Here is a 115343-nt window from a genome sequence, read left to right on the forward strand (position 1 = left end):
TCATCTCTGTTTTTCCAGAGTTGGCAGATCGGCAACTGAGCTTCAGTCGCTTTCTTTACCCCCAGGAAATGTCAGTAACATCCTTCAACTTTCTGTGTTTGGCAGCTCCTCAGATGCCTATGATTCCGTCAAATACCCTCTAAGGGTATATCCGAAGAATCCTTCACTATGAGGATCTTTTCTGTATACCCTTCATACGGATGAGAAAAGTAATAAGTTTCAAGATCTCTCTAAAAGGTTTTTTGTTTAATACCCCTTTTTGAGTACTTTTTCCTATTATCACGGGAGCTTTGGGTCACTAGAAGATTTCTTGAGATTCTCTTTTTTTGATTCTTGGATATCTGAGAAATGCCTGGTGACCTCTTTTCATAAAAATAGTGTGCTTGCAGGCTCTCAATTTAAGAAAGCACCCTAAGCACCGCATACTCCTGTCCTAACAGTCATATAGATTCTAAGAATAAGAGGTGATGCAGATGAAAGTCAGCCAAAGAATAGGGTGCAGTTTGTTTTTCATCTATTTTATTATCGTAATCATTGTCAGTTTTATCGGCATTGACGTCCATAATCTAAGAATCGTTTCTTTAGAGAGTGGAAAGAGTAACTTTATTCCTTTTGATAGTCTTAGAATGTATATTTCAGAAAAAGAACGCTTCAACCTTGATACCTGGTTTTATAGTACGTTCGGCCCTTTGCTCTTATTTCTGCCAATGGGGTTGCTTCTTCCTATTGTTTTTAAGAATATGCAGACGTTAAAATCTGTTGTGTTATTTTCTTTTGCGCTAAGTATCCTTATTGAAGTGCTGCAATATGTGACCCGGCTGGGAGTTATGGATATAGATGATACTATATTGAATATTAGCGGAGCAATGACGGGATACCTTTTTTACAATATTCTTTTCAAAAGGCTGTTTTCGTAAATATTGTTGCTTTCGGGAAAACCTAAGAACCGGATCCCCCCCCCACGGATACTAAGGTTTTTCCTTTCAGACGGAGGGAGTAGCTCTTTTCTTTCTTGCTTACCAGGATATTCCCTATTAAATGGAGGGGGTTTCACAAAATTCATTTTAAATAGAAACAAAGGTTACGAAAAGAGCCTTTCAAAAAAGCTGCCAACTAAAAAACCCGTCACTCTGACGGGTTTTTTCGATACATTTAATGAATATCCCTCTTCTTAAACCTGCCGCCCCGGACTTCATTGATATCCGCAACCGCCAGGAATGCGGTCGGGTCCATCTCTTCTACAATCGATTTGAGCTTGGCTTCTTCCAGGCGGGTCACGATACAGAAAATCACCTTTTTATCGTCTCCGGAATAACCGCCTTCGCCTTTCAGATAGGTAACTCCGCGGCCCAGCCGTGCCAGTATGGCATCTCCAATTTCTCTGTCCTTGTCACTGATGATCCAGGCTGATTTTGACTCATCAAATCCATCAATGACAATGTCGATGGTCTTGAAGGCAATCACATAAGCAAGCACAGAATACATGGCTCGGTCCCAGCCGAGGACGAATCCTCCCCAGGCAAAGATGAATACGTTAAACAGCATGATGAATTCCCCAACGGAAAAGGGAAACCTTTTATTCAAAAGAATCGCTAGGATTTCGCTCCCATCCAGGGCTCCTCCATACCGGATGACAAGCCCTACTCCCGCTCCAAGAACAATTCCGCCGAACACAGTAGCAAGCAGCATATCCGAAGTAAATGCCGCGACAGTATGCAGGTAATTCGTTGCCAGAGATAAAATTGAAATCCCAAACACCGTGGAAACTGCAAATGTCTTTCCAATTTGTTTATAGCCTAAAAAGAAAAATGGGATGTTCAACAGGAAAATGAATACACCCAGCCTTATGCCTGTCAGGTTGTATAAGATGATGGAAATACCGACAATTCCTCCATCCATGATCATGTTGGGCACGAGGAATACCTCGATTCCCAATGCCATCATAATGGCACCCAGCAAGACGAAAAACGCCCGCTTAAAAATCTTCTTTGTACTCATTTTTTGATGTTGCTGCAGTTCGGATTTTATCTGCTCCTTTATCGCCTCATCATTCAATCCGTTCTCCCCCCATCTTTTAATCTTCTACATTCAGCATTTTCTTTAAATCCCTCTTGCTGCTTCTCGATACAAGGATATATAGGATGTCTCCTTTTTCAATGATTGTTTCCCCGTAAGGTGTAACTAATTCACTTCCGCGTATGATGGCGTTAATCAGGACGTCCTTTGGAAAAACAATCTCAATTAGACTTTTACCAAGAATAGGGGTTTCTTCATTGACTTCGACTTCCATGATTTCAGCATTGGCCCTGCCGATCGAAACCAATTCAAGAGAATGGACTGGATCTACTTTTTTCGGACCGGTTAAGCCAAGTTTTTCAGCAAAAATGGATATGGTCGAGCCTTGAATCAACGCCGAGGTTAGAACAACGAAGAATACGACATTGAAAATCATTGGAGAGTTGTCAATTCCGGCAATCAATGGAAAAGTGGCCAGTACAATCGGGACTGCTCCCCTTAACCCTGCCCAGGACAGGAAAACCTTATCTTTTATATCGAAATTCGATTTGACTAAAGACAGAAATACGGCTGCCGGCCTGGCTAACAAGATTAAGATTGCAGACAGCAGCACTCCTTTCAAGGCAACATCCCACGTAAAGAGCTGAGATGGAAACACCAATAATCCAAGGATAACGAACATAAGTATTTGCATCATCCAGGCAAAGCCTTCGTTGAACTTGAATATAGAGTGCTTATACGTTAGTTCCGAGTTGCCAATCAGCATGGCTGCTACATATACGGCTAAAAGGCCGCTGGCGTTGAACAAATCGGTGATACTGTAAGCCAGCAGTGCAAAGGCCATGGCATATACAGGATACAGCCCGCTCGAATCAAGGTTGATTCTATTAATTGAGCGGGTCGCCAATTTTCCGAAGAGGATTCCTAAAGCCAACCCCAGCCCCATCTGCCAGAAAAACGAACCGATAATTAAAGGATACGAGGGGTTTTTCACCGTCAATAATTCAATGAATGATATCGTTAAAAAAACGGCCATCGGGTCATTGGTTCCGGATTCAACCTCCAGTGTGGACCCCAGCTCCCCTTTAACATTTTGCCCTTTGAGCACGGCAAAAACGGCAGCCGCATCTGTCGAACCGACAATGGCACCAAAGAGGAATCCTTCAAGCCAGGAAACTCCTAATATAAGCTTCGCTGCCACTGCGACGACTGAAGTCGTGATGAGTACACCAAGAGTAGCAAGTGATAAGGCAGGCTTGGCGACAGATTTAACGGTGGATATCTTTGTCTGCAGGCCCCCTTCAAACAAGATCATTACCAAAGCGAGAATACCAATGAGCTGTGTCAATTTAGCGTTGTCAAAGTATATAAGGCCCAACCCGTCACTTCCTGCCAGCATGCCTACCAGGATAAAGAGGACAAGTGCCGGAACACCGAGTCTTGTAGAAAATTTTGTTGTGATGACACCTGTTACCAATAACAGAGCTGTCATCAAAATAAAGTAGTCTGAACTGATTATAGAATTTTCCATGAATACTTACTGCACCTCGCTGGCTTAAAGATTAACGTCAACCTTGATTGGTTCTTCGGTATGAATGTCAATCCCGATATATTTCAAGGTTTCTGAAGGAGTAGAATGATTGAATATCTTTTGGAGGATGGACAGAGCTATGCCTTTTCTATAAGCGTGATAACCGAATGTTTTTCTGAGGGTGTGGGTGCCGATCTTCCCTTCCACCCCTGCCTCCTGAGCAGCCTTGTTAATGATCCGGTAAGCCTGCTGGCGGGTAATCGGGAATTCATTTTTTTTAGATTTAAACAAAAAATCTTCCCTTCTCAAGGAGGTTTGGGTCAGGTAATCAAACAAGGCCGATCTAACGACATAGTTTAAATAATATGAATTCCCATTTTCACAAGGGGTGAAAAACTCTCTCGCATTTTCTTGATCCCAGACCTCCTTTACCCTTAACTGGAGTAGATCGCTGATTCTCATGCCAGTATTCACACCCAAAACGAAAAATAGATAGTCCCTTTTAGATTGCTCATACAGAATCTTTTTCATCTTATATATATCATCAATCTTCCTGATCGGCTCTACAAATTCCATTGAAGACCTCCGTAATGTTACTTAATATAGATTATACGGGATTTATGTAACATCATAAAACAAATATGCTTGGAATTGTCAGAATAGAACATCGATACAGCGAGTAGCTTGACCGCTTCTAAAAGCACGAATGCTTACTTCAGAAAACTCCCTGGTTTCTTTCACCTAAGAAAAGAGCAGAATCAGCTCTGTTACCATAAAAAGTAATTCAACTTACCTGGTTCTATCCTATCATTTTTAGAATTTTATAAAAACATAGTTTATTCAACGTATAAACAAACTGTATAATACCGTTAACAGGAATGCGCTTACATTAACAGCTTATGGTTTCACTCATTCTCCTGTTTTACTAATTGATGAGGAGGTTATGTTGTTTAATAAATTTTCACCACTGACTAATAAAATATATTTTTAAAAGGAGATTTTGTATGTTCAAAAAAATTCGCCCACCCTTATCACTGGAGTAGCTTTGACTTTACTGATGCCCGCCGCGTTGCCTGCATCTGCCGGCACATTAAAAGAATCCTCTATAAGTGCTATCTCGGCTCCTTCCATTGCTGAAAGGTATGAGAACTCTTTTAATGTTGGCGCAGCAGTAGAACCCACTCAGCTGAATCAAATCGATGCAGAAGTATTGAAACAGCATTTCAACAGCATTGTGGCTGAAAATGTAATGAAGCCGATCAATATCCAGCCCGAAGAAGGAAAATTTAATTTTACTGAAGCTGACAAAATCGTAGCGTTCGCAAAAGAAAATGACATGGAGCTGCGATTCCATACCCTTGTATGGCAAAGTCAGGTTCCTGATTGGTTCTTCCTGGATAAGCAAGGAAAGAAAATGGTAGAAGAGACTGATCTCAAACAGCGCAAGAAAAACAAAAAGCTGCTCTTAAAACGTTTGGAGACACATATAAAAACCATCGTCAAACGATATAAGCATGATATTAAGTCCTGGGATGTCGTGAATGAAGCAATCGATGATTCTCCACAAAATGAGAGAGGATTGAGAGAATCAGCTTGGTATCAGATCACTGGAGATGAGTTTATAAAGGTTGCATTTGAGACAGCCGATCGATTCGCAGCTAAGGACGCAAAACTATATATCAATGACTACAATACAGAAGTCACTCCAAAAAGGGATCATTTATATAACCTAGTAAAAGACCTTTTAGAACAGGGTGTACCGATAGATGGAGTTGGCCATCAATCTCACATCCAATTAGGCTGGCCTTCCCTTCAAGAAACCGAGGAGTCTATTAATATGTTTGCCGATCTGGGCCTTGACAACCAGATAACTGAACTGGATGTCAGTCTTTATGGCTGGCCGCCAAGACCTGCCTATCCTACTTATAATGACATTCCAGAAGAAGTTTTTATGACGCAAGCTGAACGTTACGACGCCCTTTTTGAACTATATGAAAGACTCGGAGACAAAATCAGTAACGTGACGTTCTGGGGAGTGGCCGACAACCATACTTGGCTGGATGACCGGGCAAAAGAGTATAATGATGGTATAGGAAAAGATGCTCCATTTGTATTTGATCCGGATTATAATGTGAAGCCGGCGTATTGGTCGATTATGGATTAATTAAAAAGCGCAAGGGCCTAGATCAGCCCCGACAGGCCAATGAGAAAAAAGGCGGTCTTCCCTTTTATTCTGTTAGGGTAAGGCTCGCTATTCTATACTAATTTCGAAAAATAACCCTATTACGGAGATGAATTCTGGTAACACCGAAAAGAAAAGAGCTGCTACTCCCGTTTAGAGTCAAAACTCTTAGTATCCGGGGAAAAATCCGGCTCTTGGGATTTTTCCGAAAGCAACAATATCTACGAAAACAGCCTAGGGTAAAAAGACCTCAACTCACTTTCTACGGAGAGCTGAGTAGAGGTCTTTTATAGATAAGGCTTTTATCGTTTGGTTGAGCTTGTCCTCAGCAAAAAACTCGGATGAGTATATTTTTTATATCCGCTAATAATTCTCTGCTCAATTCTGCTTCTTATCCATGAGCTGACGTTTAATAGTCCTGATTTGCCCCCGATGATTGATTTCATCTTCCATGACATGAAACCAAAGGTAGTAGTTATTATAAGGAACCCCATTTCCCCATTTGTTTTCTTCCGCCAGCCAATCATCATTGAGCTTCTGCAGCTGAGAAAGTGTACTCTTCCTTACTTCAGATAATTGATTTATGTAGTATTCTATTGGCTGCTTTTGAATTGTTTTTCTGGCTTGCTCCCCAAGTTCCAGTGCTGTCCGCCATTTGTTTAGTTCAACATCATTAAGGTCCCGCCCATGGAATGAAATGATTCCATGAACAAATTCTATAGAAGCAATATGATGCAGCAGCGCACCTATTGAGTTGGAGCTTTCATCCACTCGGAAGTCCAGGTCCCACTGTTTTAATTCTTTTATTTCCTCCAGCGTGACAGCCCTTGTATGCTCAAGCATACATACAAGCTCGCCCATTTTTTCTGTAAAGCCGCCATTGCTCCGAATTCGGTAATCAATCATTTCCTCAACCTCCTTATTAGTCCATTTCTAAGAATAGCAGGATATTTCTGAATTAATAGACTAATATTTTTCTAATCTGAATGGTATACTAATAATAGATACAGTTATTGCTCCTTTTTTGAAAAAGGCAGCAGTACTCTCCACCCGCTTCCCTCAAATAATGTCTTCAGCATCCATAAATGATCGCTGCCAATCAGCAGAAGAATTCGTTCATCGCCTTCCGATGCTGGCACCTCGGAAATATTCTTATAAATCTTGTATTCCCTTTCCATCCATTTAGTAAGAAAATTCCATGCCGATGTTTCTGCCCTTTGGATCCTCCACTAAGGCAAAAGAGAGATACAGCCTTTCTATCTCTTTAATGGCGTTGCAGCTGTTAAGTGCTTTATAAGAATCCATCATTCTTATTTTCTTATTAATGGAGGGTGTACGTTCTCTTACAGCTTGTATCTTTTCCCTTATTACAGGATATCCTTGTTCAATACTTCTAAATAAATCTGTCATATCTTCTTGAGTAAGGGTGCCTTCCCCATCCACTACATGCACTTCTTTATGGCCTAAAGCCTTGGCAGCCCTGAAGCCGATCTGTTCCATTTCATGCTGTGAGTATTGTCCTTTGCATTGGCTGTACCTCTCTTGAAGCTTGGTCTCTAAGTCCCTATCCCACTCTAAAGCTACCTTTGTAGGTTGTAACCTAACTAATTCCCCGACCATCTCCATAATTTCTTTTTCTTTCTCTATAATTAAATTAGCTTCATACTGCTCCATATGAAAGGTGCCCATCAGGATGATTTCCTTTTTGATCATTCTCTCCCCTTCTTTCTATAAAATAAAAATTAGCGAGTGTGCCCCCGCTCGAGCCTATGCAGATTCCTGTCCTGCCATTAAAGAATCTTACTAGATAGATAATTGATAACCCGTCTGTATTTGGTAAGGGGCTAACTGACTTTTGATTAATCATGAGGTAACGCTGGGTGTTACAATGCATGTGTATGAAGTATGTCCTCTTGAACCTCCCGCCTCCTTCATTTCTGCAACCATAGTCTTTGTTTTCCCCTTGTATGGTCAGTTCAAAAACGGGATGCCGTTAAAAGTCCTGCGGCTTCACCCGTCCTGAATAGTTCATCATTTGGGATAGTGACTACAAACACTGAGTTCTTCTATGGGAGAAACACCATGCTAAAACGCCTAACTCAGCTTATAGCATGATGATTAGAGGATAAACACCCTACTAAAAAGTCAAACTCAGATTATAGTATGGTGATTAAAGGATAAACACCCTACCAAAAAGCCTAAATTAGATTATAGTATGGTGATTAAAGGATAAACACCCTACCAAAAAGCCAAAATTAGATTATAGTATGGTGATTAAAGGATAAACACCCTACCAAAAAGCCAAAATTAGATTATAGTATGGTGATTAGAGGATAAACACCCTACTAAAAAGCCAAATTCAGATTATAGTATGGTGATTAAAGGATAAACACCCTACTAAAAAGTCAAACTCAGATTATAGTATGGTGATTAAAGGATAAACACCCTACTAAAAAGTCAAACTCAGATTATAGTATGGTGATTAGGACATAGAGGTTATTATTCATAGTCTGTCTTCTATTATAACTCTAGGAGGAAGTCCAGGATGATAACTGGAGACATTTTCCACAGATTTATATTAATTTATTTCTTAACTCGCTCATCATAATAGTCTGTCGGTGGTTCCAACGGCAATCGATATAGAGCCTACCTATGCAAACTTATTACTTATTTTACCATTAGGCAGGATGAAGTGTAACCTATGTATATATCACTCCCTTTTAATCTTTCGTTGAGCAGTCAAGTTTGGGCTTGCTCCTTTTATTCTGTAAATTGGGAACGCTGTAATAGTCTTCTCTACAATACAATATAAAAAAGGAGCCGCCACTATAATGGCCCGCTCCTTCGTAATAGATCAAACATTCACATTTCCCTGCAAGTCGAACCTCGCCAAAGTCATCCCAAGAAGATCCGCTGCCTGGTTGAATCCGACTGGAAAAACCGGATCGACTACATCACCCGGACGCTGGCCATAGCCATTTGGGAAATTAAAGGTATTATCATATACCTGAATTTGACCGACTGCTGGCAGGTTACTTCCTCCTCCACCTGCTGCGAAATATACAGCCAGCCTTTCTGAATCATTGTTGATAAAGAAATTATCTTCTATCAGCAACTCCTCAAGAAGTGTATAATCCACCCTTGTCGTTAAGATGATGGAGCTTCCTGAGTTAGTCTGGTGATCGATAACATTTTCCCTAATGATCAGACTCGTTGCCGCTTCAAGAAAAGTGTAAAAATTGACAAACTGATTGAAACTTGTCATTGTATTGCCGATGATATTGATGGTTCCAGAAACATTATAGGAAACAAGGTTTGGTTCAATAATAATTGCCCCGACACTGGTGCTGTTTCCTTGAAAGGTATTATTTGTTACATTCGTTGTTCCCCGTAACACTTGAAAACGCAGGCTCTGAGTATTGATAGCATTATGAATGAACAGATTATTATCAAAAGTGATGTTCTCTGCAAAAATATAGGCGCTTCTCACAGTACCTTCGATAGTGGAATTTGATATCGTTATATTTCTGTACAAATTATCTAAAGACCTTAGAGGCACACTGACCACAGCATTTGAACCTGTCAGCGTTCTATTACTGATCAAGTACAGATTGTCCACTGTCACATCGTCTGCTTCTATCACCAATCCGTCGACAGTACTTGCTGGATTGAAAATGACTTGAGGCTGTGTATCTCCTTCTCCTTGGAGGGTTAACGATTGATCCACAACAATCAGCGCAGCTATTTCATACATTCCACTCAAGATATGAACGGTTCCGCCTGGATTCACAGCGGTGATCCCTTCCTCAATCGTGCCAAACGGATTGGCCCTGCTTCCATCCCCTCCTGAAGCCCCGGCTTCCACGTAAATATTGTCTGGATCCACAACTACCTGTCCAATGGCAGTATCCAATGCTGCCTGAACTTCCTCTACACTTTCATAACCAAATACCGGACGGTTTTCCAGCAGGATATCGGCTATCTGATTTTTTTGATCTTCCGTTAAGGGGTCGTACTCTGTAAGATCTAAACCAAGCAGAGGGTCTTCAATTGCTGCACGTATTCCCGCAGGCGTCTGGGCAGCATTCACCGCCTCCAAAGCAGGATTGACAGGAGTGCCGAAGTCTCCAGGGAGAACGCGCTGAATCAGCACTAATTCTCCTAAATCATTTTCCGTAAAAATGGTAGCCGTTATTTGGCTTCCTCCCCCCGGGTCTGGTGAAGTCATTATCCTAACCCCAAACGCCGGAATTAAAGGGCTGTTGAGTGAAACCGGCAGGACAAAGACCGGACCCGTGCCCATCACCGGAGTTCCGAATTCCTGCAATTCTGCCAGGTTCTGCGCATAAATTATCTGCTGAGCATACCCTTGTGCATTTGGCTCAGTAATTCTGTAAACTTCTATTAAAACATTGGCAGGAAGATTACCAGTCCCTGTATTCTGTACCCGGACAACAAGCTCCCGTGCGATCCTGTTTCCTGCTCCGTCAATATTTGGTATCGGCCCTGAATCATAAATGGCCATAGTTAAAAACCCCTTTCCTTCTATTAATTAAACCCGCTGTAAGAAGGGTTCTACTCTACCAGTATATGAAACACAACATGGATGGCTTGGTCATATGTATAGTAATAACTAATAAGGGCGCTGTTTTAGAAGAGAAGAAGGGATACCGCCTCTCTCTCGAAACTCTTTAATTCATCAAAAAACCGAGCCAATCCTCAATGGATTAGACTCGGTTTTTAGAAACATATTACCCTTTTACTGAACCTGCTGCAATTCCTTCTACGATCTTGTCGCTCAGGATGAAGTAGGCGATCAATACAGGAATGATGCTGATCATCAGTGTTGCCCCTATCGCACCCCAATCAGTCAGATACTGTCCGACGAAGTTATTCACCCCGACCGTGATGGTTTTCCACCTGTCAGAACTCATGAAGGTTTGGACAAAAACAAATTCGTTCCAGTTATAAATCATGTTGATGATCACTGTAGTGGACAGCACGGGTACTGTCATAGGCAGCGTGATCTGGAAAAAGATGCGGTGAATGGAGCAGCCGTCCATGACAGCAGCTTCCTCAATTTCACGCGGCAGGGCTTTGTAGAACCCTGTTAGAATCATAATCGTAATCGGCAGGTTGAATGCTACATACGAGATAATGATGGATACCGGGTTGTCAATCAGGTTCACGGACTTAAATATATTGAATAATGGAATGAGTGTCGAATGAAGCGGAATCATATAACCTGCCATGAATAAACCAAGTACGACTCCGCTCAATTTCCAGTGCATCCTTGTCACTGCAAAAGTCACAAAGCTTGCGAGGATAACCGTCAAAACAACTGCCGCTACTGTATAGAAAACACTGTTGAAAAAGTAGGTATCGATGTTTCCGGTTGTCCAGGCTTTAACATAGTTGCCCCATTGCGGATCCTGAGGCAGCGCGAACGGGGACATCCCGAACACCTCTTGATTCGTTTTCAATGAAAACATGAACAGCCAGACCAGCGGGTAGATTTGGATGATCCCGATGATCCCCAAAACGATGTAAAGTATACCGAACCCGATTCTTTTGCCTAATGATTTGTTGGTGTTATAAGAAGCCGGAAGTGCCGGCTGCTGTTGTGTCTCTACTGCTGCTTTACTCATCTTGTTCTCGCCCCTCTCTTAATATTCGACTTCATTTTTAGATGTCAGCAATTTTTGGATGATAAATGTTAAGCCGAGACTGATAATCAGAAGTCCGAAGCCAATCGCACTTCCGTAACCGAAGTTATATTTGCTGAAGGCTTCCTTGTACATATAAGAGGCCATTACTTCGGAGGCACCATTCGGACCGCCGCCTGTCAGAATGAAAATTAAATCAAAATACTTCAATGAGCCGACGATGGCAAGGATGACCATGACTTTGATAACACCTGAAATCAATGGCACCTTGATTTTATAAGCAATCTGGATGGGAGTCGCCCCATCTATTTTCGCCGCTTCCACCAATTCTTCCGGTACATTCTTTAAAGCTGCATAAAAGATGATGATATAGAATCCGGCATATTGCCAGACGATTGGAAGGAATAAGGCAAATAGCACAATGTTTGGATCTGCCAGCCACAGCGGCGGATTTTCGAAACCGATTAATGTAAGGAATCGATTTAACATTCCGTTGGACGGATCGAATATTTTTGCCCAAAGCTGGCCGATAGCTACAGAAGAAAGCAGCATTGGAATCAGATAGATTTTTCTGAAGAAATTGGCTCCTTTAATTTTACTGGCAAGAATCAAGGATAAAATCAGGTAGCCGACCAGGCTTAAAGTGGAGAACAACCCAAGCAGGATCGAATGCCAGGTGCTTTTCCAAAACATCTTATCCTGTACTAACTCTATATAGTTATCCAATCCTGTAAACTTCATTTGGCCGATTCCGTTCCAATCCATCAACCCGTAATATCCTGTCAGGACAATCGGTATATAAATCAGGAAAAGGATGAGGACCAGTGCAGGAAGAACATAAAGGCTGATGACCCATTTGTTTGACATGACACTTCTCATTTTCTATACTCCCTTCTCTTTAAAAAGCTGCTTTCGTATGCATTGCTGCTATACGAAATCGATTTAATGCTTGTTACGGAAAGTTTTTTCCGTAAACATTGGTGCTGGTTCATATGGTTTCGAAAATAAATCGGTAAGGAAGAGGCAAAAGAGCTACTCTCACAGACGTTGAAAAATCCGGCTCTTGTGATATTTCCGAATGCAACAATCAATACGAAAACAGCTGTACAAATGAGCTTGAAAAAAATAGAGGGCATATTGGATATGCCCTCTACACTGAGTGTATTACTCCTGCTCTTTGGCAATTTCGTCCGCATGCTGTTTCACGAACTCTTCAGGTGTTATCTGTTTTCCGAACAGGGCTGTTACCAGGTCATGGTGCAGCTCAGATACCGCAGGGCTGGATTGGGTATCAAAGTAAGTCGTAACATTTGAAGCAGAACCCAGGTCATCCAGGATTTCAATGTACATTGGATCAAGATCAAGACTTGCTGTATCCACCTTCGTCGCAGGGATAACGCCTGCATCTGTCACTGACTTTTCTCCCCATCTCTTTACAAGATAACCGACAAAGTCTTTCGCTTCATCTTGAACTTTTGAATCTTCTGCTACGAATAAGCCAACTCCAGGGCCGCCGACATAACTGTCGATGGATGATCCTTTTCCGCCTTCATAAGTTGGGAACTTAAAGTAGCCGATTTTATCTTTGAACTCCTGAGTTACATCAGGGCTCGTTGTGTAGTTAGGCAGTTCCCATGTTGCTGTCAGGAACATTGCTGCCTGTTCGTTCATGAAGTATCCTTTTGCATCATCATTGGATAACGCGCTTGCCCCTTTAACAAAGCCGCCCATATCCACAAGGTTCTGGATTTCTTCTGCAGCTTGCTTGATCGCCGGGTCATCGAACTTCGCTTTTCCATCGATGACATCTGTCAGGATCGTCGGGCCGCCGATTCGATCAGCCATATACATGAACCAGAAAGATGCAGGCCATCCGTCTTTTGCACCGACTGTTGTAGGAACGACGCCATTATCCGCCAGTGTTTTGACAACGTTTTTATACTCTTCGAACGTTTCAGGTACTTCCAGGTTATGCTTCTCAAAGATTTCTTTATTGTAAAATACGTAAGAGATATTGAGTTCTAGCGGCAGGCCATAGGTTTTGCCGTCCACTGCATAAGATTCTTTTACACCAGGAATAAATTCAACGCCATCTGTCGTTACATCATCCAGCGGTGCAAGCATCTCGCCTTCCACGTATGGCTGGATGAATCCATCAGACCAGGTCATTCCGATATCCGGCAGTTCATTGGAAGAAGCCAGTACTTTCAGCTTTTCTCTATATTGATCTGGGTTGAGGATTTCTGTTTCGATTTTCACATCATGTTCTGCTTCATATTCTCCGATGATATCTTTCACGATGGAGAACTGGGCATTGGAACTTCCCTCAGGCCATAAATGCATGAATTTTATAACTTTTTCGCCATCTGCACTGGCTTCATCCGTTGAACTTGAAGATGAACACCCTGCAAGTGCAAGCGAGGCAACCATAAGTGATGAGGCGATTACTGCAAACGCTTTCTTTTTGAACAATGTAAGATCCCCCTTTGACCTTGTTTGTATTTTGTTTACATTTCTAGTGTACATTGTGAATGTTCTGAAAAATAGGTCACTATGATTAGGAAAAATACTACTATTTTTAGAAAGCGGTTTCATTATAGGTTTTCCGGTAGGTACTCGGTGTCATTCCTTCTTGTTCCTTAAAGATCTTGATAAAATATTTAGCTGTTTTGTAGCCCGACTCTTCTGCGATTTCATTGATGGGAAGTTTCGTTGAAATCAGCAGGTCCTTTCCCCTTTGAATTCTCCTTCTGGTGACATACTCGCTGAAGGTCATCTTGACATGCTCCTTGAAAAGGACACTAAGGTAGCTGGGATTTAAATGGACGTGATCCGCTACTTCCTTTTGTGTCAGTTCGCTTTTCAAGTGCTTATTGATGTACTCAACAGCTTCCCTGATGGGAGTACGGGTGGACAGGTTCTGGGAGTCAGCCTGAACAAGCTTTTTATCCACCACTTTCTCGATTGTCTCAGCACGCTCCTGCTTTTCAACAGCTTGTACAGCTGCTTCGACCGCCTCTATTAACGCCTTCTTGCTGATTGGTTTCAAAAGGTAGTTGATGACACCGGACCTTAGGGCTTCCTGAGCGTACTCAAATTCTGAATAAGCTGATATTACAATAATGACAGGATGTACAACTTGCTGCTCTTTTATCGTTTTTACTAACTGCAGCCCCGTTATTTCAGGCATCCGGATATCGGTGAGCAATATATGGACCCTGCTGCTTTTCATCAGCTCTATCGCCTCTTGGCCATTGGAAGCTGTCAAGATGTTGTACTGTCCATCCGCCCACTTTTCAAGCGATTTCATTAAACCTTGGCGGCTTCTCGGTTCATCATCTACGATCAATATGGTTTTCAGCATGTTCGTCTTCTCCTTTCAAGGGGATCACAAACCACACCTTCGTCCCCTCTCCAAATTCACTAGAGATTTCCAATCCGGTTTTAAGCTGAGTTGGGTAATATAATTCCAGCCTTTTTTGAACATTCGTCATGGCCATCCCATTTCCTGATTGATTGGAAAGAACGCCCCCAGACCGCATTGCCTGTTGGATCGCCATCATTTTTTCCGTTCCGATTCCMGGTCCATCATCTTCCACCATGACTATTAAATATCCATTTATTTCAGCACGCTCAACGGATATGGAAATGGTGCAAGGATCCATTGTATTTCCTGCCCCATGAAGCACCGCATTTTCCACCAGAGGCTGAATCAGCAGTTTCGGAATTTTTACATTCCGGTATTGAGGCTCGATGGATAGGTTCCATTTCAAATGATCACCGAAGCGCATCTTCATAATTTCCATATAATTTTCTATATGCTGTATTTCTTCGTGTATAGTCACCCAGTCTCCATTTGTCTGTTTTGTGATGGTATAGCGGAAAAGCTCAGACATTGCTACGACAAATTCCGCAAGCTCGTCCTCATCCTTTTCCTCCAGAGTCCATTTAAGGGCATCAAGCGTATTAAACAGAAAGTGAGGGTTGATTTGAGCTTGCAAAGCTTTTAATTCACTTCTGCTCCTCGTTATTTCTTTTTCATATACCATTTTGATTAAATGGTTTGTCTCTTTAGCGAGCTGGTTATATGTACTATTCAACTCATTGATTTCATTGGCTGTCGTCACACTCGGATTCATTGTCATGGAACCGGCGCTGGCCTGCTGCATTGTTTCTGTCAACTTTATAATAGGTCTTGTGATAAAGGAGGATAGGAACAAAGAACTTACCAGGAATATGATAAATCCAGCGACTCCCGAAATAATGACGACCATTCTCAGAACATTGATACCAGCCGTCAGTTCCTTGACAGGTGTCAGAATGATCAGGGTCCAGCCGGTAACATGGGAAGTCTGCCTAGTCATAATATAGTCCTGGTTATCCAGTGAAAGGGTGCCAGTTGGATTTTCAATCATTGGAGTAAGGGATCCTTCATAGTTTGAGAGAATCGGATTCATGTCTTTGTCAAGGAGGATTGAAAATTGATTGGTATGGTCCGTTTCATTTTCAAATTGAAGGTAATTGCTGTAGATACTGATTAAGAGATAACCTCCATTGTCATAACCCTTTCCTATCAAATTAACACGCCTTAAAGCCATAAAGTTATCTGTATTGCGGGGATCATCGCCCAGCCAGATAAGGCCTCCATTTGCTTTATCTGCTTCAATGATCCATTTTTTATCTATTCTGGAAAGCAGACTTGAATCATCCAGCGGAAGGATCCGATTCATATTACGAGTGTATAGTTCAAATTCAAAGATCCCATCAGTATTCGCTTGAATGGTATTGACGATTCCGCCCAATTCCTGCCGCTCATAGAAATCGATGGTTTTTCCTTCGTAAGCACTGGAGAGTACTCTTTGAATATTATTGTTGGTCATGACCAGTTTGGTCGCCGTATTGATTTGCTTGTACAGTGATTCCAGCCTTCCGTTTGCTTCCACTGCTGTTTGATCGATCTGCTTTTCGGCGTTTGATTTCAGTAGTGAAGACACTTGGTTGTAGGTCAGCACACTGACGAGCGCCAGTACGGTTGCCATGACAACCAGAAATACGAATGACAGCTGATTACGCAGGGTATTCCATTTTTTTAATTTGGAAAACATCGTTCAATCGCCTACTATCTCGAATTAATAGTTTTTTAATTTACTATAACTCATCCCGTCAGAAAGGTTAATACTATTCCTAAAAATCAAAATATGGTTTATACTTAAATTAGTAAAGTGAAAGCGCAGACATAAAGGGGAATTTGTTAATGAATAATCGAATGATGAGCGGACTGTACTCCTTAACAGAATGGATTACGAAGTTTGCCTTTTTAAATTTTTTATGGATTGCTTTCTCCTTACTGGGAGTGATTCTTTTTGGGCTCCTGCCCTCGACCGTTGCACTGTTTACCGTATTGCGTAAGTGGATGATGGGCGAAACAGAATTCCCTCTCCTTCCTCTCTTCTGGAATACCTACAAAGCTGAGTTTTTTAAAAGTAATTTGCTGGGAGGTATCTTTTTTCTCCTGGTAGGGCTGATGTACCTGAACCTGGAATTTATGAATGCGAACGAAAGTCAGGGTCTTCAAGTCGTGCATATCCCCCTTTATTTGATCATCCTGGCCATTTCGATGACCGTCTTGTATACCATTCCAGTTTATGTTCACTATAATATCGGCCTTTTGCAAGTCTTTAAGAATGCATTTCTCATTATGCTGCTGAATCCGCTGCCAAATATCATGATTCTTGTCGGGACTGCTTCGACACTGTTTGTCATGAATGCACTGCCCGCACTTCTGCTCTTCTTTGGCGCAAGTTTTACAGGGGCCATCGTTATGGCAGCCAGTTACCTTGCTTTTCAAAAAATCGAGAAGAAACAAAAGGAAGCACAGTCAATCTGATTGTGCTTCCTTTTTATTTTGCCAGTTTCAGTAACTCACTGATGGTGACCAGGTTCCAGCCTTCTGCAATTAATTGGGGAATGAGCCGGCTTATGGCCTCTAAAGTTTGAGAGCGATCACCATAGCCATCATGGAAAAGGAGTATAGCTCCGTTAGAAAGAACTGAACGTGTTTCTTCTAAAATATGATTAGCTCCCGGCTGTTCCCAATCTCTTGCTTCCAGATTTACAGCTCCAATGAAATGGGAATACCCTTTTTCTTGAAGAGCGGCTGCTGTTACATGGTCATAGTCCAGAAATGGCGGCCGAAAGGAAGCTGGTTTTTCACCTGTCAGCCTTTCTATCAAACTCTTTGTCCGCTCTATCTCTGTTAAGCATTCCTCCTGTGATAACTCAGTCATTCTTGGGTGGGTATATGTGTGATTGCCGATCTCATGACCTAGTTCTGCAGCCCGCTTAACCAGCTCGGGGCACCTTTCCATCTGTTCCCCGATCATATAAAAGGTAGCTTTAGCATTGGCTTTCTGTAAAATCTCTAAAACCTGTGGAGTATATTCGGCGTTCGGGCCGTCGTCAAAAGTGACTGCCAATACTTTTTCGTCGGTGCGGACTTTATTTATCATAAGTGCAGGCATTGAGCGGAACTCCTTTCTTATGGGGTTATCTTGGATCTCAACTCAGCGGGCTTATGGCTTCTTTTTGCTTTGTTATACTGGATGGAGACCTCTTAGTCGGTAACTTGTATTTTGTGTTGTTATTTAAACAGCATAATACCGTTATTATAAGAATCTAATGCAGTTAAGGCTGTGTTAAACAGCATTAAACCGACAGAAAAAGAATCTTATGCTGTAATGAGTGCGTTTATACAGCACTAAACCGCTAGAAAAAGAATCTGATGCCGTAAAGAGAGCGTTTATACAGCATCAAACCGTCAGAAAAGGAAACTCATGCAGTAAAGAGAGTGTAATAAGCTTTCTTGATAACGCTTTATTATTTTCGAATGAGTGTGGCCATCTGGCGTCCCGCTTGATGACCTTCCAAGATTACTCACCTGCACCATGGTAACTAGAAGCCCGCTTGGTTACCTTCTCAAGGAGATTGAACTTCATCAGGGCACCTAGGAATCTGCTTGGTGACCTTTTTATCAATATCTAACTGCATCCTGGCACCTATGGGTCCGTTTGGTTACCTTTTCAAAGAAATTCAACTACATCAGGGCACCTAGGAACCCGCTTAATGACCTAGATATTAATAAGGTCCCCGGATAGCCCCCTCCACACTCTCTTTATAAAAGCTTTCAATCTTCTTCAATTCATCTGCTGAGAAAGATTTGGTCTCCAAAGCAGACAAATTATCCTGAACTTGTTGTTGATTTTTGAACCCAGGGATGACAGCAGTAATCTCTTTTTGATCTAGTATCCAGCGCAAGGCGGCACTTGCCATTGAGTTTCTATCTTCAGCAATCCACTTTAGCTGCTCAGCCAGCTCCACTCCTTTGCGGAAGCCCAGGCCGGCAAAAGTTTCACCGACATTGAAAGCCTCTCCATTTTCGTTGAAGCGTCGGTGGTCGTCCTMTTCAAAAACATGGGATGAATCGAATTTACCTGTCAGCAGGCCGCTTGCAAGCGGAAGTCTGACGAGAAGTCCGACACCATTTTGATGAGCTTGTGGAATCAAGGTTTCCAGCGGCTTTTGGCGGAACATATTAAATATGATCTGGAGGCTCTTTACGCCAGGATACTGCAAGCTGATCAGCCCCTCTTCAACCGTTTCGACACTGACTCCATAATTTCGGATTTTTCCTTCTTCTTTTAAACGGTCCAGCACCTGAAAAACGCTGCCATCCTTGAGTATTTCGGTTGCAGGGCAATGAATTTGATAGAGGTCAATTGTGTCTCTGTTAAGGCGGCGAAGGCTGGCTTCACAATAAGACTTCACTTGTTCATAGCTATAGTTGGCAGGATCAAATATATCTCCTTGGCGGCAGAATTTTGTTGCTAAATAGATCTCATTTTCTCTGCCCTTGGTCGCTTTAGCCAACAACTCTTCACTGTGGCCGTCTCCGTATACATCTGCGGTATCAAAGAAGTTTACTCCTTGATCCATGGCGTAATGTAATGACTTCAGCGCTTCTTCGTCACTGGTTTTTCCCCATGAACCCCCGATAGCCCATGTTCCAAAGCTGACCTCACTGATCTTAATACCTGTATTTCCTAATTCACGATAATTCATTTGACATTCTCCTCTCTTATTGAATTCCAAAAGTATAAGTAGTGGCTGATGTGTATTTTTCATTCGGTTTCAATACAATTGACGGAAATCCAGGCTGATGAACAGCATCTGGAAACCCTTGTGTTTCCAAACAGATTCCAAGGTGTTTCGCTCCCGGTGTCCCCCGGAAAGGTCCAGCCCCATCCAGGGAATTACCTGAATACACCACTACTGCAGGTTCATCCGTTTCGACAGTCAATACACGCCCGCTTTCCGGATCCTCCAGCCTGATTTCTCTATCTTGATTGGTATTCAGTACAAAGGGATGGTCGTATCCTCTGCCCGCTAAAATAGTTTGCGGATGAGAAGAATTGGCACCTATTTCAATAGAAGCACCATCCCTTAAATCAAAGGGGGTGTGATCTACATTGAGCAATCGCCCCGTAGGAATGAATTCTTCGTCCAGTTCTAAATATTCATTACTTTTTAATGTAAGTGTGTGGTGCAGGACATCCCTTTTCAGACTGCCGCTCAAGTTAAAATAAGAATGATTGGTAAGGGTGACCACTGTTTTTTTATCAGTCTGGGCTTCATAACGGATTTTCAATTGATTATGGTCATCCAGTGTATAGGTAACCGCAGCATGCAAGTTGCCTGGATATCCTTCTTCACCATCTTTACTCAAGTAAGTAAAACGGACTCCATCTTCAAGTACATCTGCCTGCCATACTACTTTATTGAACCCCTGCAGACCTCCATGTAGATGATTAGGGCCATTGTTTTGTGGAAGCGTATAAGCTTTACCATCCATTTCAAACGCTCCGCCGCGGATCCTTCCGGCAACCCTTCCGACAACAGCTCCCAGGAAAACTGGATCTTCCATATAGTCTTCTAGTGAATCATGGCCGATAACAATGTTTTCATAGTTTCCATTTGTATCTGGAACTAGTATTTTAGTAATGATGCAGCCGTAATTTATCGCTGTTACTACGACTCCATTTTCATTTTTCAAAGTGAAAGATGTGACTGTCTGCTCCCCGATCCGGCCGAATTCTTGTTGAATGATCTCCATTATACAACCTCCTTTTTATCAGGTTCGGTTCCAGTCGAAGCCGATTTCATTTAAAAATGATCTGGCAAGTATCATATGCCCGGCGGTTGATGGGTGGACACGGTCCCAGGCAAGTGCCGCCGGATACAGGTTCTCCATCACCCTGTTAAAAGCTGCCTGTGTATCTATGAAAAGACAGCCTTCTTCATCCGCTATTTTTCTCACAATATGTCCGTATTCATCCATTGTATTACGCATTGGATCTTTTTCATTCGGCTCCAAGTAAAACGGGGTAAGAAGCACGATTTGCTTTACCGATGACTGTGCATCTGTTACGAGTTTCCTCAGTGTCTTATCATATTCTTCAATTGAGACGTGTCCATCTGTGATGAATGGTGTGTCGTACTGCCTCCAAACATCGTTGATTCCAATCATAACCGCCAGCCAATCAGGCTTCTGATCCAGTACATCCTCTTGCCAGCGGCTTTGCAGGTCGCGGACCGTATGGCCGTTGATTCCTTTATTCACCACCCTGGCCTCCAATTCAGGATATACTGCTTGCAGAAGTCCATCGAGAAAGGAAACATATCCATTGCCCAAAGATCCCGGCAATCCTTCTCCTTCAGGCTTAGCCCTCTCACAGTCGGTTACAGAATCGCCGATGAACAGAAGCTTTTCACCTTTTTGAAGTTTCAAATTCTTCTCCTCCTCTCTGGTATCGCAAATAGAACCCGCCAAGCTGATCAGCAAAAAAGCTTCTCCAAAATTTGTATAGACCCGGCGATCACTTTCTAAACTCTCTTAATCTCTCGTTCATTTCCTTGGTTTGCCGGTAGACCTCCTGATAGATTGAGAAAACCTTTTTATAGGCTTCTACATTTTCAGGTATAGGCTCATACGTTTTGGAAGAGGATAAGAATTCCTCTGCACACTCTTTTAGTGAAGAGTACCATCCGCACCCATAGGCTGCCAGCATTGCCGCACCCATTCCAGGTCCCTGTTCACTAGCCAATTTTTCAATAGAGCTGTTGAAAATATCCGCTTGCATCTGCAGCCAGGTTTCATTCTTGGCACCGCCGCCGATTGAAATGATCGTATCGATGGTTTTGCCGCTATTTCTGAACACCTCAATGGACTCATTCAAGGAGAATGTTATTCCTTCCAGCACGGACCTGGAGAAGTGTTTTCGTTCATGAGATGCATCTATGCCGATAAAACTGCCGCGGATGGTTGAATCTGCATGAGGTGTCCGTTCGCCCACTATGTAAGGAGTGAACACTAATCCATTGCTGCCAGCCGGTACTTCTTCAATTCCAGTTAAAAGCTGCTCAAAGGATTCCTCTTTGGCAAATGTATCCTTGTACCAGCTCAGGCTGTAGCCTGCGGCGAGTGTAACTCCCATTGTGTAAAAAGCATCTTCCTCAGCGTGGTTAAAATAATGAACCGTTCCTGCAAAGTCAAGATCGTTTCTTTCTTCATATGAAAGAACCACACCTGAGGTCCCAATGCTGCACAGGGTTTTTCCTTCAGAGAGGATTCCGGAACCAATCGCGCCACAGGCATTATCTGCTCCACCCGCAAAAACTTTGACCTCCTGTGATAATCCTGTTTTCTGAGCAAATTTACTTGTGACGTTTCCGACAAACTCATGAGATTCTACGAGTTCCGGGCAGATTTCAGGAGATAGTTGGAACTGTTCGAGAATTTCCTTGCTCCACTGCCGTTCGGCCACATTCAGCATCAAAGTTCCTGCAGCATCTGAATACTCCATCTGAAGCCTTCCTGTCATGCGGTAACGAAGATAATCTTTAGGAAGCAGGAATGAGGCTGCCTTTGCAAAGACTTCCGGTTCATATTTTTGCACCCAAAGAATTTTCGGCAGAGTGAAGCCTTCTAAAGCAGGATTTTTTGTTATTTGAAGTAACCGGTCTCTTCCCACTTTATCATAGATTTCCTGACATTGCGGAGTTGTTCTTGTGTCATTCCAGAGAATGGCATTTCTTAATACCTTTTGATTATTATCCAATAATACCAAGCCGTGCATCTGTCCAGAAAAACTGATCCCTTCGATATCTTTTACATTTCCAGAGAAATTGCCTATAAGTTCAGCCAATCCCTCCTCTGTTTTCGCCACCCATTCTTCAGGATCCTGCTCGCTGTATCCGGATTTTTCAATAATTAGGGGATATTCTTTTGAAATTTCATCACTTACTTCGCCTTTTTGATTGACGAGTAAGATTTTAACTGCGCTTGTTCCAAGGTCAATTCCGATTACATATTTCATTTTTTTCATCCTTTCCTACGAAAATATGCTGGAGTAAGTATACTGCCAGCATATTTTCTAAGTTTTATTGAATTGGATTTATGCCTTTACACTTGTTAAAGTTTCCAAGAGGTATTGGTTGATAACCGCCTTCAGACGCTCTGTTCTTCCTGAAGTGTTCTTAATTTCTTTTAGCTGCAGGGCATGAGCTTCCAGCTTACGGAAATCCGCTCTTCCCTCTACGATATCAAGGCCGATGCCTTCATTGTAACTGCTGTAGCGCTCTTCTACAAAACCATCAAGCACTCTGTCTTCGATCATTCTGCTGGCCACTTTCAAGCCAATAGCGAATGCGTCCATTCCTGCAATATGTGCGTGGAATAAGTCATCAGCCTCGAAGGAACCTCTCCTCACTTTTGCATCGAAATTCAATCCGCCCTTGCCAAGTCCGCCATTTTTAAGGATTTCATACATTGCTAAAGTGTTAGAGTACAAGTCTGTCGGAAATTCATCCGTATCCCATCCTAGAAGAGTATCTCCCTGATTGGCATCTACAGAACCAAGCATGCCGTTGATGCGTGCCGTTCTCAGTTCATGCTCGAATGTATGTCCTGCCAAAGTGGCATGATTCGCTTCAATATTGAACTTGAAGTAGTCAGTCAGATCGTATTTTTGCAAGAAAGCAAGACCGGTAGCGACATCGAAATCATATTGATGCTTCGTTGGCTCTTTCGGCTTAGGCTCGATCAGGAACGGAACATTCAAACCGATTTCTTTTGCGTAATCCACTGCCATATGGAAGAAACGGGCCAGATTGTCTTGTTCAAGCTTCATATCCGTGTTTAGAAGAGTTTCGTACCCTTCTCGTCCGCCCCAGAAAACATAGTTCTCGGCACCAAGTTCCTTCGCAACCTCAAGTGCCTTTTTGACTTTCGCAGCAGAGTAAGCAAATACATCTGCATTCGGCGATGTAGCAGCACCATGGACATAGCGCGGATTTGTGAACATGTTGGCTGTGTTCCAAAGAAGTTTCGCTTTGCTGGTCTTCATGTATTCTTTAATCATCCCGACGATTTCATCTTGGTTTTCATTTGTTTCTTTCAGTGTTCTGCCTTCAGGAGCAATGTCCACGTCATGGAAGGCGAAAAATGGTACATTCAGCTTCTCAAAAAGTTCAAACGCTGCTTCAACGCGGGCTTTTGCTAAATCCATCCCCTGGAAGTGATCCCATGAGCGGATGGCCGTTCCTGCTCCGAATGGATCCGTTCCATCTGCCGTAAAAGTATGCCAGTAGGCTACAGAGAAGCGCAGAAGCTCTTCCATTGTCTGCCCATTAACCACTTCTTCCGGATTATAATATTTAAAAGAGAAAGGGTTGGTCGATGAAGCACCTTCAAATTGAATCTTGTTCACTGTTTCAAAATAAGCCATGCTGGTTCCCCCTAAGTTTTTAATTAGTTTTTATGTAAAGGCTTACAAAACCTTTATTTGACCTCATTATAGCACCGCTTACTTAGTTTGTCTATTGTATAAACTAAGTTAATATAATTATATTTTTGGAATATCTGGTCTTTTTACTTTGATTCTTTTCTAAAAGAATGTTGCTATTGAATGCTATCTTATCCATTTCCCCCTTTACGTAGAAGGATTGTAACGAAAGGCGTGCGACCTTGCCGGGGCCATTCCACTTTATATAGATAAGTCATCTAGATCATTTCCTTACAAGTTGAGAGGCTGTTATGAGAAAAAGTCGGGTTCTGGACTTTTTCGGTGCTTAATTGACTTCTTATTTGAATCGCTATTTTAATTACAGGGAAATGATCATCGAACCGCTAACGCTCTTCGTGATTCCTTTATCTCATACGAGAGCCCTAAAATCTGTACGTCACTGAACGGCCGCATCCGCTTTTGCTTCACCGTCCGCCCCTTGGAGTCATGCGGCTGAAGTGGAAATCCACTATTTTCCACAGTGACCATCTTTGCGAAAACAGCCTTTACTTTGAAGCACTGATAGGACTGCTCCTGCGGATGTATGATTGCATTAATTGTATCCTTCTTAGGTTTGTATCCTCAGTAAACTAAGTATGTGATATGATAAACGTATTATTATTTAAGGAGTTTTTTTAGTGGGAACGATGACATGGAATCAGCAAAGAGTCAAAAAAAATAACAAAGCACTTGTACTGCAACTGATTATCGAGAAAGAACCAATCTCCAGGGCGGACATTTCTCAGGTTTCTGGACTGCATAAAGCAACCGTCTCCTCCCTTGTCAATGAGCTGCTTGATGAAGAGCTGATCTATGAATCAGGTCCAGGCGAATCCAGCGGCGGCCGCCGTCCTGTTATCCTTCATTTTAATAAAGTCACCGGTTATGCAATCGGGATTGATATTGGAGTGAATTATGTCCTCTGCGTCCTGACAGACTTGAAAGGCAATATCATTACAGAAAGAAATCAGTTTGTGACGGAGACACCCTACCCCGCTATCCTTGGAGTGATTCAGGAGATGATTCAGTCTATTATGGATGACATGCCGAACAGCCGGTATGGAATCGTCGGTATAGGCGTAGGAGTTCCTGGCATCATCAACAAAGAAGGAACTGTCCTTCTTGCTCCAAATCTCGGATGGAAAACGATTCAGTTGAAAAGGGATCTGGAAAACCTGTACCGCCTTCCTGTCCTTATTGAAAATGAAGCCAATGCCGGGGCCTTCGGTGAACAGCAGTTCGGCGCCGGGCAGGATCATCCTAATATGATCTATGTGAGTGCAGGCATTGGAATCGGTGTCGGCATCATTATGAACAAAGAACTTTATCAGGGGAAAAATGGATTTTCCGGGGAAATGGGCCATATGATCATCGACATGGATGGAAAGTCATGCAACTGCGGCAGTAAAGGCTGCTGGGAAGCCTATGCATCTGAGCACGCTTTGCTGGAATTGGCAGGTGATACGGGAGAATCACTGGAGGAACTGATCAATCATGCCAAAGAGGGAGATGAAAATGCCCAAGAACTTTTTAGCAAAATCGGCCGGTATCTGGGATTCGGCATCAACAATATCATCAATACCTTCAACCCTGAACAGGTGATTATCGGCAATCGGCTGGCACTCGCGAAAGAATGGATTCAACAGCCTTTAACAGAGACAATCAAAAACCATACTCTTCCCTACCACCAAAATGAAGTTCAACTGGATTTCGCTAAATTGAATAATTACTCTACCGCCCTGGGCGTTTCTGCTTTTGTCGTAGAGAACTTTATCAAGGAAGAATCAAGAGCGAGGTAAAAAGCATGCTTATCTATATCTCGGATATACTTCTGAGGAGTAAAACAGTGTACAACCTAAACAACATTTTATTCTCACCAACTTCACAATACCAAAAGCTTAGAGGATTATATATTCCTAAGCTTTTTTTAGTATTTTATTGTGTTAAAACATCCGTTAATTAAATAATCTCTGGTTAAGGACCTCTTAATTTTAAAAACCAAACTAATTCAAAACATGTCTATTTTCGATGCTCTGAAATGATATATTTCTTTAGTTTCCTATGGTTTACGAATCGCATAGATACTACCTCCCTGCACTCTTAACAACAGTTAGTTCTTCTTTAAACTCTGGTACTTTTACAAAAGAATTTCCACCAGCGTTTTTGCATTTTGGCATCTCTTATCCCCGCCTTCCTTAGAGTTGATTGTCTTACATGATTTAATAAATTCTCCATGAATGAACCCTCTCGAAGCATATTGCTCATTGCTACTTTAATGACCGCAGTGTAAAAATACTGCCGGAAGCATTTTGCTCGTTTAAGAATACCCCACTTTATTTTTCAAACACTACTTAAGGAATAGTAAAGACCATCAATTATTTTTAAACTGCTTTAACATGATTGGATTATTACTGTTTACGTATATTTGCATCCGTGAATCACCTTTTTCTTCTTTTTTTGGATATTACTTCCAATTTATCGCTGCGTAATATATAATAATAGAAAATTTTGAAAAATAGGAGGATTGCACAGATGGTGATTAACCTTTCATTGAGGATGGCCTCAATATTGTTCACTTTGCTCTTATTAATGGGATTGCCTTATTGGGCTTTTCTAAGAACAGGACGTCCATTTATGGAATGGACTTTGGTAATTGGAGTTTTAATAACTGCAGCAATCTTTTATTGTCATGGGCCGGGATACAGAGCGTTTGTGGAAGACACAAAAACCAGAGTTTTTCGATCCCCTCCATTTTGCGTTTCCCTTATCTATACTCTGGTCGTTTCTTATCTTACATATGTCTATTACGGAGAATATTTCTAAGGTTTTCATGAAATTAAACTATGTCCGCCATTTGGATTAATACTCCTCCATTAAAGAGCCATCCCTTCAGGTTATCGAAAAGTATTGGTCCTTAGAATAGTACCTGGCAAAACGGCCCCCTGCTTAATCCTTATGCAGGGGGCTATTTCTTATCCATTCTGGTGGTCTTCATCTTTATACTCCAGGATATCTCCTGGCTGACACTCCAATGCTTTGCAAATCGCTTCAAGGGTTGAAAACCGGACCGCCTTGGCCTTGCCGTTTTTCAAAATAGATAGATTGGCCATCGTGATTCCCACTTTCTCCGATAATTCTGTCACACTCATCTTCCTTTTAGCCAGCATCACATCAATATTAATTATAATTGCCATGTCATCACCTCAGACCGTTAAATCATTTTCTGATTTTATATCGATGGCGTTCTTTAACAGCTTTTGGAGCACAGCCGCGAAAACTCCGATCACCATAGAAGCAGCAACGATAACCATTCCTATCAAAATCACACCTGGAGCGTCATCTATTTCTGCAAAAATGTAAAATAGCGGCAGGCCGATTACATACAAACCGCTGATAACCGCTGCACAGAATTTAATGGTCTTCAATGCGTTTACTGACAGTTGGGAGAAAGCTTTGTTTCCGTCGATAAACTGTAAAAGTTTAAACGCTTGATACAGAGCAAAGTAGAATGGAATCGCTGATATATACATCAAGATTACGATGCCGAATAATACCCACGCCCACTCCGAATTGCTTTCCACTCCCCACGTCACCATCACCGGCAGCCCGAATATACAAAGAGCGAGGACCGGGGTCCCAATGAAAAACAATGCAGCCTTTAAAAAGAGTGTTTCCCGTTTCATAATAAGCACCTCACACAAAAAATAATGATCTTAAAATGATTTTACATTATCATTTATCGATAATCAATAAATATTTGTTGAGATGCATTTTTTAGAACGTTCTCAATAAAAATTGTATATGAACCTGGACTTTCTGTGACACCTTTAAACACCATGTAGTGCAGCTTGCTTCGTTTCCTCCTGGCCATTAAATGACAGGGGCCCTGGCAACAGCAAAATCAATAATGTTATCTAGATTTTGGTCTCTGAAGCTCTAAATACGCCCTTATTCCCACCGTTCCCATACCGTTCCTATTAATCCAGTATTTCTCAATTTTAAAATAAGAAAATATTCATTACGAACCTCGAAGTTTGCCCCAACATACTATATTTTATCCTGAAAGAAGGAGGTGTGTTGAATGGGTCAAGAAGGCGGTTACGGATATAATGCAGGTTTTGCTTTGCTTGTTGTATTGTTCATCCTACTGATTATCATTGGTGCTTCATGGGCTGGCGGCGGCGGCTATGGCGGCGGTTACGGTTACTAATCATTTAAAAAATCTATAGCAGCAGGTCTCTTTAGGCCTGTATTTTTGATGACATGACGATTCATTACATTGAAAAGACCATCTTCAGGGGCAGGATGCACACTTGAAGATGGCTCTTTTCAAGCTTTTAAATTCATACATACACAAAGGCATACAATCATTGTAAAAAAGGCTTGTCCCTCAGGTGATAAGCCTGCTCTCTTTTGTGTTCGTTCCATATTATGTATTATCCTACCCATATCTCCTTTTCATTGATAGCAGAATCCCCTTTAAGAGGGGATTTTTCTTAAAGCTAAAGAATAAATTTGAAAAAAATGGCTTTTACAAAGAACAGAATTTTATGTATGAAAGTCCGTTTTGCTCCACTTTGCAATGAGTATATATCAAAAACACCCGATAAAAAAAGTACCCGAATTCGTCCGGGCACTTCAGTTTGCAGGCTGCTGTCTTTATTAGCAGCTACCGCCTGTATATGCTGCTCCTACGATGATCAATAGGATGAACAGAACAACAATCAGCACAAACGTAGATCCTGCGCCGCCATAACCTCCGCCGCCGTATCCATATCCGTTGTAACAACTCATTATTATTCCTCCTTTCCTAGAGCAATATCTCTATACTTATACAATATGTATCACAGTTATATAGTGATTGTACTTATGCCTAACAGCTTATTTTCTGATTGGGCTGGCTTTTAAACCTGCATGACTGTGGATGTCAGTAATTTATTTGAAGAGTGAAGGTCCCTTGTTCCCCTTCAGTAAGCAATAGTGCTTGTGTCCTCCTCCAAGCGTTCATCTTGTGAAGTAATCACATTTTATCGTTCAGGTCAATAGGCAAAGAAAGTATGGCATGCTTTCCAATCAGCAGCCTAAAAAGATTTGCCCCTGGGAATAGAAGTTGTTTTATATTTCCTATCCAGCTTCAACTTCCCTATATAAAGAATTTGGCCAAGATGTTCTGAAAAGTGAGTAGAGCACTGCAGGAGTACATCCAATATAGTTACAGTATTCTGACGGATCTTTTGAGGTTTAAGATAATCATTTTCGTCCAGGTTTTTCAAGGTGTTTTCTAAAACAGCAAAATTTCTTATTACAATTTCAACGGCTTCTCTTTTCTTAAGCTTTCTATTAAGATCAAATTCTCCCTCTCTATCCCGTTGATCCTGTTTGCCTAAGATTCCTGCTTCAATCCGCTGATGGATATTCCCTTCAATGTGAACAATTAAGTTGGCAATACTGTTGCTTTCTTCATTTGGTCTCCAATTTATATCGTCATCTGTAAGTTGTTCTATTACCAACAGTATTCTGCTTTTGATCGAAGCAAACTTAGATATTAAGTTATCAATTACAATCCTTTGAAAATTCATTCAATCCTCCTATAAGATACCTGACTTTTCTAATAGTTCCTGTAAATCCTCCTTAGTCCGATCGAGATATAAACCTTTGATCCCTTCCCTATCGGCTCCTTGGATATTTTCCAATAAATCATCAACAAAGATGCCTTCTTCCGGCCGTGCCTCTAATTCAGCAAGAGCAATTTTAAAAATACCACCCCCGGGTTTCTCTGTTTTTACAAATGCAGAAAGAACAAGCGCTTCAAAGTATTTTCTGATGTCTAATCGGTCGAAAACCCAGTCCATGCTCGGCATTGAATTAGATATAACTCCTAAACGATACCTCTTGCTTAGTTTTTCAAGGACACCTCGAACTTCAGGGAACAGTTCGCAGTGCCCTGCAAAGTGGGTAAAGAAAAGCAGTTCCTCTGTCAGTGAATTGTCTTTCAATTCTTCAGCAATTGCCCCGTAATATGTTTTATAGTACGCCTCTTCCTCACTCCAAGTTGTAATAAATTCAGGCTTTATCAGCTTAGCTTTTTGTATGGCTTTATCAATATCTGAAATTTTATAGCCTCTTCCTTTCAGCAGCCTTCGTATTCGTTCTTCCCCTTTTACAGGGGTATCAAAAAGAACCCCTCCAGCATCTAAGAAAACTACTTTCACTTCTGAATTTATTAGTGACATTTCCTTCTCCTCTTAGTTAAAGTAATTACAGGCGGAATTCCATCAGCCAGCAATCCTGGTAAACACCTTCGTGCAGCTCTCTTTCAGAAAGTAACTTAACCTTTTGGAACCCGCATTTTTCATAGCATCTTATTGCCCGGGTGTTACGAGTCTGCGGATCCATAACAACGACATCAACGCTCTTTTCTTTTTTTAGAAATTCTGTCATTGAGGATACAAGGAGTGCCCCCACCCCTTTATTCCAATACTCTGGTTCTCCAATGAATTGGTCCATTCCGAATACCTCTTCAGAAATGTACCCATGCTCAGCAGCCATTTCAGCGTCCAAAGTGTAGTATTGAATGTAACCAATAGCCACTCCCTCAAAGTACACTAAACATTTTACTTCATCATCATGCGTCTCAAAGAATACCTGCTCAACCTTTTGTAAATCAAAAGGGTTGTCCCTTCCTTCATAAAATTCCAAAACACGCGGGTCAGAAAGCCATTTCACCAACAGCGGCTTATCTTTTTCCTCTAATTCTCGTACTGTCAGCGATTCATTGCAAACTATCATCCGGCCGCCCATCCTTTGTTTAACTATTTTAGCAACCTAATTTTACCATAATTTTCAGTCAATAAGCTCTACTTGCTCAGAAGAAGGCAAAAAAAGACGCCGGTGTCCTCTGAACTGTTCTGAGGCAACCCAGCATTAAAAGTACTGATAAAATGACCATCTGTCCATTGTTCAGGATGAAATCCCCTTTCTTCTTCTTTCTCTTTTCAAATAAATCCCCATCGGTAAATAGGTAAGAAAAAACAAAAACAGTGCGGCGATTTCAAGATTCATGTAATACCAAATCCCTGTGCCAAAGAAGGATAAAATCGTCTTTGATTCAGTAGGGTTTGCTAAATAAAAGAAGTTCGTACCGAGAAGAAGATTCAGGAAGTAAATCGGCAGAGCAAGAAGGTTCAACATCAAAAAGCCGGTCCATACAGCTTTCTTCGGAACCCTGTATCCCTCATAAACAATGAAGTATATAACCGTCCAGGCGATAGCGGAATGGTGCAGAAAGTACTTTATGAAGCGATAATGAGGAAATTGGTAAAAGACTTCAGGAGTAACCATGCTTAAAATCGGAGGTAAAAATCCAATGAAAAACAACAAGTAAAACGCTTTTTTACTGGGCTTCAGAAACAAAAAGATGGCTATAAAAGTACTGATCGAGCACAAGTGGAAAGGCAGGCTGCCGAGCTCCCATTGATTAGTGGATATCACCCATACCTGGGCAGAAATCTCACTAAGGACCAAGATGCTCAGTAAAATCCACTTGATGAAAGACTGATAAGGCCTTAAGAGCACACGAAAGACAACCAACCAGATGCTTACCGCAGCAAAAAGCAAAAGAACAGTGATATGCGGGACTGAAAACAATTCAAAAGTGCGCATTTCCGTTACCGAAAACATCATGCCACCCCTATCCCTATGGATTCATGCGGTTATCATTAATAGTTTATTCTGGTAAGCCTGCTCTTTAGAAATTGTCCGGAAGCAATAGGTAGCTTTTTACCGGTGATGTCCCGTTTTGTTAGGAAGTATATGAAAGTTTCAATTAATCTGTTTGTCTGGGTCAATGAGTTTATGGGGTAAAGATCCGGAAGCGCTCCTAAAGGCTGATCATGTATCTGACTGGTGACTTTGAGCCTATGATACGATCACAAGCCGAGGGTGGATACATGAGTTTTCGATTTGAGCCCGAGATGTGTAACCAGGGACTGATCCTGGATACATGAGTTATGGATTTACGGACGAGATGTGTATCCAGAGGCTGAGGGTGGATACACGAGTTTTGGTTTTGAGGCCTAGATATGTATCTAGAGACCGGACGTGGATACATGAGTTTTCGATTTGAGCCCGAGATGTGTACCCAGGGACCGATTCTGGATACATGAGTTATGGTTTTTAGACCGAGATGTGTATCCAGAGGCTGAGGGTGGATACATAAGTTATAGCTTTTAGACCGAGATGTGTACCCAGGGACCAATCCTGGATACATGAGTTATGGTTTTTAGACTGAGATGTGTATCCAGAGGCTGAGGGTGGATACACGAGTTTTGGATTTGAGGCCTAGATATGTATCTAGAGACCGGACGTGGATACATGAGTTTTCGATTTGAGCCCGAGATGTGTACCCAGGGACCAATCCTGGATACATGAGTTTTGGTTTTTAGACCGAGATGTGTATCCAGAGGCTGAGGGTGGATACATAAGTTATAGCTTTTAGACCTAGATGTGTACCCAGAGGCCGACGCTGGGTACATAAGTTATAGCTTTTAGACCGAAATGTGTATCCAGAGGCCGACGCTGGATACATAAGTTATAGCTTTTAGACCGAGATGTGTACCCAGGGACCAATCCTGGATACATGAGTTATGGCTTTTAGACCGAGATGTGTACCCAGGGACCAATCCTGGATACATGAGTTTTGGTTTTTAGACCGAGATGTGTATCCAGAGGCTGAGGGTGGATACATAAGTTATAGCTTTTAGACCTAGATGTGTACCCAGAGGCCGACGCTGGGTACATAAGTTATAGCTTTTAGACCGAAATGTGTATCCAGAGGCCGACGCTGGATACATAAGTTATAGCTTTTAGACCGAGATGTGTACCCAGGGACCAATCCTGGATACATGAGTTTTGGTTTTTAGACCGAGATGTGTATCCAGAGGCTGAGGGTGGATACATAAGTTATAGCTTTTAGACCTAGATGTGTACCCAGAGGCCGACGCTGGGTACATAAGTTATAGCTTTTAGACCGAAATGTGTATCCAGAGGCCGACGCTGGATACATAAGTTATAGCTTTTAGACCGAGATGTGTACCCAGGGACCAATCCTGGATACATGAGTTATAATTTTCAGCCCTAGATGTGTACCCAGGGACTGATCCGGATACATGAGTTATGGTTTTTAGCCAGAGATGTGTACCCAGAAACCGGTAGTGGCTACATGAGGGATGAGTTCGAAAGCAGGATGTGTATCCAAAGGCTGGGCCAAGATCCATTTATGAGGGATTGTGATGTCCGTTTTTATCTAGTGAAAGGCACTAATTACAACTATGCTAACGGAAGAACCTCCCAGCCTGCCCCCTGACTAAGAAGTTCTTCGATTCCTCATCTCCTTCACAGGCTTATTCACCAGATAAATGCCAAGTAGAATTATGCTTCCGCCTATCAAAGTGGTGAAATGAAGCTGCTCTTTCAACAGCAGCCAGCCGGTCAAGACTCCAAATACTGGGGCCAGGAACAAAAATGAACTCACTTTTGCCGGATCTTCCTTTTGCAAAAGATAAAACCAGATAGCGAATTGAACAATCGATGCCATGATGGCAAGCCAAAGAATGATTCCGATGGAACCTTGAGTAAAAATGATTTTGGCCTGTTCAAAAAGAACGCTGCCAAGGAGCAGCATGATTCCTCCAAATAACATCTGATAGGCTGTCATAACCCACGTATCGAATATTCTTCCCCATTTTTTCATCACAAGCGTTGCACTTGCCCAGAAAACGGAGCTCATGAAACCAAGGAGAAAACCGATTTGCCCAACATCAAGACTTGCTCCCAAGGTGATAAAAACACCTGCGATGCCCATCATGACGCCGAGCCATTGAAGCCTTCGGTATTTCATCCCCATAAACAGCGTACCGAATACTACAACCAGCAGCGGGTTTGTGAAAGTCAGGATGGATGACTCCCCTGCTGTGATGGTCCTCAGACTGAGAAATATGCAGCCCATGACCCCAGCAGTCTGGAGGCTTCCGACCAAAGCAATTTTACCCCAGTCTTTTACCTGGCTGGGATGCGGCCGCTTGGTTAGTTTGACGGCAATCGCCATCAGCACGCCTGCAATTGTKAATCTTAATCCTACAAGTAAAAGAGGGGAAACGTATTCCATACCGATTTTTCCGACAGCAAAGGAAGAACCCATCAGTCCTGTTGTGGTGAGTAATAATAACACGAACACCCATCTTTTCATGTATCCCCCTCCTCCTTCTCTTTCGCTGCTTTTAGATCCCCGCGGTATTATAACTTTATCAACAACAATAAAATCAGCTCTTATTCTACTTTTACAGGTTTGCGTTGTTTTTTCGATATTAGAGCAAAGTTTTAAAAATGACTGATTTTTCACTGTGGATTATAGACCTATTCCCTCACTATGTCTAAGGAGATGCATCGAGTTGGTCTTCTTTTCAACCTTTCTGCATACATTAGGATTTCAAACTGCAATTGTTGTTGCATTTCTCCGCTTATCACCATAGAGTAACTTACCTGGGTTGAATATTATTCAATTTGATCCAGCAGAACGCATTGGAGGATGATGGAATGACAAAAACATTTAAAATCCCGGCTGGGTATCGGTCTAAGCTTGATTTGCTGTACACAGAACTTGCGATTAATGAAGTAAAGAACCATTTTGAATCTAAGCTGGCAAAGTCCCTTAATCTTATTAAAGTGACTGCACCTCTTCTTTTAAAAAAGAATACAGGCCTTAACGATAACCTCAATGGTGTTGAACGAACCGTTTCCTTTGATGCTTTTGACTTACAAAATGAAAATGTGGAAATCGTCCAATCTCTGGCAAAATGGAAACGGGCGGCTCTTTCACGCTATGGGCTGCTTATCGGCCAAGGGATTTATACGCAAATGAATGCTATCCGGCGTGATGAAGAACTCGATAATCTCCATTCCATCTATGTGGATCAATGGGACTGGGAAAAGGTGATATCTAAGGAAGAGCGTAATCTCCTTACGCTAAAAAAAGAAGTGAAAAACATATATGAAGCAATCAAAGCAACCGAGAAGTATATGGGAGAACTGCACAGCTCACTGATTCCCATTCTTCCTGAAGACATCCACTTTATCTCCACTCAAGACCTTGAGAACCGTTATCCTCACCATTCACCTAAAGAGCGGGAGGATTTGATTGCCAAACAATTCGGCGCAGTGTTCATCATGCAGATCGGAGGCCTCCTGCAATCCGGAGAAAAGCATGACGGACGCTCTCCCGATTATGATGATTGGACACTGAACGGAGATATTGTTTTATGGAATCCGGTTCTCGACACGGCGTTTGAAGTTTCCTCCATGGGTATCAGGGTTGATGAGCAAGCACTGCTTTACCAGCTTTGGCAGGCTGGCAATAATGAGCGTAAGTCCCTTCCCTACCACCAATCCGTATTGAATGGAAAATATCCGTACACTATGGGAGGGGGCATCGGACAGTCCAGGTTATGTATGTTTCTTCTGAAAAAAGTCCACATCGGTGAGGTTCAGGCTTCTGTCTGGGATGAATCAATCCTTATGGAGTGCAGGGAAAAAAATATTGAATTATTGTAATCCTTCTTTCTCGATAAAATTACTTACACTAATTTCTTCTTTTCTCACATTATGATGAAAAATTTCACTTTAAATCAAAACCACCAGTGTTAATAGGTCCCTTCGTTTAAATAACATGGACCAGATCTTCAGTCTAAGATGGGCTGAAAAGCGGAGCAATGGCTGAAATAGTAGAAAATGGTTTAGTGCGAAAATCTCATTCCCTTTAAACAGAAAACAGCAGGAAAATGACTCGCTTTAAACGGGTCGTTTTCTTGCTGTCTTATTGGTAACAGGAGATGAGTTATTCCCAGGTTTTTTGCAATCGCGCCTAAATCTTTCGAGGCTGCATTCCATGTAATCATACGGTTATCAATCTACACTCCCAATTCAGCAGGGTGTTTGTCAGGTAATCATACTATTACCTTTTATAATTTATACGACTGTAAATCAATCACTTTCTTTCAGTATTCCTGTTTCTACGTAACTGACGGCTCCTGTGTGTGCATTGATTTTCTCGATATGCCCGCCTGTTTCAGGGAAATCCACCATATAGCATAGAGTATATAATTTTTCGTCGTCAAAATTTTTAACACATCGGGCTAAATTCATACTAATATCTCTAAAGACCCTTTCTTCTGCTTCTTGTAAAGTTATGGCAGGTTCCAAATTTAACTTTTCCAAGCCTGCTGTTTGTTCAGGGCTTAAACGTGTCACCGAACACTCTCTGATTAAGCCTGTGTACAGGCCGACATGAACATGGGCTTCGAGTCCTTCTAATCGGTATCCGTGATGTTCTCTGTAAAAAGTGAACATTTGCGTAGGTTCAGGTTCAGGATAAAGACCTTCCTCTTCCTCTTCTATGACATCAACTTCCTCGTCTATATCCTCTGGCTCTTCAGTTAATTCCGTTATCGTAGGTACTTCCAAAACAAATTTTTCATGTATCTTTCCTTCGACCAGCTCCAACACTTCCAGCGCTTTTTCTTTTAAGATCTCAATTGCCATTGGCGAAGAATCTTCAGGCATATTAAACGGCAAATTAGAGTAACTAAAATAACCTGTCTCATTAGATACTATTGATATCAACGGTTCTGCTTCTTCATCTTCTTCTGCCTCTGCCGCTGGGTCAATCCAGATTACAGAGTCTACCTCCCATGTTCTTTGTTCCAAGTCTTCATTTACCCCAAGCATCTCTTCAATAGTAGAGGCCGGACGCACGCAGGAAATCTTTTCTGCCGAGAGTTCCTCCGCACCTATAAATTCTGTTACTCTCTCTATTCTTCCATCCACTCCGACACTCATAATGTCGTGGCTGGAACGATATATCAGCTCTGGTTCAGTCCCAGGTTCATCAGGAATATGAAGGTCAAGCTGCACATAGTTGGATTCTTTTAACACCTGCTTAGCCTCTTCATTTGAGAGCGTGATCTCTGGATACTCTAGTTGAAAATCAGTTTTTCCTGTGTTTGCCGAAGTCAGAATCCCATCCCTTGTAAAGAAAAGAGTGAAACCAGTGTGCGGAATCTCAAGGCCCAACTCTGGGTCACGTTCTTCATAGGTAATCATGAAGCTGTTGTCACTCCACTCATTCAGCATACTGAAGTGAACATCACGATCTATAAATGAATCTGCAAATAACTTGGCTGCCGCCAGCATTTTGTTTACATTTGGAGAAGTGTCAAATGGTGTTTGTTCCTCTTCCTCACTCTCCATTTTCTGAAAACCACAAAATTCACCTTCTTCTATATAGACAAATCCATAAACTTCTTCCGATTCGACCTCGATTACGTTATACGAAAATTCATCCTCGACGATTTCTATTAGTGAATTTCCATCTATAAATGGCTGGAGCTTTTTTACTAAATTATTCATTAAGAATACTCCTTCTCCAAGCAGCTTTTGGCTGATTGAGTTTTTAATTTCAATCCTTTTACTTGCCCCTGCTATAATCCTTAACCGACGAAATCCAAGCATATAATAGAACCTGCTTGAAAAAATAGAAAAAAACAAAAATGGTGACGTGCATTGGCTGAACAATATGAAATGATCGATAGACTCAACGCTAAACAAAAAGTTTTAACAGAAGACTGGACGCAGTATTGGCAGCAGTTTTCTTCTTAATTTATTGGGATAAAACGGATGCCTCTTTTCACTTTGCCGTCCTTTCTTTTCGGTCTAGAGAAATATACTCCCCATCCTCTTCCAAGAAAAAAGCTAACTCCCTACCTTCAATGCTGGCGGTTTTCTTTAACTCTTGGTTTATGGTGGTAATAGCTTTCTCAACATCAACCACATAGTTGACGATTGAAACCCTGCCTGCTTCCAGACTTCCTTCAAAGCAAGCTCCATTTCCTGTTGTTCCCAACCCTTCATTCAGTATGTATTCAACTTCGTCTTTTACCTCGAGTGTTTCTTTCCACTCTTGGTTTTCATCATATTCGTATCGAACAATCAGTTCAAACAAATCTTGTTCCTTATGATATTCATATCCTTGCCGGGCTTTTTCATCTGCTAAATCCTTCATCACTTTTTCTGCACTCTGAAAAAGCTTCACTCTCATTTCTTCCTTCTCTCCCGTACTGCCGACTGTTCCCTTTTGAACGAAAACCTGCTTGTTGAACTCCTGCCAGACTTCCCAGAATAATAGTTGGCCGTTCACTGCCTTAGTCATCCTGATCATAAGCTTTACCTCCATCTACTTTCAAAGAAATGAGAGTTTTTATCTTTTTGAAAGTGAATGTTTTGCATTTATATAAAATAAAGTGCCTAAGAAAAAAAGTGCCGCCACAAGCCAGCTGGCAATCGCAGAATATTTGCCGTTTAAAATGTATTCACTTGCCAGGTTCACAAAAACCATTGCCGCCATGACAACTTATTTCATAGAGGGTCACCTTTTCTGTTTCAAATTTTAAAGAAAAACCTTCAATAATCGGTGGTAAAAGAAAGGCATGATTGACGCAGCCAGCACTGCTATACCAATAACGGTCAAAGACAGCATCCTGAACTTCCGGATGGTAATCACCTTTCTTTTATAGGCTATATTAAATAATTTCACCAAAGAATAAGCTGTCATCATTATTATGAGTGTTGCAAACACACTGAATATAAAAAGTTCCATTGTTTTCTCCTGTCTACCTTTTCTATGATTAGGTCGTCTTCTCATCCATTTATTTACGAATAGCAGCGGAAAAGGTTTCATGATACTTGTTTTGTAATTTCCTTCTTTATTTCTATGTGAGTGATCGAAAAAGACTCGAATTCAGGACACGATTTCCAATATATTTCCGTCCGGGTCTGCCACATGAAAAGACGATGAGTAATTATTTCTTCTAACGTGATAGTTTCTCGAGGATAGTATTCCGCTGTAGAGAAATAGTTTCATAGGATGGTTTTCTTTTATCGCTAGTGAGATTTCTAGAAACAGTTGCTGATTACCCAGCTTGGTGTGTGCGTGTGTAACGGAGTCAATAGATGTTGTTTTCAACCGTTTTCTGGATCTGTGCAAAGACGTTTTGATGGCCTCCTCATTTGTCCTGAGCATACAGGCGATTTCTTTTACTGTATAAGAGAAGACATCTTTTTGGGTAATGAGCATGGCTTGTTGTAAAGGCAGTACCGAGAATAAGATTTCTATTAAGCTGTCGTATTCCAAAGAATTACCCATCACCCCCAAAAAATCTTCCTTAAACAGAATAGTATCTCTTCTTCTAACTGGTTCTGTTTTCGAGTACAAAATTAACAATTGCATATCAAAAGGAATGTCAAACCGCATTGATTTTGGCACACCTTTTTTTGTTGATTTAAGGGTAATCTTGCTAGTAACTCTGTTCAATTGGTAATACAAAATGTACCCTAAATAGCAAATGACAGAACTTTTTGTTCTACAAAATTTGAGGCACAATTTCCTATAACCAATACTACTAAATAGGAGAGTAGTTAATTATAAAAAATCTAACAATAATTTGATTGGAACGGAAGGTGCGTGATCTCCTGCGGGACTAGCGATCGTCTAGTTCCAGCGCCTAGCCCCTCGGGGTCAAATAACCCCAAGAGAATAAAAGGAAAACCGCCTTTTTTTCTCTTGAGAACATTTGCCTGTCGGGGCTGACCTAGGCGCTTCCACTTTTGATGACAGGTGAGACCCCACAGGCGAATCCAGCTCCAGCGGCCAGCGACTAGCAGATTTCGGTCTCTCTCCTTGCGATAAGTCAACATCAACTCACTTCGTTCGTTGTGTTTCCTTTATCTCATACGAGAGCCCTAAAATCCGTACGTCGCTGAACGGCCGCTTCCGCTTTTTATGAAGCCGAGGAGGCTCACCGCACGCCCCGCAGAGTCACGCACCTGGAGTGGAAATCAACAGACATTGTTTCCGGGTACGAATCACTTAACCTTTTCTTTGGCTAATTAGAAGTTTGCACTTCAAAACAGAACCCGTTACTCTTCTTCTTTTTTCATCTATAAAAAGGTTTTTTGCTGTTGTATAGAGAAAAGAAATCGTAAGGATTCGACCAGGCTCGCAGCTTTTAACGTTGTATGCTTTTAGCATAGTCTCTTGTACCAAATCCTCTGCCTGACACGCAGACTTAGTTAAACTCAAACAGTATTTATAAATTTTTCTCATTATTGATTCCATGTCTGCAAAAATCATATGACCACCCTAAACTTTTTTAAAGTTTTATGTAACCTTTTTATCATTGTATTCGTTGTACATAAGAATTCATATATAAAGGAGAGAGTATAGTATGTTTAAAGTTGGAAGTGTCTTTGTTCCTGTCACTGACCTTAAGAAGTCTGCCAGTTGGTATGAAGAAAATCTGGGTGTCAAAAAGATTGATGAATGGGAAGGCGGCGCTGGATTTTACTTTCCATCAGGTTCCACTCAATTAGGACTGGTTGAGACGACAGCTCCTCAACCTACAGAATTTGCGATCCATGGCAAGAAGAAAAATGTCTACTTTAACTTTGTTGTTGAAGATATTAATGATGTTCATCAGCAGCTTCAAAGCAGAGGAGTTGTCACCACTCATATTGAAGACTTTGGCGGGATGAAGTGCTTCGATTTTTATGATCCCGACGGCAATATTTTCAGCGTGGTGGATGAAGCAGAGGGATCTCCTTTTCACTCTGCTAATATTAGAAGATTGCAGGCAAATGACATAGAATAATAATTTATTAAGAAGGCGCCCGGTTCAATACCAGGAGCGCCTTTTGATTTTTTAATGAAGCTGCAGGGTAAAACACCCATCTAAACGACCGCGTGTGGCTGAGTTTAGTGTACGAAAGGATGATAAAGCCTCAGCAACAATTATTGTATTAATTAAACACCCCCAAAAAATCTGTGGCAAAAAACGATAGTAAAGTTACGGCAATAAAACCTGTTTGAATCAGCGTGAATTTGTAGTCATTTTTATTTTCAGCATATCGCTTTTCCATAATGGCCCTCGCCACCTCTGAAACCAAGATAAATCCCAACAGCAGGGTATGAGTCTCCATAAACCAAACCGGATCATATATCTCCTGTGACATATTATAGAGATAGCTAATGATTAATACTAAAATGAAACTGAATCTAATCATCCAGTCAATTTTTTTATGTTTTTCATTTAAATGATTGTAGGAAAAGATCTTCTTCCTCTTCACCTTAAGTTTTTTTCTCATCACTGTATTGAACAAAATGATGACGAGTGCATACAGCACTAAAAATATAATGACTTTCAGCAGTAAACTTTCCATTTGAACGCTTCCCTCCGTCTAATTACTGTGTATTAGACGATTGTCATTGAATGAAAGTTTCATATTTATTTATTGCTGGACGCCAGGAGATGGATAAAAAATGAAGCGCCTTGAGGCAAAATTTTTTCAAGATAACCTTTAGATCCATTAAGAAGGCGTGGTCATGGGTGATTGGGGGTGGAACTGAATTCTGTATAGCTGTCCGATTTTCATCTTTAAGATAGAGGAAAAAGATTCCCTTAATTAATAAATAGCAGGAAAAACAGGTAAAATAAAGGAAGAAAACTCCCTTAATAGACTTAAAACCTATAAATTATGTACGATCTCTTCATATAAAGGAAATCACTTCCATTATTTAAGCCAAAATAATCCTAAACTTATAATTAATGAAAAAATTCTCCCTTATTTTTATTGCTTGTTACTCATTTAGGACATGGCTTTTTATTTGGTTCTTTTCGTTTACTTTGGAGCTATAAAAAAAAGCACCCTGAGAATTCATCTACAAGGTGCTTACATTCAGTACACTATTTTTCTTCCTGAAAGGATTCCTGTATTTCTCTTATAATCTTTTCGGCCCCTTCACGGCTCAGAATCAACTTCCCGCCTGCAATCTCAACGTTTTTTTCTGACACTTCACCTGTGATATGGCAGGTCTTACTAGGCTTGTATTTCGTCAGGATGATCTTTTCTTCATCCACATAAATCTCCAAAGAATCTTTTTCAGCAATTCCTAATGTGCGGCGCAGCTCGACAGGAATCACAACACGCCCCAGTTCGTCCACTTTACGGACAATGCCAGTCGACTTCATTATAATCTCTCCTCTAGAAATGTGTATTTTAAAAAGAAACCCCCAGCCTATTCACTATCATGACCGGCTATGTTTCTAAGTTTGGTTGATTTACAGGGTACTTCCCTTTTAATAGTTATGTAACAAAACTTCATTCCTATAAATCATATAATATTTCGACTAGTTTCTGAAGTGGCAAATAAGCAACATTTCATCTATTGGCAACTGCTTTTCTAGTGAGAACGCTGATTCTGTAGTATTATGCCAAACAGCAGAAGCCTGTCACCGCTGCTAATCTTGTGAAACATCTATTGAATCACTGAATCCTCATCATTTTCCAGCAACCTCATAAATAGGATTCAACTTTTGGATATCAGACGAAATAGGTTAGCGGTATCTTTTGAATCGGAAACGTAACGTTCTTCTCTGTCCGTTTCCAAAAAGATTCCTTTTTTTCTCTTCTCCGAAGTAGACAAGCCTTCCAACCCTTTAGTTATCCCATTCAGCGAAAGAATAGTTAGTGAAAAGAAAAGCATCGGCACCATGAATATCCACGATGCGTTGAAAAGATCTTTATAGTTCATCGCCATCATGCCTGCCCATTCCTGTACAAAAGGCTTTGGCGGATCACAAAACGGCTCATAACATACATCGGTTCCCCCAAAGAACAGAGTGAAAAACCCTAAGTGTGCAATGATCAATAAAGCTTGGATGATGATTTTTGGAAAGATGATGAACAATCTCATTTTCAAATGAGGCAGCAGATGCTTCCTAAATAGAAAAAACTTGCTGCCTCCAAGTACCCTGGCACTCAAGATGAATTCTTTCTGAAGGATTTCCCGAGTTTCGTTGGAAATTAAAATGGCAGTCGTTGGGACCGTGATCAAGGCAAGGGTGACGATTTGCCATATAACCCTCTCGGTAAAAGTGGTCTGAAATCCGGCAGACGTCTCCCAAAGTAAAGGGTATAAGACGTTATAAGCAATGATTGACTGCGGAATAAAATAAAAAGAGGTCAGGATTGTCTGTGTCACGTACTTGCTTCGTGAATTTCGAAAACCTCCTGCTATTCCAAAAACAAAAGATATCAAAAAACTTATAATAGAAATGAGAATGGCTGCTCCCAACGTATATTGAGCTCCCTGCAGTACCTTAAAAAACATATCATACCCATTACGGTCCGTTCCAAAAGGAAAATCAAGAGAAGGCTTGAAAGGTGCTCCACCAATCAGGTTTCCTGATTCATCATATTTCAAGGTGGTCTGAGGAATCTCTCCATCAAAGATATTATTGAATACCAGGCTTCCCCCCACCATCAAGACTACAAAAGCAGTACATATGAACACGCTCCATTTATAAGCGGTCCGATTCCTCATAAGCTCATCTCCTTCCCGATTTTCTGCTTTATTACAAATTGCAGTCCTTTTAATAGAGAATAAATCGGAATAAAGAGGAGGATTGCCGTAATTGCAAAGATAGATGGTGTGTTATAGGTGAATAGAAAAGATGTTACACCGAAAACATTAAATAGATACTCTAAGATTAATAGATTGGAAAGCATCATCCAGACAATTTGCTTTGCATGATAAGTTAAACTGATCAAGATATTTCGGATCATATGTACGAAGAGCAGATTGTACTTTGTCAGGCCTTTTCCCCTGGCCAGCTCGACGTAAGGTAAGTTCTCTTCCTCCCCGACAAAAGACACCATCAATCCAAGGAAGAAAAATGCCGGGAGGATACTCAGCGTTACAGCAGGAAATAGAATCACCTGATTCTCTCCGACCGACGCCACGTCGATTAATAATATTCCTGACTGTTTGAAGAACCAGACGACAAAAATCTGCAAAGCTGAAATCACAAAGATATCAGGAAGCGAGCTTACTAGAAAAGAGCTTGATTTCATCACTCCCCTGATCCACTTCCCTGCTGAATAGTAGAGTATCAGCAGCAGAACTGATACCACTATGGCAATGAATAAAGCAAGAAACACAATTTTTGCACTGCTGGCGAAAGCTGTAAGGATAATCGGGAACAATTCCCTCTCCACATCCGATATGGGGTTAATATAAACAAGCTGGAACGGATGTGATAAATCAACCAGCACACTCCGCAAGCTCTCCCAATAAGTCCTTAATGACGGTCTTTGAGTAAGAAATAATCCTGACCCTGCGCTTACCAACAGAATTCCAAGTATTATAAGAATTGGCTCCAACAGCTTTCTTACAAACGATTTTGCCACCACTTTCTTTCCCCCTCTCGACTAAATTCTACAATAAAACATTTCCATTTTACCATAAATTGGTGTTCAAGAGTCTCTCATAACAAAAAAAAGAGCAGAGGAACTAATCCGCTGCTCATCCCATGAATCTGGCCATCAAAATGGTGTTATAAAACCAGTTACCACTTAGTAAATTAGGAATGTTATGAATTGGTCCTCTTCTCTTTTACATGTATTTCTATTTTTTTCAACGCTTCATTACTTAAGTGATGTGCTATATTCATGACCTCCTGCTCAATGAGGGTTTCTTCCAATTCCACCAAACGGAAGAATTCTTCGAGTACTTTATGGTTCCTCTCCAATTCACGGCCTTTTTTCATCCCTTTTTGTGTTAGTGATATAATTCCATATGGTTTGTAATCAATAAACCCTTCCTGAGCTAATCTGCCAGCCATCTTTGAAACAGAGGAGATCCCTACCTTCAATGATTTTGCTACTAAAGAAATTCTGGCATATCCATTTTCCAATACAGCATAATATATCTCTTCCAAATACTTTTCTTCCGAGGGTGATGGCATCTTAGATCACCTCTTTCTAAACTGCTTCGCCAGAAACAAGCTTTCTTCTGATTACTTTCTTCACAACAATTCCGTGCGACGGAGAAAACAGAAACACAAGTAAGAATAATCCGCCTGCAACAGAAATCATCGAACCGGCAATCGACGCATCCAAAAAGTAAGCAAGATAGTATCCTGCAATGGAACTGATAATACCAACACCCATACTGATGAAAATCATGCTGCTCAGCTTTTCGGTCAGCAGATAAGCGGTAGCTGCGGGTACAATAATCATTCCGACGACCAGTATGGCACCAACACTTTCAAATGAAGCGACAGTTGTTAATGATACTAATCCCATCAAAAGATAATGAAACAAAACTACGGGAATTCCTAATGCAGCTGCCATCGCAGGGTCGAAAGAACAAATTTTGAATTGTTTATAGAACAAACTTATAATCAAAATGCTCAGCAAGAACACGGATCCAATTCCCCAAACAGCGGCAGGGCCTAAGCTCATGCCGCCAATTTGAAAGGTATCCCATGGAGCGTAGGCTATCTCGCCATAAAGGACACAATCCAAATCCAAGTCGATCTGCCTTGTAAATAAACTTACGAGCACCACTCCAATTGCAAATAGTGCAGTAAAAACAACGCCGATCGAAGCATCAGACTGCACGCCGTTATTCTGGAACATTTGTATCAAAAACACGGTTACCAATCCTAGTGCTGCTGCCCCAATCATCATGAACAGCGAATCCCTTGAACCGCTAAACAGAAATGCCAGCACAATTCCCGGAAGGACTGCATGACTGATAGCGTCCCCTATCATTGACATCTTTCTTAAAACTAGAAAGCATCCTAGAATACTGCAGGAGCAAGCCACGAGAGCGCCAATCAATATTATCCAGAAATCATTCATGAGGACCTCTCCTTCACTTTAGTGTTCATGTATACCTCTTCGTAATTCCGCTTTGCCGCCATCCTCATTTTAACTTTCGCCAGAACCCCTCTTGTAGGTGAGAAAATGATACTGACCACAAAGAGTGCAGTGGCTGACAGTACGACAAGCGGACCTGTCGGCAGATTGGAAGCCATTGTACTGACGATGGTACCTGCAAATCCGCTTAATGCACCAAAAACGCCGGCGAGAACGACCATCACATGCAGCTTTTCTGTCCAATAGCGGGCAGATACTGCAGGTGTTATCAGCAATGCTGCCATCAGAACTACGCCCACTGCCTGAATGCCAATGACAACGGCAATTACGAGAAGGAGCATGATGAACTGATCAAGCAGGAAAATCGGAAGACCGATTCCTTTTGCAAAGCCTGGATCAAAAGACAGCAGTTTAAATTCCTTAAAAAACAAGGCGCAAACACCAACCAGGAACAGGCTGATGGCTGCCATGGTGTAAACATCCGATTGCACCATGGAGGCTGCCTGCCCGAATAAAAATTTATCCAAACCGCTTTGGTTTCCGCTGCTGCTGTGCTGTATCTGTGTCAGTAAAACAATCCCAACTCCGAAGAAAACTGTCAGGATAATTCCCAGCGCAGAATCCTGCTTGATTCTTGAGTATTTCGTTATTACGCTGATCATTAGAGTGGCTAATAAACCTGCAATAACTGCCCCGATCAGGAAGAAGCCAATAGATTTGGTTCCTGTCAGCATAAAGGCTGTGCAGACTCCTGGTAAAGCTGCATGAGAAAGGGCATCCCCCATGAGTGACTGCTTTCGGAGGTATGCGAAACATCCGATGACCCCGCTGCTTATCCCCAGCAGCATGGAACCAAGCAAAATCCATTGAGTATTCGGGTCTTGAAAGAAAGTAAGCCAGTTCAATCCGATCACCTCAATTCCCTATCAAAGCTGTTGAACCGGAGTCCAGCATAGTTAGTTTTCCACCATATGTCTTTTGCAAGTATTCCTTTGTAAAGAGATCTTCCGTTGGCCCTACTCCGATTAACTCTACATTGAGCAGCATGATCCAATCAAAATATTCCTTAACAGTATTAAGGTCGTGATGGACCACGAGAACCGTTTTTCCTTGCTGCTTCAATTCATTTAATAAAGAGATTATCGCTTTCTCAGTAGCCGCATCTACCCCAACAAATGGTTCATCCATAAAATACAGATCTGCATCCTGAGCCAAAGCCCGAGCAAGGAATACGCGCTGCTGCTGCCCTCCCGAAAGCTGGCTGATCTGGCGGTTGGCATATTCCGCCATCCCGACCTTTTCCAAGCATTCCATGGCAAACATTTTATCTTTCTTCCTTGGTCGGCTGATCCAGCCAAGATGGCCGTAACGGCCCATTGTTACAACATCCAGAGCATCCGTCGGAAAATCCCAGTCGACTGATTCCCTTTGAGGGACATATCCTACACGCTTTCGGGAGTTTTTATATGAGCTTCCGAATATCTCGACATCACCTCCCAAGGAAGGTATCAGTTCAAGTATCGATTTTATCAGCGTTGATTTTCCGGCTCCATTGGGTCCAATGATCCCGATCAAGCTGCCTTCAGGAACGCTGAACGAAATATTCCTTAATACCGGCTTCTTTTGATAAGCTACTGCCAGGTTTTGTACCTTTAATGGTGAATTCATTCTAACTCCTCCTTTATTTCAGAGCATTGACAATCGTATCCACGTTATGGCGGACCATTCCCAAATACGTTCCTTCTTCGGTCCCTTCTTCTCCCATGGCATCTGAGAAGAGTTCTCCACCAATTTCCACTTCATGCCCTTTTTCCTTTGCTCCTTCAATGACGGCTTCGATGGCTTTTTTCGGCACGCTTGATTCTACAAAGACCGCTTTCACTTTATTATCAACCAAGAAATCCCGCAGCTCGCTGACATCCTTTGACCCTGATTCAGAAGCCGTGCTGATCCCCTGAAGTCCCATTACCTTAATGCCATAAGCTTCACCAAAATATCCAAATGCATCATGAGCTGTAACCAGGACTCTGGATTGTTCAGGTATGGTCGATATCTGTTCTTCGGCATATTGGTCAAGTTCCTCTAATTTTTGAATGAAAGCTTCTCCATTCGCTATATATTCGCCGGCATTCTCTTTGTCATAGTTGGAAAGCTCTTCCGTCACTGTTTCAGTGACCTTGATCCACAGCTCTATATCAAACCACACGTGAGGGTCATGCTCCGCGTATCCATCTGCAGACTTTAACAACTCAGCCTCCGGTATATCTTTTGTTACCGCAATCGTTGGCTTTTCATCTTCCATTTTCTCGAAAATCTCAATCATTTTCCCTTCAAGATGCAATCCGTTATAGAAAATCAGATCTGCTTCCTCCAGTTTTTTTATGTCACCTTGAGATGCCTTATAAAGATGGGGATCAACGCCTGACTTCATCAAACCTGCAGAGTCGACATGTTCACCTCCCACGTTTTTTACGATATCATTAATCTGGCCGATCGTTGATGTGACCTTGATCTTACCTCCATCTGCTTCCGCCTCTGTTTCGCCATTGTTCGAACATCCACTTAAAATCAATAGAAGTGCAGCACCAGCCAAAAAAGCATTTTTCATCATTCTCATCTTTACATACCTCTCTTCATTTGTTTTTAACTTAGGACAATTTAGTTAACCGACCACACAATAGTTTCCCTAGGGCAACTCTTAAACAAAAAAATATAGAAGCCTTACAACTTATAACTTTACTGCTTTAATCCTACTAAGAGGGACAGTCCTTTCATCGATGTACAGTGTTAAATTTATACACCACCTTTTGCCAGCCGCTTTCAACTATATTCTACAACACACTATTTGTTTCCTTCAACCAAAAAAATTCCTTTTTTTAAAAAATAGTTGAACATCTCCATAAATTTGTTCTTTAAAAGTTTTTCTTTTGTTTCCTTTCGGTTATTTTTTTCAATTCTTCCTCGTTAAGGATTCCCATTGCTTTAAAGACAACAGCGTACCTGTTGATCTTCTTCTGAATTCTGCCAGAATTATACATTTTCACCACCCCTTTATTTGCGTTCACCAAATTATATTCACTCCCCCTAAAAATGTTTCCTTTGTGCAAAAATATAGGCAAAAAAACGCAGAGTCACACCGTCTGCCTCAGACAGTATTAAGAAGCTTGGAGCTTGCAAACCGTCCAACCTGCACTTCAGATGCTCATTTGATCAGTATCTACTCTCTATTTCAAAACCTATATTTTACTAAAAAATACAAAATGATTGAAAGGGCTACGGGTAACAGAGTAATAGCAAACCGAAGAAATCTTTTTTTCAAAATTTTGTTGTCCTTTTCTCGTTTCACCTCTTTCTGCATAACTCCCCAACCTCCTTAAAATAGCCACGCGCTATTTTTTTGCCTGAAGCCAACTTTCACAAGCAGTATATGCTGCAAACGAATGAGAGTTGCACATAACTCCTCTTTATTATCTGAGAGGCTGAGTCCTTTCTTTCATAAGAAGTAAGAACGAAAAATATGGATTCTTTACACTGGTTATAGCCGCATAATAATTTAACAGACTGTTTTTCTTTGAATTTATTTTAATATCAACAGGTTTTCCTATTTAAATCGAGGGCACTAATCCAACTTAGTGCCCTCATAAAATATATTAAGTTTAAGAAGATAATTCTTCCTCGACCGCCAGAAGCCGCTTCATTTCCAGATGTTTGTTCTCCCGTATCTCTTCTCTGCAAATACCGCAGTGCATAAGCACGTTTCCTTTATAGTAGAACGCTTTAATGGAATAAGGGATCCCACATCTTATACAAGGCTGTTCTTCTCTATATCTCATAGTAACCCTCCCACATATTGGTTATAAGGAGTATTATGGTTATTTTTTTCGAAGTTATCCTAAATAAGCAGGTGATTGGATTCCTTGAGTTAATAAGGTAAATAGAACCAAAACATCTAGGGAATGATAAGCGCAAAACACCAACAGGAGGAAAAACTATGAGTGAAAATACCAGCTTATTATCGATTTTTGCCCTCGGCGGCTGTAATGAAATCGGAAAGAATATGTATGTCCTTCAATACGGAGATGACTTGGTCATCATTGACAGCGGTGGAAAGTTCCCTGATGAATCTCTGATGGGAATTGACTTAATCATTCCGGATATAAGTTATCTTGAAGAAAATGCAGACAAAGTCAAAGCACTTCTGGTCACCCATGGACATGAGGATCATATTGGCGGAGTACCTTACCTTTTGAAAAAATTGAATGTACCCGTCTACGCGACCAATTTTACCCTTGGCCTTATTGAATTGAAGCTGGAGGAACATAAATTGAGGAGGGAAACGACCCTTATACCGATTGATTCCAATTCGGTGATAGAGTTCGGATCAATAAAAACCTCCTTTTTCAACGTGAGCCATAGTATTCCAGATTGCCTGGGCATCGTTTTTGATACTCCTCAAGGGACCGTAGTCCATACGGGTGATTTCAAATTTGATTGGACACCTCTCAATAACCAGAAGTCGGACATACATAAAATGGCCGAAATCGGTAAAAGAGGCGTCTTAGCTTTGCTATCCGAAAGCACCAATGCGGAACGCGGAGGGTTTTCTCCTTCTGAAAGCATCGTCAGCAGCCATATGGATGAGGCGTTTATAAAGGCTGAAGGAAAAATATTCGTTTCGACTTTCGCTTCCAACGTGAACCGGGTGCAGCAGGTCGTTCACGCAGCTATGAAAACAAACAGAAAGCTCGCTCTTCTCGGCCGCAGCATGGTCAATGTAGTGTCAGTCGCGTTGGAAAGAGGCTACTTGAATGTCCCGGAAGGAATGATCATCGACCATAGAGATATCGATTCCTTTCATTCCGAAAAAGTTGCCATTCTTTGTACGGGCAGCCAGGGAGAACAAATGGCTGCGCTTGGCCGCCTTTCTTCCGGACAGTTCCGCGATGTGACAATAGATCCTGGAGATACTGTGATTCTGGCTGCTTCCCCTATCCCTGGCAATGAAAAAGGTGTGTCAAAAATCATTGATAACCTGTACAATCTTGGAGCTCACGTTATTTATGGAACAGGCAGCACTACCGGCATGCATGTTTCCGGGCACGGATATCAGGAAGATTTGAAGTTGATGCTGACTCTCATGAATCCGAAGTATTTCATCCCTATTCACGGAGAAACAAGGATGCTCCACCATCACAGGTTGCTGGCTGAATCTGTCGGGGTGGAAACAGGCCATACATTTATTATAAAAAATGGCGAGGTCGTTGATATAGAAGATGGAGAAGCAAGACAGACCCGCTCAGTAGCGGCAGGTGACACCTATGTCGACGGAGTCAGTGTCGGCGATGTCGGGAATATTGTCCTGCGCGACCGCCGGCAGCTGTCCGAAGACGGAATTCTAGTTATCGTCCTGACGTTGAGCAAGGCAGAACAGCGTCTGCTTTCAGGGCCCGATATCATTTCCCGCGGCTTTGTTTATGTGAAAGATTCCGAGGCACTTCTCAGGAAGGTCAATAATATTGTCCGCGATACACTGGATGATCTGCCACAAGGAAACCTCCAATGGAAAGTCATTAAGCAGAGCATCATGAAATCAGTTGGCCAGTATTTGTTTAAGCAGACAAAACGGAAACCGATGATTATACCGATTATCATTGAGATTTAATTAAAAAGCGCAAGCGCCCTGTTTAGCCCCGACAGGCAAATGTTCCAAAGAGAAAAAAAGGCGGTCTTCCCTTTTATTCTCTTTGGGTTATTTGACCCCGAGGGGCTAGGCGCTGGAGCTGGATTGCACAAAAAAGCGTTAGCGCCTCGATCAGCCCCGACAGGCAAATGTTCCAAAGAGAAAAAAAGGCGGTCTTCCCTTTTATTCTCTTTGGGTTATTTGACCCCGAGGGGCTAGGCGCTGGAGCTGGATTGCACAAAAAAGCGTTAGCGCCTCGATCAGCCCCGACAGGCAAATGTTCCAAAGAGAAAAAAAGGCGGTCTTCCCTTTTATTCTCTTTGGGTTATTTGACCCCGAGGGGCTAGGCGCTGGAGCTGGATTAAGAAACGCTCCCTAATTTTCGAACTAAACCTTTTATTTTCTTATCTTTTAAAAAAAGGAACCCTTCCTTCCAACAATTCACTTGGACAGGATGGATTCCTTTTTTACTAATACCAGAAAGCAAAACGAACAAAAATTTATTGTCACCCTTTAAGATTCCAACTCGGTCTTTACCTTGAGCCGAAATTCGGCATCACGCAAAAACTTCAATTGAAAACCATTCAGGTTCCTTGAGAGCTTTCGCTGCTCCAGGGGGCTGAGGTTGTCCGCAAGCAATACAAATTCTGTCTCGGCGCTTTTCTTGTCTTTTGCATACATAGCATTAGTCAGAACAAAAGCAGTCGAGCCTCCCTTTTGACCTGCATGTGCCAGCCACTCTTGGTTCTGCGGATTCGCCATAACACCCTCCATCACTGGATCAAGGAATTGATGAACAGAAGCACTGAAATATGTTTTACTGTTTAACTTTTCCATGATGGAAAGATAATCTTCTGCGGAGGCACCCGGCAAGCGATCTGACCAGATTCTCTGGACATCCATGTCCATTAACTTCAAAAGATCTTTCTTCTCTTGTGCTGACATTGGATGAGTCAGCCAGCTTTCTCCTATATCAGTTGCCAGCCGGCTGTATTCCCGCATCTCCATTTCCTTAAGCGCTTCAAGCAGTTCATCGTCAGAAAAAGAATGCTTCTCTTTCAAGTAGATAGGAACCGCCATCGCGCTTGTTATAGGATAAATCGGGTCGTGGCTCTCCAGGTTTAACGCTGCAAGAACCTGATTGATATTGGATTCTCCCAGTAAGTTCATTAAATAGTGCGTATTTGCGTTGGAGCTGAAGGCGACCATTCCTTTTGCCACTTCACTTAGAGGAACTTTGCCATCCACGTCTTCTATTTGAGAGAGCCAAGCCTCATGGGCTCCTCCATCTGTATGGGGAATATAAAAGTCATTCAGCGTCTTAAGACTGACCGGCTGCTCGGGATCAATCTTCCCTTCTGCTGCCTGCTGAGCATATTCTATTGCCAAGATGATTTTGACTGTGCTGGCGAGTGGAAGGACATGCCCTGCATTGATGTTCACCCATTCTTCGTTTTTATAACGGATTGCAAGCGCTGCCTCACCCCCCAATTGCTTTGCTCTAACAAGCTCAATAATATATTCAGGATTCTCTTTAACTATCTCTTTTTTGTACATTCGCACCCCGAGAATGAACACGAAAAGGATAATAAGAAGAATAATTGACACAATCACCATGGCGATTTTCATAATCAGCACATCAATCCTTTTTTATTAGTTTGGAAGATTTTCTGGAGAAACAAACTCAATCGTCACTCCATCTCCACCTTCCTCGTTCTGTTTTAATACATTTGCATATTTGATATAGCCAGGGACCACTGGTTCCTTAAAGGAATTTCTGGTTAAGGTCTCTATAGGGACCATTCCGGATAGATTGTCCAGGCTGCCCAACTCTTCTATTATTCGCTCCCTTGTTCCTTCTTGGGCGATCTCTGGAAGGAATATCAATTCAAGCCGGTACCTTAAAGAAAGATTTCTTCGCTCAAATCTCCCTCTTGATGAAAACGTGCCATCTGATAACACCTCCATGTAAACATCACCATCAGTATTGCTGAATGGTTCGACACGATAGTTTTTAATATCTTCCAATTCTGCATCACTCTTATACCTTCTAAGCCTGGCAAATACAATAGCTCCTGGAGGTATATTTGTTTTCCCTTGGATGCTGATTTCACTTCCGTTTAAAGTGGCTTGTCCTTCTAGTTTATATGTGGGTTCCCCTATAGGAGCTTTCTTCGTAGGTTCAGCGTTTGCTTCCACTGAGGTTTCTTTTTCATTAGAGTCCCCTAGGCTATCTTCTTCTTTTGCAGATTGGCTTCTCATCTTTTCAGCAGCAGAGCGGGCAAACTCTTCTTGTCCGGCCAAGTCAATCCGGCAGGCAGTAAGGACAGGAATGAGTAAAAGAAGAATGGCGAAAAGGAAAGTTTTCTTATTCATTAAATCACCTGTTTATTCAGAATTTTATTTACAATTCAGTTTCATTATTGTAACATTTTATGTGAAAAAAATGTTAGGATTTTCAAATAAGGAGGAGTTCCATGAGGCAAATTGCGAACACCTCATTTCATTTTTTCACTGTCGTACTTGGATTATTTCTCTTAAGTGGAATCAATTCATTATTGAATTATGATACAGAGCTTGTTCTTACTCTAGGAATCTATGCAGAACAAATGAAGCAGACTATTATAGACCTTGCTAATCTGTCCTCTCTCTATATTTACTGGGGAGAAGGAGACAAGCAGTATCCTATCACCACTGTGTTTTTCAATACATACGGCTATTCCTTTTCAATAATCTTAGCAGCATTCATCGCTGCGATTTCCGCTTCTGTCCTGCTAAGCTATTCCATCATGCTGATGCCACGGCGCCTATATCGCTTCACATTAAAAATCATCAATACTCTAGATGCTTTTCCAGATGTCTTTATTGTAGTCGCGTTTCAGTTATTCATCGTCTGGCTGTTCAAAAAAACCGGGGTACTGCTGTTCAATATTTATGCGTTCGGCGATGAAAGGACCTATTTCCTGCCTATCCTGTGTTTATCTATTCTGCCTATCGTATTTTTGTTAAAGCAATTTCTTTTTCAACTGAAAGAAGAAGAGTCCAAGCCCTATGTTGAATTCTCTTATGCCAAAGGTTTTAAAAAGACTTATACCTTGTGGGTGCACTTGTTCAGGAATGTATGGGTTCACTTCTTCTTTCACCTGAAGCCAATATTCCTGTTCATGCTTTCCAATCTATTGGTTATCGAGGTTCTGTTTAATATCAACGGCTTTATGACTGCATTGCTGAGGACGGCCACAACATCCTCCGCTGCATTCTTCATTGGCATGCTTCTTGTATTTGTCCCATTTTTCATCATATTCACTTTAGGTTCGTACCTTCTTGGAAAATGGTTGAATGGAGGAGAACAACATCTCTAAAACATTCATCTTTAAATTAGGCTTGCCCATCCTCTTGCTGGCTGGCCTGCTCATCACCAGTTTTTTGGTTCCGGTAGTGAATCCCGGCTATGACGAGGTAGTGGATTATTTGAAAGATGAAAATGGAAAAATCATTGCTGCTCCCCCTTTCACACCGAGCGAAATGCCTCCTGCAGGCAGTGACAGACTCGGCAGGAATCTCCTGCTCTTGCTTCTCACAGGGGCGAAATACACGATTTTCGCCGCTTTAACTGTGGCATTATTGCGGATTGCAGCCGGTTTCTTATTTGCTGTGATATACTCCTTCCTGCCGAATCGTTTAGGAAGATTTTTCAAAAACCTGGGTGAGTCTTTTCAATATATCCCGCTCGCCATCATTGTCTTTGCACTATTAGTGCCGTTAGAGGACATTTTCCAAGAAGATTATCTGACTTCGACCAACTATTTTGTCATTCAACTCTTTGCCATTGCGTTCATCACAATCCCCTCTCTTGCCGTTTATCTTGGCGAAGAGATGAAACTATTTATGAAACAAGAATTTATTGATGTTTCACGGACCATGGGGGCAAGCCGGTTTCATATTTTCAGGCGCCACCTGCTCCCTCAGTTCCGCAGAAACTCCATTGTCTTGTTTTCCGAGCAGGTATCACAGGCTCTCGCGCTGTTTATTCAACTTGGCATATTAATAATGGCACTCGGTGGACTTAAGATAGCAGACTTTGCCTTTAGCGGGTTGGACCCTTCCAATCCTGTATATTTCTCACATACCAATGAATGGGCTGCTACAATCAGCATAAACATTAACCAAATCTTTATTACACCGACCCTTGTAGTCGTACCATTGATCTTGTTTGCACTTACGATATTATGTTTTAATTCTATCAGTTCCACCTTAAGAAAACTGTTGATCGAGGAAGATTTTCCTGAAGCAGAGAAAGTAAAAGGACCTGTAGACAAACCGGCATCAGCTGTTGTCAGGGAGGATTTATTCACCATGAAGCACTAAATGAAAAAAGGATCAGAGGTATTCTCTGATCCTTTTTTCCGTTCACCCATTTATGTTTTTAAGGAGTCCCCCTTACTTGTTTTTTTCTTAAAGTTGAACCTCGCTCAATCCACTCAATCTGAACCTGGCTCTATCTACCCTTCTTTTAAACTCGTCTCCTATAGAGGCATTTTCCTCATTTCACTACTAATGCTGCCTTACTTTGCATAAATTGTACAAGCGATCAATTTGAAGGATCGTATTTCTACATACCAAGACTGTATAGTGAGGGGACGTTGGATGTTTGTCTTTATAGAAAAGGCTCTTTTGGCAATTGTTGCTTTAAGAATTTTATCAGGAAGCATAGAAATTGGCGCTGCCTTGCTTATGTTGAAATTCAACGATCTTGAGAAGGCGTTTGCCATCAATACCTTGCTGGCCCTTGTAGGACCGACAATATTTTTTTCTACCACGGCAATCGGGCTGATGGGTTTATCGGGGAAGATTTCACTGATGAAGGCCGTCTTTCTCATCTCGGGAGTGCTTTTAATTGGGTTAAGCTTAAAAATGAAATAAAGTATAGTGCCGGCCGGTCAATGTATGGCCGGCTTTTTTTATATGATTGCTTTGAATAAGATCTCTCCTGCTCCATGATAAAAACACATTCTAATACATGACACCCGCCCATTCATTCATAGGACATTCACCTATATCCTCCTCAGTAATATTCTGTTTACTGAGAGGAGGGTGTTTTTGTATGGTTTTATATAAAGAAGATGGTCCTGAAACAGAAAGTTTATCTCCATGGCAGAAAGATGCTATAAGCCGGTTCTCAGATAAAATGACGAGCAAGAAGAAATTCCCTTGCATTCCGGCCACTCAGGCATATGGGTTAAAGCATCTGCGTTATGGTTTTGCAGGCTTTCCAGGATCTGAATCCACGGGAATAGAGCTTGCTGAGATCCTTAAGCAATATTCCATAAAGAGCCGTGATTTCGGCAAGTATACCACACTGGTCGTTTTTTTTGATACACCAGCAGCCCTTGTAGAGACCAATACAGTGGAAGATTTTGAATTCTTATTCTGGAAGCTGCTGAACCAGTTGAATGAACAGGATGAACTAGACTGGCCGGCGCATATTCCAACTGAGCCCGAGGATTCACATTGGGAATTTTGCTTTCATGGAGAGCAGTACTTCATGTACTGTGCCACCCCGCTCCACAAGAACAGGGACAGCCGCTCTTTTCCCTACATGATGATGGCCATCACCCCGAGGTGGGTCCTGCAGGAATTTAATTCTAACCCAGCATACGCTGAGAAGGTGCAAAAGCAAATCCGGAAGAGACTGGATGATTATGATGACATAGAGGCACATCCCGAGTTGAAAAAGTACGGCAGTGAAGATAATTACGAATGGAAGCAATATTTCCTGAGAGACGATGATTCTGCTCTTTCCAAATGTCCTTTTCATAAAATGGTGAAGGCTTCCCGAGAAAAATGAACACCACCGGACTACCTTGTTCGGTTTACATAGCTTAGATTGCTGCTTACGGAAATCCCAAGGAGCAGATTCCCCCCCTGACTACTAGGGGTTTTTCTTTCTTGTTTTGGGAGTCTCTCTGGTGAACTACCAAAAATTCGTAATAAATAGCAACAAAGTTCACGAAAAGAGCCTAAATAAGACCCTTTCTGCAAAGGGCCTTGGTGAATCCTTACCTTCCTAAAGAAACTCCTTTGGCCAGCATACGGTCCAGCTCCTTTATTCCAAGAGTGCTGATTCTGTAGCAGATGGCTGAATACAGCACCGAGAACACAAGGGTTCCAAGAATGACTGCTAAATGGGATGCCCCCGAAACCGCTGGGCCAAGTATAGAGAACTTAATAATGTATAACAAAAGGAAAATACCTCCCGACAATGCAAGTCCACCAAAGAAAATCGCGGCCAGCCAATGTTTTAACAGCCTCATTCCCATTCCAAGACTCAACCCAAGCAGCCCTGTTCTCCGGATACAAAGGGATTTCTCTCTAATCGGGAACGCAGCTCTTTTCTTTTCATGATTACCAGGTTAGTAAGGTAAAATATAGTTAGTTATTTTCGGAATTAGTATAGAATAGCAACAAAGTTTACGAAAAGAGCCATATAAAATGACGCAGGTCTAGTATTATATGATAGAAGTAAACTCCTGTGCTTTCTTATCCAGTCCCTCAGCTGAGCTGCTGATTGCATCAAATTCCTGCATGGCGATATCTATTTGTTTCTGGCTCTCATCCACACTCTGCGAAATCCGCTCAATGCTGTCTGACACCTTTCCGACTTCCTTGACAATCCCGTCGATGTTATCCTTTACCTCTGTAATTGACATTGCGACCTTTTCAGACAGCTTGCGTACTTCCTTTGCGACCACATCAAACCCTCTTCCATGTTCGCCTGCACGGGCTGCTTCGATGGCAGCATTAAGCGCCAGCAAGTTGGTTTGTGCAGCGATTTCACGGATGGTTTTAACAATACCTGTAATAAAATTCGCCTGGTTCTGCAGGTTCTCAAGGTTTTGTTTATTTTCTTTTGATTCATAGGAAATTCTTTCGATGGTTGTCAGAAGTTCTTTGCTTCTCTTTATACCGATCTCGGAACGATTATGCAGCTGTTCGGACATTTCACTCAGGTGATCTGCCATATTAAGGATTTCAGTTTGTCTTTTGGTTATATTGGTTGCCACTTTTGAAACACCCACGACGCTTTGCCCATCTTCTGAATAAACCGGCATGTAGGTGGCCTCCAGCCATAACTTGTTTCCATGTGCATCCACCCGTTCTATTTTCCCTTGATAACTATTCCCTGCAAGAAGCTTTCTCCAAAACGCTTCATACTCCGGACTATTAGCAAAGGAGGGGAAACAGAACTTTTTATGCAGCATTCCCTGCATATCGGCTGCTATGTAACCCATAGAGTTCGCAAACAGCTCATTTACATAAGCCACTCGGCGGTTGACATCAAACCGGATGATTGCCAGATGTTGTTCGATTGCCTTTACTACCAGTTCGTCAGTCACTATATCCGAACTCTTTTTAGTCATTAACGTGTTCATATAAACCCCCATATGTAAGTAATTGTAATTTTTTATAATTTTTCGTCTATTTATTTTAACATTACCTTATACATAGGCCTTTAGCAACAGATTAATTCTTTTTTCATTGCAAGACCCAGAGCTGACTCTGGACCGGAAAGGCGTCTATTGGTTTCTTTGAAGCGTAAAGCCCAAGTAGCTTAAAGCGTTAGCAAGATTAGCCTCAATTTGAATATCTTTCAGATCGATATGGACCCTTACTGCCTGCATTGCGATTTCAGGACGGATTCCCGTCAGCATAGGTTCTACGCCCACTAGTTTCATCAAACTGACGATCCGCAGCAGGGAAGACACTACTTCATCATTGATATGTGTAATGCCTGATAAATCTATGACAAGATGTTCCAGGTGCACTTCCTGGCTTTTCATCAATGTTAATTCTACTATTCTTTCTGCTCTTTCTTCATTAATAATCCCAACAATCGGAAGAACCGCCACTCCTCGAGTAATGGGTACCAACGGAGCCGACAGTGTTTCAATCTGTTTATTAGCATGGTCAAGTTCAAGAACGAAGGAGAGCAGTGAACTCATCGTTTCAAATATTTTCTTCTGCTCCTCGGACAGTGTGAAGGGATCTGTATCAAGTCCGCATATGGTTCCATAGTTACTGCCGTCCTCATAATAAATAGGGATTCCCACAAAACCGCCGCTCCCCAAATCATGAGTGACATTTAAAGATTTGGTGGAATCATTTTTCGTTATATCGGGAATAATCAAGAGCTCCCTGCCTTTATCCACACTGACTTTACAGAAGGTATCCTTAAATGGAAGGGTGTCTCCTTCCCTGAGCAAGGACTTGTCCCTGTTCAGCACCTTAACAATTTCATTGTTTCTTCTGTCATTTTTCGCGATGAAAAGAGTATTGATGTTCATCAATTTCCCCATCATGCGGAGAATGCTGTCTGCCGCTTCCTCAAAGTTTCTGAAGTTCTGATTTTTTATGCTATTAAATTCACTAGAATAAGACATAAATTGAATTCCTTCCTGAAAAAACTGTAAACAATGTTATATACCCTTTGCGGCGTATAAGTAAACCATTAGAAAAGAGTTTATTAAGGAAAGAGTAATTCTGTTTCCTGCTTACCAGGTTATTTACGCTTAGTTATCGTTTTCAAAAAATTTATATAAAATAGCAGCAAAACTTTCCACAATACAGTTCACTCCTCAGCAGGAAAACATACCAAAATTAAAAGCTCATCTCCTTGCAAGGAAATGAGCCTTCTTTCATCCCTGGATGTCCCTCCGGCGGTATCCTGCAAATCCTGCAGCAGCTATAATAACAGCCAGAATTGTTAGAAGGATGACCTTCAGAAAATTCATTTCTTCAATCGGAAGTTCAGGTATGTGGGCAAACGGTGAAATATTTCCGACCCATTCATCAAATTGGAACAATCCGCCAAGGTAAACGACAAAGAATGAATAGCCTAAATAAAGCCAGGAAAGACCTGTTAATTTTGGCGCGAAGCCGACCAGCAGGACTGCAATGGTGATGAAGATCCACATCGCTGGAAGATACACCATCCCAGCCTGCAGGAAAGTACTGAATTCAATACTGTTTTCCAACGTTGCATTTGCTGCTGCTCCAAGGGCGAGGGAGGCGGCACCCTGCATGACGATAGTAACAATAAGGGAAAGAAAGAGGTAGCTGCCCATCATGCGGGTCCTTGAAACAGCTCGTGCCAGCAGATGTTCGGTACGTTGAGCTTTTTCTTCCCCTTTTAATTTCAAAACCGTCATCAGAGCTGGTACTGTGCTGATCATTGCGACTATAGACATGATTTTGGCCAGGAATTGTTCTGTTAGTGAAAACCCATCTGCCGAGGGCAGGAGCTTCTGCATCATTTCAATTTCACTGAAGAAAGATTCCAAATCTCCAAATATCGAACCGTAGGATGCCCCGATTAACAGCATCCCGACTGTCCACGAAATCAGTCCAGTGCGCTGAAGACGTGCTGCCAGCCCAAATGGACTCAGCAATAAAGAAGATGCAAATCGCTTTCCGGGACGAGCAGGAAGAAATCCTGATCCTAAATCCCTTATGGAATTCAAGTATATAGATACTAAAATCAATGCTCCAGATACAACCGCTGTCATGATGACCGGCCACCAATAATTATTGACATATACTTCTGAGCCCAGCACCCATCCCAGAGGGGAAAACCATGACAGGGTTTCGCCGCTGACATCTCCAATTGCACGAATTAAATAGGCGGCACCTAAAACCGTGAAGGAATATCCGATTGTTCCCCTTGAAGTCTCAGATAACTGTGCAAACACAGCTGTTATTCCTGTGAAGAAAAGTCCGGTCACCTCAAGAGCTGACCATATAGAAGAGACCCGTTCAAATCCATACTCTCTATTTGAAGGGCATATAATCCCAAACCAATAACAATAGCTAATATAAAACTGGTAAGAATCAAAGAAAAGTGAGCCGCCCCTAAGTTTGCCATCCGCCCGGCAGGCAGGGCCCTGATCATTTCAATTCGTCCGTCTTCTTCTTCAGCCCTCGTGTGCCGGGCAGTTAAAAGAATGCTCATCACAGCTACGACCATCGCTGTAAAAAGAAGCATCTCATGAGCAAACATCGCTCCATACGTATAATTGTCAATGCCATATGCTTTCCCAAGCATAGCGGTCATGGCGGGATTCATCATTGTTTCCGCAATCGCCTCTCTGCTCTCCTTAGTTGGATACAACTCTTTGAAGGATTGAGCCGTCATAAAGGACAACAAGGATAGTGATAGAATCCAAACTGGAATTCTTATCCGGTCTTGTCTCAGGATGAATCGAAGCAGCATTCCGGTATTTTTCAAAGGAAGACCTTTCATTACACCCCACCTCCATCTCCTGTGTCAGATGATTTTGCAGAAGAATCGTAATGACGCATGAACAAGTCTTCAAGCGCAGGCGGAGCACTTTCCAGCCGTGTTACCCCAAAGCCGCTGACATACTGGATGACTTCTGACAGTCTTTCTGAGTCGACTTGAAGAGAAAGTTCAGCTCCATTTTGTTTAAGATTGTGTACCCCTTTTAACTCATTTAATGAAATAACCGGTTCCCTGGTTTCAACAATCAAGTTGGTGTGAGTCAAATGTCTGAGTTCCTTCAAAGACCCCGTTTCAATGATTTCTCCCTGTCTGATAATCCCTACTCTGTCACACAGTTTTTCAACTTCTGACAGGATATGACTGGATAGGAGCACACTTTTACCCTCTGCCTTCACTCCAGCCACACAATCCTGAAACACTCTCTCCATTAAGGGATCGAGGCCTGATGTAGGTTCATCAAGGATATAAAGATCTGCCCCTGAAGCGAAGGCAGCAGCAAGCGCAACTTTCTGCCGGTTCCCTTTAGAATATGTTCTGCATTTTTTGGTTGGATCGAGACTGAACCTCTCGATCATTTCTTCCCTCGTATCCTTATTTGCGGCTCCTCTTAATTTCATGAATAGATCAATCACTTCACCGCCGGTAAGATTTGGCCATAGATTTACATCACCGGGCACATACGCGATTCGTTTGTGGATCTCCACTGCATTCTTCCAGGCATCCAATCCGAAAATAGAGGCTTCTCCCTTTGTCGCTTTTAACGCTCCCAGCAGAATACGGATGGTGGTTGACTTACCTGCTCCATTTGGACCGATGAACCCATAAACCTCTCCTTCATTCACTTCTATGTCCACACCATTCAGCGCCGTGAATTCACCAAATGTTTTGGTTAAATTGGTTGTTTCTAAAACGGCCATCCCCCATACCTCCCTTTTTTCAATGCCTATTTATAGAATGATTTCTTTAGTACTTTCAAGTACTCTTCCATTTCCAAAATGGTTTCTTCTATACCTATCTCCTTTAAGCCCATCCCTTTCACTTTTGCCTGCATCCTGTTTGAAAAGCCTTCCAATGACCAGGTGATGATATCTTTCGCTTTTTCAACATCTATCCCTTCCCTGAATTTACTTGTATCGATATCCCCCATCATTTCTTTGTAATTATTGCTGAGAAATTCATTCTTCCTCTTTTCCAATTCCAAATGAATGACAGGATCTTCTTCAAAAAAGATGCCATTAAAGTAATCGAAGACATGAGGGTACTGATGGAACATTTTGATTTTGACTGATGACATTTCCATATGACGGTCAAAAATGTCTTTGATTTCCCAATCCACTTCTCTTTTCATTTTTTCAATTAACAGTTGAACAAAATGATCGAATAGAAATAAATAAAGTTCTTTTTTATTATTGAAATAATGAAAAATCAACCCTTTTGAGATCTTTGCTTCTTTCACAATTTCATTGGTAGAGGCATTTTTAAAGCCTTTTTGAGCAAATTCTTTTAATGCTGCATTTAAGATTCTGTCTTGTTTTTCTTGTTCAAGACTGAAAAATTTCTCATCCATATGTTCACCTCCACTGGATCAAAATTTACGTTGACCAACCCGGTCAATATGATCATACACCCGTTGACCAAACTGGTCAATAAGGTTTTTTATTTAGGTAACTTTAAAAGCTAAATAAAAAAACAACTCACATTGAGTTGTTCTTTAAGCACTTTCTGCTGATTATCTAAGAAATATTAGACCTTAACCATCCTCCTGCTTAACCTCAACCATACCGGTACGCTGGAGGAAAAGGGCAGTTCTCCTTGTGCATCTATAAAATTAGGTTTTTCTTCCCTGCAGATCTCTCGGAAAGTTTTTTCCGATCAGCTGCGGTCGGCGGTTCTTCAAGCCAGCCATTGCTTATCATCATGGTTAGACCGTCATCCGCATACTTTCCAACTCCTGCTTTTAGAGAAATGAATTGGGCATGTATATTATGCCGAAGAATTTTTGATAAGGCCGCTCCATAATTCATAATTCCAGTCGCACTGGCCATTGAAGCGTGTGTAAGCATCAATCTATCAGAGAAAGGGGAGCTAGTTGAATCGGTTACCTGGTCATCCAGGACACGGGGACTCGTAAGGTCTTCTCTCAAAAGAAAGGTACTTAGTTCTCTGATTTGCTTGTCTGCCAGCTGAGAGCCTTCCCTGAAGAAATTACGCAGTTTTTCAGAAGAGGCAACCTGGCTGAATCTAAGCATAAGGGCTTTGCTCCAAGCACATTCGTGTGAATGTTTTTCTGCAGATGCTTGATCTCCAATGCCCGCAGAGGCCTGCTGTTACACATAACGATTGAAATGAACGACTCCTTTTCGCCACAGTACGCCTTTTGAGGATATGAGATTTCAGGAGAAGTAATATCAAATTCCTTTTGCCATCAGCAAAGCAATGCCTTATATATATCCAGCTAGTTGTCCTTATGCGGCATCCCGGGAGGATAGTAATATGGCGGTACTTTTAGCCATCCCCGTTTTCTCATCAGTGTTTTTAAAGTGGTTCCAAAATTCGTCCATTCTGTATAAAAACCAAACCACATAAGTCCTATATCATTCCTGACAGCGTCTGCCTGCCCCTTCGCGCATGCAAGCATACATGTGACCAATTTGAAGGCTATTCCATTGGTGATTTCATCATCCGTTAATTTCACTCCCAAAGGAATGGAATTAGACTGCGATTCTGGTTTTGATGAGGTGACGTCCGGCAAAGGAATCCCTTCTGTTTTCATAAAAATGGTCATCTTCTCTACCTGTGACTCACATACTCTGATTACATCGGTAAGCATCTCTCTTACTTCATCATCCACTGTGGTGTTCATCCCGATTTCTTCATAACGGATAAATTCCTCCATCAGAGTTATATACTTCCAGCAATCTCCTGCTTCAATAATATGTAATGGGACCTTAGGTTCATCTTGGTTATCAACCATGGTTTTAATTGTATTCCATACTGCCTCAAATGGGTTTCCCAATGAATACACCTCCTACTCCTTATTGTTTCTAATTAATTGGAAAAAATGTAAATGGTTTTGAATTCTCCAATAGAAAATGTATGTAAACTTCTCCCTCAGGAAAAAATAATTATAACAGGAGGGATACGATGACATCGATTTTCGATTCAATGAAAGAGTTTATACAAATGAGCCTGGATGGTGAACCTAGTAATCCCCTGCATGTCGGTGAAGTAATGAGCTGCTGGATGTATATGGCGCTTATGGATGAAGCTACAATTTATATCCAGATGGGACTCAACTCTACCTTTGATGATGAAGTGAGAAGTATGTTGATTAAAAGCTTAAAACAATGCGAGGCTCAAGGTCAGCGTTTTAAAGAGTTCATGAAACAGGAAGGGGTCCATTTGCCCAGAACAAGCGAACCCCGGCCGGATTCAGATCCTAATAGCGTTCCTCTAGGAGTTAAGATGACAGATGATGAAATCATGAATGGAGTAAGTATGAAGACAGTAGCGGCAGTCATGCATTGTGCAGCCGCGGCGAGCCAGTCCATCCGTAATGATGTCAGCTTGTTGTTCACTCAATGCATGCTGGAAAAGATGAAGTATGGGACAGAATTAAAAGGGGTAATGAGAAATAAAGGGTGGATCAAAGTACCGCCTTATTACTATCCTCCGGGAATGCCTAAAGAGAGATAATGAAGAGAAATCCACTCTGGATTTTTCTTTTTTCTTTTAGCTTCTTTCTAAAGGCTATATTCGTGTAATTAGTTTTATCATTTCCTAATCATGAAAAAAGAAGCCTTTCCTAAATGGAAAGACTCCTTCGGGGCAGTGTAATCAGCCGCCCATTTTTCTGCGCGTGACGCTCGCTTTTTTAGACTGCTGGCTCTTCATACGCTGATTACCGGCAAACCCGCCGCTTTGTTGTTTGCCATTTCCTTGTGCTTGTTTCTTTCTCTTAAGCTGCTGCTTCATAGCTTCTTGTAAGCTGACTTTCTTTTGATCCTGCTGTGTATTTTCGTTTTGGTTCATTTCATTTGTCATTATGCTTTTCTCCTTCACACGTAATGCATGTGTATAGTTATTACGTACACATCCATTATAATACAACCATCTGAATAAAACATCTTTAATTTCACTTCACAGCTTCCAACGAAAGATTGGGGACTGTCCCCTGTTACTTCAGCGCAGCAGAGTGCTTTCTTATTGCTATACTTCTGATAGATGCCCGATCTGGTTGAATTTTTTGAGGCTCCATTTATTATCCTGGAAGTGGATCGTATTGATGCAAGCGTTAACGAGGCGGGTTTCGCCATAGATAAATTTCTCTGGGGAAAGCTTAGCAAGCAGGAGCCCGATCAAAGCTCCATGTGCGACCAGCAGGACATTTTTATCTGGAAACCTTCGCTGAATTTCTTTCACTCCCCTTATTGCTCGATCTACCACTTCTTCTCTGGATTCCTGCCCCGGGCTTCCTCCATTCGGATACTTTCTAAGGCTTTCTTCTATTAATAAGCCTTCAGCTTCACCAAAATATCTTTCAGCGAACTCTTCCATCTCCAGTAATGGAAGCTGTAATCTTTCATTAATGATCTCGGCTGTTCTTTTAGCCCTTTTTAAAGGAGAAGTGAAGATTACATCCCATTCTTCCTTATAAAGATAATCTCTTGCTTCTGCAGCCTGCCGTTCACCTGTCTCATTTAAGTCAATGTCAGTTCTACCCTGCAATCTTCTCTCTTTGTTCCAATCTGTCTGGCCATGACGGACGATACATATCTTGGTCATTCCTTCTCCCCCCATTGGTATTTCTGCTTTATAAAATACATAACATTCACTTAGTACACTATCAAAATATAGAAATAATTTGAAGACCTGACCCTGCTCTATCAAAGATCTTCCAAGCGTTTTCTAAACAGACATCATGTTAAGCTGCCCTTCATTTACTAATCTCTCCTGCCTTTCACTATTATCTCATAGTTCCTCAATAGCGGAATTTGAATGACACAAGATACTCGTCCACTATTTTTGAAAATATTTACATATAAATATAGTAATATATGAAAATTTGCAAGATTTTCTTTTCATATATTACTAATTCATAAGGAGTGAAAGATTTATGTCTAATAAGTATTCCTTTCCGGGACACAGTAAGAAAAAGCACTGCGACAAATCTAAAGTGAATAGTGTTTCCTGCCAGGCCGATTCTTATCATGTACCCGGCGGAACGTATGTCCCTGTCATTTTGGCCTATATTAATCTGGAAACGGACATTGCTTCACATGTGACATTGCCTTCTCCGGCTAAAGAAATTAAATCCATCAAGAAAAATGTATCACTTAAACAATGTGAAGTCTTGAAACATCCCGGCTCAAGAGGAAAAGCGAAAATCTTTGTTAAAGGAACCATACACAAAAATATTCAATATGTAGAATCCTGCAATGGATATTTAAGGGATTACAGTGTTGATGTTCCATTCACTTGCATAGATGAAATATTTATTCCTGGAGCTGACAGGGAACTGAAAAGTCAAAAGAGTTCTCTTACCCATGAATATAAATACTCTTCAAAAAATAAGCTTGGAGCTGATCCGCATAAATCCGGTTCTTATACACACGAATATTTCAATGAGCCGATTGAGTGTGTGTTGAAGTCCGCTGATATTATGGAAATCGACCTCTTCAAGGACTTTAAAAATGGCCGATTTACCAACTTAACAGAAAGAATGGAAGTCAATCTATGGTTGATGCTTGTTCAAAATCAAGAGCGATTTGCTTTCCGTTATGAAGATGCCCCCGATTGCCCCCGATTAGAAGATGAAGTGGAGGAGCAGGAAGAACTTCCTTCAGAACAAAAACCATCCAAACCGATTCTGGATCTTATCCAAGAAAGAATCGATAGAATGAACAGTTGATTTAATGGGTGTCTATTTTATAGACACCCTGTTTTATAGTACCAACGAAACCAGTTGTTTCTGGACTCCTTCTATTGAAACTTTTGCTGTTCCTTGGACACCCAGCCGTGTCTTCCCTTCTTTCCCCTTTTGAAGTTCATCATGCCAGATTAAATTAAATGACCGAAGATCAATAGTTATGGGCTGAGCCAATTTTTCTTCCCATACTCTGTGAGTGGAGGGCAAATGGTCATTTTTTTCTCTGAAATCATACTCGCCTCTGTGTGAACAAGAAAAATCAGGAGGATATTTCCAATCGACCGTAACCGTTTTATGCAAAGGTAGGAACATTTTCAGGGATTGAAGGCTTCCATCCTTCTCTGAAACAAAATCAACATCTGCGGAAAGAATCAGTTCAAGAAAAACTTTATTGGAAGGAAGAAGAACACACCCTTTATAGCTTTTAACACTCCATTCAACTTTTGAAACGGAGGATAGCGGGCGCATAAGGGTAAAACTGTTAAAAAGCTCGATCTCCACTTCTTCTTGAATCAGAAGGACTGGAAGTAAGGCTTGAAGTCGTTTGCTTGGCAGCACGTCTTCTGCTAGTGGGCATTCTTTCTCTTCAGGCTGTTTTTCTGCTTGTTTATGGCTGTCACTATTGACTGTTTTTTCCGCTACTTCTTCCTTATCAAGGCTGCTATTATCAATTGTTTCCTCAACTTCTTCTGGGAGCTCATCCTCATTCAGGTTTTCTAGAACTGGTGAATCAACCACACTTCTTTCTTTTTCATAAAGAAATTCATCTTCATCTTCCGGCACTGGAATGACTTCATCTTTCCTGTATCGTTCCACTGCCTTATATTCTTCGTCCTTGTCAGCCTTCTTCAGCAGTTGTGTTGACACAATGGGAGGAGGCGGCAGGATAAGGGGGCTGCTGGTTTTTTTCTGGATTTTCTGTTGAGGTTTTTCTTCGTTTTCTTCTCTATTAACTTCTTTACTGTAAAATGTACTCGGGTATACCTGGTCTTGCCCAAGTCCTTTTCTATTTCTTCTTAGAATATGGGGCATTACTATATTTTCTCTGGGTTCCAACATTTTCACCTCCTTCAACTAACTCGGAGCATTCACTTTTTTCTGCAGTACTGACAGCAGAATCTATATATTTTAAAAATGGAATAGGGATTACACTATGATCTAGTATAACCCCTGGCATATTGAATCTTAGTAGTGGTCATCCTCATCACAATCTTGACGATGGTGGTGGTCATCATTCGTCGTGGAAGCCACACGTATTTGCTGGTCTTGGATGACTCTAAGGGTGAAATCCAGCACCATCTTCTCTTCAATTGTTCTAAAAACTCCTTCTGCCAGCGGAGCATCTTTTCCTATCATTTTCCTATCGATTGCTTCATCCCATTCGATGATCTTGCTTGAAACTAGTTCACAGTAAGGCAGTTCGTTGTAGTATTGTGTGCTGGATTGATGGAACTGAGATAAATCGCTCGACAATAATTCATCTTTTACAGGAAATCCTGATGGAAGGGATTGAGATACGAAGAAATCAAATTCTTCCCTTGAATTCATTTGAGGCTGCACTGGTGCCGAAAGATAATGTTCGATCTCAGTGACCAATTGGAACGGAATGTCTACAGTATAGGAATGCAGGTCTGATGCAATTGATTTACTTGTTGCATGCTCGATGTCACCTGAAGGGCTGGCATATTGGATGTTCTTGCGGACAAATCCGCTGACAAACAGTTTATTAGAAGGAAGAAGAAGACGGCATTGAGTGATTTTCACCCTTTTCTTGACGTCTTTGATCTCCAGCACCGGCTCAGGAAATGTAATCTTGGCTGTCATATCCGCAGTTAAAGCAAGTTCGGCCAGAACGACAGGCACCTTTGTAACCAATTTACCAATATTCACATTTGGATGATGATGTTTAGGTTTGCAGAAGCTTTCATTATTTTCTTTGTATGAATCAGACATTTATAGTCCTCCTTAAAAATCAAGATAATTCACATTATGTTATGCATTCGTCTATGTATAGGCATGCGCCCATGGGCAAGTTGGAAATTTTTAGACGATTGTCCCGGTCGTAAGATAATGAAGTGGTGGATTGGCTTAGAAATTAATGAAGTGCACCTGCTTCAAAAACCTAACCTTCCTCCCTGTACATTGCTGCTTTTGAAAAAATCCCAAGAGCCGGATTTTTTCCCTTGGATACCAGGCATTTCTCTATTCTTTTAACAGTATTTTCCGGGTCTATAATGACACTATCTTTCTCAATTAATTTCAAATAGCCACAAAGTATACGAAAAATGCTCACACATAAAGAAGCACTATTCCTGTTGAATAGTGCTTCTTTATCAATTTGATGCTTATGCGTCGTCGTCACCCGTTTCAATCACCATCTGTTGGTTTTGAAGCACTTTCACAGTAAATGTAACAATCATTTTCTCAACAATTTTTGTGAAGCAGCCTTCCCCTACCGGCCCCTCATTGTATTGGTGGCGGTTTGTCGCCTCATCCCACTCCAGAATTGTACTTGATAACAGCTCACAGAATGGAAGCTGATTGTAATATTGAGTGCTGAATTGATGGAATTGGGAGATATCACTGGATAGGAACTGATCTTTCTCAGGGTAGCCTCTTCCAAGATCCTGTTCTCTATAAAAATCGAATTCACTGCGGGTGTTCGCCACTGGCAGTTGTACAGGTGCATCTAAAGGAATATTGGAAACGCACTCAAATGGTACTCTTACTGTAAGTGACTTGATATCAGAAGCCACACAATTTCCTTCTTTATTGTAAATTGGTGTAGCGTACTGGATATTTTTACGAACATAGCCTTTAATGACAAGCGGGAATGTTCCGTTATCAGAGAATGCTGGGGCTCCTGCTGGTGGTGTCAAAAGACGGCATTGTATAATTTCAACTCTCTTTTTGACATCCTTGATTTCCATAACTGGTTCAGGAAAGTGGATATCCGCTACAAGGTTGGTCGTAACTTCTCTGACAGCCAATTGAACAGGAACTCTGATTGTTCTTAAGACGTCATCTGGTACGATTAAAGTTTCGCCTTCAGTATTGGCACACTCCCCAACGTTAGCTGACTTGCTTACTTCGACACAATCACGTTTAGGATGATGATGTTTTTCACTCATTGTATTTCCTCCTTATGTTTTTTCCTTCACTTTATCCTATGCGTACGAGTCTATTAAGCTTGGTTATATGCATCAGGACATGCGTGGATTTTCATAGAAACTTCCCGGAGTCAATCCATTGTGCAAAAAAAAAAGCCGCTGGGTACTTGCACAGGGCTTCTCACTCACCCATAGGATTCAAGAGAGGAGGAGATAATGATGAAATCGTCCAATTTTTTCGCGGTTGATATCGGTAACAGCTGGTACAAAGTACTTTCTTCCGATTGTGGTATCACCTCGGAGTACCAAATGCCTAATGCCATTGCCTTATTCGATGACGAATTCTATGAAATGCCCTATGACGAAGAAGATGTAGAATTAGAAGAAAATCTGATCGTTGAGGTAAAGAGTCCTGCAGTTGATAATAAAAGAGAATTATATTACGTTGGAAAATCAGCAGCGAGGCAAAGAAATGTCAGCCTCACCTCTGTCAACAATCAAAAGGTTGATGAAATTCGTACTTACGTTTTGCTTTTCTCTACTGCTGCCTATCACGCCCTGCTCATTCACGAAGATGCAACTGATATAGTTTATGAAATTGATCAACTGGCGGTCTCCCTGCCAACTACCCAATATAAAGAAAAGAAAGAGCAGTTGAAGCAGCGGCTGATCGGAACACACTCCATCATCCTTCATAAAGTGCCGGGAGTTCCCGAGCCTAAGGAAGTATGTGTAAAGTTGATGATCAAAGATGTAATCGTCGGGGCTGAAGGAGCATGCGCTTACCTTGGAATGACCAGGGACCAGGAAACCCTGGGAATCAAAGACGATGAGCTTGTAAAGGATTCTGTTAAAGGAGTGCTGATTGGTGATCTTGGAGGAGATTCAGTCGATTTTGTAGGAATCAAGAATAATAAACCAGTGGCTTCTGTTGAAGGGGAACATTTCGGAATCAATCAATTCCTTGATATCATCATTCAAAAGGTCAGTAAAAATGAGCTGTATAAATTCGACTCCAGGTCCGAACTTGAAGAAAAACTCGCTGCAGGACAATCGGAATGGTATGTTGAGCCTTTTGCAGGAGTTCGTAAAGACATCAGTAAATATATAATTCCTCAATTAAAATCCATGGCCATCAAATATTTAGAACTATTTGATAAAGTCAGGAGCAGCTCAAATGAAATTAAAGGGGCTTCCCGCTATATCGCAGTAGGTGGTGCCGCCAAACTGGCACAAAAGCAAATTCAGGAAGCGGCGGTAAGGTGGACAGATAAAGGGCGCCCCATAAACCTTTACTTCCCTGAAGACCTTGAAAAATTAAATGTAATGGGGCTCATGATCCTGGCAAAAATGAATCATCTCAAAAAACAACATCTGGAAGAAACTAATGACCTAGCAGCCGCAAGGGGTTGATCGGTATGGGAGAAACGTACACGGATTATGTCAATCGGGTGGCCATCACAATTCCGGAGAAATATATCGATATCAAGACCGGCGATAGTCATACTGTTTCTAAGATCATTCAGGAACAGATTGAATACCATGCTCATAATCACACCCTGGCCCACCTTGTTTTTTCAGCCCTCGATCAATACTTTAAACCCTATGCAAGGAACGGGACAAATGCCGAAATCCTTCAAGAACTTGAATCTATAAAAACCTTGCTGCAGCAAGGCTATGTTCCTGGACCCCCTATTGTCCCAGCTAAAGAGCAGCTTACCTCTAAACCTTTGAACATGCGTGACCTGAACGATATACTCGAAGCCTTCGGGGGCTGACACCCTGGAGGTTTTTTTGGGGGGATTAAAAAAGAATTTTGATTATCTAACTGCGTTTGGAAATACATCGCCAATATTTACTGACAATAACAAGGCACGTGAAAAAACCTAAGTATCGAGTGCTGGCATAACCCAGGGAATTGCACTTCTCTTAAGTAGTACTCACAATATTTTTTTAACGTAATTATATTTGCTCTAATATAAAAATTATAATTCATTAATACAAGGCAACATAAGGTCGTTTTTCTTTCCTCAGCATCCATTATCTCAGAAGGGATTCCATTACTCTTCATGGCTTTTTATAGAATAGAGCTGCTCTTACCCGATGAGAAATAAAACTATTAGGGAAAAATCCGGCTCTCGGGATTTTTCGAAATCAACATACATGCGAAAACAGCCTAGTAAAAAACCAGTATACACCATCTCTTATAGTAAGACACAAAAAACCGGCTCCCCATCAGGAACCGGTTTTGTAATTGGTGGTAGTATGTAGGCCGCATTTGCCGTAAATCGTTTAAGAAAGTTTTAAACCACCACTCCTCAAAGTGGGTGTTTGCAGAAACGTTCTTGTCTTCCGCTATCCGAGGCGGCCTGACATTCCGGCTTCGATGTAAAACTCCCTATTACAGCTTAAAGGTTAAAACTTTATTATCATTACGAACAACGCAGCTTATAGTAGTATATTAACTCATCAAGTTTAGAATTTCAAGCACAGTTTTTTCCATTATTCCGTAACGGAATTTCGCCGGCAGGTTCTTCATTACTTTTATGTCTCACCCAGAAGGCATCGCATAGTTTAAGCTCTTTTTTTCTCAAAACTCGGAGCACAGCTTCTGAAATCAGCAAAAAACCGGCTCCCCATCAGGAACCGGTTTTGTGATTGGCAGTATGTACAGCCACAGTTGCCGTAAATCGTCTAAGAAAGTTTTAAACCACCACTTCTCAAAGTGGGTGTTTGCAGAAACGTTCCTGTCTTCCGCAATCGCGGCGGCCTGACATTCCGGCTTCGATGTAAAACTCCCTATTACAGCTTAAAGGTTAAAACTTTATTATCATTACGAACAACGCAGCTTGTATTTAGTATCTTACCTCATCCTTCAAGGAATATCAAGCACATTTTCTTCCAGGTTTCGAAATGAATCCCCTCACTATCTCCTGTACTACGATGTAATAATTTACATGCTTTGCGATTCGATCATTCGAGACACTAAGGTAAGAGAGTTTCCTTAAAGCTTTATATCATAGTCCGGTCATTTATCTTTGGTGCACTTCCCTGTGAACATGAATTACATGAAAATTGACTACCCATGTATCCACCTCGCTCCTCTGGATACATGAGTTACATGAAAATTGACTACCCATGTATCCACCTCGCTCTTCTGGGTACATGAGTTACCTAAAAATTGACTACCCATGTATCCACCTCGCTCTTCTGGGTACATGAGTTACATGAAAATTGACTACCCATGTATCCACCTCGCTCTTCTGGGTACATGAGTTACCCGAAAATTGACTACCCATGTATCCACCTCGCTCCTCTGGGTACATGAGTTACATGAAAATTGACTACCCATGTATCCACCTCGCTCTTCTGGGTACATGAGTTACCTAAATTGAGCCCTCTCTTGTATCCACCTCGCCCCTCTGGATACATGAGTTACCTAAAAAATGCCGACTCTTGTATCCACCTCGCCACACTGGGTACATGAGTTACCTGAAAATTGACTACCCATGTATCCACCTTGCTCCTCTGGGTACATGAGTTACCTAAATTGAGCCCTCTCTTGTATCCACCTCGCCCCTCTGGATACATGAGTTACCTAAATTGAGCTCTCTCTTGTATCCACCTCGCCACACTGGGTACATGAGTTACATGAAAATTGACTACCCATGTATCCACCTCGCTCTTCTGGGTACCTGAGTTACCTAAAAATTGACTCCCCATGTATCCACCTCGCTCTTCTGGGTACCTGAGTTACATGAAAATTGACTCCMCATGTATCCACCTCGCCACACTGGGTACATGAGTTACATGAAAATTGACTACCCATGTATCCACCTCGCTCCTCTGGGTACATGAGTTACCTGAAAATTGACTACCCATGTATCCACCTCGCTCCTCTGGGTACATGAGTTACCTAAATTGAGCTCTCTTATGTATCCACCTCGCTCCTCTGGGTACATGAGTTACATGAAAATTGACTACCCATGTATCCACCTCGCTCCTCTGGGTACATGAGTTACCTAAAAATTGACTCTCCATGTATCCACCTCGCTCTTCTGGGTACATGAGTTACCTGAAAATTGACTACCCATGTATCCACCTCGCTCTTCTGGATACATGAGTTACCCGAAAATTGACTACCCATGTATCCACCTCGCCACACTGGGTACATGAGTTACATGAAAATTGACTACCCATGTATCCACCTCGCTCTTCTGGGTACATGAGTTACCTAAATTGAGCTCTCTTATGTATCCACCTTGCTCTTTTAGTGTCTGAGTTACCAAAAAAGAACCTAGTCCTGTAATCAAAGCTCTTTCTATATATAAAAGATAAAATTTTGAATCGATATGTATAATCGGTTATCTCCGATATTTGATGCTTCTAAGAAATAATTCAAAAGCGCGTAGCTGCAAGACAATATATGTGACAAACTCATATAAGGAGGATATTCTATATTATATCCCATTGGAATAGTCTACTTTATTCCCTTTACACACATGATAAGGAGGTGTAGTAAATGAAGGTTGTATTGGCCTCCCCTGACTTTCATCAGCAGCGGGGAAATACTGTGACAGTTCAAAGGATTGCAGACGGATTGGGAAACGAGGGTGTAGAAACCGAAATTGTTTCCATAACGAAAGAACCTGAGATTTCTTCTTTTCCAGAAGCGGAGCTGATTCATGGTTTTCACGCTTATAAATTCTTTACATTCAAAAAGAAATTGAGTGAAAACCATATCCCCTTTGTCATCACCATGACCGGAACAGACATTAATCATGATTTATATGATCCAGAGAAACGAGAAACTGTCCTAACATGTTTAATGGAAGCAGCCGCCATAACGGTTTTTGACAAAACCGCAAAAGAGACGCTCCTTAATGAAATCGAGGGCCTTGACCCCAAAATTCACGTGATACACCAGGGAACCAGTTCACTTAATGCATCAACTCTTTTTATCCCGAAAGAAGAAAACACCTTTTTATTTGTGCTTCCAGCCGGGATTCGTATGGTGAAGAACATTCCATTCGCCATTCATGCATTAAAAAAATTGCACTCAACCTATCCTCAAATCAGGCTGCTGCTTGTTGGACCCATCATTGAAAATGACGAAGGAGAACGAGTAGAAGCATTAGTAAAAGAAAATGAAGAATGGATTTCCTATATTGGACAACTTCCTCATCAAGAAATGGGAGCCGTCTATGAACATGCAGATGTTGTTTTGAACACTTCTCATTCGGAAGGACAGCCCGCAGCCATCCTGGAAGCAATGGAAAGAGGTCTTCCTGTCATTGCTTCTGACAATGCAGGAAACCGGAATATCGTGACACATGGAAAGACTGGCTTGGTGTACACTAATGAGATCGAATTCCTTGATTATGCGGAGGATTTGCTCAATAATAACGAAATGAGGATGGAATTTGGAAGTTCAGCCAAATCTTTCATTCTCCAGTATCATTCCAGAGAGTATGAAACGAAAACCCTGCTATGGATTTACGAGCAGGTTCTCTCTAAGGCAGCATCTTACTAAATAAAATTGAATAAGGAGTGATTCCGTTATGACAAATAAAGAAAAAGTCAAGTTAACATCTTTGTCTTCAAAAGGCGGTTGAGGATGCAAAATTGGTCCTGAAGACCTGGCGCAGGTTCTGCGTCATTTGCCTCGATCTGTAGAAGATCCTAATTTACTTGTCGGCCTCGATACTTCCGATGATGCCGGCGTTTACAAAATCAATGAAGAAACAGCACTCGTTCAAACATTGGACTACTTTACTCCAATTGTGGACGACCCGTATATGTTCGGGCAGATTGCTGCTGCGAATGCCTTAAGTGATGTTTATGCAATGGGAGGCAAGCCCATCACGGTCATGAATATCGTCGGCTTCCCTATCTCCACTTTGGATAAAAGCGTCCTAGCCGATATTCTGTCAGGTGCTTCCGATAAGGTCCGTGAATCCGGGGCTGTTCTAGTCGGCGGCCACTCCATTGATGACCAGGAGCCGAAGTTTGGGTTATCGGTCACTGGGGTTGTTCACCCTGACCGGATAAGATCTAATGCTGCCGCTCAGCCCGGCGACAAACTAATCCTGACGAAACCGATCGGCGTGGGAATCTTGACGACAGCTATTAAGAACGACAAGCTCCCTCAGAAAAACATTGAGGAAGTCATGGAGACTATGGCAGCCCTTAACAAGGATGCAGCAGAAGTCATGGACTCCTTCCCTGTTAATGCATGTACAGATGTAACAGGATTTGGACTACTTGGTCATGCATTGGAAATCGCTGAAGGAAGCAAGAATGGCATAACAATTGAAAAGGATTCTGTTCCGCTTCTCCATATGACAAAAGAATTAGCTCATCAGAATATCATCCCGGGTGGTTCTCGTAAAAATCATAAATGGCTGTCAGACAGAGTTGATTATGATGAATCTATATCAGAAATCGACCAGTTAATCCTTTGTGACGCCATAACATCCGGCGGCCTTCTGATCTCTGTTCCTGAGGAACACGCAGAAGCGCTGAATAATGAGTTGAAAAACAGAAACTTAAACTCTGCGATTGTCGGGACCGTAACAGCAGAAAGACCCGGCAAGTTGTTTGTAAAATAAAAAGGGCTCCTATTGAGCCCTTTTTTATGGATATCTGACATGAAAAGACCTTTTTCTCATTGTAAATAAGAAGTATATAACTTATAAAAGAGGTGCAACCCATGAAAAAAAGCTTTTTCCTTACATTATTGATTTTCCTTTCCCTGATTATTGCGGCGTGCGGCAATACAAACGAAAATAGCAGCGGGAATAATGGAAACACCGATAATGCAAACAATGCTAATGAAGCATCAGAAAGTGAAGCCTTTACCATTGGCGTCATCCCAGCCCAAACGCAAGGATCGATGGAAGGTGCTATGGAAAAATTGCAAACGATCCTTACTGATGAAATGGACAGAGAGGTCAAGGTGGAAGTCTACCCTGATTACAATGGTGTCGTTGAAGCCATGAATTATGACAAAATCGATATGGCTTATTTCGGACCTCTGTCATACGTTATTGCTCATGAAAAAAGCGGTGCGAAAGCTATCATCACACAGTTGATTGACGGCGAGCCCTTTTACCACTCTTATATCATTACCCATAAAGATAATCCTTGGAATTCTCTAGAAGAATTAGTGAAAGACAGCTCAGAAGTGAACTTTGCTTTTGGAGATCCAAACTCTACTTCAGGTTCACTCATCCCTTCGATCGAATTGAAGGACCGTGAAGTTTACCGTTCTGAAGATGATTATGATTTTGAATCTGTCCGCTTTACAGGTTCTCACGATGCTACGGCGTTAGGTGTCTTGAATAAACAAGTTGATGCAGGTGCCATTGACAGCGCGATTTACAACCAGCTTGTCGATTCCGGAAAGGTGGACGGTGAACAAATTAAGACAATTTGGGAATCTGAGCCGCTGTTTCAGTATCCATGGGCGGTTCACCAGGATACCGATGAAGAAACCATTGAAGCTTTGCGTTCAGCCTTTTTGGGTATAGAGGATCAGGAAGTACTTGATGCTTTTGGTGCTACAGCATTCACTGAAGCAAGCAATGAAGACTACGAAAGTATCAGGCAGGCAGCCCTTAAAGAGGGACTTATCGAAGAATAGAGTGATTAGGCGTGTGGTTTAAAAAGAGAAGCATCTTTACTTTCCTTATATTGATGTTCTTTGTTTACGTCAGTATGAGGCTGACAGAATTCGATCTATCCAAATTTAGAGATTTTCGAAATATGATTGATTTTTTATCACAGTGGTTTCCAATGGATTTTTCCCTTTTGCCTAATATGGTTGAAGATGGATTGGAGACATTGGCAATGGCGTTTTTAGGAAGCTTCTTCGGCCTCCTGATCGCATTGCCTTTGAGTTTTATTTCAGCCAAAAACACATCTCCTTCCTCCCTTCTCTATCATATAGCAAGAGTGGGACTGAGTTTTGTTAGGTCGGTGCCTGAGATTGTTTTTGGTTTGATTCTTCTGACCGCGTTAGGTCTTGGTCCCTTCCCTGCGGTCATTGCCATCATGATTCATAATATTGGTGTCTTAGGAAAGCTCATTTCAGAACTCATAGAGGCATCAGATTCCGGTCCTCAGGATGCGATGAAAGCTGTGGGAGCAAAGAAATGGTTCGCCTACTTCTTCAGCATTCTGCCCCAAATCTGGCCAAATGTCCTTTCTCATTATTTTTACCGGTTCGAAGTGGCGATTAGGACTTCCCTTGTCCTGGGGTTTATCGGAGGCGGCGGGATCGGTCAAAGACTATTCAACGATTTTAAAACTTTTCAGTATTCATCCGTTTCACTCGATGTACTGATCATCATGATCATGGTCATTGCGGTCGATTTCTTGGGCAGTTATGTACGAAATAAAGTTATATAGGAGGCAGAGAATATGTTAACTATTAAGGATGTCAGTGTACAGTACCGAGGATCTGAACAAGCTGCTCTGTCTTCAGTCAACCTCTCCTTCTCAAAAGGAGAATTCGTATGTATATTAGGAAAAAGCGGTGCCGGCAAGTCTACTTTTATTCGTACGATCAACGGCCTGCAGCCTGTCTCAGAAGGAGACGTATTTTGGAATGGAAAGCCGCTTTCTGCTAACAATGAGGAGGAAGCCCGGAAAGCCAGAAGAGAAATGGGCATGATCTTTCAGCATTTTAATCTTGTCCCCCGCCTTTCTGTCATGCAAAATGTGCTGACTGGCATGTTCGGCTACCGCCCGACTTTTAAGAATTTGGTCGGCTGGTTTACAACCGAAGAAATCCAACGAGCCAAAGATGTCATCTCACAAGTCGGCCTCTCCGATTTTTCAGACAGACGGGTGGAACACTTAAGCGGCGGCCAAAAGCAGAGGGTTGGAATTGCCCGCGCTCTCGTTCAGAATCCCAAGGTCCTCCTGGGAGATGAGCCGGTTGCCAGTCTCGATCCCGGTACGTCCAATCATATTTTTTCTTTGATTAAACAGATGCATGGTCAGCATAACCTGCTGACCATCATCAATGTGCATGATGTGTCACTGGCGAAGAAATTTGCCGATCGCATCATTGCATTAAAGAACGGTTCTGTAATCTTTGATGGAATTGCATCAGGCTTTACTGAAAAAGAATACATGGAAACCTACGGATCAGAGAATTACCAGCATGTTTAATAGAAGGCGCTTTTCGTAAACTTTGTTGCTAGTTGATACTAATTCCGAAAAACTAACCCTGTTAATACAGGTAAAAAACTGGTAACACTGAAAAGAAAAAAGCTGCTCTCCCTCTATAAGAGATAAAACTCTTAATATTCAGGGACATCCGAAAGCAACAATATATGCAAAAACAACCTAATGAAAAGGAGCGGGCCTTATGCATAGAAGTCCATGAGTGGTTGATTCAACCAGGGTCGTGTACGACTCTAATGATAAAAGCATTATAACTATGCTTCCACCTGGCGAGAAAAAGACCGTAATGCTGACTTTTGATGATGGACCAGGAAGAGCTCTTCCTGAAATCCTTGCGATTCTTCAAGAAGAAGAAATCCAGGCGGCTTTTTTCTGGCAGTCACGCCTTCTTCATCCAAATCGTCCTTGGAAAAAGGTTTTAGATCAAGGTCACATCATTGGCAATCACTCCTGCTCTCACAAAAATCTCGCTCGGCTTCCTTTCCAGGAGCAACTTGCAGACCTATCCAAGTGCAAGCAAAAAATTGAGAGCTTAACGGGACAAAAGGTAGATTATTTCCGACCGCCTTTTGGTCAGTACAACAGCGATACTCTTGCAGCAGCAAGCCAGCTGGGGATGAAAACCGTGCTGTGGAGGATTGCCTCGCTCGATTGGGAGCTGAAAGATGATCCAGTACAGATTCTGAACTACGTAATCGATCATTTGGAAGACAGGGCCATCATTCTTTTACACGAATTACCGCAGACTGTAAAAATCCTGCCCGTTTTGATTCAGGAAATCAAGAAAGCCGGCTATAACTTCGGACTTCCTGAAAGATGAAATTTGAAAAATCTATGAATATTCATTCCTTCCTTTTCTTAAATGAACAGTCCCTGCTGACTGCTTCATTTAAGAATCCAAAGTATTCAAAAAAGCAGTGAAGACCCAGCAAAAGAGACTACACTGCTTTTTTTTAAAGGATCTTTCCGAAATACTGCAGTTCGCATGTATTGCTGCTTTCATCTATTACGGAATACAAAAAGGTTTTCCATGATTACAACTGCTTAATACTTATACGTTTCACTTCCAAGGGCATACCTTCCTATGCCCCAGAATGAGAGGAAAATAGTATATTAAACAATCAAATATAGGCACATCATTTTTCTAAGAGAGAAAAGTTTTTGAAAATAGGTTATTCATCTTTAATGACCCTCCTAGTAAAAGTTTCCTTGTATCGTATTATTATTGCACATTAGAAATTTACATAGTCAGCTAATACAGATTATAATAATATTTTGCAATACTTCTTCCTTTAAATGATAGAGTTAAATCACTAAAAGATTTTGATGGGAGGCTAAGGAATGACTGCCTATTCTAAAAATGTAAATGGCTCTGATTTTCACTGGGACATGGAAAAAGGAGAATTTCATTTCGAAAATGATGAAGTTGTTTTATTCTGGGTCAATACAGCTTTTAAAACCCTGCTTGATTCTATAGAACAAATAGCTGGAGAAAATGAAGCAAAGCTGGTTTTGGAAACAGCAGGATACCGTACTGGTAAGACTGTAAGCCGGTTCTACAGTAACACTCTTGGTGAACCGGAAGAAATCCTCAAAAAACTCCCTAACACCTACTTAACTGCCGGTTGGGGCAAAACAGATATTATTTCCGTTTCCTTTGAAGAAAAGCAAGCTGTAATACGTGTGCAGAACGGCTGGGAGTATAAAGTAAATACTGCTCAGAACAAAGACCATGAAGGCACCTTCCTCCCTGGTCATTGGGCCGGTGTATTTTCAGGTTTGTTTGGGGAGACCGTCTGGTATGAGGTCACCAAGAGCCAGATTGAAGGTGACCAATTCAGTGAATACAGGTTTTTCCCTTCTTCAGTAACGCCTTCCCTGAATATATCCACCCTTATTCAGGAACAGAAAAAGGCTGCCCAAGAAGAAATTGAGAATGTTACCCGTGAACGGACGGAATTCTTGTCTAAAATGATCAAAGAAATCTCTTCTCCAATCATTCCGGTTATGGAGTCTATCTTAGTCGTACCATTAGTGGGACGCTATAATGAACTTAGAGCCGAAGAACTTCTGGACAGAACGTTACTGAACCTGCCTCTCTATAAGGCCACACATTTGATTGTGGATTTGACAAGCCTTAAAGGGGTGGATCATTATACCCTTTCTTTCATTGATAAATTTATCCATGCCACAGCCATCCTGGGTACAAAATGCATCCTGGTTGGAATTTCAGCAGAGCTGAGCATGCAGATTACTAATCGAAGACACAAAATTAACAAGGTCCCTTGCTACTCAATGCTGCAAAATGGCGTCATGCATGCATTGGATGAACTCGGACTGGAACTCACGAAGAAATAAGTTTTTAATCAGCATTAAATCTTCCTGATTTAATGCTCGTTTCTGTTTCAGAAGGATTGCATCTTCCTTATCCAAATTCTCTTAACACAATCTATTTAATGCACTTCTACCCCTTTCTTTTTGCCAGACCATCTCGATCGTGTGCCAGCGGCGGCTGCTCGAGCCAGCCATTCTCAATTAAAAGCTGCGCTCCTTCATTAGCATAAAGCCCGATTTCAGCCAACATTCGAGTGTAATCCACCGCAATATCCCTTCTCTGAGAGACAGCCAAGCCTGCACCATAAAAACCGATTGCAGCTGAAACAAGTAAGACGATGTGATTTAGCATCAATTTTTCCGAGTAAGGAGAGGTAATGCTATCCGTTACTTCCGAAGCGAATGTAGGTGGTGAAGATAGGTCTGATTTCTGCAAAATATCCCTAAAAATCGAAAAATGCTTCTCGCAAATATCCTTTCCAAGCAAGAAGAATTTTTGAACCGCTTTGGACTTACATACTTGTCCAAAAGCAATTTCCAATGTGATCTTTACAACAGTTTTTTGCATATTGTAACTGATTCCGCTGATTTCGGATGCAGTTAGCGGGCGTTTTTTGCCAAACCAGCCTGCCATATAACGCTGCTGATCAATCATATCCACGCTGTCAGCAATGTCTATATTTGGCGGTCTAGTATACAGTCCTTTTTGCAGCATCAGATTGACAATTCTTTTGTATAGCTTCATCGTCGCCAGATTGCATTCCGTAAAATAATCTATCTGGTCTTCTCTTGCTGAATTCCCTACAGCACCGGCATATCCTGTCATTCCATGAAGGGTCATGACATGTATATAAACCAGTACGAAAGTATCCGTAAACAAAGCTGGAGCTTTCATATTCATTTTCTATCGTGAATCCCTTTGGAATCGGTTGACCCTCACGGTTAAAGAACTCGGTAATTTTACTTAGATGAGTCTGAGCCATTGAGATAGACTGGTTCAGCACTTCTTTAATCTCTTCATCTTTCACCTTACTGACTGCATGCGTCAACATACAAATGGAAAGAGAGTCATTTATATACTGTGTCCACAGATTGGCTGTCTCTGCTGAGGAAAGCGAAACGATATGAGTACTTTTTTCCACAAAAATCCTCCACCTCTTCATTATTCTATTCTATATAATTCTCTCCAGCCATCCTTCTCATTCACTATTCACCTGGATTTTTTTCTTTAAGTTATAATGAATCCATATGGGGAAAAGTATTGTTGAAGCTTTTCCAAATCAAACAAACAGTTTTGAGCTGGCCGGAAAATACAATAGCGGATTTTCAACGTTAAGAAATGGAGGTCTTTTCATGAAAAAATGGGCATTTGTCTCAGATTTTGATGGCACTATTTCAGAACAGGATTTTTATGATCTTGTTATTGAAAAATATTACGACGAAGGAAAACAGTTATACACACAATGGAAAAACGGGGAAATGAAGGATATCGAATTTCTCGGCGAAGTTTTTAAAAATATCAATGCAAAAGAAGAAAACCTTATTGATGAAATACGGAAAATGCCGATTGATGAATTTGCTATGGAATTTATCAAAAAAGTACAGCAAAATGGCGGTGACTTCTTTATCCTCAGTGCAGGAACCGACTATTACATCAAGCATCTCCTTGAGAACTATGGAATCCAGAATGTGAAAATCTATTCTAATAAGGGCTATTTCGAGAATGAAGGTGTCCACTTAAACCTTGATGAATCCCACCCTCATTACCATGAACGATATGGAATCGATAAGTCCATAGTCATTCAAGACCTGCAAAAAGAGTATGAAACCATACATTTCATAGGAGACAGCGAGCCGGATACACATCCTGCCGAGCATGCAGATCTCGTGTTTGCTAAAAAAGCATTACAGGATATGCTTCAAGAAAAGGACATTCCCTTCGTCCCAGTGACAACTTTTGAAGAAGTGGATGCTTATTTACGCAAAGAAGGCTGTTTTCACAATTGAAAATGATAAAAGGTCCGGGATATTCTTTTAAGTTAAGAATTTCCGCAGCGTAGCCATTACCTTTAAACAAAAGACTCGTTAAGGTGACGAGTCTTTTGTTTAAGTATGGAAAATCGAGACTTGAATGTGTAAGATAAATAACTCTCCCCAGGGAAACAAGAGGCGTCTGCTTTTAGGCGCCCATCCTGGTAGATATGCAGGATGGGGAAAAGATTTTCCTAAAAGCTAATTGTTAAAAAAATATATATCCACCATGATACTCATAGCTAGTAAAGCCAAAGTCCTAAAGCTATCTCCATTTAAGTTGTCGATATAAAAACCGTCATGTTTAACGAGATTATCTTTAATAGAACTATAAACTAAAGAACGACGTTTGATTGAAGAAAAGGCTTCGTTCGTCTTCAGGTCGATTATGGAAAAATCTGTTGCTCCAAAACCTCCACTAGCCCGAACTAACTCTTCCCCATCTCTAGAGATTACTGTCATTTGTGGTGACTTAATTTTCACTAGGGAACTAATTTCAGCTAAGAATACCTTATCTCTGGAGAAAATCTTAAAATTCTTATAAAACCCTTTTTCTTTCTTTATCATTCCAATAATATTTTCATTGTTATCTACTATCGACAAATCAATACCCGCTGCGTTGTAGAGACCAAGAAATTTAAATGCTTGATTTCCTAAATTTTTTCTTGATTCCAGAGTCTCTTCAATTCTTCCAATTACTTTATCATTAGTTGTTAAGGAGTATTTCCTCCCCTGGCTTTTTAACATGGATTCTTTTTGTAAATATATTTTGTTCTGGTCAAACATCTATTTTCCACCCTTTTGAAATTATACTGATTCTATTAATTCTTTTAAAACAAGTCTCTTCAATGGCGCTATTCAAAATTTGTTATGATTTAAGACAAAGTTTATAGTTTCGCCTGCACGCAGCCGAGATAACCCGTTAAATATCAGTATAAGAGGTAATCGCTCAAAACGCACATATATCCATCTCATCAACTAATATTGTTTAACAACAAATAAACCTCTTTTAAAAGAGGCCACTGAAAAAGTCCAACAATTAGTTTAAAGGCACAATCGCTCACTTCCAAGAGCGATTCTGCCTTTTTCAAAGAGTGCTGTTTTTTCGTTGAGGAGACCCGTTCCGCTTGGTTGGGTGAATAATGTAATAGCTTTAGAGAGCGTCCAGTCATTCCCTTAATAGGGTACTCAGCCTTAAATAAGGGAACTTTTTCCCTTATCTGCAATTTCAAGCTAATTATGGGGAAAATAGAGGAACTATTTTCCGTTATATGATGAAAAGCACAATTTTTCTAGCGTATTAAGCTAATTAAGGGAAATTTATTCCTCTATTTTAGCTTTTCTTAGAGTTGTATAAAAAATAAGGGAATCTCTTTCCCCTATTTACTACCAAAAACACTGAACTACATAAATTAAGCACCACCGGTCACTGCCTTTAATTATCACTCTTCTATCTTTCCAGCGGTGACAGGCAAATAACAAACACCAAAGAATTTTAAAGCTGATGCAGGATAGATCAAGAAAAAGTCAACCTTTCTTCCTCTTTAAGGAAGGATAGTTGACTTTGTCTTAGGTTAAAGCAAGTAGACTATAAAATTCGGTAGATATTTAGTCCCCTCTTTTCTTTTTAAAAGGCTATTTTCACATATTGTTGCTTTCGGAAAAATCCCAAAAGCCGGATTTTTCCCCTGAATACTAGGCTTTTTCGTTCTAATCGAAGAGAGAAGCTCTTTTCTCTCTTGTTTAACAGGATTTTCCGGGTTAATTATGGTTCTATCTTTCGCAATCAATATCAAATAGCCACAAAGTTTACGAAAAGAGCCTTTTAAAAAGGGGAAATTTAATATGGATTCACTTGAGATCCTTAAGTATGTTCATTTCTTATCTCGATGAGTAAATTCCTTCGACTTTGTATGCGACTGCTTCCGTGAGTTCAGTTGTCATTTCAGGGAGAATCGAATTCAACAAAGGGTTAACCATCTTGGCAAGCGGCCCTTCTGCGTTAATTTCCAGATATCCTGTCATGGTTGATGAATTGGTTTCTATTGCTACAGCCTGGAAATATCCCTGCCCATGGAACCTTTCATTGATCCCTGTCAGGTTAAAAGTGACCATTGAAGGCTCCTTCCAGTCCATTATATCCACTTTTAAATGAATTTTCTTCTTCAAGAAACCCACTTCTGTCTTGAACTTCCATGTGGATTCCCTGTCGTTGAAAATTTCATGTTCCATATAACCCGGAACCAAGGGTGCCCAAATATCCATCACACTGACAAATTTCCAAAGCTCTTCCACCGAAGCTTCCACTTGCATTTTATGAAGGCCTGACGGCATACGATCTCCTCCCAGATGTCTTCTTGTGCTACTTTATATCATATTAGAAAGAGCGGAGGTTATTACAGAATTTCCTGCCGTTTACCATGAAAACACTGATTGCGAAATTCAGCTGTGGAGGAAAATGCAGAAGCATTTGTATTCAATCGGAAATCACTTTAAATTGCTGCTTCAAAAATGAAAAAAATAAAAAGTGACGCAGCCAATTTAAAAGAGTTAAGCTAAGAACAAAAGCAGAAGCGCCTCGATCAGTCCCGGCAGGCAAATATTCGAGAAAAAAGGCGCTTTTCCTTTTATTATCAGACGGTTATTTGACCCCAAGGGGCTAAGTCCGTTCTAGTGGGTACGGACCCTTAGGCGCCGAAGCTGGACGTGGATAATATAGCAATAAGTTATCCAAAGAGGGTGACTTTATAATTCTCTAAACAATAAAAAAGAGAGCTGAATTGTTCAGCTCTCTTAAGTGTATTTATTAGTCTTCAATGACAACCTTTTGCATTACATCGCCATTTCTAAGATTTCTTGCCGATTCAAGACCGGAAGTCACTTTACCGAATACAGTATGAACACCATTCAAATGCGGCTGGGGTTCATGCACGATGAAGAACTGGCTTCCTCCTGTGTCTTTACCGGCATGTGCCATAGAAAGTGAACCAGCTTCATGCTTATGAGGGTTTCCTTCTGTTTCACAAGGGATTGTGTAGCCGGGACCGCCAGTACCAGTTCCTTGAGGACACCCTCCTTGACTTACAAAGCCCGGGATAACACGGTGGAATGAAAGACCATCGTAGAAACCTTCTTTCGCAAGCTTAGAGAAGTTTTCAACTGTACCTGGCGCTTCATTTGGAAACAGGTCAAATTCTACCTTTTCACCATTCTCAAATTGTATGTATCCTTTTTTAGCCATTGTATAACACTCCTATTCATTAGAAATCAATTATTATAATACCATGATTTTCTTCAGAAGAAAAAGATTGTGAAGGATTTTAGATAAATTTGGTGGACAATCAGCACCAATTACTTCCCTATGCTCATTGTCCACCGATTCTTTTATCCTCCTCAGGCCACTGCTGGGCATCTGCCTTTACCAGTCCGAGAAGCCGTTCCCTTCTTTTCATAAGATTAGATACTGCAATATTTAATTCAGCATTGGATTTCAAAGGCATTCCTGCATCACGCAGAGAATTTAAATCTATTGGCGGTGGTGTATTTACGGCCGGTTTAAAAAACACCTTATGAAGGGTGTCCAGGTAATCATCCACACTGGACCTTGCTTCCTTTAACCATACTCTATTTGGCTTATATTCCTCTTCAACCCCGAATTCGTAAACCGTTAAAGCTTCGTCCAATATCGCCAGTGCAACAGCAGAGGATTCACTGTTCTTCTCTGTATGATAGTAATGCAGAATGGGGTATGCTTTGTGCTGCTGTGTCAGCATGCTCAATTGTGAAGATAAATCTTTTAGCAGGAAGTCTACACTGTGATAGTCCTGTCCGTTCCAGCTTTGCCTCACAACGGAAACCCAGCTTTCACCTTGTCCAGTTACATTTTTGGCAAAGGAGCGTTTTTGTACAACTCCGCTGAGAACCGATACCACGTAAGATACAGACAGAGTTATGAAGAGCATGCCGCTTCCTGTGGCAATAGTTGTCACTAACTGCCAAACTCCTTTTTGGGGGATATAATCCCCAATTCCAAGAGTAAACAAGGTAAAACCGACATAGTAAATTTTTTCAACCCAAGTGGTGACGGGCGTTTTATCCGGTGTAAGAAGAATCGAATCTGCATCTGCTGAAAAAACTATTGTCCAGCCTACCCACAGCAGGATAATCCAGGTTATCAAAGTAAGGGACAAAACCAATGGGCCTGCCAGCCTCAATAAGTTTAACTTTTTACTGCTTAATTTTCTAAGTATATACCAGCACGTTTTTCCCATTCTCCTGGACAGCGGGCCTCCTCCCCCATCCACCCAGATGGTTGTCCATAATAAATCGACAGCCACAAATATTAGAATGGAAGTACCTAAAATCAAATATATTTCATTCAAGCTCAATCTTCCTTTCCTGACTCTCAGTCCTGTTATGCTAGTAGTAAAATTACCCGCACTCCCCTGAGAGCAAACCTAAACAGGAAAGGTAACAAATTCCCCTTCACAGGTTTATTTTTATATGTTAGGGTATACTACAGTAAGGCTCCTCCCGAATTCTATTCGCTTGTTGCGGGACACTTAACCACTGTACGGATCGGGAGGGGCCTTTACTGCCATCATACATACGACAGAAAAAGCTTGCAGCCCATGGCGAGGGCACTGAAAAAGTTCAATAAAGATCTAAAAGGCAGAATCGCTCACTTCAAAGAGCGATTCTGCCTTTTTCACTTAAGGTTTTACGAATAAGTGTTGATTTCCGTTCCAGGTGCACGACTCCGCGGGGCGGGCGTTGAGCCTCCTCGGCTTCGCCTGCGGGGTCTCACCTGTCCCGCTAGTCCCGCAGGAGATCGTGCACCTTCCACTCCAATCAACGTTGAGAAAAAAGAACACTACCCGCTAATAAAGCCTTACTTTATAATAGAAGTAACAATAAAAGTGGGTGGTTTCCAGTGATTCAACAACAACAAACATTGATGTTCAGTAAGTATATGGACCTTTATGATATCGTCGTTCCACAGGACAATATGTTAAGGAAAATAAACGATTTAATCGACTTCTCCTTTATTTTTGATGAATTAAAGAATAAATATTGTCATGATAATGGGCGAAATGCGATTGATCCTATTCGTATGTTCAAATATCTGTTTTTGAAAACCATTCACGGTGTATCAGATGTCGATATTGTTGAGCGGTCTAAATATGATATGTCTTTCAAGTATTTTTTGAATATGGCTCCAGAAGAGCCAGTTATTGATTCAAGTTCTTTGACTAAGTTTCGAAAGCTTAAGTTAAAGGACATGAACTTATTAGACTTGCTTGTCAACAAGACGGTTGAAATCGCCATAGAGAAAGAAATCATAAAAGTAAGTCCATTATTGTGGATGCCACCCACACCAAGTCGCGCTATAATCAAATGAAGCCAAAAGAAATTCTGGTGGAGCGCTCGAAAAACCTTAGGAAAGCGATTTATAAGATAAACGAAAATATGAAAGACAAATTTCCTTTGAAACCAACCAGTGATGTGCTGGAAGATGAGATCGCCTACTCACAAAAGCTAATTGGGGTAATAGAAAAGGAAGAGACCCTTTTAGAATACCCCAAAGTAAAGGAGCAGCTAAATCTCCTGAAAGAAACGATTGCCGATGATATTGAGCAACTCCAGTCCATGAAAGATCAGGATGCCAAAGTGGGGCACAAAACCGCTGACTCATCCTTCTTTGGCTACAAAACCCATCTTGCGATGAGCGAAGAACGTATTATCACAGCCGCAACCATTACCACCGGAGAAAAAAGTGACGGAAAAGAACTCCAGACACTCATAGAGAAAAGTATAAGCTCGGGCATGGAAGTTGAGACGGTTATTGGGGATACAGCCTATTCGGAGAAAAACAATATTGAATATAGTAAGGGAAATGGTATTAAACTGGTTTCAAGATTGCACCCCCAAATCACTCAGGGTGCCCGAAAAAAAGAGAACGAATTCGAGTTCAATAAGGATGCGGGACTTTATGTTTGTAAGGTAGGACATATGGCCACACGGAAAGCTAGGCAAGGCAAAAAAGGAGTAGGAAAAAACCAAGTTGACACTTACTATTTTGAGGTGCATAAATGTAAGAGATGCCCTCTTAGAGAAGGGTGCTACAAAGAAGGAGCTAAAAGTAAGACGTACTCCGTTTCCATAAAGTCCGATCAGCACTCCTCCCAAACAAAATTCCAGGAAAGCGAGTATTTTAAGGAAAAGGCAAAAGAACGATATAAAATTGAAGCGAAAAATAGTGAATTAAAACACAGACACGGGTATGATGTGGCAGAATCCTCGGGTCTAATTGGCATGGAATTACAAGGGGCCATGGCTATATTTGCAGTAAACATTAAAAGGATCCTAAAACTAATGTGATAATAAAGGGGCAGCATATATGGCATATATGCTGATATCCAAGAAAAAAGCCAACCCTTCTTCCTTTTATAGGAAGAAGGGTTGGCTTNTTGAAGCGAAAAATAGTGAATTAAAACACAGACACGGGTATGATGTGGCAGAATCCTCGGGTCTAATTGGCATGGAATTACAAGGGGCCATGGCTATATTTGCAGTAAACATTAAAAGGATCCTAAAACTAATGTGATAATAAAGGGGCAGCATATATGGCATATATGCTGATATCCAAGAAAAAAGCCAACCCTTCTTCCTTTTATAGGAAGAAGGGTTGGCTTTTTCTTTATTAATTATAGTTATAGTTTAGATATCGGCAGATTTTCAGTGCCCTCGCCCATGGCTGCAAGCTTTTTTGGCATAGATTACCTCTTCTCTAATTTCCAATCTCCCTTTATACTGACTAGTTGGAGGATGGTGAATGGACATGGCAGAATTGAAGCAATTTATCTTTTTTGACTTTGAAATGAAGTGTGATGATAGAGGCATGGCTTACGAAAACATGGAAGCCATACGATTAGGCGCAGTTAAATATGATCTGCAAACCCGAAGAATTACCAGCTTTGACCGTTTCATCCAGCCCGCCACAAGAGATCCGCTTAGTCCTTTTTGCAAGAATCTTACCGGAATCGATGACAGAGATCTTGAAACAGCCGACCCTTTCCCTGTTGTATACAGTGAATTTCTATTCTGGACAGGCGGTGTCAAAAAGTCCCGTTTCTTCTCTTGGTCCAAGAGCGATTTATCCAGACTCAAAATAGACAGCCACCTGCATGGACTGCCTGCTGTCACTCTCGAGAAAATCGAAAAACGTTATGTGGACTTTCAAGATATCTTCAGCAAAGGAGTCTCTAAGGTTAATCTTTCAGTTGAAAATGCCCTCGCTATATATGGAGCGGCCTTTGAAGGGGAGGCGCATCATCCTATGTATGACTCTTACAATACTCTGCGGGTTTTTCTCAGATATTACAGTGAGCCCGTTACTTCTGATATTGAAATGGCAAGAGCATTTATTCTGAACGGAGAAGAGATAGAACTTGCCACGATTAACGAGAGAATAAAAGAAGTGCTGACCGCAGATATCGCGGAGCTGACAGACAACCTGCATTTCGCATACCGCATGACAAACGTTAAAAAACTTCTTAAAAAAGTTAGCAAAACAGTTGGAAAGTATGACAATATACTTATAAACCGTTCTGGTATATTTACAGAAGACATCCTGCATCTCGTTCATCAGCTCAATGCTTTCAACAAAAACCTTCTCGAGTCCTTCCAAGAACATCTTGAATGCTCGTCAAGAATAATGATCATCGATGACTACTCTGAAACCACTTTAAAGAATTTGAAGTGAAGCCATATGCTTCCTTCTACATATTTAGGCTCTTTGTCTGATTAAAAGCACCATCATCATACCAAACAACCCAATCACGCCAACCAGCGCACCAGTTAAGGCAAACGGCAGGCTATCCCATCCGCCAAAGAAAACAGCTGACAACAGGGCAAACACCCCTCCTGCCAAGCCCACTATATAGAATGCAGCGAACCGCTTTGATTTCTTCACGTTTCGGCTCAAAGCCAGCGTGACGATTAACAGCAAAATACTTCCTATAACGAGCATTGTAACACGACCCTTCAAACTTCTAGTTTATCCATTTCAGAGTAAGTAGTGGATTCTATGTATAGGCTGTTCTCAGATTGCTGCTTTCGGATCCCCGGATACTAAGGGATTTCTCTCTAATCAGTGAAAGAAGCTCTTTCTTTTCATGCTAAACAGGTTATCAAGGTGAATTACGATTAGTTTTTTGGGATTAGTATCATATAGCAACAAAGTTTCCGAAAAGAGCCCATGTAAATGAACTAAGAAAAAGGAATGGAGAAAAATCTCCACTCCGTTATTGAATCCAAGTCACAGCATCAGTGTGATGGTTCTTATCAAAATGTTTCACTTCTAAATCGGGCATGGTATCTTCCATCTTCGCACCAATTTCGACCCATTTCTTGTCACTGACTACCGCTACTTTATTGAATTCGTGCATGTGGTCCTTACCGAAAAGAAAATCCTCTTTCAGTGCTTTCATTGAAAAATCCATATCATTTACGACTAACAGAAGATTCATGTTTTCATTAGGTGTCTTCTTTTCATGAAAAGCTTTTTCAAACTGCTGCATATCGTCTTTGGTGTAATCTCCTGTCACTTCTACTTCCAGCAAGTCATTTCTTCCACTTGGAATAATTGTAAGCATATTTCATTCCTCCTTAATCGATGTCTTATTCCGTTTATACCCTTCTTTTCCAAGGAGTTAAACTTCACGGGCACATGAAAAAAGGTGCAGTATGCTAAACTGCCTTAACCCCGGCCTCTACGTAACTTCTGACCAGCATCCTTTTTACTTCAACAAATTTAAATGTATTATAAACTAAATTAGCAGTCTCCAAGGGCTTGCCATCAATGACCATGGAGGCGGATATAAGTGCATAGCTTCATTTCAGAAAAAAAGTATTCGCGCTCCGGATTTTGATCTTAAAAGCGAACGCTCCAACTCATAGTTTATAGATAGTCCGTTATTGTAAAAGATAAGAAAAAAACCAGTTCACTGATTCCTCTCCATTACTCCTTTTAATACTCTGGTGAAAATATAGCAAAAGTATACAACTGCTAAATCAATAAGCAAGAGGTAAGCATAGTTCATCCCTTTCCTTAATTCCAGAAGGCCGATTACGCTTTCCAAAGGAGCAAAAACAAAGGAAAAAACAGCGCTCATTAATGCAGAATATACAAAGAAGTCTTTCTTTCTGCTGGTGCAATATTGATAAAGAAGCAAAAAACTGACTGGCAAGACTGCTGCCGTCATATTCAGTGAATAAGGGTAGATCGGAACAAAAAAATACTTATGTACAAAGTAACCGTATCTTTCAAGTGGCACATCTATGTAAGTCCATAATAGATGAATCGAATAGCCAAGGAAAAAGAGTTCAAACACCCTGCTGCGATCAACTGTGAAGATGAGCAGTATCAACGGGCCCACCGTAAGTATCAAGACAACCCAGAACTGCCAGCTGTCAAAGCTGGAATAAACACTCCAGTAATGATGAAATAAAGAATTCAGCTCGTCACCCGTCTGATATAATCTGTCCCAATATTCTTCATAGTTCATAGACTATCTAACCTCCAAGTGCGATGTATCCTTAGCTTGTCACGTCCCTATTGAACTATCCTCTAAATTTCTAGAACAACAATTATTTTTATTTACATTACCCTCTGACAATCGATAAAGTGCTTCCCGGTAAAGGTCAGCTTATAAATATCCGGCATATCCAGCGTTTTCCAAAAATTAAAGTCGTATTTTTTATCGAAATAATTCATAATCAAAACCATGATATTTCCATGTGTGCCAATAACGACCTTCTTTTCTTTAAATTCTGCAAGAACTTTATAAAGCGAATCTACTCCTCTTGCTTGAGCTTCCTGATTAGATTCCCCGCCTTCCCAGGAGAAGGTCCAGTCTTCCCATACCCTGCTGATGGCTGATGCAAAATCAGATGCCGGAACTTCACTCAATGTCCGTTCTTTGAAACCCTCTCTATGGATAATTTCTTTTTTGTATTGTTCCGCAGCTCCCTCTATAGTTTGAGCTGCCCGCAAGTAAGGACTGGAGAGGAAAACATCAATATCCTCTTCAGCCAGTATTTCTGTGATTTTTTCTGTATCTTCCATTCCCTTCTCAGATAAGGGCCTCCCTAGTTCATCCGGTGTATATACCGAATGAGCATGGCGAACGAAGTAAATTGCAGTAACCATAAATTGCTCCTTTCTCTGTTCCTTTTACCACATGAGAGATCACCAGCCAAGCCTCATTTCTTTTACCAAATTCTGTATTTAAAAATGCTGGTCTACAGGATGATAACCGCTCAAAGCGGAAGTTCATGCTATTTAAAGTGCTTTTATACAGCATAAACAGCACAATAACCTTTTAAGCCCGAAGTTCATGCTGTTTAAAATGCTTCTTTTAAACTGTAAGGTATCCTTCACATTAAAACATTTTCACTTTCCATATATGTGCCAAATATTTCAACAAGTGATGATCCACCTTGTCGATAGGCTCCTCTAAGCACGATTTATCCCATAAGATGATCTTAGTGGTTTCCTCATTTTCTTGGAAGGGATGAAGGATTTCCATCTCACCAAAGAAGACAGGATTATACTTTACAGACCCGTCTTCTTTTCTGACCTTCATTAAACCTGAAAATTTCAATTCGTCCGGCATTTGCCCTGTCTCCTCCAACAACTCCCTGAATGCGCAGTCTGATATGGTTTCATTCTTTTCCCTTTTCCCCGCGGGAAGTTCCCATTGGTTCCTCCACTTATTAAAGCAGAGAAGAAAATCACCATTCACTTTAATGACTGCGTAAGAACCTGCAATAGGAAGAAAGCTGTCTACATCTGACTCCTCAATCTGAATAAAATCAAGGAACTCCTGTCCGTTATCCTTCTCATTGATCAATAGACTTCTCTCCTTTCTCAGCATAATAAAAGGATGTAGTTGGTCTGTTTATTAACCCTATCAAAATAACAGCTACGAACAGCATCAGAAATGATGCTATGATAATGCTGTACCTGAGCGGGAACACCTCTCCTGTAAAACCAATAAGCATTATGAATATGATTTGAAGTATGCTTTGAAGTACCCCGAATAAACTTGTAAATCTCCCCATCAGATCGAAGGGAACATTATTTTGGTAAAAGGTCATGAAGCCTGTACCCCAAAAAGGATTGAAGAAGCCCAGAACAAGGAAAGCGGCAGCAGCGGTCCAAAAAGAAAAGGAAAAGGCGTAGAAAAGGTACCCTGCCGAAACTAGTAAAAATCCTGTGTTCATCAAAAGCCTGACAGACAGCTTTGCAGATACTGCAGAAACGACAGAAGCACCCACTATCGAACCAATTCCCGTTATACTGATCAGAAAGCCGTACTCTGCTTCAGTAAGAAGCAAGATCTGCCGGGTAAATACAACTTCCTGTGCATCCATGGCAAGAGCGGCCACCATGAAAAACTGAGATAAGAAGTAGACCACAGCAATATAACGATGAGTAAAAGAGAATTGGTATATTGCCTTCCAATCCTCCTTCAGCACTGCAAGTGTAATTTTCGCTCTATCCCTTCCCGATTCCACATTGGGCAGTAGATAAAGTACTGCTGCTGAAAACAAAAACGATATTGAATTGATCCAGATTGACGCCTCTACAGATGAAGCAAGAATGAGAACACCAGAAACAGCCGGCCCTATCAGAAAGGCACTGGAGGTAATCAAGCTTCTGAATGAATTGAATCGTTTTCTTTCAGCTTCTGGTATCAATCCAGTAATGTAGGCAATAGATGCAGGCTCAAAAAAAGCTTTAGACACCGAAAGAAAGAACAATATTATATAAATGAATAAGACCGATTCGCAGAAAGGGATAAGAGCTATAAATAAGGCTCTCACTATATCTGTTAAAATCATTAATCCTCGTTTATTTATCCTGTCAACAAGGCTGCCAGACCAAAATTTTGTAAGAAGCGAAGCAGCAGGACCGATGATCCACAGCCCTGCTACCGCAGCAGCAGAGCCTGTCAGCTGCAACACAAGAATATTAATGGCCACTAGGTAGATGAAGTCACCAAAAGTGGAAATGCCAAGTCCCAATAATAATAGATTATTCCTATAAGATAGAGTGATAATAAATCCCCCATGAAAAAGCGTCTTTCTTATCAATTCTGCTATTTCATTAAAAATTCCTTTAGCAATAATGAAAATTCACCAATTTGCCACCATTCTTCCTTTAAACTAAATTATCCCATGAGTAAGTAAAACCTTATCAAAAAGACATACTATACAAAAAGTCTAGATCCATTCAGGTGGTTGGTAACGATGAAAAGAAAACGAAAAAGAAGAAACACCCGCTATTTTTTATTACTAGGTATATTTCATTGTGTGCTGCTGCTCATAGTATTGGTAAGAAGAAAACAGCGGATAACCTTGGTGCTGCTGTTCACCAATATGGGTTTCGCCTATTTATTCGATTATCTGATTTTAAATCTATTCAATGCCTACACGTACAAGCCTCATGTCATGAAGAACCGCTCCCTGGATAACATTTTTGGAGCTATTTTGTCTCAAGATGTTTATGTTCCCGTAGGTGCTACATTTATTACGGCTTTCAGAGGGGACTGGCGATGGAAAATCTCGTTTAGTCTCTATTTTTACTTTATAGAAAAACTTTTTTTGAAGCTTGGACTTTATACAGTTCATTGGTGGAGATCTTACTATACACCAATATTTTTATGTCTGTATTTTTATCTTAGTGATGGCGCGTATATCGTGTTGAAGAATAAAAAGAAATGGGCTTTAATGACCGCACAATACTTATCCTCAGCAGTTGTGGGCGTTTCCTTGTTGTATGCTGCAGCAGCAGGCAGAAAACTGCGTTTTGGGTGGAAACACCGCCATTCTTGGAAGGAACACTTCATGATAGCACCACTGTATAGCATGTTTCTTTCCCTGATCGGAACCCTGGTTTCTTTTCAGGCAAAGTTTATCTACCGGCTTCTATTCTTAGTGTGGTGCACAATTTTTGATTTCATCTTAATGAAGACTGGCGTATTAAAAATGCAAAGCAGGCAAGTTTTAATGAATATCCCTTTCCATGTGTTTATGGTTTACATATCCACTTTTTTGAACAGAGCTATTTATAAATGGGGAAAGTAAGGCCTCACAATGTTATCGTCCAAAATTCCCGGTCTTCCAGCACTAAATCATAAGGTGATTGAATGCTCGGCCAGCGGACGGTTCTCTTCTTTGAGATTTCTTTATTTTCCTGTCCGTTTAGGGAAGTGAAGTATTCCAGGATACCGCTGGACTGTATGGCTTCTTCCAGATAGGTATGCAAAATTTTCAAACACTTCTCCTCTCCTTGTGTTCCTTTTAAGCGGTACTTAAATGGAATATGATTAGCGTAGGCTGCCATTTGATACTCCAGAGAAAAATGAGTGCTATAGGAAATTTTCTTTTTTTGTCTGGCATCATAATTATTCTCAAAATCCAAATGAGCAAAATCCAGTTCAGCCTTAAAGATATTTGGATTGTCAAGAGATACAGGATTAGACCCAAAGGATCCTTGAGGCAGTTTATTTGTTGAGGCAATGTATATGTATTGTGTCATGGTATTCACTTCCCCTGAATGTAGAATAAATCATTTCTACAGGTGGTAGTAAAGACAGTTATTCAAGGGTGCCCTCTTCCGGTAGTGACAGTTCTAATAGTGATTGAACCTTTCCTGCCACCTCTTGTGGTCTAATGTCTATTGAAGGGAATTCTTCAATCGAAATCCATACCGGTTCATAGGTTCCTCTGCAAGGGTCCTGGAATTCTGCCGCTTTGCCCTCACCAATTCTTCCTGCCGTGATTTCTGCATGAAAATAATACTGCATTCCGTTAAGATTAATGAAGGAAAGACAACCCTTTAGTTCAACGGCAACACCCAGTTCCTCTTTTGCCTCACGTATCGCTGCCTCTTCCGGTGTCTCGCCTGATTCTATTCCGCCTCCAGGAAACACGAAGTACTCTTCATGTTTTTTCACCCTTTTGATCAATAGAATCTTTCTACCATCTATGATGACAACGGCCCCTCTGTTTCTTATCACTCTTACCCTCTCATTGTCCTTCACATTAATCTTTCTCCTGCAGCAGCTTATCCAGTTTTTCTTCTATTCTGTTCAAACGGCTTTTCCGGTTTCTTAGTCCGACTACTACAATCATTATGATAGCTGCAGGTATACCCAGCATGAAAAGGAACATGAACAATTGAAAAGCTATGTCTCCGCCATTAAATTCTGCTTGTAATAAATACATCCTCATTCTCCTTTGGGATTGAATTTCATCCGGACAAATTCAAAACTGCTGCCATTTGTGTCCTGCATGAACGTTTCGACAGGAATGAATCCTGCTTTTTGATATACCTTGATTGCTCTTTGGTTAAAGGCGGCAACTGAAAGGAAAAGGTCTGCAGGCCCATATTGTTCGAGAGCAAACTCTATCCCCTGTTGGAAAAACTCCAGTCCCTGCCCATTTCCTGTTAACTCCGGCTTCATTCCCAATCCGATTTCGATTTCTCCTCTTCTGCTTTCTTCAAAACAATAATAACCAATGCATTCTCCTTCTTTTTTTACTGTGTAATACCCTGTTCGATTTGCCTGTAGAAACTCTTCCAGGTCTTCTTCATCCTCGGTCATATCATAAAAGGAGTATTCGCCATCATACTTCCAGCGATAGGCGATTTCCTCTGCCATTTCTTGATTCATGGGTGTAAAGCTGTACAATAATCTCACCTCTTTGAGCAAACTATTCAGAAAGTATTTCTCTGTATAATCTTACCATCATTTACGTGATTACTGAAGGTGAAATCACAGTTTCACTTCTACATAATCCTTGCTTACTATAGTCAAACTATCAGAAGGAGGTGTTTTTCAGATGAGAAGAAAAAAAGTAAGCCCGTTATTAACCATTATGTTTTTGACATTCACCACCTTAACAGGGGCCATCCTGCTGCCTTTTGCTATTATCAAACCATCCTTCAAAGACTGGCTGATAGTCTTCCTTGTAAGTGTGATCGGTAATTCTACGATAGACCGATACCTTGTTACTCAAGGTTATTTAAAATACACCATCAGGCCACTGAGAGAAAAAGTCAAAATTCATCTGCCATTTGACTACATTCACTATCCATTAATGCTTCTTTACTACAACCAGTGGACCTTGAACAGCAAACCTGCCGGCATCATCTTTAAAATGTTTCCCTTTGTCATTCCCCAGGTCGTTATGGAAACAATAGCTGAGAGGAAGACAGACTTGATCTCTTGGAGGAAAGGCTGGACATGGTACCACTCTTTAATAAGCCTGGTTCTTAAGTTATTGATTTGCAGGGGGATCATTTCTTTGGTGAGGATCATCAATAAAGATACTCTTTCTGTTAAGGAAACACCTTACAATTCGGACGAAAAATAAAAAAACGCTTCTCTGAGGAGAAACGCTAATCTTTCTTTTGAAAGTCCTCTCTGGAAAACCTTTTAAGATGAATGTCTCTTCCAATATGAATGAACGCACGGGAAATCATAAAGAAACTGCCCGCGAGGAAAAAACTGGTGGAGAGTACCCTGTCTGCATCTGTCATGAAAAGAATACTTCCTATCATATATAAGATACCCAGCATTAAGTCATTCATATATCCGATGATTCGATATCTGTTGCCTATCATTATTTTCTTCTTCCTGCTCAAATGGATCTTAAGCCCGCTATCTTCCAGTTCTTCTGCTCTTTCCTTTAATTTTTCAAACATTATATGCCACCTCTTGTTGTAATAATTTCACTCAAACCACCGGCATTTTCTATTAACATATAGGTTCTTAATTACCCATTTAGTTTAGATTTAAAATAGAAAATGTAAAATAATTGTATTCCGTACAAACCACCTAACTTCTTGGAATGTTCCTAATTTGTTACTAGAGGTGTTTTATGCTGAGTATAGGAACTTATTCTACAAAGTAAAACAAATAAATGACCTTTCTTCAATTGAAAGAGAAGTTCAATAACCGTCATTCTGCATGCATTACCAAATAGAATATTTCTTAACAACTAAAATGCTGAAATGATTTTCAATGAAAAAAGGCCAGAGGAATACTCTGAACCTTAAAGTTTTGCCCCGAAATATAAAGAAAAGACCTATATCCCTACATAGGCAATTCTTGTGTGTTTCAAAATGGCGCTTTTCTTTTATCAATATTTCCTTACTTCTCGAGGAAATACCTGATAAACAAGAAAGAAAAAGTTCCCTTGGGATTTTTCTAATAGGCACTCTATTCGAAAGGCTGTTTTCGCATAGAGTGTTGCTTTCGAAAAAATCCCAGGAGCCGGATTTTTCCCCGGATACTAAGGGATTTCTCTCTAATCGGGGAAAGTAGCTCTTTTCTTTTCAAGATCACCAGGTTATTAAGATCAATTATGATTAGTTTTTTGGAATTAATATCAAACAGAAACAAAGTTTACGATAAAAGCCATTCGAAAACAGCTTTAAAAAGAAATGATTGAGTGATCCCCGCTCAAAACAATGTCTATTGATTTCCACTCTGGGTGCGTGACTCCGAGGGGCGTGTGTTAAAAGCCTTTCTCCTTTGCTGTTATCAATAATTTAGTTTTCTGCTGTATTTCAAGCTTCCTCGTATATATGCTATGGATAAGCATTCCCAAAACTATAATAAAAAGACCCGCCATGGCCATTCCGTTTGGGAAGGGAGCTGAAAGAAGCATTACTTCGCCTGCGATCACAAATAAAACCTGTGTGGATTGGGTTGCTTCAACGGCTGCCAGTTTTGTTTGATCACCTTTCGCTTTGTCTGTGGCGATAAAAAATAAGGTGGTGGCAATCACCCCTGAGCAAATAGCGACGATGAAGGATTGAAGAATTTGATTGGTATCCGGGAGTCCCGTTTTTGCCAAGCCGAATGCTCCAATGATCAACCAAAACGGGATGGTCGCCAACGTCATTCCAAGCACCCTTTGAAAAGTGTCCAGTCTTCCTCCACATAACTCCATCATCTTCCTGTTTCCCAGTGGATAGGCAAAGGCAGCAATCAAAACAGGAAGAATGCTGACTGCCGCCATCTCAGCTGAAAACCCGCTGGACGCCTGCTGCCATTGAATTAAAATGACTCCTGCAAGAATCAGAAATGAAATTAACAAAGCCTTCACCGGGAGCTTTTGTCTGACCATTTTCCTACCTTCTTTACCATCCTCTGCCATAAAGAAAAGAGGTACCAGCAAAACACCTGCCACAATTGTTAATTGCCAGGTACCAGCAACCAGCCACCCAGGTCCATAGGCAGCGGCAAAGGTTAAGGGTGCATAAAATAAGACAAATCCAACAAAACTCCATCCAATCCAATGATAAGGATGTTGTCTCATTTCAAGAAGAAGCGGCTTAAGATTTTTTCTAGCCAGTACAATCATAATGAGAAACGGCACCATAAAAAAGAATCGGAGGGATGAACTCCACATCCAGCTTCCGCCTGCCAGCTCCATTGAACGGTTTAAAATGAACGTAACAGCAAAAAACACCGAGGCCAGAATCCCCAGTAATAACTCCCTCATATGAACACCGCCGCTCTTTTAGTTTTCTATTATTTTTATATTTATATGTTGAAGTTAATGAAATTTTCAGATTTTCCACCCTGGATAATTTTAAATGCATTTAGCTATTTAGTCAGAGGGGAGTGTCCACTTTTTCCGGGAAGAGGTAACTCATATCTACAGGCCACTACTCCCGCTGGTAATTCCCTCTTTACACAAGGAGATTTACTTAGTAACCTTCTCGGAGTATAAGTAGCTTTGGATCAATGGCGGCATCAAGAAAAGAATCGGAGAAAAGGCAAGGACAACAGACAGGGTCTCCTTTACGGGCGGTAGGAATAATACGGCGATCCCTAAAAGCAATTCAGGAATAGACCAGATGATCAGCATCAGGCCCCCGTACTTATTGATCTTATACCATGCTTCCTCCGACTGAAAAGACTTTGGAAACCTGACGCCATACAAGTAATTCATTTCCACCTTACCTAGGTACAAGGGGATGCTTAACCCTATACATAAAAGGGCAACTGTGATGAGCGTTAATCCCAATCCAACATTCATATTCCTCACCTCAATACGTAAAGCTGTTATCGTATAAATTGTTACTTTCGGAAAAATCCCAAGAGCCGGATTTTTCCCTGGGTACTGAGGCATTACTTTCTGATCGGGGAGAGCAGCTCTTTTCTTTTCCTAATAACGAGGTTATACCCGTGTATTAGGTTATTTCTTTGGAATTAGTGTGAAATAGCAACAAAGATTACGAAAAGTGCCTTACGTAAAAATCAAGGAGCTGAAACACCGTGGGTCAATGTATCAAAATGAGTGACCGTATATACAATAAATCCTGCTAGAAGAATGAATACAATTATCTCGGACACGTCAATTTTTCTGTCATAGAAGATAAATTTGCAAACCATAAAAATCATCATTGCAGTCAACATCACTCCCAAGTATACCCATTCATCCACTTTGTTTTCAGTATAGAATGTAAGCACCTGGAAAACAGCAAGGGCTATAATAAACAATACCCTTTTGGTTATAGTATAGCGTTCGTTATCAAAGAGAATTTCCTTCATAGCGCCTCCTATTCATCCATCACTCTCTGGTAGTCATTTGAATGTTTCTGTATCAAAATCAAGCTGTTAATCCAATCCGTTTTGTTAATATTATTTTTAGAAGAAAGAAATGATTCTGTCTCAATCTCCCATTTTGCACTCGTATCTTTTATATGGCGAATGATACGAATGGAATCTTCCTCCAGGCTCAGACTCTCTCTGTCACCAATCTCACTCGTGAGAAGGGCGATTCGATTTTCCATGAACCTGGCTGTATTATGGGTGATGCTATGTAACTGGTCGGCATTGTCAAGATTCAGCCCCCGGGCTAAATTTTCAACCTGGAGACTTTTCATCCGGATCATTTCCAGCGACTCCTGGATTTCCAATAATGACTCTCTCGAAATTTCTTTATCTTCAAGGGCTCCGGCTGTCACAAAATGCAGGGTGTTCACTTTAAGGTTCAGCATTTCCAGCCTTTCGTTAAGCTGCTTATTTAGGTATTTTCCCATTTTTAGATTTTCTGTAAATTGAAATCCGGCATAAACCAGAGAGAATAACAGTAATCCTGTTAAAACAATATATCCTTTATTTTTCAAAATGTACCTCCGAGCATCTATAAATGAGCTAATTATAATCACAAAATCCATTATACGCGGAATTTCAAAATTCATCACCATGATGCTATAAAAGTATAACTTTACTTATCGTTGAGAGCCGTTTTTTGTACCGTTAAAAATTGGGTCACCACTCTTGTGAATTCTTGGGGTGATTCATAGTGTGGGGTGTGGCCGCAATCCTTAAATCTATAAATTCTGCCATTCTTCGTTTCATTGAACACGGCTATTTGAATCGGACATGGAACGGGATCAGAGTCTCCCATCAGCAAAAGCATTTCATGAGGCAAAACCTTTAGATCTGCCAGCAGGGAATCGAAAATCTTCCCTTCTTCCCTTAACAGGTTGTAATGTATGTCTGAACGGTCATAGAATGTCTCCCACTCCTCATCGCTGTAAAATGAATAATCTACTCCTGAATCCAAATCATGTTTGTAGATCTTCATCCGTTCTCCTCCAAGTAAATCACTGTAGGCCATATATTTTTCAGTCAGCTCACGTATGCTGACTGATTCTTCTGTATCAGCCAACTTCCTGCACTCTCCCGCTTCCTTGTATTTCCCAGACTGCTCCAAAAGAAGAGCCGTTTTTCTTAGCAGGCTTCTCGAAGTTAATTCGAAATCAAAGGTGGGGCCCTCAAAAATGATCCTCTCTATGGAATCTGGATATTGTGATGCATACATAACACTAAGAAATCCGCCGAACGAGTGGCCAATCAACGACCACCTTCGAATATTCAAGTGCTCCCGCAGAGTTTCGCAGTCTTCGATTATATCCATTAATGAAAACTCCTCACCGGAAATGAATTTCTTCCGACCTGCAGACTCCCCTCTGATCGATAGATACCACATAAAAATTTTCTCCCAGTTTTTCAGCCTGTTCAAAAGAAAAATCGTAACAGCTTTCACCTGGGCCTCCGTGTAAATATAGTATGGCATCCTGGTGTGCCGCTCCGTAAACTTCAACATATAATTCTTTTCCTCGGATATTGATTCTGTTTCCTTGTATCATTACACTGCCTCTTTCATTTCGTATTCCATTCCCTTTTCAATAAGGAATAGGTATAATGGTCAAAATATTCTCCTCTGTAAAAATGCTTTTCTCTGTAGATCCCTTCCCTTTTAAAGCCAAGAGATTCGAGCAGAAGAGCTGAACGCTGATTATTCAGTGCCACAAAGGCATTGATTCGGTTTAACTTCATATTATGAAATCCTGAATCGATAGCAGCGATCAGTGCTTCCCTCATATACCCCTGACCCCAGAAATCTTTCCAAAGGTCATAGCCAATTTCGGCAATATTATTTTCTCTGTCCCATGCATCATATCCGCATGTGCCAAGCGCCTCCCTGCTGTTTTTGCTTATGATGCACCACCGGTTATTTCCTTTATGTTCAGGATCAGAATTCCATCGAATAAAATCCTCTGCCTCGTCTATGCTCTCATATATTTCTTCGTCATATAGATACTCACAAACCTCTTCATCACTGTAAAGCTTGAAAATGAACTCTGCATCTTCTAATCTTACATTTCGCAAATGCAGCCTGTTTGTTTTCAAATCAGGAAATCTTTGAACAACTTTCTTCATTCATTCACCACTTTTCTGTTAAATAGTGTTGGGCTTTTTACCAGAATAAAAGTAGATAAACATAGCAGCAGGGAAGAATACCTCAGGGCATCAAGGAAGGATGCAATTCCCTGTTCAGCGGGCTGTACAATTAATGAGACTATAAAGAGCAGGAGATAGACCCCCATAATGGGCAAGGAAGTTCTTCTATGTATAAATGGAAACACTGCCACAAATATCATCAGAAGGATAAACACAATCATGGATGCAGGGAAAAACGGCCTGAATTTAATGGCATACAAAAAGAAGTCCAGCTGAGAGATTTCCGATTTCTCCAAGACCTCTCCTTCGTTCATCATCTGCGAAATGACAGCAGTGTACTTCCACTGCTCTGTATTATCAATTAACGCACTTCCTTCATAAAGGGAAAAGAACCCTGTCATCAAAACAAAAAGTGCTAATACAGCGAGAATAGTACGTTTGTATTTCACGAGGCACGACTCTCCTTTAAAACTTGTTACTTCATAGCCAGCTTCTAATTCTTTGAATTTCGAACATTCACTTTATTTTAACACAAACGTCCCCCCTGTTTTGGTTTATAATGGGAATCTTTTCAGAAAAACCAGTGCAGGAGAAAATGGAAGATGTATTTATGAATGATAAAAAAAGACCAGCTTATTGAGGAGCTGATCAAGAAATATAGGAAATCTTACTTTGATTATCCAAAACGAGCTATGCTGATAGGAAAGGATCAATCTTCTTTTTTCTTGAAAAGAGCTGTCCTCAAACCGGAGACTCCGAACATGCCAGATAATGCAGGCAGTTCTCTCATCAAGCGGATTTCCAAAGTCTTAAAACGATCGAAGATTTCTTTCAGCTTTTCTTCAGAATAACCCAGACCGCCCTTCATGCTTTTCAATCTATATACATCCCAGTCGGATATTTCCGATCCGCCAAGTTCCCCGCCTTCAACGAATGTTGTCAGCGCAAAATAGCCACCGGGTTTTAAAACTCTATCAATCAACTCCAAATAACTCGTCCTCCGATGAGGCGGAAAATGGTGAAAGCAGCCGGAGTCATAAACAAAATCATATGTACCTGCTTCATATTCCAAGCAAAAAATGTTTTCTCTGATAAAGTTCACATCTATCCCCTTCGACCGTGCGCGTTCATTTGCCCACTGAAGAGCTTCTTGTGAAGAATCCACTGCATCAACAAGGAACCCATTCTCAGCCAGAAAAATCGCATTCCTTCCTGGTCCGCAGCCCAATTCTAAAACCTTACCAGTCTTGATGACCCGTTCCTTCACGTAACTGACGAGATTCTCATCAGGTAAATCTTTAAAGAAGGGTACTTGCTTCTCTCTATTTTTATAAAAAGTATCCCAGTTAAATTTTTTCTCTTCGTGAAGCAGTTCATCCAGCATCACCAATACATCTTCATAGTTCTTGATTATTTCCTTCAATCCACCCATCCCCGCTTTCTTTTTTCTCTTCTTAAATTTACTAAAAATTATCAGCAGGCATGTTACATCAATATTAATACGGTCTTAATTCACTCAATGTTTATAATGGTATGCTTTGCTTTAAATCGCTTTACAGTGAGTGTAGACTTGCTGTGTGTCAATTAAGATTACCTTTGAATAGTATGTACTCTCACCAAACGAAAGTTGATATAGCGGGGCAATAAGGGCGTATAGGGTGATCAGTTCTGTTGTGTACCATCTTTTACATTACGTTTATTTCGTTTTCGTTACACAGCTATCGCGATTATAATGGCCCTCTTTTACTGAGACATCAAATTTATTCATAAAGATTGTTTTCAACCCAAAACAAACCTGCTGCTTCGCTAGCTGCAGGTTTGTTCTTATGGTATGTCTATTGCAGCCGGGTAATAACAAGATGAGCAGAAACTGGTTGCGTCCCTCCAGCAAGAGGCGTAATGGTCAATGCGGTAGAGTTACCAGCAGGATTTCGAACTGTGAGTATAGAGTTTATGACAGTAGTTTCCACAATTGCCATTCCCACAATTTGAGAAGTACCTGTTGCTCGACCAGCAACTGTATAGTCAAGTTCTACTGCTCCTCCTCCTGAATCGAGTGTTAAAACCAATTGACCTGCCTCAGTGACACTAACCTGAAACAACACTTGATAAAAGCCTATTTCAGACAAATTAAAGGTATCAGCGCCTGTTCTGAATATACTTCCACTGATCGGTCCGTCTTGTGGAAAATCAACGTCTGCGCCTGGTGCAACTGTTGCAGCATTATCCGGAGGCATTAAGGCAAAAAAGTCTGCAAATTCAGAGACTCCTGCAGGGCCTGTGGCCCCTTGTGGACCGGTTGGGCCTTGTACACCTTGCGGACCGGTTGCTCCTTGAACACCTTGCACACCTTGTGGGCCGGTTGGGCCTTGAACACCTTGCACACCTTGCGGGCCGGTTGGGCCTTGAACACCTTGCACACCTTGTGGGCCGGTTGGGCCTTGTACACCTTGAACACCTTGTGGGCCGGTTGCTCCCTGCACACCTTGAGGGCCGGTTGCTCCTTGCACACCTTGAGGGCCGGTTGCTCCTTGCACACCTTGAGGGCCGGTTGCTCCTTGTATACCTTGCGGGCCGGTTGGGCCTTGGACACCTTGAGGGCCGGTTGCTCCCTGCACACCTTGCGGGCCGGTTGGGCCTTGGACACCTTGCAGGCCGGTTGCACCTTGTACACCTTGAGGGCCGGTTGGGCCTTGAACACCTTGTGGACCGGTTGCTCCTTGTACACCTTGCGGGCCAGTTGCTCCTTGTATACCTTGCGGGCCGGTTGGGCCTTGGACGCCTTGAGGGCCGGTTGGACCGGTTGGGCCCTGGGGACCTGTAGCACCACCTGGAGGGCCCTGGGGTCCTTCAGGGCCGGTTGGTCCTGTAGCACCTATTACACCTGGAAGTCCCTGTGGGCCTGTAGCCCCTGTTACTCCTGGAGGGCCTTGCGGGCCTGTTGCGCCCCCTGGAGGACCTTGAGGGCCTGTGGGACCTTGAGGGCCTGTGGGACCAGGCGGGCAGTCACATTTTACAGGAAAAAAAGAACATTGTTTTGGAGGTAATACATCTTCAAAGCATATCTCTTCTTCAATTTTTCCTTTTTTTCCTGATAACTTCTGAGGCTTCCTAAGCTTCGGTGCTTTTGATTTTTTGCTGCCATTGTTCCAATTATTTATATCCATATATTCACTCCCTTTAAGGTAGTCCTTATAGGATATAAAATATACAATTGACTTGTGCTTGTACTATCAGTCCATTTTAATACAAGTTTAAGTTTATTGTTTCAATTGGATTGAGAGCTCTGTTTTAATGGCTCTTCTCTAAAGATTGTTGCATTTGAATGCTATTTTATCCATTCTTCCTCTTTTTCGTAGAATGTTTGAAATGGAAGGCCTGCGACCTCCTGCGGAACTAGCGGTCGTCTAGTTCCAGCCCCTAGCCCCTTAGGATGAAATCCAGCTCCAGCGGCCAGTAGATTTCGGTCTCTCTCCTTCCGAACAGTCATCATGTAATCGCTAACGCTCTTCGTGATTCCTTTATCTCATACGAGAGACCTAAAATCTGTATGTCGCTGAACGGCCGTTTCCGCTTTTTTTGAAGCCGGGGAGGATCAACGCCCCCTCCACGTGGAGTCATGCACCTGGAGCAGAAATCCAGTATGATATAGAAAGCCAACCTTTGTGAAAACAGCCTTTTTAATGAATAACCCTGAGGTATAATTTAATCTTTAAGTCTTTAATAATTTTTAACTGCAAATTGAACTTTCAAACTCTATCAAAAGTTACTTTGCAATCAAAACAATCAATTCCATTGCAGGTAATAAAACTCATTAAAGATTTAAAATTATTTAGCTGTTTAATTCTTCAAGTACGATTCATTTTATCCAGCTATTTGCTTTAGATAGTCAGCATCTTGCTCATGTATAGAATAATACACGACATCTTCCCAGCTTTCGCCCGATCTTTCAGCAATGACAGCTCCCTCATCTTTGAACCAAATTCTCGAGTCAATTAAACCGGTAAAGTGCTTAGGGTTTAGCACTTCTAAGTAAATATCAGGTTTTTCAAGGTTCACGTCTGGATCCGCAATTTTCTCTTTCTTCATGAAAATCATCATTATGTTATCCACTGCACTTTGGTTCTCAGTGTTCTTAATGATGTTTTTGAAGTGAATCACATCATCTCTGCCCCTGTCCTGATAACCCACTCGGATTTCCCTTGTAACTTCTTCCTTTGAAAAGTAGATCCCTGCCAAATAGCCACCTATGAATATGATCAGCATCATGAGTGCAGCCTGCCATTTTTTCACGAAATCATCTTCTTTCTTTGAACTTTTTGTTCCTATTCTGGATACATGTTTTGTCTTTTTGAGGCTACTCATGTACCCACACGGCACTCCTGGATACATGTCTTTGCCTTTTTGACTTAACTCATGTGTCCACTCGCCCTGGCTGGATACATGTCTTTGCCTTTTTGAGCCTACTCATGTACCCACACGGCACTCCTGGATACATGTCTTTGCCTTTTTGACTTAACTCATGTGTCCACTCGCCCTGGCTGGATACATGTCGTTGCCTTTTTGAACCAACTCATGTATCTACTCGCCCTGGCTGGATACATGTCTTTGCCTTTTTGACTCAACTCATGTATCCACACGATATCTCTGGATACATGTCTTGACCTTTTTGGCCCAACTCATGTATCCACTCGCCACTTCTGGATACATGTCTTTGCCTTTTTGACTCAACTCATGTATCTACTCGCCACGTCTGGGTACATGTCTTTGGCTTTTTCATCCAACTCATGTACCCACACGACACTTCTGGATACATGTCTTTGGCCTTTTCATCCAACTCATGTACCCACACGACACTTCTGGATACATGTCTTTGGCCTTTTGACTCAACTCATGTATCCGCTCGCCCTGGCTGGATACATGTCTTTGCCTTTTTGACTCAACTCATGTATCCACACGATATCTCTGGATACATGTCTTGACCTTTTTGGCCCAACTCATGTATCCACTCGACACTTCTGGATACATGTCTTTGCCTTTTTGACTCAACTCATGTATCTACTCGCCACGTCTGGGTACATGTCTTTGGCTTTTTCATCCAACTCATGTACCCACACGACACTTCTGGATACATGTCTTTGGCCTTTTGACTCAACTCATGTACCCACACGTCACTTCTGGATACATGTCTTTGGCTTTTTGAACCAACTCATGTATCCACTCGCCCTGGCTGGATACATGTCTTTGCCTTTTTGACTCAACTCATGTATCCACACGACATCTCTGGATACATGTCTTTGCCTTTTTGACTCAACTCATGTACCCACTCGCCCTGGCTGGATACATGTCTTTGCCTTTTTGACTCAACTGATGTAGCCACACGTCACTTCTGGATACATGGCTTTGCTATAATGACGTCACTCATGTACCCACAAACTTCTGCAAGTCAATCCGACGGCATAGTGGCCTCTACTGAAGTTTCGATCCTCCAGGACAGAATGGTCGTACTATCTCTAACATTGTTGTCCCTGATGGATTCCAGAAGCTTTTGGACGCCTTCTTGATTCGTGTTTCCTTCGAATACAGAATAAATTTTCTGTGGCAGGTGATAATCAGTTCCCTGGCACTCTGTTAAGCCATCGGTTGTCAGGAGTATATGGTTCACCCCGGCCCTCAACTCTTTTATGCCCGAACTGTAAGTGGGTACAGCTTTATTAAAGGTGCTATTCTGGCCAACCCATTCATAAAAACTGCGCTGATTTTGCTGATATTCGCCCAGCTTTGCCAAGTCGGGATTGTATAGGTGGAGGAGGCAATCTCCTACTGAAAACCAGTATAAATAGTTATCTTTCCTTATGGTAAAAAGGCATGCGGTTTCGCCCTTTATCGTTTTACAGGCTTCCTTAAACGCTTTCCCCTTAAATGTAGTTAGAATTAATTCATTCATCTTTTCAAAGCAGCCCGCAATTCCCATATCCAGTAATCCGTAAATCGTTTCTTTTTGTGAGTGAATTTCCTTTAATACCAGCTCTGCGCTTTGGGCAGTATTATGTGCATCAAGCAAAAGGGCAAATTCCCATCCCTTCTTTTTATCAACCCAGACCAGGCAGCCGTCCTCATTTTTTGTTTGTCCGGAAGTTGAGTTTCCTCCAAAGTGCCCGGCAATAACTCCACCAATCTCCTCCAGATGAGTTTGGTCCACGAAGTGTTCTTCACTTCCTACCCATTTATATTCTTTTATCATTTAAGACCTCACCTTTTCTATAAAAAGTGGCTGGTGAACCAGCCACACTCATTGTTCTTTTTTAACCGTTGTTCCATCAGCGGTCCCATTAAACAGTTTCTTTAGACTTCGTTTACACAACCATATTTTCAGGATGCATTTGCCCTTCAAGCTATCAAACCAAAGAAAACTATTCTTCAAAACAAATAAAAAAGGGACTGCCCTGCTAATATAAAGCAGCAGAACACGTCCCTCATTTGAACTCTTTTTTATCGAAACGTAATCCCTTTAATAGGCTTAACCGCATTTCCTATTTTTTCTTCCCCGAACAGCAGTACAGTCGGTTTAACAGTGACCGTTTCTCCACATGAAGCTGACCACTCCTCTGTGGAGGCCGACACGAATACTTCTTGATTCATATAGAGTTCGGAGAGCTTCCGGGATTCTGAATGAATGAGGGTGATCGCATCCTCCCGGTCGTCAGATCCCACCGATACATAATCCGAGTCACCCAGCATAAATTCCTCTATACCGGCATAATACCTTTCAAACACTCCATCAGACGGCACCTCGGCATAACAGGAGGAAAGTTCGTCTCCAGGTTTAAAGAAGGCTTCCATGTCGAGAAGTTCGCCTTTGAAAGTACGGCCTGTTTGTTGATGGACTTCCGCGTAGCAGGCAAGCACCCCGACCTCCGGAAGAGTCAAAGCATACTGTTTCAATATGATGCCTTTCATCTTCTCATGTACTTTGAACTCTGTCGTCAAGCACAGCCCAGTCCATTTATGACCATTGTTGTCGGTTCTTGTTACGGGTTCGGCCCTTGTTATTTCCTTCATCATTGAATAAGAGCTGACATTCTGGAAGAAGTACCTTATCCCCCCTCCCCAAGGATTCCACCATGCTTTGGGGCCGGCCTCCGGGAACTGATGGTGAAGGTTTTCTTTTCCGTCGATTATTAAACAATAAATTCCTGGAAAATAGGAAGGTGAAGATTTGAAGGACAACATTCCATTATCCACTGTCCAGACTCCGTTGATTTCTTCCACCGTCACTTCTTTCTTTCCTTTTACGAACTGAATCGCTTCGAGTGATGCTCTTTGTCCTGGAGCATGAAAGAAACCTGTAATGTGTTTCAAGCCAGGTGAGTTATGTTCTGCCTGAACACTTATTTTTGTTGCTTCATCTTCTTTTTGGGAGCAGCGTTCAAAGCAGTCACCTTCAATTTTCAACTTTAAGCTTCCGTGGATGTAAGGTGTCAGCATGGATCTGAACGAGTATTCCACCGTGCCGCCTTCTTCAGAAATGAAATCTCCGCCAGAAGCTTCCAGTGCATAAAGTGGAATTTCCTTCATCCTTGGTGCTCCTTCTCCCATGATGAATTCCCGCCAGCGTTCCCAGGTTGGTGCCGTATTGATTCCGATTGAGATAGGGCCGAAGCAGACTTCCTGTTGAGGATTAATGGTCTTGGCAGTATATTCGATACCGAACCGCCAGTCATCTTTTCTTCCCTTCGCTCCCTCAGGCCAAGAAAATCCGGTAGTATCTCCTTTATTTCCAGAAACAAAGATCCAGCTTTCGGATATCTCCTTGTCTTTTATATAATCCATGAATGGAATGAAGGCTTCCGAACCGATGATGACTCCGTCTTTTTGCGGAATGGCCATATTCTTCAGCTCAGGATAAACTGGCTGCAGAAGGAAGATATCAACCAGTGATTCTGTTCCCTTATTGATGATTTCATGATTGATTTCAATCAACCCATCACCAAACAGCTTAATATAAGTATTCAGTGTTACATTGGGAAAAGCATTCGATTCCAGAGAGGTTTTGATTACCAATCCCTCGACAAGTTCGATAAATTCTACATGACTTGCTTCCTTTTTGGAAAATTCTTCACTGAACGGTTTTCCGAGCTTAGGTGAGAAGACAACCATCGCTTCTCCTGAAGAATAAATCGACCCCGCTTTGACAATATGATTCCGCTTTTCCACCTCCACATAAAATGGACCGTTAAAGCCATACCAATGTTCTTCCGTTTCTCCTCCGAATTTGCTTCCGTACCCCGGGAAAGCTAAGGACAAATTCGTGCGAAAGGTGAAGGTCCCTTTATTCTCCCGCTTTACCCTTACTTCTATTTCCTTTGACAGAAAAGCATTTTTCAGAAGTTTGGCTGATAAAGGAAAGGATGTTCTACCTTTTCCTATAATATCCGCAGCTATCTCTTTCCGATCCCACTCCAGCACCGAGTTATCCGGCAGTAAAATATGATAGGTGCAGTCCTCTTCCATCTGACTTTCGATATCCAAATGAACCAGGCCTTTTTGTCCCGCTCTCCAGTCTTTTCTTACAGTGCGTAGATGAACCTTCGCTGCTTGTTTTGGGAATACACCCATGTTCAAAGGAATAGGGGAACCGTCGATTGTCATGACCGCACTTACAGCCGGATGTGTTTTCCAAGGGTTCGGTTCCTGACTCGGAATGGTAACCTTAACCGGAAATTCACCTGTCCATTCACTATCCACCATGCAGGAATGATAAAAGGAATGTTCGACATTCTCATTTTCCTCCCCAGTAAGAGTGACCTCCATTGGGCGGCCGGTTTTATTCACCATTCTGTAAGTCACTGAATGAGTCTGATTTTCAAGGAGCTTAAAATCCTGCAAGCTCATTTCGATTAGGAAGTCCTGAGTCTCTATAAGACGGATACCGCGCCCTGTCCGTTCTACCTGGACCCGGACATACTCTTCTCCTGCTCTCCAATTGTACTCAAAGTACGTGTAATCATTATGTCTGATTCCATCGGGTTTCACTTCAATGACGCGCTCGCTTGTCGAGTACCAATCATGCTTTTCGAAAAATGGACGAAGGCAGTCGATGCTCATGACAAGCGGAATGAAATTCATTAAATGTGTACTATCATCTCTTTCCTCCCAGAAGAAACCGCACTTCTTGTAGAGCGGGACTGCTTTGGTGTTTCCTGCCCAAGTGAACAAGTCCAGCCTCGGCCAATCCAATTCGATGGTTCTTTCAAGCGCTTTCAATACCAGCTGTTTGCCGATTTTCAACCCTTGGTATGAAGGGTGGACATTCAGAAGAGGAATGTACAATGCACCTGTATCTTCCCTGTATTGAGACAATCCGCAGTATCCCACTACTTCATCACCGTACATCGCCAGGAAGAGATGAAGATTCGTAGAGTTCGACTCTTTCTCGATTACATCCGATTCGGTCGTTACACCAGAATCTCCTCCCCAATTCTCACGGCTTTCATTCCACATCTTTGCTATACCCTTTGCTAATCCTTGATGATATTCCACTATTTTCACTTGTTCTGCTGTTGTTTTCATAAGAACCCCCTGAGCTACGTTTTTATCGATCTAACCTCACTTTTGTTACTCTTTTGACCTGCATGGATGACTTTGATCATCATCATCTCCTCCTTTCAAATTATAGGCTGGAAAATCTTACTTCTCCTTCCACAGTTTAAAATGATATGCAGCACATGTAAAGAATATTCTAATTTGACAGATAATTAAATTTATGTAAATACCTCTATTTCTTGGAGAT

The 115343-nt window shown here is 41.4% G+C and carries 111 protein-coding genes, 2 other RNA genes and 4 pseudogenes; 28 read left to right on the top strand and 89 right to left on the bottom strand.

Translation table 11 applies throughout. From position 1 onward, the window contains the following. The first annotated feature begins 473 nt into the window (after positions 1 to 473). Positions 474 to 917: a VanZ family protein gene (locus FZC78_RS03140; protein ID WP_187444780.1), complete on the top strand. Its 444-nt coding sequence runs from the start codon at positions 474 to 476 to the stop codon at positions 915 to 917. Positions 918 to 1152: 235 nt separating this feature from the next. Here the strand turns inward: FZC78_RS03140 and FZC78_RS03145 are convergent, their stop codons facing one another. The 3 genes from FZC78_RS03145 to FZC78_RS03155 all read right to left on the bottom strand — a co-directional run bounded on the left by FZC78_RS03145 (position 1153) and on the right by FZC78_RS03155 (position 4123). Then, the gene (locus tag FZC78_RS03145; protein ID WP_187444819.1) at positions 1153 to 1998 is read right to left on the bottom strand and encodes a YitT family protein; all 846 of its coding nucleotides are present in this window, start codon (positions 1996 to 1998) and stop codon (positions 1153 to 1155) included. Between the two features lie 76 nt (positions 1999 to 2074). Continuing rightward, complete coding sequence (locus FZC78_RS03150; RefSeq protein WP_148938227.1) at positions 2075 to 3547, bottom strand: potassium/proton antiporter; 1473 nt, start codon at positions 3545 to 3547, stop codon at positions 2075 to 2077. Between the two features lie 24 nt (positions 3548 to 3571). Next, positions 3572 to 4123, bottom strand: coding sequence for a tyrosine-type recombinase/integrase (locus tag FZC78_RS03155; protein ID WP_148938228.1), 552 nt, complete (start codon positions 4121 to 4123; stop codon positions 3572 to 3574). A gap of 481 nt (positions 4124 to 4604) precedes the next feature. On the opposite strand from FZC78_RS03155, the gene FZC78_RS03160 reads away from it, so the two are divergent. After that, positions 4605 to 5711, top strand: a complete 1107-nt coding sequence (locus FZC78_RS03160; protein ID WP_148938776.1) for an endo-1,4-beta-xylanase — start codon at positions 4605 to 4607, stop codon at positions 5709 to 5711. Positions 5712 to 6107: 396 nt separating this feature from the next. Here the strand turns inward: FZC78_RS03160 and FZC78_RS03165 are convergent, their stop codons facing one another. From FZC78_RS03165 to FZC78_RS03200, 9 genes are all read right to left on the bottom strand, one after another. Further along, entirely contained in the window at positions 6108 to 6635 is a 528-nt protein-coding gene (locus tag FZC78_RS03165) for a DinB family protein (protein WP_148938229.1), read from the bottom strand. Positions 6636 to 6739: 104 nt separating this feature from the next. After that, positions 6740 to 6907 carry a DUF5694 domain-containing protein gene (locus FZC78_RS24685; RefSeq protein ID WP_353733558.1) on the bottom strand — a complete coding sequence of 56 codons (168 nt, stop codon included), beginning with the start codon at positions 6905 to 6907 and terminating at the stop codon, positions 6740 to 6742. 4 nt (positions 6908 to 6911) lie between these two features. Further along, positions 6912 to 7442, bottom strand: a complete 531-nt coding sequence (locus FZC78_RS03170) for a DUF5694 domain-containing protein (protein ID WP_148938230.1) — start codon at positions 7440 to 7442, stop codon at positions 6912 to 6914. 1141 nt (positions 7443 to 8583) lie between these two features. Beyond that, a complete protein-coding gene (locus tag FZC78_RS03175; protein WP_148938231.1) occupies positions 8584 to 10254 on the bottom strand; it encodes a hypothetical protein in 1671 nt (556 codons plus the stop codon). A 226-nt stretch (positions 10255 to 10480) separates the two neighbouring features. Next, the gene (locus FZC78_RS03180; RefSeq protein ID WP_148938232.1) at positions 10481 to 11377 is read right to left on the bottom strand and encodes a carbohydrate ABC transporter permease; all 897 of its coding nucleotides are present in this window, start codon (positions 11375 to 11377) and stop codon (positions 10481 to 10483) included. An 18-nt stretch (positions 11378 to 11395) separates the two neighbouring features. Continuing rightward, positions 11396 to 12274: a carbohydrate ABC transporter permease gene (locus FZC78_RS03185; RefSeq protein WP_148938233.1), complete on the bottom strand. Its 879-nt coding sequence runs from the start codon at positions 12272 to 12274 to the stop codon at positions 11396 to 11398. A 285-nt stretch (positions 12275 to 12559) separates the two neighbouring features. Continuing rightward, the gene (locus FZC78_RS03190) at positions 12560 to 13825 is read right to left on the bottom strand and encodes an extracellular solute-binding protein (RefSeq protein WP_148938777.1); all 1266 of its coding nucleotides are present in this window, start codon (positions 13823 to 13825) and stop codon (positions 12560 to 12562) included. A 148-nt stretch (positions 13826 to 13973) separates the two neighbouring features. Further along, complete coding sequence (locus FZC78_RS03195; protein WP_148938234.1) at positions 13974 to 14759, bottom strand: response regulator transcription factor; 786 nt, start codon at positions 14757 to 14759, stop codon at positions 13974 to 13976. After that, positions 14731 to 16500 (bottom strand): sensor histidine kinase, encoded by a 1770-nt coding sequence (locus tag FZC78_RS03200; RefSeq protein WP_148938235.1) that lies wholly within the window; start codon positions 16498 to 16500, stop codon positions 14731 to 14733. The genes FZC78_RS03195 and FZC78_RS03200 overlap by 29 nt, the downstream gene beginning before the upstream one ends. 149 nt (positions 16501 to 16649) lie before the next feature. Between FZC78_RS03200 and FZC78_RS03205 the strand changes: the two genes are divergently transcribed. After that, positions 16650 to 17282, top strand: a complete 633-nt coding sequence (locus tag FZC78_RS03205) for a YesL family protein (RefSeq protein WP_252183485.1) — start codon at positions 16650 to 16652, stop codon at positions 17280 to 17282. Positions 17283 to 17295: 13 nt separating this feature from the next. Here the strand turns inward: FZC78_RS03205 and FZC78_RS03210 are convergent, their stop codons facing one another. The 6 genes from FZC78_RS03210 to xylA all read right to left on the bottom strand — a co-directional run bounded on the left by FZC78_RS03210 (position 17296) and on the right by xylA (position 24237). Next, complete coding sequence (locus tag FZC78_RS03210; protein WP_148938236.1) at positions 17296 to 17916, bottom strand: polysaccharide deacetylase family protein; 621 nt, start codon at positions 17914 to 17916, stop codon at positions 17296 to 17298. A 613-nt stretch (positions 17917 to 18529) separates the two neighbouring features. Further along, positions 18530 to 19513: an aldo/keto reductase gene (locus tag FZC78_RS03215; RefSeq protein WP_148938237.1), complete on the bottom strand. Its 984-nt coding sequence runs from the start codon at positions 19511 to 19513 to the stop codon at positions 18530 to 18532. A gap of 16 nt (positions 19514 to 19529) precedes the next feature. Beyond that, on the bottom strand, positions 19530 to 20564 hold the full coding sequence (locus FZC78_RS03220) for an aldose epimerase family protein (RefSeq protein ID WP_148938238.1): 1035 nt from the start codon (positions 20562 to 20564) through the stop codon (positions 19530 to 19532). Between the two features lie 18 nt (positions 20565 to 20582). Next, a complete protein-coding gene (locus tag FZC78_RS03225; protein ID WP_148938239.1) occupies positions 20583 to 21239 on the bottom strand; it encodes an SGNH/GDSL hydrolase family protein in 657 nt (218 codons plus the stop codon). A gap of 88 nt (positions 21240 to 21327) precedes the next feature. After that, entirely contained in the window at positions 21328 to 22827 is a 1500-nt protein-coding gene (gene xylB, locus FZC78_RS03230) for a xylulokinase (protein ID WP_148938240.1), read from the bottom strand. Positions 22828 to 22905: 78 nt separating this feature from the next. Beyond that, the gene (gene xylA / locus FZC78_RS03235; RefSeq protein WP_148938241.1) at positions 22906 to 24237 is read right to left on the bottom strand and encodes a xylose isomerase; all 1332 of its coding nucleotides are present in this window, start codon (positions 24235 to 24237) and stop codon (positions 22906 to 22908) included. A gap of 704 nt (positions 24238 to 24941) precedes the next feature. Here xylA and FZC78_RS03240 point away from each other — a divergent pair. Further along, the gene (locus tag FZC78_RS03240; RefSeq protein ID WP_148938779.1) at positions 24942 to 26093 is read left to right on the top strand and encodes an ROK family transcriptional regulator; all 1152 of its coding nucleotides are present in this window, start codon (positions 24942 to 24944) and stop codon (positions 26091 to 26093) included. 1173 nt (positions 26094 to 27266) lie between these two features. Here FZC78_RS03240 and FZC78_RS03245 read toward each other — a convergent pair. Both FZC78_RS03245 and FZC78_RS03250 read right to left on the bottom strand, forming a co-directional pair. Then, positions 27267 to 27488, bottom strand: a complete 222-nt coding sequence (locus FZC78_RS03245; protein ID WP_148938242.1) for a helix-turn-helix domain-containing protein — start codon at positions 27486 to 27488, stop codon at positions 27267 to 27269. Between the two features lie 9 nt (positions 27489 to 27497). Continuing rightward, positions 27498 to 27977 (bottom strand): DUF2975 domain-containing protein, encoded by a 480-nt coding sequence (locus FZC78_RS03250; RefSeq protein WP_148938243.1) that lies wholly within the window; start codon positions 27975 to 27977, stop codon positions 27498 to 27500. Between the two features lie 398 nt (positions 27978 to 28375). On the opposite strand from FZC78_RS03250, the gene FZC78_RS03255 reads away from it, so the two are divergent. Further along, positions 28376 to 28504: a YjcZ family sporulation protein gene (locus tag FZC78_RS03255; RefSeq protein WP_148938244.1), complete on the top strand. Its 129-nt coding sequence runs from the start codon at positions 28376 to 28378 to the stop codon at positions 28502 to 28504. Positions 28505 to 28956: 452 nt separating this feature from the next. Here FZC78_RS03255 and FZC78_RS03260 read toward each other — a convergent pair whose 3' ends face one another. The 6 genes from FZC78_RS03260 to FZC78_RS03285 all read right to left on the bottom strand — a co-directional run bounded on the left by FZC78_RS03260 (position 28957) and on the right by FZC78_RS03285 (position 34540). Next, a complete protein-coding gene (locus FZC78_RS03260; RefSeq protein WP_148938245.1) occupies positions 28957 to 29088 on the bottom strand; it encodes a YjcZ family sporulation protein in 132 nt (43 codons plus the stop codon). Between the two features lie 287 nt (positions 29089 to 29375). Beyond that, positions 29376 to 29873 (bottom strand): DUF1572 family protein, encoded by a 498-nt coding sequence (locus FZC78_RS03265; RefSeq protein WP_148938246.1) that lies wholly within the window; start codon positions 29871 to 29873, stop codon positions 29376 to 29378. Positions 29874 to 29882: 9 nt separating this feature from the next. Continuing rightward, positions 29883 to 30527 carry an HAD family hydrolase gene (locus tag FZC78_RS03270; protein ID WP_148938247.1) on the bottom strand — a complete coding sequence of 215 codons (645 nt, stop codon included), beginning with the start codon at positions 30525 to 30527 and terminating at the stop codon, positions 29883 to 29885. Between the two features lie 25 nt (positions 30528 to 30552). Further along, positions 30553 to 31083, bottom strand: a complete 531-nt coding sequence (locus tag FZC78_RS03275; protein WP_148938248.1) for a GNAT family N-acetyltransferase — start codon at positions 31081 to 31083, stop codon at positions 30553 to 30555. Between the two features lie 171 nt (positions 31084 to 31254). Further along, a complete protein-coding gene (locus tag FZC78_RS03280) occupies positions 31255 to 31977 on the bottom strand; it encodes a YwaF family protein (protein WP_252183486.1) in 723 nt (240 codons plus the stop codon). 1681 nt (positions 31978 to 33658) lie between these two features. Continuing rightward, entirely contained in the window at positions 33659 to 34540 is an 882-nt protein-coding gene (locus FZC78_RS03285; RefSeq protein WP_148938249.1) for a DMT family transporter, read from the bottom strand. A gap of 347 nt (positions 34541 to 34887) precedes the next feature. Here FZC78_RS03285 and asnA point away from each other — a divergent pair, with 347 nt between their 5' ends. Continuing rightward, entirely contained in the window at positions 34888 to 35901 is a 1014-nt protein-coding gene (gene asnA, locus FZC78_RS03290; RefSeq protein WP_148938250.1) for an aspartate--ammonia ligase, read from the top strand. Between the two features lie 429 nt (positions 35902 to 36330). Here the strand turns inward: asnA and FZC78_RS03295 are convergent, their stop codons facing one another. The 5 genes from FZC78_RS03295 to FZC78_RS24690 form a co-directional block, all read right to left on the bottom strand. Further along, positions 36331 to 37755 (bottom strand): hypothetical protein, encoded by a 1425-nt coding sequence (locus FZC78_RS03295; protein ID WP_148938251.1) that lies wholly within the window; start codon positions 37753 to 37755, stop codon positions 36331 to 36333. Between the two features lie 277 nt (positions 37756 to 38032). Then, a complete protein-coding gene (locus FZC78_RS03300; RefSeq protein ID WP_148938252.1) occupies positions 38033 to 38563 on the bottom strand; it encodes a hypothetical protein in 531 nt (176 codons plus the stop codon). Positions 38564 to 38791: 228 nt separating this feature from the next. Further along, on the bottom strand, positions 38792 to 39001 hold the full coding sequence (locus FZC78_RS03305; RefSeq protein WP_148938253.1) for a hypothetical protein: 210 nt from the start codon (positions 38999 to 39001) through the stop codon (positions 38792 to 38794). 141 nt (positions 39002 to 39142) lie between these two features. Beyond that, positions 39143 to 39547 carry a sigma factor-like helix-turn-helix DNA-binding protein gene (locus FZC78_RS03310; RefSeq protein WP_187444782.1) on the bottom strand — a complete coding sequence of 135 codons (405 nt, stop codon included), beginning with the start codon at positions 39545 to 39547 and terminating at the stop codon, positions 39143 to 39145. A 723-nt stretch (positions 39548 to 40270) separates the two neighbouring features. Further along, complete coding sequence (locus FZC78_RS24690) at positions 40271 to 40534, bottom strand: sigma factor (protein ID WP_148938255.1); 264 nt, start codon at positions 40532 to 40534, stop codon at positions 40271 to 40273. A gap of 94 nt (positions 40535 to 40628) precedes the next feature. Here FZC78_RS24690 and FZC78_RS03320 point away from each other — a divergent pair, with 94 nt between their 5' ends. Then, positions 40629 to 41051 (top strand): VOC family protein, encoded by a 423-nt coding sequence (locus tag FZC78_RS03320; protein WP_148938256.1) that lies wholly within the window; start codon positions 40629 to 40631, stop codon positions 41049 to 41051. A gap of 148 nt (positions 41052 to 41199) precedes the next feature. Here FZC78_RS03320 and FZC78_RS03325 read toward each other — a convergent pair whose 3' ends face one another. The 11 genes from FZC78_RS03325 to FZC78_RS23450 all read right to left on the bottom strand — a co-directional run bounded on the left by FZC78_RS03325 (position 41200) and on the right by FZC78_RS23450 (position 49958). Next, positions 41200 to 41619, bottom strand: a complete 420-nt coding sequence (locus tag FZC78_RS03325) for a DUF4181 domain-containing protein (RefSeq protein WP_148938257.1) — start codon at positions 41617 to 41619, stop codon at positions 41200 to 41202. 524 nt (positions 41620 to 42143) lie between these two features. Beyond that, positions 42144 to 42434 carry an AbrB/MazE/SpoVT family DNA-binding domain-containing protein gene (locus FZC78_RS03330; protein ID WP_187444821.1) on the bottom strand — a complete coding sequence of 97 codons (291 nt, stop codon included), beginning with the start codon at positions 42432 to 42434 and terminating at the stop codon, positions 42144 to 42146. 332 nt (positions 42435 to 42766) lie between these two features. Next, on the bottom strand, positions 42767 to 43783 hold the full coding sequence (locus FZC78_RS03335) for an ABC transporter permease subunit (protein WP_148938259.1): 1017 nt from the start codon (positions 43781 to 43783) through the stop codon (positions 42767 to 42769). Continuing rightward, positions 43780 to 44649, bottom strand: a complete 870-nt coding sequence (locus FZC78_RS03340; protein ID WP_148938260.1) for an ABC transporter permease subunit — start codon at positions 44647 to 44649, stop codon at positions 43780 to 43782. Before FZC78_RS03340 ends, FZC78_RS03335 begins: the two co-directional genes overlap by 4 nt. A gap of 182 nt (positions 44650 to 44831) precedes the next feature. Next, positions 44832 to 45206: a metal-dependent transcriptional regulator gene (locus FZC78_RS03345; RefSeq protein WP_148938261.1), complete on the bottom strand. Its 375-nt coding sequence runs from the start codon at positions 45204 to 45206 to the stop codon at positions 44832 to 44834. A gap of 16 nt (positions 45207 to 45222) precedes the next feature. Then, complete coding sequence (locus FZC78_RS03350) at positions 45223 to 46107, bottom strand: metal ABC transporter permease (protein WP_148938262.1); 885 nt, start codon at positions 46105 to 46107, stop codon at positions 45223 to 45225. Beyond that, a complete protein-coding gene (locus tag FZC78_RS03355) occupies positions 46104 to 46973 on the bottom strand; it encodes a metal ABC transporter permease (RefSeq protein ID WP_252183525.1) in 870 nt (289 codons plus the stop codon). Before FZC78_RS03355 ends, FZC78_RS03350 begins: the two co-directional genes overlap by 4 nt. 67 nt (positions 46974 to 47040) lie before the next feature. Beyond that, positions 47041 to 47793: a metal ABC transporter ATP-binding protein gene (locus FZC78_RS03360; protein ID WP_148938264.1), complete on the bottom strand. Its 753-nt coding sequence runs from the start codon at positions 47791 to 47793 to the stop codon at positions 47041 to 47043. 13 nt (positions 47794 to 47806) lie between these two features. Beyond that, entirely contained in the window at positions 47807 to 48742 is a 936-nt protein-coding gene (locus tag FZC78_RS03365; RefSeq protein ID WP_286365466.1) for a metal ABC transporter solute-binding protein, Zn/Mn family, read from the bottom strand. A 295-nt stretch (positions 48743 to 49037) separates the two neighbouring features. Continuing rightward, complete coding sequence (locus FZC78_RS24485) at positions 49038 to 49163, bottom strand: hypothetical protein (RefSeq protein WP_286365467.1); 126 nt, start codon at positions 49161 to 49163, stop codon at positions 49038 to 49040. Positions 49164 to 49781: 618 nt separating this feature from the next. Then, the gene (locus tag FZC78_RS23450; protein ID WP_187444783.1) at positions 49782 to 49958 is read right to left on the bottom strand and encodes a hypothetical protein; all 177 of its coding nucleotides are present in this window, start codon (positions 49956 to 49958) and stop codon (positions 49782 to 49784) included. A 158-nt stretch (positions 49959 to 50116) separates the two neighbouring features. Here FZC78_RS23450 and FZC78_RS03370 point away from each other — a divergent pair, with 158 nt between their 5' ends. Next, a complete protein-coding gene (locus FZC78_RS03370; RefSeq protein WP_148938265.1) occupies positions 50117 to 51787 on the top strand; it encodes a ribonuclease J in 1671 nt (556 codons plus the stop codon). Positions 51788 to 52318: 531 nt separating this feature from the next. Here the strand turns inward: FZC78_RS03370 and FZC78_RS03385 are convergent. Together FZC78_RS03385 and FZC78_RS03390 are read right to left on the bottom strand one after the other, a co-directional pair. Continuing rightward, positions 52319 to 53434, bottom strand: a complete 1116-nt coding sequence (locus tag FZC78_RS03385; protein ID WP_148938782.1) for a serine hydrolase — start codon at positions 53432 to 53434, stop codon at positions 52319 to 52321. Between the two features lie 24 nt (positions 53435 to 53458). Continuing rightward, complete coding sequence (locus FZC78_RS03390) at positions 53459 to 54181, bottom strand: hypothetical protein (protein ID WP_148938267.1); 723 nt, start codon at positions 54179 to 54181, stop codon at positions 53459 to 53461. A gap of 101 nt (positions 54182 to 54282) precedes the next feature. Here FZC78_RS03390 and FZC78_RS03395 point away from each other — a divergent pair, with 101 nt between their 5' ends. The 4 genes from FZC78_RS03395 (at position 54283) to FZC78_RS03410 (ending at position 57653) form a co-directional block, all read left to right on the top strand. Next, on the top strand, positions 54283 to 55167 hold the full coding sequence (locus FZC78_RS03395; RefSeq protein ID WP_148938268.1) for an ABC transporter permease subunit: 885 nt from the start codon (positions 54283 to 54285) through the stop codon (positions 55165 to 55167). Further along, positions 55145 to 56173: an ABC transporter permease subunit gene (locus FZC78_RS03400; protein ID WP_148938269.1), complete on the top strand. Its 1029-nt coding sequence runs from the start codon at positions 55145 to 55147 to the stop codon at positions 56171 to 56173. Before FZC78_RS03395 ends, FZC78_RS03400 begins: the two co-directional genes overlap by 23 nt. A gap of 279 nt (positions 56174 to 56452) precedes the next feature. Then, positions 56453 to 56728: a YqhV family protein gene (locus FZC78_RS03405; protein WP_148938270.1), complete on the top strand. Its 276-nt coding sequence runs from the start codon at positions 56453 to 56455 to the stop codon at positions 56726 to 56728. Positions 56729 to 56909: 181 nt separating this feature from the next. After that, positions 56910 to 57653 (top strand): YqcI/YcgG family protein, encoded by a 744-nt coding sequence (locus tag FZC78_RS03410; protein ID WP_148938271.1) that lies wholly within the window; start codon positions 56910 to 56912, stop codon positions 57651 to 57653. A 211-nt stretch (positions 57654 to 57864) separates the two neighbouring features. Here FZC78_RS03410 and FZC78_RS03415 read toward each other — a convergent pair whose 3' ends face one another. The 9 genes from FZC78_RS03415 to FZC78_RS03450 all read right to left on the bottom strand — a co-directional run bounded on the left by FZC78_RS03415 (position 57865) and on the right by FZC78_RS03450 (position 65121). Next, on the bottom strand, positions 57865 to 58047 hold the full coding sequence (locus FZC78_RS03415) for a hypothetical protein (RefSeq protein ID WP_148938272.1): 183 nt from the start codon (positions 58045 to 58047) through the stop codon (positions 57865 to 57867). A 267-nt stretch (positions 58048 to 58314) separates the two neighbouring features. Then, entirely contained in the window at positions 58315 to 59238 is a 924-nt protein-coding gene (locus FZC78_RS03420; protein WP_148938273.1) for a methyl-accepting chemotaxis protein, read from the bottom strand. A gap of 144 nt (positions 59239 to 59382) precedes the next feature. Then, on the bottom strand, positions 59383 to 60246 hold the full coding sequence (locus tag FZC78_RS03425) for an STAS domain-containing protein (protein WP_148938274.1): 864 nt from the start codon (positions 60244 to 60246) through the stop codon (positions 59383 to 59385). A gap of 255 nt (positions 60247 to 60501) precedes the next feature. Then, complete coding sequence (locus tag FZC78_RS03430; protein WP_353733559.1) at positions 60502 to 61554, bottom strand: ABC transporter permease; 1053 nt, start codon at positions 61552 to 61554, stop codon at positions 60502 to 60504. Positions 61555 to 61583: 29 nt separating this feature from the next. Further along, positions 61584 to 62105 (bottom strand): hypothetical protein, encoded by a 522-nt coding sequence (locus FZC78_RS24695; protein WP_353733560.1) that lies wholly within the window; start codon positions 62103 to 62105, stop codon positions 61584 to 61586. Beyond that, positions 62105 to 63022 carry an ABC transporter ATP-binding protein gene (locus FZC78_RS03435; RefSeq protein ID WP_148938275.1) on the bottom strand — a complete coding sequence of 306 codons (918 nt, stop codon included), beginning with the start codon at positions 63020 to 63022 and terminating at the stop codon, positions 62105 to 62107. The genes FZC78_RS24695 and FZC78_RS03435 overlap by 1 nt, the downstream gene beginning before the upstream one ends. A gap of 26 nt (positions 63023 to 63048) precedes the next feature. After that, positions 63049 to 63672, bottom strand: a complete 624-nt coding sequence (locus FZC78_RS03440) for a TetR/AcrR family transcriptional regulator (RefSeq protein ID WP_148938276.1) — start codon at positions 63670 to 63672, stop codon at positions 63049 to 63051. A 253-nt stretch (positions 63673 to 63925) separates the two neighbouring features. After that, a complete protein-coding gene (locus FZC78_RS03445; RefSeq protein WP_148938277.1) occupies positions 63926 to 64354 on the bottom strand; it encodes a DUF3231 family protein in 429 nt (142 codons plus the stop codon). A gap of 206 nt (positions 64355 to 64560) precedes the next feature. After that, entirely contained in the window at positions 64561 to 65121 is a 561-nt protein-coding gene (locus tag FZC78_RS03450) for a DUF3231 family protein (RefSeq protein WP_148938278.1), read from the bottom strand. A gap of 128 nt (positions 65122 to 65249) precedes the next feature. Here FZC78_RS03450 and FZC78_RS03455 point away from each other — a divergent pair, with 128 nt between their 5' ends. Further along, entirely contained in the window at positions 65250 to 65801 is a 552-nt protein-coding gene (locus FZC78_RS03455) for a DUF3231 family protein (RefSeq protein WP_148938279.1), read from the top strand. 141 nt (positions 65802 to 65942) lie between these two features. Here the strand turns inward: FZC78_RS03455 and FZC78_RS03460 are convergent, their stop codons facing one another. Beyond that, positions 65943 to 66149, bottom strand: coding sequence for a hypothetical protein (locus FZC78_RS03460; protein WP_252183487.1), 207 nt, complete (start codon positions 66147 to 66149; stop codon positions 65943 to 65945). Positions 66150 to 66314: 165 nt separating this feature from the next. Further along, positions 66315 to 66890, bottom strand: coding sequence for a histidine phosphatase family protein (locus FZC78_RS03465; RefSeq protein ID WP_148938280.1), 576 nt, complete (start codon positions 66888 to 66890; stop codon positions 66315 to 66317). Between the two features lie 331 nt (positions 66891 to 67221). Here FZC78_RS03465 and FZC78_RS03470 point away from each other — a divergent pair, with 331 nt between their 5' ends. Beyond that, positions 67222 to 68016 carry a CsxC family protein gene (locus FZC78_RS03470; RefSeq protein ID WP_148938281.1) on the top strand — a complete coding sequence of 265 codons (795 nt, stop codon included), beginning with the start codon at positions 67222 to 67224 and terminating at the stop codon, positions 68014 to 68016. 33 nt (positions 68017 to 68049) lie between these two features. Here the strand turns inward: FZC78_RS03470 and FZC78_RS03475 are convergent, their stop codons facing one another. The 3 genes from FZC78_RS03475 to FZC78_RS03485 form a co-directional block, all read right to left on the bottom strand. Continuing rightward, positions 68050 to 69093, bottom strand: a complete 1044-nt coding sequence (locus tag FZC78_RS03475) for a hypothetical protein (protein WP_148938282.1) — start codon at positions 69091 to 69093, stop codon at positions 68050 to 68052. Between the two features lie 126 nt (positions 69094 to 69219). Beyond that, positions 69220 to 69987: a CsxC family protein gene (locus FZC78_RS03480; protein WP_148938283.1), complete on the bottom strand. Its 768-nt coding sequence runs from the start codon at positions 69985 to 69987 to the stop codon at positions 69220 to 69222. 392 nt (positions 69988 to 70379) lie between these two features. Further along, positions 70380 to 71165: a CsxC family protein gene (locus FZC78_RS03485; RefSeq protein ID WP_148938284.1), complete on the bottom strand. Its 786-nt coding sequence runs from the start codon at positions 71163 to 71165 to the stop codon at positions 70380 to 70382. Between the two features lie 198 nt (positions 71166 to 71363). On the opposite strand from FZC78_RS03485, the gene FZC78_RS03490 reads away from it, so the two are divergent. Further along, positions 71364 to 72557 carry a ParM/StbA family protein gene (locus FZC78_RS03490; RefSeq protein ID WP_148938784.1) on the top strand — a complete coding sequence of 398 codons (1194 nt, stop codon included), beginning with the start codon at positions 71364 to 71366 and terminating at the stop codon, positions 72555 to 72557. 5 nt (positions 72558 to 72562) lie between these two features. Next, the gene (locus FZC78_RS03495) at positions 72563 to 72922 is read left to right on the top strand and encodes a hypothetical protein (RefSeq protein WP_252183488.1); all 360 of its coding nucleotides are present in this window, start codon (positions 72563 to 72565) and stop codon (positions 72920 to 72922) included. Positions 72923 to 73409: 487 nt separating this feature from the next. Here the strand turns inward: FZC78_RS03495 and ssrS (FZC78_RS03500) are convergent. Together ssrS (FZC78_RS03500) and ssrS (FZC78_RS03505) are read right to left on the bottom strand one after the other, a co-directional pair. Further along, positions 73410 to 73597: non-coding RNA, 6S RNA (gene ssrS, locus FZC78_RS03500), on the bottom strand. A 214-nt stretch (positions 73598 to 73811) separates the two neighbouring features. Then, positions 73812 to 73998: non-coding RNA, 6S RNA (gene ssrS / locus FZC78_RS03505), on the bottom strand. A 1668-nt stretch (positions 73999 to 75666) separates the two neighbouring features. Here ssrS (FZC78_RS03505) and FZC78_RS03510 point away from each other — a divergent pair. From FZC78_RS03510 to FZC78_RS03540, 7 genes are all read left to right on the top strand, one after another. Further along, on the top strand, positions 75667 to 76677 hold the full coding sequence (locus FZC78_RS03510; protein WP_187444784.1) for a glycosyltransferase: 1011 nt from the start codon (positions 75667 to 75669) through the stop codon (positions 76675 to 76677). A 28-nt stretch (positions 76678 to 76705) separates the two neighbouring features. Next, positions 76706 to 77755, top strand: a complete 1050-nt coding sequence (selD, locus tag FZC78_RS03515; RefSeq protein WP_187444785.1) for a selenide, water dikinase SelD — start codon at positions 76706 to 76708, stop codon at positions 77753 to 77755. Positions 77756 to 77856: 101 nt separating this feature from the next. Beyond that, a complete protein-coding gene (gene phnD, locus FZC78_RS03520) occupies positions 77857 to 78789 on the top strand; it encodes a phosphate/phosphite/phosphonate ABC transporter substrate-binding protein (protein ID WP_148938287.1) in 933 nt (310 codons plus the stop codon). Between the two features lie 11 nt (positions 78790 to 78800). Continuing rightward, on the top strand, positions 78801 to 79556 hold the full coding sequence (gene phnE, locus FZC78_RS03525) for a phosphonate ABC transporter, permease protein PhnE (protein ID WP_148938288.1): 756 nt from the start codon (positions 78801 to 78803) through the stop codon (positions 79554 to 79556). Between the two features lie 12 nt (positions 79557 to 79568). Then, on the top strand, positions 79569 to 80324 hold the full coding sequence (phnC, locus tag FZC78_RS03530; RefSeq protein WP_148938289.1) for a phosphonate ABC transporter ATP-binding protein: 756 nt from the start codon (positions 79569 to 79571) through the stop codon (positions 80322 to 80324). Between the two features lie 217 nt (positions 80325 to 80541). Continuing rightward, the gene (locus FZC78_RS03535) at positions 80542 to 81159 is read left to right on the top strand and encodes a polysaccharide deacetylase family protein (protein WP_252183489.1); all 618 of its coding nucleotides are present in this window, start codon (positions 80542 to 80544) and stop codon (positions 81157 to 81159) included. Positions 81160 to 81680: 521 nt separating this feature from the next. After that, a complete protein-coding gene (locus FZC78_RS03540; RefSeq protein WP_148938290.1) occupies positions 81681 to 82697 on the top strand; it encodes an STAS domain-containing protein in 1017 nt (338 codons plus the stop codon). A 106-nt stretch (positions 82698 to 82803) separates the two neighbouring features. Here FZC78_RS03540 and FZC78_RS03545 read toward each other — a convergent pair whose 3' ends face one another. Continuing rightward, positions 82804 to 83418, bottom strand: coding sequence for a DUF3231 family protein (locus FZC78_RS03545; protein ID WP_353733562.1), 615 nt, complete (start codon positions 83416 to 83418; stop codon positions 82804 to 82806). Continuing rightward, positions 83410 to 83836: pseudogene (locus FZC78_RS24700) on the bottom strand (DUF3231 family protein); the annotation flags it as partial. The gene FZC78_RS03545 and the pseudogene FZC78_RS24700, both read right to left, overlap by 9 nt. A 190-nt stretch (positions 83837 to 84026) precedes the next feature. Between FZC78_RS24700 and FZC78_RS03555 the strand changes: the two are divergent. Continuing rightward, the gene (locus FZC78_RS03555; RefSeq protein WP_148938293.1) at positions 84027 to 84680 is read left to right on the top strand and encodes an MtnX-like HAD-IB family phosphatase; all 654 of its coding nucleotides are present in this window, start codon (positions 84027 to 84029) and stop codon (positions 84678 to 84680) included. 225 nt (positions 84681 to 84905) lie between these two features. Here FZC78_RS03555 and FZC78_RS03560 read toward each other — a convergent pair whose 3' ends face one another. The 4 genes from FZC78_RS03560 to FZC78_RS03575 all read right to left on the bottom strand — a co-directional run bounded on the left by FZC78_RS03560 (position 84906) and on the right by FZC78_RS03575 (position 89086). After that, the gene (locus tag FZC78_RS03560; RefSeq protein WP_148938294.1) at positions 84906 to 85490 is read right to left on the bottom strand and encodes a hypothetical protein; all 585 of its coding nucleotides are present in this window, start codon (positions 85488 to 85490) and stop codon (positions 84906 to 84908) included. A 1095-nt stretch (positions 85491 to 86585) separates the two neighbouring features. Then, positions 86586 to 87038, bottom strand: a complete 453-nt coding sequence (locus tag FZC78_RS03565; protein ID WP_148938295.1) for a CoxG family protein — start codon at positions 87036 to 87038, stop codon at positions 86586 to 86588. A 472-nt stretch (positions 87039 to 87510) separates the two neighbouring features. Beyond that, a complete protein-coding gene (locus FZC78_RS03570; RefSeq protein WP_148938296.1) occupies positions 87511 to 87945 on the bottom strand; it encodes a peptidylprolyl isomerase in 435 nt (144 codons plus the stop codon). A 124-nt stretch (positions 87946 to 88069) separates the two neighbouring features. Then, positions 88070 to 89086 (bottom strand): ion channel, encoded by a 1017-nt coding sequence (locus tag FZC78_RS03575; protein ID WP_252183490.1) that lies wholly within the window; start codon positions 89084 to 89086, stop codon positions 88070 to 88072. Between the two features lie 551 nt (positions 89087 to 89637). On the opposite strand from FZC78_RS03575, the pseudogene FZC78_RS03580 reads away from it, so the two are divergent. Both FZC78_RS03580 and FZC78_RS03590 read left to right on the top strand, forming a co-directional pair. Continuing rightward, positions 89638 to 91085 (top strand): annotated as a pseudogene (locus FZC78_RS03580) (IS1182 family transposase). Between the two features lie 454 nt (positions 91086 to 91539). After that, complete coding sequence (locus FZC78_RS03590) at positions 91540 to 92469, top strand: 3'-5' exonuclease (protein ID WP_252183491.1); 930 nt, start codon at positions 91540 to 91542, stop codon at positions 92467 to 92469. A 24-nt stretch (positions 92470 to 92493) separates the two neighbouring features. On the opposite strand, the gene FZC78_RS03595 is transcribed toward FZC78_RS03590, so the two are convergent. From FZC78_RS03595 to FZC78_RS03620, 6 genes are all read right to left on the bottom strand, one after another. Next, positions 92494 to 92736, bottom strand: a complete 243-nt coding sequence (locus tag FZC78_RS03595; protein ID WP_148938298.1) for a DUF412 domain-containing protein — start codon at positions 92734 to 92736, stop codon at positions 92494 to 92496. Between the two features lie 274 nt (positions 92737 to 93010). Continuing rightward, positions 93011 to 93361, bottom strand: coding sequence for an STAS/SEC14 domain-containing protein (locus FZC78_RS03600; protein WP_148938299.1), 351 nt, complete (start codon positions 93359 to 93361; stop codon positions 93011 to 93013). A 348-nt stretch (positions 93362 to 93709) separates the two neighbouring features. After that, positions 93710 to 94273: a hypothetical protein gene (locus FZC78_RS03605; RefSeq protein ID WP_148938300.1), complete on the bottom strand. Its 564-nt coding sequence runs from the start codon at positions 94271 to 94273 to the stop codon at positions 93710 to 93712. Positions 94274 to 94365: 92 nt separating this feature from the next. Further along, a complete protein-coding gene (locus FZC78_RS03610) occupies positions 94366 to 94917 on the bottom strand; it encodes a histidine phosphatase family protein (protein WP_148938301.1) in 552 nt (183 codons plus the stop codon). A gap of 232 nt (positions 94918 to 95149) precedes the next feature. Next, complete coding sequence (locus tag FZC78_RS03615) at positions 95150 to 95620, bottom strand: NUDIX domain-containing protein (protein ID WP_148938302.1); 471 nt, start codon at positions 95618 to 95620, stop codon at positions 95150 to 95152. Next, positions 95610 to 96866 (bottom strand): MFS transporter, encoded by a 1257-nt coding sequence (locus FZC78_RS03620; RefSeq protein ID WP_252183492.1) that lies wholly within the window; start codon positions 96864 to 96866, stop codon positions 95610 to 95612. Before FZC78_RS03620 ends, FZC78_RS03615 begins: the two co-directional genes overlap by 11 nt. A 156-nt stretch (positions 96867 to 97022) precedes the next feature. On the opposite strand from FZC78_RS03620, the gene FZC78_RS03625 reads away from it, so the two are divergent. Beyond that, the gene (locus FZC78_RS03625; protein WP_148938303.1) at positions 97023 to 97859 is read left to right on the top strand and encodes a hypothetical protein; all 837 of its coding nucleotides are present in this window, start codon (positions 97023 to 97025) and stop codon (positions 97857 to 97859) included. Between the two features lie 4 nt (positions 97860 to 97863). Here FZC78_RS03625 and FZC78_RS03630 read toward each other — a convergent pair whose 3' ends face one another. The 4 genes from FZC78_RS03630 to FZC78_RS03645 are packed head-to-tail and all read right to left on the bottom strand — an operon-like array spanning position 97864 to position 99451. Next, the gene (locus tag FZC78_RS03630; protein ID WP_148938304.1) at positions 97864 to 98313 is read right to left on the bottom strand and encodes a hypothetical protein; all 450 of its coding nucleotides are present in this window, start codon (positions 98311 to 98313) and stop codon (positions 97864 to 97866) included. A 58-nt stretch (positions 98314 to 98371) separates the two neighbouring features. Then, a complete protein-coding gene (locus FZC78_RS03635; RefSeq protein WP_148938788.1) occupies positions 98372 to 98794 on the bottom strand; it encodes an NUDIX hydrolase in 423 nt (140 codons plus the stop codon). 25 nt (positions 98795 to 98819) lie between these two features. After that, the gene (locus FZC78_RS03640; protein ID WP_148938305.1) at positions 98820 to 99002 is read right to left on the bottom strand and encodes a hypothetical protein; all 183 of its coding nucleotides are present in this window, start codon (positions 99000 to 99002) and stop codon (positions 98820 to 98822) included. A gap of 2 nt (positions 99003 to 99004) precedes the next feature. Continuing rightward, complete coding sequence (locus FZC78_RS03645; protein ID WP_148938789.1) at positions 99005 to 99451, bottom strand: GNAT family N-acetyltransferase; 447 nt, start codon at positions 99449 to 99451, stop codon at positions 99005 to 99007. A 169-nt stretch (positions 99452 to 99620) separates the two neighbouring features. Between FZC78_RS03645 and FZC78_RS03650 the strand changes: the two genes are divergently transcribed. Next, positions 99621 to 100154, top strand: a complete 534-nt coding sequence (locus tag FZC78_RS03650) for a CBO0543 family protein (protein WP_148938306.1) — start codon at positions 99621 to 99623, stop codon at positions 100152 to 100154. Positions 100155 to 100179: 25 nt separating this feature from the next. Here the strand turns inward: FZC78_RS03650 and FZC78_RS03655 are convergent, their stop codons facing one another. The 13 genes and pseudogenes from FZC78_RS03655 to FZC78_RS03715 form a co-directional block, all read right to left on the bottom strand. Further along, a complete protein-coding gene (locus FZC78_RS03655; RefSeq protein ID WP_148938307.1) occupies positions 100180 to 100485 on the bottom strand; it encodes a YrhK family protein in 306 nt (101 codons plus the stop codon). An 815-nt stretch (positions 100486 to 101300) separates the two neighbouring features. Continuing rightward, the gene (locus FZC78_RS03660) at positions 101301 to 102293 is read right to left on the bottom strand and encodes a DMT family transporter (RefSeq protein ID WP_148938308.1); all 993 of its coding nucleotides are present in this window, start codon (positions 102291 to 102293) and stop codon (positions 101301 to 101303) included. 204 nt (positions 102294 to 102497) lie between these two features. Continuing rightward, on the bottom strand, positions 102498 to 102833 hold the full coding sequence (locus FZC78_RS03665) for an SdpI family protein (RefSeq protein ID WP_187444787.1): 336 nt from the start codon (positions 102831 to 102833) through the stop codon (positions 102498 to 102500). 221 nt (positions 102834 to 103054) lie between these two features. Further along, positions 103055 to 103348, bottom strand: coding sequence for a hypothetical protein (locus tag FZC78_RS03670; RefSeq protein ID WP_148938310.1), 294 nt, complete (start codon positions 103346 to 103348; stop codon positions 103055 to 103057). A gap of 8 nt (positions 103349 to 103356) precedes the next feature. After that, the gene (locus tag FZC78_RS03675; protein ID WP_148938311.1) at positions 103357 to 103926 is read right to left on the bottom strand and encodes a hypothetical protein; all 570 of its coding nucleotides are present in this window, start codon (positions 103924 to 103926) and stop codon (positions 103357 to 103359) included. Between the two features lie 101 nt (positions 103927 to 104027). Next, a pseudogene (locus tag FZC78_RS03680) lies at positions 104028 to 104955 on the bottom strand (alpha/beta fold hydrolase). Positions 104956 to 104968: 13 nt separating this feature from the next. Next, positions 104969 to 105529: a GNAT family N-acetyltransferase gene (locus FZC78_RS03685; protein WP_148938312.1), complete on the bottom strand. Its 561-nt coding sequence runs from the start codon at positions 105527 to 105529 to the stop codon at positions 104969 to 104971. Further along, positions 105526 to 105999 carry a DUF4306 domain-containing protein gene (locus tag FZC78_RS03690; RefSeq protein ID WP_148938313.1) on the bottom strand — a complete coding sequence of 158 codons (474 nt, stop codon included), beginning with the start codon at positions 105997 to 105999 and terminating at the stop codon, positions 105526 to 105528. Before FZC78_RS03690 ends, FZC78_RS03685 begins: the two co-directional genes overlap by 4 nt. A gap of 260 nt (positions 106000 to 106259) precedes the next feature. After that, on the bottom strand, positions 106260 to 106973 hold the full coding sequence (locus FZC78_RS03695) for a class I SAM-dependent methyltransferase (protein WP_148938314.1): 714 nt from the start codon (positions 106971 to 106973) through the stop codon (positions 106260 to 106262). An 838-nt stretch (positions 106974 to 107811) separates the two neighbouring features. After that, positions 107812 to 108546: pseudogene (locus FZC78_RS24820) on the bottom strand (hypothetical protein); the annotation flags it as partial. 868 nt (positions 108547 to 109414) lie between these two features. After that, complete coding sequence (locus FZC78_RS03705; protein WP_148938316.1) at positions 109415 to 109915, bottom strand: hypothetical protein; 501 nt, start codon at positions 109913 to 109915, stop codon at positions 109415 to 109417. Positions 109916 to 110996: 1081 nt separating this feature from the next. Next, on the bottom strand, positions 110997 to 111794 hold the full coding sequence (locus tag FZC78_RS03710; protein WP_148938317.1) for a protein phosphatase 2C domain-containing protein: 798 nt from the start codon (positions 111792 to 111794) through the stop codon (positions 110997 to 110999). A 248-nt stretch (positions 111795 to 112042) separates the two neighbouring features. Next, positions 112043 to 115123 (bottom strand): GNAT family N-acetyltransferase, encoded by a 3081-nt coding sequence (locus FZC78_RS03715; protein WP_148938318.1) that lies wholly within the window; start codon positions 115121 to 115123, stop codon positions 112043 to 112045. Between the last annotated feature and the right edge of the window lie 220 nt (positions 115124 to 115343).

This window comes from Rossellomorea vietnamensis (assembly GCF_008180415.1).
GTDB lineage: Bacteria > Bacillota > Bacilli > Bacillales > Bacillaceae_B > Rossellomorea > Rossellomorea vietnamensis_C.

Bases quoted from the DNA above. Each gene is read 5' to 3' on its own strand.
- FZC78_RS03605 (WP_148938300.1), bottom strand. From the start codon at position 94,273: ATGAACTATGAAGAATATTGGGACAGATTATATCAGACGGGTGACGAG.
- FZC78_RS03490 (WP_148938784.1), top strand. From the start codon at position 71,364: ATGAAATCGTCCAATTTTTTCGCGGTTGATATCGGTAACAGCTGGTAC.
- FZC78_RS03295 (WP_148938251.1), bottom strand. From the start codon at position 37,755: ATGAATAATTTAGTAAAAAAGCTCCAGCCATTTATAGATGGAAATTCA.
- FZC78_RS03455 (WP_148938279.1), top strand. From the start codon at position 65,250: ATGACATCGATTTTCGATTCAATGAAAGAGTTTATACAAATGAGCCTG.
- FZC78_RS03405 (WP_148938270.1), top strand. From the start codon at position 56,453: ATGTTTGTCTTTATAGAAAAGGCTCTTTTGGCAATTGTTGCTTTAAGA.
- FZC78_RS03670 (WP_148938310.1), bottom strand. From the start codon at position 103,348: ATGAAGGAAATTCTCTTTGATAACGAACGCTATACTATAACCAAAAGG.
- FZC78_RS03665 (WP_187444787.1), bottom strand. From the start codon at position 102,833: ATGAATGTTGGATTGGGATTAACGCTCATCACAGTTGCCCTTTTATGT.
- FZC78_RS03595 (WP_148938298.1), bottom strand. From the start codon at position 92,736: ATGCTCGTTATAGGAAGTATTTTGCTGTTAATCGTCACGCTGGCTTTG.
- FZC78_RS03555 (WP_148938293.1), top strand. From the start codon at position 84,027: ATGAAAAAATGGGCATTTGTCTCAGATTTTGATGGCACTATTTCAGAA.
- FZC78_RS03715 (WP_148938318.1), bottom strand. From the start codon at position 115,123: ATGAAAACAACAGCAGAACAAGTGAAAATAGTGGAATATCATCAAGGA.
- xylB (WP_148938240.1), bottom strand. From the start codon at position 22,827: ATGAAATATGTAATCGGAATTGACCTTGGAACAAGCGCAGTTAAAATC.
- FZC78_RS03145 (WP_187444819.1), bottom strand. From the start codon at position 1,998: ATGAGTACAAAGAAGATTTTTAAGCGGGCGTTTTTCGTCTTGCTGGGT.
- FZC78_RS03210 (WP_148938236.1), bottom strand. From the start codon at position 17,916: ATGCCTGCACTTATGATAAATAAAGTCCGCACCGACGAAAAAGTATTG.
- FZC78_RS03480 (WP_148938283.1), bottom strand. From the start codon at position 69,987: ATGTCTGATTCATACAAAGAAAATAATGAAAGCTTCTGCAAACCTAAA.
- FZC78_RS03255 (WP_148938244.1), top strand. From the start codon at position 28,376: ATGGGTCAAGAAGGCGGTTACGGATATAATGCAGGTTTTGCTTTGCTT.
- FZC78_RS03160 (WP_148938776.1), top strand. From the start codon at position 4,605: ATGCCCGCCGCGTTGCCTGCATCTGCCGGCACATTAAAAGAATCCTCT.
- FZC78_RS03150 (WP_148938227.1), bottom strand. From the start codon at position 3,547: ATGGAAAATTCTATAATCAGTTCAGACTACTTTATTTTGATGACAGCT.
- FZC78_RS03385 (WP_148938782.1), bottom strand. From the start codon at position 53,434: ATGAAAATCGCCATGGTGATTGTGTCAATTATTCTTCTTATTATCCTT.
- FZC78_RS03485 (WP_148938284.1), bottom strand. From the start codon at position 71,165: ATGAGTGAAAAACATCATCATCCTAAACGTGATTGTGTCGAAGTAAGC.
- phnC (WP_148938289.1), top strand. From the start codon at position 79,569: ATGTTAACTATTAAGGATGTCAGTGTACAGTACCGAGGATCTGAACAA.
- FZC78_RS03250 (WP_148938243.1), bottom strand. From the start codon at position 27,977: ATGAAACGGGAAACACTCTTTTTAAAGGCTGCATTGTTTTTCATTGGG.
- FZC78_RS03140 (WP_187444780.1), top strand. From the start codon at position 474: ATGAAAGTCAGCCAAAGAATAGGGTGCAGTTTGTTTTTCATCTATTTT.
- FZC78_RS03645 (WP_148938789.1), bottom strand. From the start codon at position 99,451: ATGAATCAAGAAATGGCAGAGGAAATCGCCTATCGCTGGAAGTATGAT.
- FZC78_RS03630 (WP_148938304.1), bottom strand. From the start codon at position 98,313: ATGACACAATACATATACATTGCCTCAACAAATAAACTGCCTCAAGGA.
- FZC78_RS03540 (WP_148938290.1), top strand. From the start codon at position 81,681: ATGACTGCCTATTCTAAAAATGTAAATGGCTCTGATTTTCACTGGGAC.
- FZC78_RS03170 (WP_148938230.1), bottom strand. From the start codon at position 7,442: ATGATCAAAAAGGAAATCATCCTGATGGGCACCTTTCATATGGAGCAG.
- FZC78_RS03395 (WP_148938268.1), top strand. From the start codon at position 54,283: ATGAGGCAAATTGCGAACACCTCATTTCATTTTTTCACTGTCGTACTT.
- FZC78_RS03625 (WP_148938303.1), top strand. From the start codon at position 97,023: ATGAAAAGAAAACGAAAAAGAAGAAACACCCGCTATTTTTTATTACTA.
- FZC78_RS03275 (WP_148938248.1), bottom strand. From the start codon at position 31,083: ATGATAGTTTGCAATGAATCGCTGACAGTACGAGAATTAGAGGAAAAA.
- FZC78_RS03220 (WP_148938238.1), bottom strand. From the start codon at position 20,564: ATGGAGATCATTCAACAAGAATTCGGCCGGATCGGGGAGCAGACAGTC.
- FZC78_RS03685 (WP_148938312.1), bottom strand. From the start codon at position 105,529: ATGAAGAAAGTTGTTCAAAGATTTCCTGATTTGAAAACAAACAGGCTG.
- FZC78_RS03495 (WP_252183488.1), top strand. From the start codon at position 72,563: ATGGGAGAAACGTACACGGATTATGTCAATCGGGTGGCCATCACAATT.
- FZC78_RS03245 (WP_148938242.1), bottom strand. From the start codon at position 27,488: ATGGCAATTATAATTAATATTGATGTGATGCTGGCTAAAAGGAAGATG.
- FZC78_RS03335 (WP_148938259.1), bottom strand. From the start codon at position 43,783: ATGAGGAATCGGACCGCTTATAAATGGAGCGTGTTCATATGTACTGCT.
- FZC78_RS03240 (WP_148938779.1), top strand. From the start codon at position 24,942: ATGACATGGAATCAGCAAAGAGTCAAAAAAAATAACAAAGCACTTGTA.
- FZC78_RS03565 (WP_148938295.1), bottom strand. From the start codon at position 87,038: ATGCCGTCAGGCCTTCATAAAATGCAAGTGGAAGCTTCGGTGGAAGAG.
- FZC78_RS03360 (WP_148938264.1), bottom strand. From the start codon at position 47,793: ATGAATTCACCATTAAAGGTACAAAACCTGGCAGTAGCTTATCAAAAG.
- FZC78_RS03365 (WP_286365466.1), bottom strand. From the start codon at position 48,742: ATGAGAATGATGAAAAATGCTTTTTTGGCTGGTGCTGCACTTCTATTG.
- FZC78_RS03195 (WP_148938234.1), bottom strand. From the start codon at position 14,759: ATGCTGAAAACCATATTGATCGTAGATGATGAACCGAGAAGCCGCCAA.
- FZC78_RS03705 (WP_148938316.1), bottom strand. From the start codon at position 109,915: ATGAGTAGCCTCAAAAAGACAAAACATGTATCCAGAATAGGAACAAAA.
- FZC78_RS03410 (WP_148938271.1), top strand. From the start codon at position 56,910: ATGGTTTTATATAAAGAAGATGGTCCTGAAACAGAAAGTTTATCTCCA.
- FZC78_RS03280 (WP_252183486.1), bottom strand. From the start codon at position 31,977: ATGATGTTTTCGGTAACGGAAATGCGCACTTTTGAATTGTTTTCAGTC.
- phnD (WP_148938287.1), top strand. From the start codon at position 77,857: ATGAAAAAAAGCTTTTTCCTTACATTATTGATTTTCCTTTCCCTGATT.
- FZC78_RS24690 (WP_148938255.1), bottom strand. From the start codon at position 40,534: ATGATTTTTGCAGACATGGAATCAATAATGAGAAAAATTTATAAATAC.
- FZC78_RS03570 (WP_148938296.1), bottom strand. From the start codon at position 87,945: ATGGCTAAAAAAGGATACATACAATTTGAGAATGGTGAAAAGGTAGAA.
- FZC78_RS03465 (WP_148938280.1), bottom strand. From the start codon at position 66,890: ATGACCAAGATATGTATCGTCCGTCATGGCCAGACAGATTGGAACAAA.
- FZC78_RS24695 (WP_353733560.1), bottom strand. From the start codon at position 62,105: ATGAAAGGTCTTCCTTTGAAAAATACCGGAATGCTGCTTCGATTCATC.
- FZC78_RS03640 (WP_148938305.1), bottom strand. From the start codon at position 99,002: ATGTATTTATTACAAGCAGAATTTAATGGCGGAGACATAGCTTTTCAA.
- FZC78_RS03310 (WP_187444782.1), bottom strand. From the start codon at position 39,547: ATGGGTAATTCTTTGGAATACGACAGCTTAATAGAAATCTTATTCTCG.
- FZC78_RS03370 (WP_148938265.1), top strand. From the start codon at position 50,117: ATGAGTGAAAATACCAGCTTATTATCGATTTTTGCCCTCGGCGGCTGT.
- FZC78_RS03655 (WP_148938307.1), bottom strand. From the start codon at position 100,485: ATGTTTGAAAAATTAAAGGAAAGAGCAGAAGAACTGGAAGATAGCGGG.
- FZC78_RS03325 (WP_148938257.1), bottom strand. From the start codon at position 41,619: ATGGAAAGTTTACTGCTGAAAGTCATTATATTTTTAGTGCTGTATGCA.
- FZC78_RS03260 (WP_148938245.1), bottom strand. From the start codon at position 29,088: ATGAGTTGTTACAACGGATATGGATACGGCGGCGGAGGTTATGGCGGC.
- FZC78_RS03460 (WP_252183487.1), bottom strand. From the start codon at position 66,149: ATGACAAATGAAATGAACCAAAACGAAAATACACAGCAGGATCAAAAG.
- FZC78_RS03180 (WP_148938232.1), bottom strand. From the start codon at position 11,377: ATGAGTAAAGCAGCAGTAGAGACACAACAGCAGCCGGCACTTCCGGCT.
- FZC78_RS03305 (WP_148938253.1), bottom strand. From the start codon at position 39,001: ATGGAACTTTTTATATTCAGTGTGTTTGCAACACTCATAATAATGATG.
- FZC78_RS03300 (WP_148938252.1), bottom strand. From the start codon at position 38,563: ATGATCAGGATGACTAAGGCAGTGAACGGCCAACTATTATTCTGGGAA.
- FZC78_RS03470 (WP_148938281.1), top strand. From the start codon at position 67,222: ATGTCTAATAAGTATTCCTTTCCGGGACACAGTAAGAAAAAGCACTGC.
- FZC78_RS03510 (WP_187444784.1), top strand. From the start codon at position 75,667: ATGAAGGTTGTATTGGCCTCCCCTGACTTTCATCAGCAGCGGGGAAAT.
- FZC78_RS03445 (WP_148938277.1), bottom strand. From the start codon at position 64,354: ATGCTTAGATTCAGCCAGGTTGCCTCTTCTGAAAAACTGCGTAATTTC.
- FZC78_RS03320 (WP_148938256.1), top strand. From the start codon at position 40,629: ATGTTTAAAGTTGGAAGTGTCTTTGTTCCTGTCACTGACCTTAAGAAG.
- FZC78_RS24685 (WP_353733558.1), bottom strand. From the start codon at position 6,907: ATGGAAAGGGAATACAAGATTTATAAGAATATTTCCGAGGTGCCAGCA.
- FZC78_RS03610 (WP_148938301.1), bottom strand. From the start codon at position 94,917: ATGGTTACTGCAATTTACTTCGTTCGCCATGCTCATTCGGTATATACA.
- FZC78_RS03155 (WP_148938228.1), bottom strand. From the start codon at position 4,123: ATGGAATTTGTAGAGCCGATCAGGAAGATTGATGATATATATAAGATG.
- FZC78_RS03350 (WP_148938262.1), bottom strand. From the start codon at position 46,107: ATGAATGATTTCTGGATAATATTGATTGGCGCTCTCGTGGCTTGCTCC.
- FZC78_RS03390 (WP_148938267.1), bottom strand. From the start codon at position 54,181: ATGAATAAGAAAACTTTCCTTTTCGCCATTCTTCTTTTACTCATTCCT.
- FZC78_RS03650 (WP_148938306.1), top strand. From the start codon at position 99,621: ATGAGAAGAAAAAAAGTAAGCCCGTTATTAACCATTATGTTTTTGACA.
- FZC78_RS03475 (WP_148938282.1), bottom strand. From the start codon at position 69,093: ATGTTGGAACCCAGAGAAAATATAGTAATGCCCCATATTCTAAGAAGA.
- xylA (WP_148938241.1), bottom strand. From the start codon at position 24,237: ATGGCTTATTTTGAAACAGTGAACAAGATTCAATTTGAAGGTGCTTCA.
- FZC78_RS03440 (WP_148938276.1), bottom strand. From the start codon at position 63,672: ATGGATGAGAAATTTTTCAGTCTTGAACAAGAAAAACAAGACAGAATC.
- FZC78_RS03560 (WP_148938294.1), bottom strand. From the start codon at position 85,490: ATGTTTGACCAGAACAAAATATATTTACAAAAAGAATCCATGTTAAAA.
- FZC78_RS03590 (WP_252183491.1), top strand. From the start codon at position 91,540: ATGGACATGGCAGAATTGAAGCAATTTATCTTTTTTGACTTTGAAATG.
- FZC78_RS03175 (WP_148938231.1), bottom strand. From the start codon at position 10,254: ATGGCCATTTATGATTCAGGGCCGATACCAAATATTGACGGAGCAGGA.
- FZC78_RS03420 (WP_148938273.1), bottom strand. From the start codon at position 59,238: ATGAACACGTTAATGACTAAAAAGAGTTCGGATATAGTGACTGACGAA.
- asnA (WP_148938250.1), top strand. From the start codon at position 34,888: ATGACAAAAACATTTAAAATCCCGGCTGGGTATCGGTCTAAGCTTGAT.
- FZC78_RS03600 (WP_148938299.1), bottom strand. From the start codon at position 93,361: ATGCTTACAATTATTCCAAGTGGAAGAAATGACTTGCTGGAAGTAGAA.
- FZC78_RS03185 (WP_148938233.1), bottom strand. From the start codon at position 12,274: ATGAGAAGTGTCATGTCAAACAAATGGGTCATCAGCCTTTATGTTCTT.
- FZC78_RS03205 (WP_252183485.1), top strand. From the start codon at position 16,650: ATGAATAATCGAATGATGAGCGGACTGTACTCCTTAACAGAATGGATT.
- FZC78_RS03710 (WP_148938317.1), bottom strand. From the start codon at position 111,794: ATGATAAAAGAATATAAATGGGTAGGAAGTGAAGAACACTTCGTGGAC.
- FZC78_RS03425 (WP_148938274.1), bottom strand. From the start codon at position 60,246: ATGTCTTATTCTAGTGAATTTAATAGCATAAAAAATCAGAACTTCAGA.
- FZC78_RS03400 (WP_148938269.1), top strand. From the start codon at position 55,145: ATGGAGGAGAACAACATCTCTAAAACATTCATCTTTAAATTAGGCTTG.
- FZC78_RS03190 (WP_148938777.1), bottom strand. From the start codon at position 13,825: ATGGTTGCCTCGCTTGCACTTGCAGGGTGTTCATCTTCAAGTTCAACG.
- FZC78_RS03435 (WP_148938275.1), bottom strand. From the start codon at position 63,022: ATGGCCGTTTTAGAAACAACCAATTTAACCAAAACATTTGGTGAATTC.
- FZC78_RS03355 (WP_252183525.1), bottom strand. From the start codon at position 46,973: ATGCTGCTGGGGATAAGCAGCGGGGTCATCGGATGTTTCGCATACCTC.
- FZC78_RS03270 (WP_148938247.1), bottom strand. From the start codon at position 30,527: ATGTCACTAATAAATTCAGAAGTGAAAGTAGTTTTCTTAGATGCTGGA.
- FZC78_RS03265 (WP_148938246.1), bottom strand. From the start codon at position 29,873: ATGAATTTTCAAAGGATTGTAATTGATAACTTAATATCTAAGTTTGCT.
- FZC78_RS03165 (WP_148938229.1), bottom strand. From the start codon at position 6,635: ATGATTGATTACCGAATTCGGAGCAATGGCGGCTTTACAGAAAAAATG.
- FZC78_RS03545 (WP_353733562.1), bottom strand. From the start codon at position 83,418: ATGAAGCTATACAAAAGAATTGTCAATCTGATGCTGCAAAAAGGACTG.
- FZC78_RS23450 (WP_187444783.1), bottom strand. From the start codon at position 49,958: ATGAGATATAGAGAAGAACAGCCTTGTATAAGATGTGGGATCCCTTAT.
- FZC78_RS03660 (WP_148938308.1), bottom strand. From the start codon at position 102,293: ATGAGGGAGTTATTACTGGGGATTCTGGCCTCGGTGTTTTTTGCTGTT.
- FZC78_RS24485 (WP_286365467.1), bottom strand. From the start codon at position 49,163: ATGTATAATTCTGGCAGAATTCAGAAGAAGATCAACAGGTACGCTGTT.
- FZC78_RS03345 (WP_148938261.1), bottom strand. From the start codon at position 45,206: ATGCCATCACCCTCGGAAGAAAAGTATTTGGAAGAGATATATTATGCT.